The sequence below is a fragment of the Tsuneonella sp. HG222 genome, assembly GCF_053819185.1.
Genome location: NZ_JBSOQZ010000001.1, coordinates 1,151,807 through 1,265,138 on the forward strand (window position 1 = coordinate 1,151,807; position 113,332 = coordinate 1,265,138).

Genomic DNA, 113,332 nt, shown 5'->3' on the forward strand with positions numbered 1-113,332 from the left:
AGGCCTACGATCTGGCATGGCAGGAAGGTGTCCAGACCGCCGCGGTGGCGGGCGATTACTTCGCCTACGTCAATCCGCCGCCGTTCCTGTTCGTCGCCGCGCCCTTCGGCCTGTTCGATTACGCCGTCGCCTGGATCGCGTGGGTCGCGGTTACCTATGCGGTGTGGGCGTGGTGCAGCATCAAGGCGTTCCCCCGGCTGTGGCCCCTGGCGGCTGCCTTCCCGGGGGCGCTGATCGCCGCGGGCCATGCGCAGAACGGGTTTGTCACGGGCGCGCTGCTGGTGGGCGGGGTGTACTGGCTCGATCGCCGGCCAATCCTGGCCGGGGCGCTGCTGGGCGCGCTGATCGTCAAGCCGCACCTGGCGCTGCTCGTGCCCTTCTGGCTGGCGGCGGGGGGCCGGTGGCGGGCCTTCGTCGCGGCCGGCTGCAGTGCGGCGGGGCTGACGCTGCTGTCGTGGCTGGCGTTCGGAACCTCCACCATGCTGGCCTACACCGAAAGCTGGCCGGTCAGCGCCATGCTGGTGCGCGAGGCGCAGCCCGAGTTTCTCCTGCGCATGGCGACGCCCTATGCCCAGGTGCGGCTGTTCGCGGGGCCGACGGTCGCTGCCGTCCTTGCCGCGCTGATCGCCGTGGGCATGGCGATCCTGGCGATGGCCAGCTGGCGCCGCCTGGGCCGCGATGCCATGGCAACGGGCGCGCTCATGCTCGCCGCCACCGCGCTCGCCTCACCCTATCTGTTCAACTACGATCTTCCGTTCCTGGTCCTGCCGGTCCTGTGGCTGGCGCTGCAGGGCGTCAGGGTGGGCTTCCGGCCGTGGGAGAAGCTGATCCTGCTCGGGCTGTGGATCGCGCCTTTCGCCACACGTGCCATTGCGCTGCCCCTGGGCGTGAACCTGATGCCGATCGCCGCGATCGTGCTGCTGTGGATGATCTGGACGCGCGGTGGCGCGCGGGCTGCTGCTGGTGATGAAAGCCGGGTTCAGGAAGAGAGCGCGGCTGCCACGACCGTGTGACGGCGTCAGGTGGCGGGTCGCAGGGCCGCTTGCAGTTTCTTGGCCGCAAAGGCCGGCACGATGACCGACAGGGCGATCCCGGCAAGCGAGCAAAAGCCGAGCCAGATCGCCATGATCGATCCGCCCGCCTGGTACATGCCGTAAAGCACCGGTACGGCGAGGAAGAGGCCCCTGATCTCGTTCACGATCAGGAGGACGATGCCACCCTTCAACACTACGTCGAGCAGGGATGAGAGCGAGGCGGTCATCCCTCACTCTATGCGCCTGAATCCTTTAGGTTCCGTTATCCGGCGCAAAATTGCGTCCGTCCGCCGGATCGCGCATCGCCTCGAACTTCCGGCCGAGGACGAAAGCGATCGGGAACCAGACCACCGCGATCACCGCGCCGAAAATCGCCAGCCCGGCGATGCCGAAGGGCAGGACCATTGCGCTCAGCCAGGCGGCGGACAGGTCTCCGAAGCGGTAGACCACGGTGTCGATCACGTTCTTGGCCTTGTACTTCGCCTGCGGGTCGACCGCCGTGTAGAGGAGGTCGCGGCTGGGCTTGGCGATCGAGTATTCGGCGAAGCGCCGGATCACCTGCACCGTGCCCAGCATCAGCAGAACCGGCGAGAATACGATCGCAAGGAACGCGACGACCATGATCGCCGGATTGACCAGCAAACCCCACGTCACCCCGAGTTTCTGGAGGAACCGGCTGGTGCCGAAGAACTGGACCAGCAAGGTGGCCGAATTGGTCGCCAGGTCGATGGTCGCGAACGCCCGGGTCCGGTCGGCGGTCGCGGCGAAGCTGTCGGTGATGGCGGACGAGAGCTGGAAGTACAGCACCGTCGAGATCCACGTCATTAGCAGCAGGAACAGCGCGATCAGCATCAGGTAGCGCGAGGCCAGGATCAGCCGGAAACCGTCGAGAAACGAACCGCCCAGCCGGGATTCCGGATCGGTTGCCGGCGCTGCCTGATCGTCCTGGCTACGGCGGAGCCTGGCCTGGTGCACCTCGATCTGCCGCACGAGCAGGCCCGTCACGGCGAACCCGGCGGCGGAAATGAGGATCAGGTTCGCCTCGCCCACCGCCTCCCCGAACAGCGTCACGAACAGCGGCGCCGCGATCGTACCGCAGGTGCCGCCGGCGGCGACGACGCCGAACAGGCGCTTGGCCTGTTCGCGCGACAGCATGTCGGCCATGAAGCTCCAGAACACCGATATGGTCAGGAGGTTGAAGGTCGAGACCCAGACGTAGAACGCCGCGGCAAGGATGCGGTCGCCCGGGTCCGCACGGAGCAGGAAGGCGAAGGCGACCAGGGTGATCGCGACGAACCCGTAGACCCACGGCAGGAACGTCGACAGCTTGAGCCGCGAGGCGATTGCAGCGAACGCCATCGTCGCCACGATGCTGACGACGAAGGTCCCGGTGAACAGCTCCTCGAGCCGATCGACGCCGTAGACGGTGCCCATCGTTTCGCGCAGCGGGCGAATGACGAAATAGCTGACCATCAGCAGGAAGAAGTAGAAGAAGGACAGGACGACCATCTTCGTTTCCGACGGCTCGACCTTCGCCACGGCCCGCACGGTCCTGGCGAAAAAGCTCGTCTCCTGCATCACAGGGTGCCTCTCAGGGCCGGGTCAGGATCGGTCGCACTGCGCGAGATCCCGCCCCGGACCCGTCAGGATGCCATGGCGGAAAAGCTGGCCATGGCCGCCAGCGCGGTCAGCGCCATGAGCACGGCGGTCGACAGGGTGAAGATCACGAACCGGACCATCACCTTGTTGACCGTCACCTGGACCAGGGAGTGGACGATGCGCAGCGCGACATAGGCCCAGCCCAGAATCGCGACGCGCCCGTCACCCTCGTTGAGCAGGAACAGCGTCAGCGCCACGGCGTAGAACACCGTCGGCGCTTCGTGCAGGTGGTTGTAGTTATGCGCTTTCCATTGCACCTGCGCCGGAAGCGCGCGGTCGAGCGTCATGTCGGGATCGCGAACGTAGGCGTTCGTGTCGACTTGGGCGGCCATCATCGCGGGGATGCGCGTGGCGTACATCACCAGCCACATGACCAGGGTCCACGCAGCCAGCGCGACCACCGGCTGGAGTATCGACAGTTTATCCACGCTCACGCTCCTGCAAAGACAGTTGCCTGCAATGCCCTAATCGCCAGAGCAATCAAGACCACACTCGACAATGCGAAAAAGACGAAGCGCACGGGGATGCGGTTGACCAGCGATTGCCAGAGCGAATGGACGATACGGATGATCGTATAGGCCCAGGCGAGCATGACGGAGGTCGCGTCCGGCCCGGCGATCGCGAGGATCGCCACCACGGCATAGAAGATCGTCGGCTGCTCCATCAGGTGCGTGTAATTGTGCGATTTCCACATCACGGGCGGCGGCAGGCGTCCGTCCAGATCCTGCCCCCGGCCGCCCGGGGCAGCCTTCTTGAGATCGATCCCCGCCGCCCTGAGCGCGGGGAAGCGGCTGGCGATCATCCACAGTTGCATGACCAGTGTCCACGCGACGAGCACGGCGGCGGGTGCGAGCATTTGCGCCTGCATCGGTAAATTCCCTCCCGGATTGGCAGCGCACTACCTGCGCCCTGGAAGGCGAATTGCCAACAGCCCTCTAGTTTCCGGTGATGGCGGCCGCGAACGCGCCGGCATCGACATTGCCGCCGGTGAGCATGAGCACCGTCTTCCCGTCGAGCGCGACCTTGCCTGCCAGCGCGGCGGCGAGCGCCACTGCGCCGCCCGGTTCGAGCACCAGTTGCAGCCGCGAAAAGGCGAACCGCTGCGCCGCGCGGATCTCCGCTTCGGTCACTGCCACCCCCGGCGCGGCGCGCGCTCGCAGGATCTCGAAATTGAGGGGATAGGTCGCCAGCGTCTGCAGCGCGTCACACGAGGTCGGGGGCGCATCGGCGGCAACCGCGCAGATTTCGCCGGACAGCAAGCTGCGGCGCACGTCGTCCCATCCCTCGGGTTCGACGGGCACGATTTCCGCCTCGGGACAGGCCAGCGCCAAGCCGGCGGTCAGACCACCCCCTCCGCAGGGCGTGACGATGCGGGTGGGTTGCGTGCCCAGTTGCGCGGCGATCTCGACCCCGGCGCTTCCCTGGCCCTCGATCACCCAGGCGTCGCCGTAAGCATGCACCAGCGTCTTGCCGGTCCGCGCGATAAGTTCCGCCGCGACTGCATCGCGCGATTCGCCGCCTTGCCGGTCGTAGAGCACGATCTCGGCGCCGAGGTCGCGCGTACCGTCGAGCTTCACGCGCGGGGCGTCGCTCGGCATGACGATGGTCGCGGAGATACCCAGCCGGCGGGCGGCCCAGGCCACGCCCTGCGCGTGATTGCCGCTCGACACTGCAACGACGCCGCGGGCGCGTTCCTCGGCCGACAGGTCCGTCAGCCGGTGCCAGGCCCCCCTGATCTTGAACGCGCCGATCGGTTGCAGGCTCTCCGCTTTGCACCAGACCTGGACGCCCAGGATCTCGGTCGCAAGCAACGGAGTTTCTGGGAGGATTTCCGCAATCTTGGCGGAGGCGCGCAGCACGCCGCCACGGGTTGGTTTGCGCATCTCGGCTGGCTGTGTCATCGCCCCGGCTGGTCGCATATTTACCTGCGGGTCGCCAGCGCCTATGCGCGCCGCCTTCGACGGGAACCGGGCTCCGTTCGAGCCCGTTCCATCAGCGAACCCACGAGGAAGGACCCTCTCCGAAATGAGCGAATCGACCGTCAACGACACGCGCAAGGCCGAACTGCTTTCCACCAAGGTGGAACACATCGACATTCGCGAGTTCGACGCGCGCCCCATCGTGGACGCGATGGGCAAGATGAGCTTCACCAGCCGCGACCTTGCGCGGGCGACCAGGATCTACAACCAGATGCTGGAGGACGAGAACTGCACGATCTTCCTCGTCATCGCCGGTTCCACCAGCGCGGGCGGGTGCATGGATCTCTATGCCGAACTGATCCGCTCCAACATGGTCGACTGCGTCGTGGCGACGGGCGCCACGATCGTCGACATGGATTTCTTCGAAGGGCTGGGCCACAAGCATTATCAGGCGCTGGACGTGCCGGACGACGATACCCTGCGCTCGCTCTACATCGACCGGATCTACGACACCTACATCGACGAACAGCAGTTGCAGGACTGCGACTTCACGATCAACAAGATCGCCAACGAGCTCGAGCCCAAGGCTTATTCGAGCCGCGCGTTCATCCGCGAGATGGGACGCTACCTCGCCGAGCACGGCAAGAAGGACAACAGCCTCGTCAAGCTTGCCTACGAGCATGACGTGCCGATCTTCTGCCCTGCGTTCGTCGACAGCTCGGCCGGCTTCGGGCTGGTCAAGCATCAGGTCGATGCGATGAAGGAAGGCCGCCCGTACCTGATGATCGACGCGGTGGCCGATTTCCGCGAGCTGACCGACATCAAGATCCAGGCCGGCGAATCGGGCCTGCTGATGATCGGCGGCGGCGTGCCGAAGAACTTCATTCAGGATACTGTCGTCTGCGCCGAAATCCTCGGGCACGAGGACGTGGCGGTGCACAAGTACGCCGTGCAGATCACTGTGGCGGACGTGCGCGACGGTGCTTGTTCCTCTTCCACGCTGCAGGAAGCGGCGAGCTGGGGCAAGGTCTCCACGGCGATCGAACAGATGGTTTTCGCCGAGGCCGGATCGGTCATGCCCCTGCTGGCGAGCGACGCCTGGCACAGGCAGCAGGACAAGGGGCGCAAGGCGCGCCGCTGGGCCAAGATATTCGACTGATATTTGGCTGCGTCCGGCCGCAATTTCACTTGCAGTTCAGACGCAGCCGAATATATGCGCCCCTCGCTGCCCCATGGGACCTTCCAACCGCAAGGCAGCTTAAACCGAAACTACCGTTGGGGGTCCCTTGAATTGCACAGCTATCCTGACGCATCGTCTGTAGTCCGCGCCTTCGCGCCGGATCAGCCGGTTATCCTCAATCGCCCGCATGCAGCGGCGCGTGCGGCCCGCTTCTTTAGCGAGAAGTTCCCGGGCAAGTCGCTCTATGCCGTCAAGGCGAATCCCTCGCCCGACCTGCTGCAGATTCTCTGGGATTCGGGCGTCACGCACTTCGACGTCGCGTCGATCGCCGAGGTGCGGCTGGTGCGCAACCTGCTGCCCGAAGCAACGTTGTGCTTCATGCATCCGGTCAAGACGCCCAGCGCGATCGAGGAAGCTTACTTCGAGCACGGCGTGCGGACCTTCAGCCTCGATACCGTCGAGGAGATGGAAAAGATCGTCGAGCGCACGAAGGGCGCGCAGGATCTCAACCTGCTCGTTCGCCTGCGCGTGTCGTCGGAGTTCTCCGAGCTTTCGCTTGCCTCCAAGTTCGGCGTCGACCTTGCCGATGCCGCCCCGTTGCTGCGCGCCGTGCGCCAGCATTGCGATGCGCTGGGAGTGTGCTTCCACGTCGGCAGCCAGGCGATGACCCCGTTCGCCTATGTCCAGGCGCTCGAGCGGGTTCGCGCGGCGATCGCCGAGGCGGCCGTGACCGTCGACATCGTCGACGTGGGCGGCGGCTTTCCCAGCAGCTACCCCGGCATGGAGCCTCCGCCGCTCGAGGACTACTTCGCGCTGATCTCGCGCCATTTCGAAGCGCTGCCGATTTCCTATTCGGCGGAGCTGTGGTGCGAGCCGGGCAGGGCGCTGTGCGCCGAATATTCGAGCCTTATCGTCAAGGTCGAGAAGCGCCGCGGCGACGAGCTGTACATCAACGACGGCGCCTATGGCTCGCTGTTCGATGCCGCGCACGTGGCCTGGCGGTTTCCCGTCGCGGCCCTCGAGGACGACCTCGAGCAGCCGCTGGCCGACTTTGCGTTCTACGGACCGACCTGCGACGATGCCGACTTCATGAAGGGTCCCTTCCTGCTGCCGGCGGACATCCAGGCCGGCGACTACATCGAGATCGGCATGCTCGGCGCGTACGGCGCGGCGATGAAGACCGGCTTCAACGGCTTCGGCGAAGCGATCGCAGTGACAGTGGAAGACGAGCCGATGGCCAGCCTCTATCGCGGCGACAGGGCCGATCCGCGCAGCAGCGACAACGTCGTCAGCCTGAGGTGATTACCCGGCGGCGCCGCTGGTGACCTGCAGGAACTGCGGCTTGCTCTGCTGGCCGCGCTGGAGCTGCTCGAGCGGATAGTTGCCCTGCGGCAGCGCACCCAGCGGCATGCCGGCGGCGGCCAGCGCATAGGGCGAGACGCGGTGCCGGGTGCAAAGGCCACCGGCGCCGTCGCTGATCAGCGGCGTTTCGAACTCGACGGCGATCTGCGCGTCCTGCGAGCGGGTGACGTGGCAGACGACAAGCTGCCCGCCCGACAGGTCGAGCACCAGGCCGGTGTCGAGCGGCACGCCGATCAACCCTTCGATGAACGCGCCGGTCTTCGACAGGTCGCGCATGACCGCGTCGTAGCGATGGTCGTCGTGGATCACGCCGATCTTGCGGAAGACGCTGCGCCGCTCTGCGCGGTAGGTTTCCGGACCGTCGGGCACGATCTTGAATTCGCCGCTGCCCATGCGCGCCGCGATTTCGTCCATCCGCAGGGCCTTGGAATAGATCCATCCCTGAACGAACTTCGCGCCCCGGGCCATGACCAGTTCAAGCTGGTCGAACGCCTCGACGCCCTCGACCGTGGTCTCCATCCCCAGCGCCTCTGACAGGCCGATGATCGCGGTGATGATCTTGGCGCTGTTCTGATCCTTCTGGGTGCAGGAATCGACGAAGCTCTTGTCGACCTTGATCTTGTCGAACGGGGCCGAGCGCAGGTAGCTGAGCGAGGAATAACCCGTCCCGAAATCGTCGAGAGCGAGGCGAACGCCCAGTTCCTTCAGCGTCCGGAACGTGTTGTCCACGGTGTCGCTGTCGCCCATGAAGACGCTCTCGGTCAGTTCGAGTTCGAGCCGATCGGGCTCCAGCCCCGACGCCGTGAGCGCGTTCATCACGATTTCCGGAAACGCTGCGTTGGCGAACTGCACCGCGGAGACGTTGACCGCGACGCGGACGGACTGGGGCCATTCCAGCGCGGCGGTGCAGGCCGTCTTCAGGGCCCACTCGCCCAGCGAGTTGATGAGATTCGATTCCTCGGCGGCGGGGATGAAGACGCCGGGGCTGACGAACCCGCGCTCTTCGTGCTCCCAGCGCATCAGCGCCTCGAACCCTACGACCATGTTGTCGCTGGTGCGCACCACCGGCTGGTAATGCAGTTCGAGCTGCTCGGTCGCCAGCGCCTCGCGCAGGTCGTCCAGCAGCAGGCGCCGCTCTTCCTCTTCGTCCTTCAGGTCGGCTGCGAAGAAGCGGTATGTGCCGCGGCCGCCCTTCTTGGCGGCATAGAGCGCCAGATCGGCCGCCCTGACGAGGTCGTCCTTTTCCAGCCCGTCGTAGGGAGCGACGGCTACACCGACGGAGGTGCCGATGATCGCGCGCTTCCCGTCGATGGGGTAGGGCTGGCTGACGATCTGGATGATCTTGCCGGCAAGCTCGCCCAGCTTCCCGCGATCGTCGATGTCGGGAATCATGATTTGGAACTCGTCACCGCCCAGGCGGCCGATTTCACCCTGGTTGCCGACGATGTTGCGCAGGCGCTCGGCTACCTGGCGGAGCAGTTCGTCGCCCGCCGGATGGCCCATCGTGTCGTTGACCTGCTTGAAGCGGTCGAGGTCGAGCATCATCAGTGCGCAGCTGCGCTTGGCGCTCTTGTAGGCCGCCAGGATGCCTTCGAGCCGCCGGGTCATCCGGTGGCGGTTGGCGAGCCCGGTAAGCGAATCGTATTCGGCCAGCCGCGAATCCTCGAGCTTGCGCTCGTACTCCACCGTCACGTCGCGGGCGCTGCCCCGGTAACCGTGGAACTTGCCCTTGTTGTCGAACTTGGGATGGCCCGAAAGCAGCCACCACGTGTTGCGCTGCCCGAAGCCGGAGCCTGGCAGGAAGCGCACGACGAGATCGGTCAGCTTGTTGCGTGCGCTGAGCTGGAACTTGAGCGGACGGTCGGAGCCCTGTTCTGGATTGTCGGGGTCGGTTTCGAACAGCTGGATCAGCGGTTCGCCGAGCAGATCCGTGACGGGATGCCCCAGCTTCTCGCCTGCGCTGTCGGAGACGTAGATCAACCGACCATCGCCGTCGGTCGCCCAGATCCAGCCGATACCGGCGTGCTCGAAATCGTCGAGGATTCCCAGGCGCCCGGCCGCGTCGGCCGATGTGATGACCCCGGGGGGCAGTTGGACCGGAGCGACTTCGCCATCGCTCGGCTTGTTTCTGAAGAAGCTGGACAGGTCCATCGGATGAGCAAACTTTCGGGCAAGCGCGATTGGCGACTACGCCCTGCTTGCTGCCAGATTTTGCTTACCATGAGCCTAACGTGGGCGAGTTTCAGCCGATCATGCCCACGAAAGATGGCGGGATGGGCATGGCACCCACCCCGCCGTCGATCTGCACTAAGGGGATGCAGATATGACCAGTTGCGCAGACCCGGCCCGTTTGCTGGCCGAGACTGCCAGCCGATTGATGCGCCCATGCGCCGGGCTCGAAAATACGCCGTTCGACCATGAACAGTCCTGTCCAAGGTTAATCGGGGCACTTCGGTGGCGAATGGAAAGCGATCGTGGATTGACGGTTGAAAATGCCTCGACAACCGTCCCGGCGAGCGAGGAGCGCGACGAAGTCAGGCGCGGCAATCCGCAAGACCCCCGGAAACTAACTTTAGGTATAAAGGAAGTATATCTAAAGTTCTTGAATAGAGATCGACTGGGTAGTGTTGCTTAACACCTTTGTTAAGCAGAACGGTATTCGTCAACTGGAAAGTCTCATTTCGCTACAGCGCGATAATTTGACTCGCTCTCAAATAGTTAACGGCGTATTTACTATTCATCGACTCGCTGAGGAAATCGGCTGAGCGGGGTTCGCACCTGTAAACATGTGACAAGAGAGCGCCTGCGCTCCCCGGTCCTATTTTGAAAAGAGGGGTTCCACGATGAAGAAATCAATCCACCTGCTTGCCATTTCGGCAACCGCCATCGCCTCGGTCCTTTCGGGCCCGGCCCTGGCCTTCACCACGGGAACGGCGACCGTCACCGACCCCGTCGCCGTTGGCGCCAATGGAACGACGCTCGCCGCCATGGCCACTGTATGCTCGAACCTGGCCGCTTCTCTCGACCCCACGCCGGGCGTACCCCAGAGCGATCTCTATCGCGGTGTCGTGGTTGCGGGCAGTGCAACGTCGGTGGGGACGCCAACCGAGGTTGGTCCGCGCACCAAGAGCAACATCGTCGGCAAGGGCGTTTACACCCCCGCCGCCGCCTACATCAAAGGCGATCCCTTCCGCGTCGGCGGCAGCGTCAACATGTTCGGCGATCAGTGGTCGACGAGCGGCAGCTGGTCGGACAGCGAGTACGACTTCACCAGCGCGTTCAACTCGACTTTCGCCTATGGTTTCAGCTGCCAGATACAGGTGTCGGTCTATCACGAGGCGGTCGTCCATCCGCCGGTTCCGGTGCAGGGATACTACCTGAACTGGAACTTCGGCCACGGCAACGGCAACGACAACGGGACGACGGTTGAAGGGCCGGCGAGCGAATTTCCGCAAGGTGCCTGCGCGGCTTACAACTCTACTGGCAACACCCTGCCGTTCTGGGGCGAGAACAAGGAGCAGTGCAAATTCATCGTCACCGCGCCGGCCCAGGAAGGATACACCGACCCCGAGTTCTGGGATCCTTATGTCGACGCCGGCTCGCCGATCGCTCAGACGCCCATCAATCAGGACCAGCAGGACACGCTGTCGGGTCATGAAACGAGCGGCGGCCCCGTGCAGGCCATCGGCGGCGACTATCACGTCGGCCAGGTCGTGATCTGCATCTCGCCGACCACCGGCGCGCAGGCCAAGAAGGGCAACCCGGGCACGTGGGTCGCCAAGAACGGCTACGAAACCGTGAGCCCGACCAAGTGCACCACCGAGTGGTTCAAGGTCGCGCCGTGGGGTGCGGGCACCGACAGCAGCAACGGAACCTATATTTCGGTGCCGAACTACTCATATTAAGCAGTTCGTGCGAATTCACGCCTCGCCGGCCATGCCGGCGGGGCGTTTTCGTGGCCGGTCGGGCTTTGATATCGAAGCTCAATCCAGGCGGTGTGTGATCAGAGATGCGATTTTCCCAGCCCTACTCGGCCTTGGCGCTATCCTGCGCGCTTCTTGCAGCAAGCACCTTGCGCGCCCAGGAAGCCCCGCCAGCGAGCGCGGCCGAAGCGGCCGAGACCGACGACGAAGCTGACGCGACCCAAATCGTCGTCATAGGCCAGCGCGCCATCGTCGCCGCACTTTCCGACGTCGCCGTCGAACGAACCTATACCTCCGACGAAGTCGAATCCTACGCCGTGAGCACCATCGGCGAGGTCATCGAGATCCTGCGCCGGCAGAACAACGATCGCGACCCCGCAATCCTGGTCAACGGCCAGCCGGTGCGTGACCTCGGCGACGTAGCCAACCTGCCGATGGAAGCCATCGCCCGCGTCGAGCAACTGCCGCGCGGTGCCGCACAACGCATGAACGGCGGCGCGAGCGAGCGGGTCTACAACCTGGTTCTCCGCCCATCCGTGAGGACGGTCACCCTGTCCGGCAACCGCGAAACCGCCACGGAGGGGGGGTGGGCGTCGACGCGCGGCGAAGTGATCTGGACCTTCATCAAGGGCAAGGACCGGGCCAACTTTTCGTTCAAGGTCAACGATTCCGATCCGCTGCGCGAAGCGGAGCGACCGGATTTCGTCCCCCGTACCGAGCTCTATCCCTTTTCGCCGACCGGCAACCTCACGCCCGCTGCTGGCTTGCAGATCGACCCGGCGCTTAGCGCCGCTTTCGGTCAGCCGGTAACGATCGTCGCCCTGGCCGGGGGAGATGTCCGGCCGACGATCCAGAGCCTTCTCCAAGGGGCAAACCGGACCAATCCCAGCGTGCTTTCGAACTACGCCACCTTGCGCGGGGAGTCGAAAAGCTACGAGATGACCTTGTCGGGCAACAAGACCCTGGCGGATTGGGCAAGCGTGTCGTTCAACGGCCGTCTCGGCTGGTTGCGGGGCGATTTCGTGACCGGACTGCCATCGGCACGGTTCCTGATACCGTCGACCAACCCGTTCACCCCTCTTTCGCAGCCCGCGTACATTTCGGTGTCCGATTCCGACAGGCCCCTGCATTCGGTCAGCCGAAACAGGCAGGCGTCGTTTTCCACCACTGCCAGCCTCACGTGGGGCAAATGGCATGCCACGATACTGGGGCAGGTCACGTCGGGCCAGCGTTCGTTCCTTACGCAGTTCTCCGGCCCTCCGGTTGGCGGAAACGTGATCGCCGTTGCCAATCCCTTCGACGGGAGCCTGCCCGGTCTCCTCGGGGTGACGTCTCGGATCACCACTGGAAAGAGCGGTTCGCAGCAGGTCTCGGCGGACATGCAGGGGCCTGTGGGCCGGTTGTGGGCAGGGGATGTCCAGGCCCGTTTCGGCTTGTCCGCTCAATGGAGCAATATCACCACGCAGGATCCGCTGAACGGCGCCCGGACTTTCGCGCAGCACGTCTATACCGCCAAGGCGGGAATCACGGTTCCGCTGACCGGCGGCGAGGAGGGAATTCTCGGTTTGGTCGGCAACAGCGACATCGCCGTCGACATCGGCCGCAGCGATGCCGGGCGGTTCGGCAAGCTGGAGCGCTACGCGGTCGCCTTCAACTGGTCACCACTGCCTTGGGCGAGGATTTCCGCCAGCGAATCGAGCGAAGAGCACGCCGTTTCGGCGGAACTTGCCGGGGCGCCGCAGAGCGTCACTCCCGACAGCCCGTTCTTCGATCCGGTCGCGGGCAAGACGGTCTACGTTACGACGATCTACGGCGGCGGCGGCCAGCTGGCCAACGATCGCTATCGCATGCGCATGCTGTCGCTCAACCTCAGCCCGTACGAAAAGTATCGAGCGCAGCTGTCCGCCGACTATTTCGTGACGGACATCGACAACCAGTTGGGCGCCTTGCCTCCGCCCAGCAGTGCCATCGTGGCAGCGTTTCCGGACCGGTTCGTCAGGGATGCAAGCGGCACGCTGGTGCTGGTCGACAATCGTTCCGTGAACTTCGCCCGGCAGCGGACCTCGCAACTGCGGCTGGGCACCGCTTGGTCGATTCCCCTGGCCAAGGGCCGCTTCGTGCCCGCCGATCCCGCCGTTGCCAGCAGCGTGCCGCGGAGCGTTCCCGATCTCATCCTGCAGGTCAACGCCTCGCACACGTTCACTCTGGCGAGCAAGACGGTGATCCGGGAGGGTCTGCCCGAGGTCGACCTGCTCGATGGGGGTGCCATCGGTCTCGGCGGGGCGGGGACCGTGCGAAACGCGAGCGATCTTTCGCTGTCGCTCGCCCGCGGCGGTACCGGTGCCCAATTCAATGCGCGCCGGCGCGGCGTAAGCTATCTCGCGATCGGGTCGGCAGCCACGCCGGATCTGCTGACCTTCGGCAGCCTCGTGACAATGGATGCGAAGGTCTTCGCCGATCTCGGCCAGTTACTGCCGGAAAGCCGGTTGCTGCGGCGGACGCGGGCATCGCTGTCGTTCACCAATGTGCTCAACAGGCGCCAGACCGTCAGCAACAATGCCGGCCAGGTCCCCCAGTCCTATCAGCCGATCTATCGCGATCCGATTGGTCGCACCGTGTCCGTCGAACTGCGCAAGGTCTTCTAGCGCGGGGTGTCGTCCAGCTTGTGGGATATGAGCGCCAGTTCGGTCCGGTTCTTGATTCCCAGCTTCTGGTAGATCGTGTGGAGGTAGACCTTCACAGTGCCTTCCGACATCGAAAGGGCTTCGGCGATCTCCTTGTTGCGCATGCCCCGGCCGACATGGCACGCGATCTGCCGTTCGCGCGGTGCCAGCGGGGAGAGTGGATCGACGACGCCGCCCGTCAGCGAAAGGTCGAGTGCCCTTTGGAGCAGTTCCTCGGGGACCGAGCGCTGTCCGCTTTCGACCTTGCGAAGCGCGTCGACCAGCGCTTCCTCGGCCACGTCCTTCAGAACGATGCCATTGACCCCGGCGCGAACCGCTTCGAGAAGGACCCGATCGGCCAGCTCCGCGGTCAGGAGGATGACAGGGCGGTTGTCCCCCCGCTCGCGCATGTGTTGCAGGCATTCCACCCCGCTCCTGCCCGGCATGCGGATATCGAAGATGCAGATATCGGGGTTGTGCCGCCCGACCAGCGCCAGCGCCTCGTCTCCCGAACCGGCTGTGGCCACCAGATCGAAGTGGGTTCCGCGCAGCACGGCCTCCACGCCCGCTCGCATGAAGGGATGGTCGTCAGCCAGCAGGACTGTGGTCATCGTTTCGTTCCTCGCGGCAATTGGAGTTGCAGTGTCGCGCCTTGCGCAGAGCTGGAGATATCCAGCCGTCCGCCCAGTTGCGCCGTTCGTTCGCTGATGGTCCTGGGGCGGGCGCCCTGATCGGGAGGGAAACCGCTGCCGTTGTCGGCAATCGTCAGAACCAGAAGGTCCTCCTCTTCCCTTAGCTCGATCGACACCTCGCTCGCCCCGCCATGACGCACTGCGTTGGCGACGCCCTCGCGGATCAAGTGCCGTAGCTCGTGAACCAGGCTGCCCGGTATCGCAATCTCGCCGCTTCGCCCGGCGAGGTCCGCTTCGACACCCCAGTAAGTGGAAAGATCGCCCAGCATCGGGCCCAGGCTGCGCGCCGCCGTCATTTGCGGCGCAAGGTCTTCACCGCTGCGCAGGCGATTGATCATCGAACGGACCTGCGCCTGCTCGCTCTTCAAGGCGGCCTTGATCGATTGAATTTCTTCGTCCGCGTCGCCACCGTTCGCGATCCAGGTTCGCAGGGCTTCAAGGCGCAAGGCAGCCCCCGCGAGCGACTGGGCGATCGTGTCGTGCAGGTCGCGGGCAACGGTGTCGCGCATCAGCGTCACGACGTTCTCCCGCACCAGCGACAAGGTGGAGTGGCGATCGAAGCCGGCCCCGATCTCGCGCCCTATTTCCTCGCTCTTGACCACATGGTCGGCGCAGGCGCCGGGGATCTGGCCGAGGATCACGAGACCGCGCCCCGTCACCGCCGTGAAGGGAATGGCCAAGCCCTCGTCGATCGCGCAATGTTTTGCCACCGCGTCGTCGAACGGCCGGGAGGCGGCAACGCAGCCGCCGGTGTCGTCGAGGTAGAGGATGCGATCACGTCGCCGGTCGAACAGCCGCCCCGACGCCGGGAAGACGTAGTTGATCCCGATTTGGTCCGGTAGCAGGCGTCCGCTTCGGCAGGGAAGGCCTATCGTATGCAGCTCGATCTGCGGCTCGTCGTTTTCTTCCCAGGCGATCGCGCCACTGCGCGCGTCGGTTTCGGCCATCGCATAGCGCAAGGCATCGTCCATCGGCGGCCGGCGCTCGTCCGAGGAGATGGCGCGTTCCAGGAAGCGGCGCGTCGACTGGCGCTGGCGCTGGTGCCCAAGCCAGGTGAGGATGATCGCGAGGACCGCCATGTAGACCACGCGGCGGCCGAACCTTTGAATGTCTATCTCGAAAGACAGACTCTCCATGGCCAATCCCGCGCACAGATAAAGCGCTGCCGCCGAAAACCCCGTAATTGCGGTGACGCGCCATCCCCAGCGGATCGTTGCCGAGAGCATCAGGAACGCGAAGAAAGCCAGGAACGGGCTGGTGAAGTCGTCCCTGGTGCTTTCGGTGAAATAGACGGCGGCAAGGAAAGCCAGGATGTCCAGGACGTGCGCCGGCCAGGCCAGGCGATGGTCCCACCACCAGCTGCGCCAGGCGACCATCGTCAGGCCCGTGGCGAAGATAAGGTAGCTGAAGAGTATGGCGTACCCTTCGACCGAACTGCGCACGGGCTGCGAGGGATCGAACCACAAGGCGAGATAGAAAACCGCGGCGAGCACGAACCGCGTGAAAGCGATGATCCTGCCCGAGCGATCCTCGAACAACCTGGCGAATTCGCCCCGGTCCCGCGCCGCTGTCAGCGCAATGTCGGGCTCCGTAGGACTAGCTTCGCGGTGCCCGGCCAAAACGGTCAGGCGGCCTTGCGCAGTTCCAGCTCCAGCCGATCCCAGATTTCCACCAGCGCTACGGTCAGGTCGCGCATCATGCCTTCGTCATGGGCGGGGCCCGGAGTGAAGCGAAGCCGCTCGGTCCCGCGCGGGACCGTGGGGAAGTTGATCGGCTGAACATAGACGCCGTATTCGGCGAGCAGGATGTCGCTGATCCGCTTGGCGCGAACCGGATCGCCGACCATCAGCGGCACGATGTGCGTGGTCGATTCCATCACCGGCAGGCCGGCGTCGCGGAACAATTTCTTGAGCGTGGCCGCGGCGGCCTGCTGGGCATCGCGTTCCATGCTCGATTGCTTCAGGTGCCGGACCGACGCGAGCACGCCCGCGACGAGCACCGGGCTGAGGGACGTTGTGAAGATGAAGCCGGGCGCGTAGCTGCGGACGCAGTCGATGATGCGCTTGTCGGCTGCGATATAGCCTCCCATCACGCCGAAGGCCTTGCCCAGCGTGCCTTCGATGATGTCGATGCGGTGGGCCGCCTCGTCACGGTCGGTGATGCCGCCGCCGCGCGGGCCGTACATGCCGACCGCGTGGACCTCGTCGATGTAGGTGAGGGCGTTGTACTTCTCGGCCAGGTCGCAGATAGCGTGAATCGGGGCGACGTCGCCATCCATCGAATAGACGCTCTCGAACGCGATGAGCTTGGGCACCGACGGATCCTCGCCGGCGAGCAATTCTTCAAGGTGCGCCACGTCGTTGTGACGGAAGATCCGCTTTTCGCACCCGGAATTGCGGATGCCGGCGATCATGCTGGCGTGGTTGAGCTCGTCGGAAAAGATGACGCAGGCCGGCAGCAGGCGCGCCAGGGTCGAAAGCGTGGCGTCGTTGGAAACGTATCCGCTGGTGAACAGCAGCGCGCCTTCCTTGCCGTGCAGGTCGGCCAGTTCCGCCTCGAGATGGACGTGATAGTGGGTGTTGCCGCCGATGTTGCGCGTGCCGCCCGATCCCGCGCCGACATCGTGCAGGGCCTCTTCCATCGCCGCGATGACCTTGGGGTGCTGGCCCATCGCCAGGTAGTCGTTGGAGCACCAGACCGTGATCGGCTTCGGGCCGTTGTGCCCCGCGAAGCACCGCGCATTGGGGAACATGCCCTTGTTGCGCAGGATGTCGATGAACACGCGGTAGCGGCCTTCGGCGTGCAGCCGATCGATCGCCTGGTCGAAGATCTGGTCGTAGTTCACCGGTACATCCATCAGCACCGCCCGTCCCGGCGGCTGTCGAATCAAGGGCGGATTAGGACATGGCGCGCGCGGTTTAAAGGACGGAGTTTGCGAACGAATCGCAACTGAGTCAGAATACCTCGACCCCGGCCAGCCCGAACCGGGCCAGGTTGGGTGCCAGCGCGGCTGCGCCTTGCAGCGAACCCGTGACGACAGCGAAATCCGGCTTCACGCGGGCGAAGTCCTGTCCCTTCATCAGGGCCTCGATCCGCCGGGCGATCCCCTGCGCCCCGTCGACGAAGCCGACGGAGGAGCCGAAGGCGCGCGAAAGTTCTTCGGCCACCAGCGGAAAGTGCGTGCAGGCCAGCACGACGGTGTCGATCGCATCGCCTCCGGGCTGATCGCGCAGCCCTGCGGCGGCGGCGGCGAATACCGCGGGATCGGGAGTCTCACCGCGCAACTTCGCCTCGGCGGCGGCCACCAGGTCGGGGCAGGCGTGGCGCAGCAGTCGCTTGCCGCTAGCAAACTTCCCCTCGAGCTCGTCGACGTACTTCTGGCGGATGGTCGCCGATGTGCCGAGGAGCCCGATGGTGCCGCTCCTGGTCATCAGCGCGGCCGGTTTGATGGCGGGCACCGTACCCACGATCGGCACGTTGAGCACGTCGCGCACCATGCCCAGGGCGATCGTGCTCGCCGTATTGCAGGCGATCGTGATCAGCCGCGGATGATACCGCTCCGCCATCCGCCCCAGCAGGCCGGATACCCGCGCGGCAATCTCCGCCTCGCTCTTTTCGCCATAGGGCAATCCGGCCAGGTCGGCGGCATAGATCACCGGCGCCTGCGGCAAGACCTTGCGCAGTTCGGCCAGCACGGTGAGCCCGCCGACGCCGGAATCGAAGATCAGGATCGGGGACGATGCATCCATCGCGGGTCCTATTCCCGCGTTCGCTGTTGCAGGCAAGCGGGACAAGCGGATAGGACGGGCCGGTGAACTGGGTCTTCGCATTTCTTGCCGGTTACCTCGTGGGTTCGGTGCCTTTCGGGCTGCTGCTCGCCAGGGCTGCCGGCAAGGGGGACATCCGCCAGGTCGGCAGCGGCAACATCGGGGCGACCAACGCCCTGCGCGCCGGCGGCAAGAAGCTGGGGGCGGCGGTCCTGCTGCTCGATCTCGCAAAGGGATTGGCCGCGGTGCTCGTCGCCCGGCACCTGTGGCCGGACGCGCTTGGTGCCGCTGCCGTGGGCGCGATCATCGGGCATTGTTTTCCGCTTTGGCTGCGCTTCCGCGGCGGCAAGGGCGTGGCGACGATGGCCGGGGTCAGCCTGGGGCTGTTCTGGCCGGCCGGGGTGGCGTTCGCGCTGGTGTGGATCGTCATACTGCTGATCACGCGCATTTCCTCGCTTGGCGGGATGACCGCGGCAGTTGCGGCGCCCATCGCCGCTGCCGTGCTTGGCGGTCCGCAGTGGGCGCCGTGGCTGGCGGCCATGGCGGCGCTGGTGCTGTTCCAGCACCGGGCGAACATCGCTCGCCTCCTGAAGGGCGAGGAGCCGCAATTCGGCAAGCGGCGGTGACCGCCTCGTCCGATCCGCGATCCGCGCTCGGCCAGGAGGAGGCGTTCGCCCGCATCCGCCTGCTGCGCTCACCGAATATCGGCCCGGTCAGCTACGCTCAGCTTCTGCGCCGTTTCGGCGATGCTCGCAGCGCGCTCGATGCCTTGCCCGATCTCGTCCGCAGGGGCAGCCGGGACTATCGGCCGGCCCCGGCCGAGGCAATCGAACGCGAGGTCATCGCCGTGCGCCGGGCCGGGGCGCGCTACCTGTTCCACGATTCAGCCGAATACCCGCGTCTGCTGGGGGAAATCGACGGGGCCCCGCCCATCCTGACCGTGCGCGGCGATCTCGCGCTCGCCGCCAGGCCGTGCGTCGCCCTGGTGGGCGCGCGCAATGCATCGGCCGCAGCGGTCAAGCTGGCGCGCGATTTCGCCGCGGCCCTGGCCGAAGCGGGGCTGACGGTGGTCTCGGGGCTCGCCCGCGGGATCGACGGTGCGGCGCACCTGGGTGCCATGCCGTCCACCATCGGCGTCATCGCCAGCGGGATCGACATCGCCTATCCCCCGCAGCACGCGGACCTGCAGGAGGACATCGCCGCGCGGGCGCTGTTGATCGCGGAGCAGCCGCCCGGCACCGAGCCGCGGGGCAGCCATTTCCCCAGCCGCAATCGGATCATCGCCGGGCTCGCGAGCGGTACGCTGGTGGTCGAGGCGGCGCCGAAGTCTGGCTCGCTCATCACCGCCCGACTGGCGGGCGAGGCGGGCCGTGAGGTCATGGCCATCCCGGGCAGCCCGCTCGATGCCCGCGCACAGGGTTGCAACCACCTGATCCGCGAGGGCGCGGTGCTGGTGCAGACCCCCGCCGACGTGGTCGAGCTGCTCAGCGGGTTCGATGGCACGCCGCGCTCGACCTTCCGCGAGCCGGTCGCCAGCTGGGATCTCGCCCCTGACGATTGGGCCGAGGCCGAACCGGCGGACATTGCCGCCCTGCTGACGACCGCCCCGGTCGCGGTCGACGAGCTGATCCGCCAGTCGGGCGCCAGCGCGGCGGAAGTGCAGATGGCGCTGCTCGAGCTCGAACTGGTGGGCGAACTTTCGCGTCACGCCGGCGGCCGGGTTTCCCGGACCTGAGTGAGGGCGCGGCACCGGCCGGTGGACGGCTTTGGCAATGCCGGGATCGTGATGCTGGCCTTTTTCCTCCTGGTATTCGGGGCGCTGATAATTGCTAACATGATTGGCCGCATTCTGAGGGGCTTGATCGGCCAGACCGGTTTGACCGGAGGTGGCATATTTTGTTCCATCGGCCTTGCGAGCGAATTTAGGATAATACCTCTGATTTCCTTCGCCATCGGCGTCTATCGTTTGCTCGGTGCCTCATCGTCCGAACTGGCAGAGACTTTCTCCTGACCGCTTGACGAAGTCGCCGCCGCCACATCACCCTCGCGCGTACGTACACACGTAAGGGGCATCGTTTCTTTCCAATGCAGCTTGTCATCGTAGAATCGCCGGCCAAGGCGAAGACCATCGAGAAGTATCTCGGCGGGGACTACAAGGTCCTCGCCTCCTACGGCCACGTCCGCGACCTGCCGGCCAAGGACGGCAGCGTGCGGCCGGACGAGAACTTCGCGATGGACTGGGAAGTCTACCAGGACCAGCGCAACCGCGCCCAGGTCAAGGCCATCGCCGACATGGCCAAGAAGGCCGACCGCCTGATCCTCGCCACCGACCCCGATCGCGAAGGCGAGGCGATCAGTTGGCACGTGATGGACCTGCTGGCCAAGCGCAAGGCGCTGCCCAAGGATGTCGAGCGGGTCACCTTCAACGCCATCACCAAGGGCGCAGTGACCGAGGCGATGGGCCGGCCGCGGGCGCTGGACCAGGACCTGATCGATGCCTACCTCGCCCGCCGCGCGCTCGACTATCTATTCGGGTTCACGCTCAGCCCGGTGCTGTGGCGCAAGCTGCCCGGGGCCAAGAGCGCGGGCCGGGTGCAGTCGGTCGCGCTGCGCCTGATCGTCGACCGCGAGCGCGAGATAGAAGCCTTCCGCCCGCAGGAGTATTGGTCGGTCGCCGCGGCGATGGAGCAGGACGGGACCGGCTTTACCGCCCGCCTCGTGACCTACGACGGCAAGAAGCTGGATCGCCTGACGATCGGCGACGAGGGAACGGCCCAGGCCGCCCGCGCGGCGGTCGAGGCCGGTCGCTTTACGGTCGAGGAGGTCGAGGAGAAGCCGCTCACGCGCAATCCGGCGCCGCCGTTCACCACGTCGACCCTGCAGCAGGAAGCGGCGCGCAAGCTCGGCTTTTCGGCCAGCCACACGATGCGCCTCGCCCAGTCACTCTACGAAGCGGGCGCGATCACCTACATGCGGACCGACGGGGTGCAGATGGACGGCAGCGCCATCAGCGCCTGCCGCAAGGCGGTGGCCGATCGCTACGACGGGCATTTCCTGCCCGAGAAGCCGCGCATCTACCAGACCAAGGCCAAGAACGCGCAGGAAGCGCACGAGGCGATCCGGCCGACCGAGTTCACCCGGGACCGCGCCGGTTCGGGCGACGAGGCGCGGCTCTACGACCTGATCTTCAAGCGCGCGATGGCCAGCCAGATGGCGTCCGCCCGGCTGGAGCGGACCACCGTGACGCTGCGCGATCCGACCGGCCGGCACGAGCTGCGCGCCACCGGCCAGGTGGTGAAATTCCCCGGCTTCCTGGCGGTCTACGAGGAAGGCCGCGACCAGAAGGACGACGAGGACGGCGAGGGCCTGCTGCCCCTGATGCGCAAGGGCGACAGCCCGTTGAAGCGCGAGGTCACCGCGACCCAGCATTTCACCCAGCCGCCGCCGCGCTTTTCCGAAGCGAGCCTGGTGAAGCGGATGGAGGAACTGGGCATCGGCCGGCCCTCCACTTACGCCTCGACCATCCAGACCCTGCGCGACCGCGAGTACGTGCGGATGGAGAAGAACCGCTTCTTCGCCGAGGATTCGGGCCGCTTGCTGACCGCCTTTCTCGAGCGCTTCTTCGAGCGCTACGTGGCCTACGATTTCACCGCCGGGATGGAGGACGAGCTCGACGACGTGTCCGGCGGGCGGGAAGACTGGAAGAAGCTGCTGGAAGCCTTCTGGCGCGACTTCAAGCCCAAGAGCGACGAGGTCATGGAGCGGATGCCCTCCGAGGTAACCGAGGCGCTCGACGAATTCCTCTCCGACTATCTGTTCCCCCGGCAGGCCGACGGCGGCGACCCCCGCCAGTGCCCCAAGTGCGTGGCCGAAGGACGCGAGGGCGGGCGGCTGTCGCTGAGGGGCGGGCGCTTCGGTGCGTTCGTCGCCTGTTCGAACTACCCGGAGTGCAGCTTCCGCCGCAAGTTCGGCCAACCGGGCGAGGACGGTGCGAACGAAGACGAGGCGATGGGCACCGATCCGGAGACGGGGCTCGAGGTCCAGCGCAAGGCGGGCCGGTTCGGTCCTTACGTCCAGCTCGGCGAGGGCAAGGAGGCCAAGCGGGCGAGCATTCCGAAGGACCTGCCCGAGTTCGACCTGGAATGGGCGCTGAAGCTGCTCGGCCTGCCGCGCATCATCGGGCCGCACCCCGAGACCGGGCTAGACATCGAGGCGAACATCGGGCGTTACGGCCCTTACCTCAGACATGACGGCAAGTACGGCAAGCTGCAGGGCACCCGCGAGGTGTTCGAAGTGGGGATGAATCGTGCGGTCGATATCCTGGCCCAGGCCGCCAATCGCGGCGGTGCCACGCGGGGCAAAGCCGAGCCGATCAAGACGCTCGGCAACCATCCGGTGAGCGGCGGGGAGATGAAGGTCATGCCGGGGCGCTATGGCCCCTACGTCACCGACGGCACGACCAACGCCACGATCCCGCGCGACGCCAAGCCCGAGGACGTGACCGAGGAACAGGCCATCGCCCTGATCGACGCGCGCGTGGCGAAGGGCCCCGCGGCGAAGAAGGGGGCGAAGAAGAAGGCCCCGGCCAAGAAGAAGGCGCCCGCAAAGAAGGCGGCGGCAAAGAAGGCGAAAGCAGATTAGAAAATGCGAAAGTATACACAAAGGTGACACCTGAATCGGTCGCGGCAGATCGGGGGTGCGGCCATGTTCCGTGCCCGATCTGCTGCGGGTCGAATGGGGCGGTGAACTGAGATTGAGAAAGAGCGGACCCTGCATGGCAATTTCGGCCCATGTGGGAAAATGCTAATTCGAGGGAGCGCGCCAACCATGGCGAAAGAACATTTCGAGCGGCACAAACAGCCGTGGAAGGCCGAAGAAGCGGGCCAGCTGCGGACGCTGGCCGCGAAGGGCAAGGGCCTGCGCGAGATCGCCAAGGCGCTCAACCGCAGCGAGGAATCGACCAAGGACTTCGCCAAGTCGAACGGGATCGATATCCTGAAGAAGCGCTAGGCCACCCGGTCGCTTCGCTCGCGCGCCGGTTCTTCGATCCGGGCGAGCAGGGCAGCGATGAATGCCCGAGCCTGGCCGGCGTCGGCGAAGCAATCGTCGGAAATGCACAGGGTCAGGCTGTCGGCGGCGACGATCCAGTAGGGCGCTATGCGCAGCACCTGGTGGATCGAGGCATAGGCCGCCTCGCCCGTGAACCGGTCGGTCCGGTAGACGATCCCGTCCTCGCCCAGCGCGTAGGTCGCCTCGACCTGGTCGGGCACGCCGCGCCGGTCCAGTTCCTGCCGCCAAGCCTTGGCCAGGACGATGGCGAGCCTGCGCTGGCCGAAGACGAAACCGAGGCAAGCGCCGAGTAGCGGAATGCCGAATGCGACGGTGACGTAAACGGCGGGGTGCCAGGGCTGCAGACCGAGCCCCAGGAAAGTTCCGGCAAGAGTGGTCAGCAACAAGCCGAGCAAGAATCCCACCCCCGTCGCCAGCAACGGGTATGCGACCTGGTGGAAGCGGTGGTGAGAGAGCCGCGCGTACATAATCGCCGCGGCCCAGCTCGCCTGTTGCTGGGTCAGCCAGCCACGTCCCTCGACCACTGGGCCGGACGGATCGGGATGTTCGGACGAAGCGGGGGCAGGATGGAGCGGCAAGGCCTCCATCGGAAGCACGGGAGCCGCTTTCGCCTTCTCCGCGAAGTCGACGGCATCGCGGCTGCGATTGCGATGGGCCTGGTCCATTCGCCCGACGATGGCCGCGAGGAAGGCGCGCTGCTCTTCCTCGCTGGCGAAGCTTGCGTAGGGGAGCAGCATGGTCAGCTGGTCGCCCGAGATCGCCCAGCCGAGGCGACCTTTCTCCACGCTGTCGATTGCGGGCCAGCGAACCAGAAGGTCGACCCGCTCGGTGGCGAGCTGCAGTCCTTCGTTCAGCACGCGGTAGGTTGCCGCCCGTTCGAGCGGGATGCCCAGCGCACGCATCTTGGCGAGGTATGCCTTGCCCGCCAGCCGCGACTCCGCGTCGAGGACGATCTTCAGCGCCACCAGCGCAAAGAGCGCGGGAACGACGGTCGAGCCGTAGGGCGCGAAAATCATCATTGCCTCGAACGGCAGGACCTGGGCGAGCATGAACGCCGCCATGTGGCCGCCGGCGATCGCCAGCATCAGCGCGAGCAGCAAGGCGAGCGTGAACAGCAGGCTCGCGGCCCGCCGCCCGCCGCGCGCGGCGACGGCGGCTTCCATCACCTCCGCATGGCGCAGCGTTACAGAGTGTTCGGGAAAACCCGGGTCCATCCGCCGCTCATGCCACGGCAGGGGTAAACGATCGGCAAGCCCGTGCGCGGCTCACCGCACCCAGTCCAGGCCGATCTCCTCGTAGATCTCGCGGCTTTCGGACCAGTTCTCGTCGACCTTCACGTGGAGGAACAGGTGGACAGTCTGGCCCAGAATTTCGGCGAGTTCGGCACGCGCGGCCTCGCCGATGGCCTTGATGCGGGCGCCGCGCTTGCCCAGCACGATCGACTTCTGGCTCTCGCGCCCGATGACGATCTGCTGGCGAATCTCGACGCTGCCGTCCTTGCGCTGGGTATAGCTCTCCGGCCGCACCGCGCTGTCATAGGGGAGTTCCTCGCGCAGCTGCTTGTAGAGCTGCTCGCGGGTGATCTCGGCCGCCATCAGGCGTTCGCTCGCGTCGGAAACCTGGTCTTCGGGATAATGCCACGGGCTGACGGGCATCAGGCCGGCGAGGTGCGCCTTGAGTTCGGGCACGCCGTCGCCGGTCAGCGCGGAGATGAAGAACACCTCGTCGAAAGCCACCTTGCCGGTCAGGTCCTGCGCCAGGACGAGCAACTCCTCCTTCACCGCCGCATCGACCTTGTTGAGCACCAGGATCTTGCGTTCGGGCCGGTGGGCCAGCGTTTCCAGCAGCGGGGCCAGTTCGTGGCGGCGCTGCTTGATCGGGTCGACCACCAGCAGGATCGCGTCGGCCGCCTCGGCGCCTTCCCAGGCCGCGCTGACCATCGCCCGGTCGAGCCGCCGCTTGGGCGCGAAGATGCCCGGCGTGTCGGCCAGGACGATCTGGGTATCGCCTTCCAGTGCGATGCCGAGCAGCCGGGCCCGCGTCGTCTGCGCCTTGGCGGACACGATCGCGACCTTCTGGCCGACGAGCGCATTGGTCAGCGTCGACTTGCCGGCGTTGGGCGCGCCGAGCACGGCGACGATTCCGCATTTCTGCGTGTCGGCAGTCATCCGAACCTCTCCATGAACTGGCGTGCTGCCTCGGTCTCGGCATCCTGCTTGCTGGTCGCCGTGGCCTCCACCGAGCCGACGTTGGGGACGCTCACGCGCACGGTGAAGCGGCTGGCGTGATCGGGGCCGGACCGGTCGACCACCTCGTATTCGGGGTGCCGGCGCTTGTTGCCCGCGGCCCATTCCTGCAGCGCGGACTTGGGGTGCTTCTCGCGCCCCGTGCCGCCGCGCATCGCGTCGGTCCACAGCAGGCGGATGACGTCGCGCGTGGCGTCGAACCCGGTCTCGATGAAATTCGCCCCGAGGAGCGATTCCATCACGTCGCACAGGATGTTCTCGCTGTCTTCCGCGCCGTCGTCGCGCGCCTGCTTGCCCAGCCTGAGGTGTGCGGGGAGGGCGATCTGGCGGGCGATCTCGGCGCAAGTCGTCCGGCTGACCAGCGCGTTGAGCCGCTGCGCCAGTTCGCCTTCGGCCCCGCCCACGTTGCGGAACAGCCACTCGGCGATCGTCAGGCCGAGGACCCTGTCGCCGAGGAACTCCAGCCGCTGGTAGTCGAAATCGGCATCGGTGCTGCCGTGGGTCAGCGCCTCCAGCCACAGCGCCTCGTCGCTGACGGTAAAGCCCAGGCTCTCGAGCCAGCCGCGGGTTTCGCCCAGCATGCGCTTGGGGGCGCGGCTCAAAGGCCGTCCCCGATGCGATCGCCGCGCGCTGCGGTGAACCACGAAACGGGGTTGAGCCAGCTTGCCGAGCCGTCGGTCGAGAAGGCGATCACCTGCGCCCGGCTCACCACATTGTCGAGCGGGACCAGGCCCACGCCGCCGCCGATCTGCGCGGGAAAACGGCTGTCCTGCGAATTGTCGCGGTTGTCGCCCATCAGGAACAGCATGCCCTCGGGCACCACCACCGGCTGCGTCGTGTCCTGCGCGGTGAGGCCGAAGTCGACCACGTCGTAGCTGACGCCGTTGGGCAGCGTTTCGCGGAATTGCGGGTAAGCGCAGACCGGCGTGCCGTCGCGTGCCGTGGCCTTGAAGCGGGGTTCGGCCTCGCAGGTGTTGTAGGGGCTGATCGGGCGCACGAAGTCCGCCACGGGCACCTTGGGCACCGGCTGCCCGTCGATATGCAGCACGCCGTTGACCATCTGGATGGTGTCGCCCGGCAGGCCGATGACGCGCTTGATGTAATCGGCGCGGTCCAGCGGATGCTTGAACACCACTACGTCGCCGCGTTCGGGCAGCGAACCGAACAGGCGCCCGTCGCCCAGCGGCAGGTCGATCGGCAGGCTGGCCCGCGAGTAGCCGTAGGGCCACTTCGCGGTGAACAGGTAGTCGCCCACCATCAGCCGCGGCAGCATGGATTCGCTGGGGATCGAGAAGGTGCTGAAGATGAAGCTGCGGAATATCAGCACCGCGATGACCAGCTTGACCAGGAACCAGGCGAAGCTGCCCTCGTCCTTCTGGGCAGGAGGTGACTTGGCGGCGGGCTCGGCGGCGGCGTGAGCCTCGTTCACGAAAAAGCAGCCTTTGCTGGACGAAGTCGAAGCACTTTACATTGTCCTGAGGAAAATATCGGGGCCCTGGCACGGGCGCTGCAAACCGCGCTGTCGAAACGGAATTGCCGGTTCCCAATCATCGCCGGTTCGCCTAGCCCAAGACCCTGCCACTAGGAAAGGACTTCGATGCCGAGCGACCCTCATAGCGATGGCCGCGCCGCCGCCTGGGACCGACTCCGGCAGATCGCCCCGCGCCGGTTGACCGATCTGTTCGCGGCCGATGCAGACCGCGTGGGCAAGCTTTCGGGAAGGCTCGAATGGGGCGAAGGCGCCGCGCTGTTCGACTGGTCGAAGACCCACCTGGATGACGATCTGCTGACCGGGTTCGAGGCGCTGGCCGAAGCGGCGGACTTCGCCGGGCAGCGCGAAAGGCTGTTTGCCGGCGCCGTCGTCAACTCCAGCGAAGGGCGCGCGGCCGAGCACACCGCGCTGCGCGGCGTGGGCAAGGACACCAGCGTGGAGGAAGCGGCCGCGCTGCGCGAACGGATGCGCCTGCTGGTCGAGGCGATCCACGACGGCGCGCTGGGCGAAATCCGGCATTTGATCCACGTCGGCATCGGCGGTTCGGCGCTCGGCCCCGCGCTGGCGATCGATGCGCTGGCGCGCGACTTCCCCCGCTGCGACGTGCACGTGGTGTCGAACATCGACGGGCTGGCGCTGGAAGAGGCCTTCGCCAAATGCGATCCGCACACCACGCTGCTGGCGGTGGCGAGCAAGACCTTCACCACCATCGAGACGATGACCAACGCGGCCAGCGTGCTCACCTGGCTGGCGGAGCGGGGCGTGACCGATCCCTACGGCAAGGTCGTGGCGCTGACCGCCGCCCCGGACAAGGCGGTCGAGTGGGGCGTCGACGAGACGCGCATCCTGCCGTTCGCCGAAAGCGTCGGCGGGCGCTACTCGCTGTGGTCCAGCATCGGCTTTCCCATCGCCATGGCGATCGGCTGGGACGAGTTCGAAAGCCTGCTGGCTGGCGCTTCCGCGATCGACGAGCATTTCCGCGATACCGACGGGCGGGCCAACCTGCCGCTGCGCGCGGCCTTTGCCGACCTCCTCTACGCCCGGCTGCGCGGCGCCGAGACCCGCGCGGTCTTCGCCTACGACGAACGGCTGCGGCTGCTCCCGGACTACCTGCAGCAGCTCGAGATGGAATCGAACGGCAAGTTGGTGACCGCCGCGGGCGATCCGGTCGACGGGCCGACCGCGCCGATCACCTGGGGCGGGGTGGGGACCGATGCCCAGCACGCGGTCTTCCAGTTACTCCACCAGGGGACGCACCTCGTCCCGGTCGAGTTCGTCGCCAGCGTCGCGCCGGGCGACGATCTGGACCCGGCGCATCACCGCATCCTGCTGCTCAACTGCCTGGCGCAGGGGGCCGCGCTGATGGCCGGACAGTCCAGCGAGGATCCCGCCCGCGCCTATCCCGGCAACCGGCCCAGCGCGACTATCCTGTGCGACGATATCGATTCCAGCACGCTGGGCGCGCTCATCGCTTTCCACGAACACCGCACCTTCGCCGCCGCCGTGCTGATAGGCATCAATCCGTTCGACCAGTTCGGCGTGGAACTGGGCAAGGCTATCGCCCGCAAGATCGAGGATGGCGCGGCGGATTTCGATCCCGGCACCATGGCGCTGCTGGCAGCGGCCGGGCTGGCGGACTGAGCGAAGCTTTCATTCCGCCAACAGACCGGTTCAGGCGCGGCCAAGCAGGGCACGCCTAGTTTCTGGCCATGAACATTCGCCGCCTCTCCACCATCGCCGCAGCCCTGTCCCTGGTGACATCGGGCGCCCTGCTCGCCGCCATGCCGCCCGCCCAGAACTGGGAGATCGGGCCGTGGGTGCGCGGCAAGAACTATTCGCAGGGGATGCCGGCCAATCCCGCGCCGGGGCCGGGCGGTTCGTTGCAGTTCGATTTCCCCCTTGCCGGGCAGGGCCAGGTTGACGCCCTGACCACCAATGTCGGTCCGCTCTCGGGCGCGCGGCAGATCGTCATGCGCTACCGTGTCGACGCCAGCCGCGGCGCGCGCCTCGTCCCGCACGAGACGCCCGGCGAGCAGGCGACGATCTCGCTCTATTTCCAGCAGGCCGGCGACACCTGGAGCGGGAAGGGCAAGTATGCCTCGTACCGCTGGTACGTGCCGGGCCATGCGGTCATCCCGCTGACCCCGGGCGAGCACACCGTGACGGTTGGCCTCGACGAACGGTGGACCAACGTCTTCGGCGTCGGCAACGATGCGGACCGGCAGGGCTATGCCGCCGCGCTCGCGCAGACCGCCAAGATCGGCGTCGCCTTCGGTTCAGTCGGCCGCCGCAGCCACGGCGTCTACGCGACCGCGCCCGCCCGCTTCACGCTGATCGATCTCGACATCCGGTAGGCGCCGCGCGCCCGAGGCGGCTGGATCAGCCGCCTTTGCGCGGCGCGTGAGCCGGCATGGGGGCGAGCAGGCCGAGCACCGGCAGCACGATCATCAGCCCGCCCGAGACGAGCAGCGCTGTGGCGACGTCCTGCCATTCGGCGAAATGCCCCCAGACCCACGATCCGAAGGCGATCCCGCCGAAGGTGACGGCGTTGGCCATGGCCACGATCCGGCCCACCACCTGGTGCGGTGACCAGATCTGTGCGGCGACCGAAAAGCCCGACAGGGCCTGGACCCAACCCGCGCCGCCGACCACGAGCAGGGCGAAGGACGGGCCCACGCCCGGACCTTGCGAGACCGCGATCATGCTGGCCCCGAAGACCATGCCCGCGCCGGCCGTGATCGCCTCCGCCGAGAAACGATTGCGGAACCAGGTCGCGCTCATGGCGCCGATCACGGCCCCCAGGCCGAGCGCCCCGTACATGCTGCCGAAGGTTTGCGGACCGCCGCCGAGCAGGCGGACGGCCACCAGCGGCATCAGCGCCCAGATCGCCGCGCCGGTGAAGGTGAAGGCGAACCCGCGCAGCAGGACCGTGCGCACTTCGCGCGTGGCGGCGGCCGCGCGCAGGCCTTCGTCTATCGTCCTTACCATCGACTTGCGCTCCGGCACGGCCTGCCCGGCGGGCTTCCAGCCGGCGAAGATCGCCAGCGTCAGCGCATAGCAGGCGGCATTGGCGACGAAGGCGGTGCCCGCGCCCGCGGCCGAGACGATGGCGCCGCCGATTCCGGGCCCGATCGTGCGCGCAGTGTTGAACACCAGGATGTTGAGCGCGACCGCTGCGGCAAGCTGCGCCGGCGGTACCGCGCCGCGAATGCTCGCGCCGACGGCCGGGCTGAACAGCGCCGTCCCGCTCGAGACCAGCGCGGTCAGGGCGACGATCGACCAGGCCTGGCTCCGCCCGCCGAACACCAGCGCCGCCAGGATCAGCGACAGCACCAGCATCGCGCCCTGCGCGGCAAGGACGATGCGGCGCCGGTCGTGCATGTCGGCCAGCGCGCCCGCGGGAAGCGCCAGCAGCAGCATCGGCAGCGTCACCGCGGTCTGCACCAGCGCCACCACGTCGGCCGGCTGGCCGGCGGCGGTGAGTTCCCAGGCTGCGGCGACCGAGAGGATGTAGTTGCCCAGATTGGCCAGCAGCACGCCTGCCATCAGCCGCGCGAACGGGCGATGGGCCAGCGGGCCGAAGGTGGTGGCGGACGTCACGGGCGCGCTGTTGCCGTATCGCGCGAGGTTGGCAAGCGGCGCGCGCACGGCCATATCGCGGGCCGCAACAGGAGCGATGCATGGCCTACGACTACGATCTGTTCACCATCGGGGCCGGCAGCGGTGGAGTGCGGGCGAGCCGAGTGGCGGCCGCTCACGGCGCGAAGGTCGCCGTGGCCGAGGAATACCGGATCGGCGGGACCTGCGTCATCCGCGGCTGCGTGCCCAAGAAGATGCTCGTCTACGGCGCCCATTTCGCCGAGGACCTGAAGGACGCGCAGGCGTTCGGCTGGAACACCGGCGCCTGCTCCTTCGACTGGATCACCCTGCGCGACAACGTGCTGAAGGACGTCGACCGGCTGAACGGCCTCTATCGCAACACGCTGGAGAGCCATTCGGTCGAGATCGTCGAGCAGCGCGCGACGGTCACCGGGCCGCACGAGGTCACTCTAACCGACGGCACCGTGAAGACCGCAAAGTACATCCTCGTCGCCGTCGGTGCGCGCCCGCACGTGCCCGACTGCCCCGGCCACACCCACGGCATCACCAGCAACGAGGCGTTCCATCTCGACGCCATTCCCAAGCGCGTGCTGATCAGCGGCGCGGGATACATCGCCAACGAGTTCGCCGGCATCTTCAACGAGTTCGGCAGCGCGGTGACGATCATCAACCGGTCCGATTCGCTGCTGCGCGGCTACGATCACTCGATGCGCGATCGCTTGCTGCAGATCAGCATAATGAAGGGCATCCAGTTCCGCTTCAACGCCGAGTTCCGCGGCATCAAGAAGCAGGATGACGGCAGCCTTCTGGTCTCGATGACCAACCACGACGACCTTGAGGTCGACTGCGTGATGTTCGCGACCGGCCGCGTGCCCAATACCGAGGGGATGGGCTTGGAAGAGGTCGGCGTCGAGCTGACCGAGCGCGGCGCCGTCAAGGTCGACGAGCGGTCCAGGTCGACGGTCGACAGCATTTACGCCGTGGGCGACGTGACCGACCGAGTGCAGCTGACCCCGGTGGCCATCCGCGAAGGCCAGGCATTCGCCGACACCGTGTTCGGCGGGATGGAAAAGACGGTCAACTACGACTGCATCCCCAGCGCCGTGTTCAGCCATCCGCCCATCGCCGGGGTCGGCATGACCGAGAGCGAGGCGCGCAACGCGCTGGGCACGGTTAAGGTCTACCAGTCGGACTTCCGGCCGATGAAGAACGTGCTTGCCGGGCGCAACGAGCGCAGCCTCTACAAGATGATCTGCGACGCCTCGACCGACCGGATCGTGGGCATTCACATGATCGGGCCCGAGGCGCCCGAGATCATGCAGGCGGCCGCCGTGGCGGTGAAGGCCGGGCTGACCAAGCAGGCGTTCGACGACACCGTGGCGATCCATCCGACGATGGCCGAAGAGCTGGTGCTGATGAAGTAGGCTTGCCGCCCATGGCCCGCCCGGTTACCGCCGCACGATAGTCGCAACTGAAACCGAAGGGACCCGCGCTTGTCGGCCAACATCGCAGAGCTCGAACGCCGCCGCGCCGGAGCGCGCATGGGCGGCGGCGAAGCGCGGATCGCCGCGCAGCACGCCAAGGGCAAGCTGACCGCGCGCGAGCGGCTAGAAGTGCTGCTCGACGAAGGCTCCTTCGAGGAGCTCGACATGTACGTCGAGCACAACGCGGTCGATTTCGGCATGGCGGGGCAGACCGTCCCGGGCGACGGCGTCGTCACCGGCAGCGGCACCGTCAACGGGCGGCTGGTCTACGTCTATTCGCAGGATTTCACCGTGTTCGGCGGCTCGCTGTCCGAACGGCACGCACAGAAGATCTGCAAGATCATGGACAAGGCGATGAAGGCCGGCGTCCCCATCATCGGCCTCAACGACAGTGGCGGCGCGCGCATCCAGGAAGGCGTCGCCAGCCTTGCCGGCTATACCGAGGTGTTCCAGCGCAACGTGCTGGCGTCGGGCGTGGTGCCGCAGCTTTCGCTCATCATGGGGCCGTGCGCGGGCGGGGCGGTCTACTCGCCGGCAATGACCGACTTCATCTTCATGGTGAAGGACAGCTCGTACATGTTCGTCACCGGGCCCGAGGTGGTCAAGACCGTGACCAACGAGACCGTGACGCAGGAGGAACTGGGCGGCGCGGTTGTCCATACGACCAGGACCAGCGTGGCCGATTGCGCGTTCGAGAACGACATCGAGACGCTGCTCGCCGCGCGCGAGTTCATCTCGCTGCTGCCGAGCGACAACCGCAGCGGCGTGCCCGAAGTGCCGACAGCCGACCCTTGGGACCGGATCGAGGACAGCCTCGACACGCTGGTGCCGGCCAACGCCAACCAGCCCTACGACATGCACGAACTGGTGCGGAAGGTGCTCGACGAGGGCGAGTTCTTCGAGATCGCGCCGAACCACGCGGCCAATATCATCTGCGGCTTCGGCCGGGTCGAGGGGCGCACGGTGGGCGTGGTCGCCAACCAGCCGATGGTGCTGGCCGGCGTGCTCGACATCAATGCCAGTCGCAAGGCCGCGCGCTTCGTGCGCTTCTGCGACGCATTCGAGATCCCGATCGTGACCTTCGTCGACGTGCCCGGCTTCCTTCCGGGAACCGCGCAGGAGCACGGCGGGATCATCAAGCACGGCGCCAAGCTGCTGTTCGCCTATGCCGAGGCGACCGTGCCCAAGATCACAGTGATCACCCGCAAGGCCTACGGCGGCGCCTACTGCGTCATGTCGTCGAGCCACCTGCGCGGCGACCTCAATTATGCCTGGCCGACCGCCGAGATCGCCGTGATGGGCGCCAAGGGCGCGGTTGAGATCATCTTCCGCTCCGAACGCGACGACCCTGAAAAGATCGCCGAGAAAACGAAAGAATACGAAGACCGCTTCGCCAACCCCTTCGTGGCCGCGAGCAAGGGCTTCATCGACGAGGTGATCTACCCGCACTCAACGCGCCGGCGGATCGCGCTTGGACTACGCAAGCTCCGCGGGAAGAAGCTGGAGAACCCCTGGAAGAAGCACGATAATCTGCCTTTATAGCTATCTCGCTCTCGGTGGATGTAAACGCACGGGCTGCGGATGATCGGCACCGACGGGGGGTGCTGAGAAACAGGCCCTGAAACTAGTTAAGGGTGACGGGGTTTCTTGGGGATGGGCCGCACTATCCTCACCATCGGCTACGAATCCGCCACGCAGCCTGCGCTCGTCTCGGCGCTGGTGGAGGCGGGGGTCGAGGTGCTGGCGGACGTTCGCTACCTGCCGCTCTCGCGCCGCCCGGGGTTTTCCAAGAACTCGCTCAAGGCCGCGGTCGAGGAGGCGGGGATCGCCTATCGCCACTTCCGCGATGTCGGCACGCCCAAGGAGGGGCGCGAGGCGGCGCGCAAGGGCGATCGCGAGGGTTTGCGGCGCAGCTACATGGGCCAGCTCGAATTGCCGCAGGCGATGGCCGCGATGGCCGAACTGCGCGCGCTGGCTGAACAGAAGCGTACCTGCCTGCTGTGCTTCTGCCGCGACTACGACAAATGTCACCGCTCGCTGCTGTTCGACGAATTGTTCGCGGATTTCGAACGGATCGACCTGGTCCCCGGGGTGCTCGACCGCGCTAATTGACAAATTCCTGTCCTGAGGAATAAGCTCCCGCCCACAATATCCGGGAGTGTGAATCATGCGTTTCGTTCTGTCAGCCGCCGCGTTCGGCGCACTTGCCGCCGCCTCCGTCATGCCTGTGGCCGCTCCGGCGCAGGCGCAGGAAGCCGCCGCGCATTACTCGGTCAGCCAGACCAAGGTCGGCAAGCTGCTCGACGATCCGGCCGCCGCCGCGATCCTCAAGAAGCTGATCCCCACGGTCTATGCCAACGAGATGTTCCAGAGCATGGGCCGCGACCTGACGCTGAAGGACATCCAGCAGTACGAGCCGGTCCCGCTGAGCGATGAAAATCTCGCCAAGATTCAGGCTGAATTCGACAAGATCCCCGCCAAGAACTGACCGTGTCAGTGCGCCTGTAGTTCCTCGTCGAGGAATGCGGCGACGTCATCCAGCGGCACGGTCCTGTCGAGGAACGCCTCGCCGATGCCGCGCAGCAGGATGAAGGGCAGGGTGCCCGCGTCCATCTTCTTGTCGTGCAGCATGTGCGCGACGAGCCGCGCGCCGTCGGCGGCCATGCCCAGGGCGGCGATCTCGCTCGGCAGTCCGGCGGCGTCGATCGCGGCGGTGATCCGTTCGGCGTCCTCGTCGGCGATCAAGCCACGCCTGGCGGAGTAGCGCGCGGCCAGGACCATGCCCAGTGCCACGCCTTCGCCGTGCAGCAAGGTGTCGGAAAAACCGGTCTCCGCCTCCAGCGCATGGCCGAAGGTGTGGCCCAGGTTGAGCAGCGCGCGTGCGCCGGTCGTCTCGCGCTCGTCCTCGGCCACGATGCGGGCCTTGGCCGCCACGCTGGCGACCACCGCCCGCTGGCGCGCCGCGCGGTCCCCTGCGATCACCGCCGGTCCATGCGCCTCGCACCAGTCGAAGAACGCGCGGTCGCCGAGAATGCCGTATTTGATCACCTCGGCATACCCGCAGCGCAGTTCGCGGTCCGGCAGGGTCTCCAGCGTGTCGAGATCCGCCAGCACCAGGCCGGGCTGGTGGAAGGCGCCGACGAGGTTCTTGCCGGCGCCGGTGTTGATCGCTGTCTTGCCGCCGACCGAGCTGTCGACCTGCGCCAGCAAGCTGGTGGGCAACTGGATGAAGCCGCAGCCGCGCTTGAGGATCGCCGCGGCGAAGCCGGTCAGGTCGCCGATCACCCCGCCGCCGAGTGCCAGCACGTGGTCTCCCCGCTCGACCTCTTCGGCCAGCAGCCAGTCCATGCTGCGCTCGAGCCCTGCCCAGGACTTCGCACTTTCACCCGGGTCGAGCACCAGCCAGCGCGGTTCGAACCCGGCCAATTCAAGGCTTTGCTGCGCCGTTTCGCGCCAGCACGCAGCCACGTTCGCATCGGTGACGATGGGCACGCGCTTCTTGCGCAGCAGCGCGCCGCACTGCGCCGGCAGATCGGCCAGCAGGCCTTCCCCCACGCGCACCTCGTAAGCGCGGCCGGCAAGTTCGACGCGGACTATTTCCATTCCCTGAGTGCCTGCAGAATGCGCCCCACGGTGTCGGCGTGCGGTCCCTTGCCGCTCGCCACGTGGATCGGCGCTTGCGAATAGAACGGCTCGCGGACCTGCCGCAGCCGGGTGAGAACTTCGCGCGGATTGCCGTCGCGCAGCAATGGGCGAGTGTCCTTGCGGCTGGTCCGCTCCACGAGCGTGTCGACGTCGCTGTCGAGCCACACGGCGATGCCCTTTGCCAGGATCAGGGCGCGCGTCTCGTCCTGCACGAAAGCGCCGCCGCCGGTGGCGATGACGGCCGGGCCGCCCCCCATCAGCCGGGCGATGACCCGGCGCTCGCCGTCGCGGAAATACTCCTCGCCGAACTGCTCGAAGATCTCGGAAATGCTCATCTGCGCCGCTTCGGCGATCTCGTCGTCCGCATCGGCGAAGGGCAGGCCCAGCAGGGTTGCCAGCTTGCGCCCCACGGTGGACTTGCCGACGCCCATCATCCCGACCAGCACGACCGGCCGGTCGAGGCGGGCGGCAAGCGCCTTTATGTCCGCGTCGCTGAGGGAAGCCGTGTCCAAGGTCATTGCCGCCTGCGCTATCTGCCTCTAGACGGCGGCGCAAGGATTGCCGGATGGGACGCAAGCGTATCTTGACCTTGATCGGAGCTGTGGTGGTCGGTGTTCTGGCGTTCGCCTGGATCGATGGCGGGCGCGAGGAACAGCGCCTGATCGAGCAGCCGATAGACCTGCCGGAGGCCGCGCGATGAGGCGGGCTCACTGGCTTGCCGGCGCAGCGCTGGTGCTGTCGTCCAGCCTGGCGCTGGCGAGCCCCGAATCGCTGCTGCCCCCGGTGTTCGACGAGCCTGCACCGACCCCGGCGCCGCGCCCCGCGCCTAGCCAGCGGCCCGCGACTCCCGCGCCCGGTCCCGCCCCGCAGAGCACCTCGGCGCCGGTGGTCCAGCCGATCCCCGGCGGTGGCGGCGCGTCCGCCAGCACTGCGCGGCCGGACTTCCCGAGCACCGTGCCCAATCGCCTGCCGAGCATCGCCGAACTCGAGCGGATGGACGCGGACGAGCTGGACGAACTGTTCGGCCTGAAATCCAAATTCGACATTCCGCCCGCCGCCCGCCGCGCCCTGTCGCAGGTCGGCGTGCTCGGCGTCCAGGACGGCGGATTTTCCTCCGGTTCGCTCGCGGGGCAGCCGGCTTCGCTGGTCCGCGCGGCGCTTGCGGGCAACCGCGGGCCGGTCGTGTCGCGCTGGGGCCACATCCTGCTACGCCGGGCGCTGGCCAGCCGGCTCGATGCGCCCGCAGGCATGGACCCGGTGGAGTTTGCCGCCCAGCGCGCCGCGCTGCTCAACCGCATGGGTGAGCCGCTGGTGGCGCGCTCGCTGGTGCAGGACGTCGATTCGGCGAATTACAGCGGGGCGCTCGCCTCGGCCGCGTTCGATGCCTACCTCGCCACGGGCGACCTCGTCGGCATGTGTCCGGTCGCGCTGCTGAAGGGCGACCTGCGCGAAGACGGGCAATGGGTCATGCTTCGCGCCATCTGCACCGCCTTCGACGGCGACACGCGCGTGGCGGAACGCGAACTCAATCGCGCGCTCTATCGCGGCACCGCGCCGCGCATCGACGTCCTGCTGGCGCAGCGTTTCGCCGGCGCGGCGGGCGAGGGGCGCAAGGCGGTCAACATCGAGTGGGACGGGGTCGACGAGCTCAATCCCTGGCGCATGTCGCTTGCCCGGGCGCTCGGGGTCGAGATTCCGCAGGGCCTGCTGTCCGGCGCCGACAGTGCGCTGGCCCGCAACGATGCCATCATTCCGGCAACGCCCCTGGTGCAGCGGGCGACGGCGGCGGATATTGCCGCGGGGCAGGGTATCCTGTCGGCCCAGGCGATGGTCGACCTCTATTCGCAGATCCTGGCCGACCCGGATATCGAGGGCGAGGTGAAGGACCGCGCCACGACGCTGCGCAATGCCTACATCGCCGCATCGGCCGCCGATCGCCTCGGCGCGATCCGCTCGCTGTGGGGCGGCGAACCCGATTTCGGCCGCCAGGTGCTGACCGCCTATGCGGCCGCGCGACTGCCGGTGGACGCCGATCTGGTCGACGATCCGGCTTCGGTCATCGCCTCGATGCTCGCCGCCGGGCTCGACCGCAACGCGATGCGCTGGGGATCGGCGGTTAACGAAGGCAGCACCGGATGGGCCCTGCTGGCGCTGGCCCAGCCGGACCGCACGACCGCGGTCGACAGCGGCGCGGTGGGCGATTTCGCCGACGACGACGGCAGCCCGGAGAAGCGCAAGGCGCGGTTCCTGATCGCCGGCCTTGCCGCGCTCGGCAGGCTCGATGCCGACGATGCGCAGTCGGCGGCATCGGACCTCGGCTTCAACCTCACGCGCCAGAGCCGCTGGAGCGCGGCCATCGACAAGGCGGGCGAGTACCGCAACCAGACGCTGGTCGCCCTGCTCGCCGGAGTCGGAATGCAGGGCAGCGGATGGGACAAGATGACCCCGCGCCACCTGTTCCACATCGTGCGCGCGCTCGACCGGGCGGGCCTCTCCGCCGAAGCCAGGATGATCGCCGCCGAGGCGGTGGCGCGAGGCTGACATCGGCCGGCATATCGACGCCTTCCTCGCCATGCTGGCGGCGGAGCGCGGGGCGGCGGTCAACACGCTTTCGGCCTATCGCCGCGATCTGGAAGGTGCCGAAGCGATCGTCGGCGATCTTGCCGCCGCCGATCGCATCGCGCTGGGCAGGCTGGCCGCGGCCTGGGCGCCGCTCGCCCCCGCCAGCGTAGCGCGCAAGGCCTCCGCCCTGCGGCAGTTCTACGGCTTCCTTGTCGACGAGGGGGAGCGCGAGGACGATCCCAGCCCAGCCTTGCCGCGCCCGGCCACGCGCCGCCCGCTGCCCAAGATCCTCTCGCACGATCAGGTCGCGGCGCTGTTCACCCAGGCAGAGCTCGAGGCTGGAAGCGGCAGTCCCGAAGCGCTGCGCCTGCTGGCGCTGCTGGAGCTGCTCTACGGCTCGGGCTTGCGGGCGACCGAGCTGGTGTCGCTGCCGGTCTCGTCGGTCCCGCGCGACGCGCCGTTCCTCACGGTCACGGGGAAGGGCGGGCAGCAGCGCATGGTCCCGGTCTCCGGCCGGGCGAAGCAGGCGCTGGGCCGCTGGCTTGCCGTGCGCGAGCCGGGCGGCAAGTTCCTCTTCCCCTCGCGCGGGAAGCACCTGTCGCGAGTACGCCTGTACCAGATGCTCAAGGACCTGGCCGTGCGCGCCGGTCTCGACCCGGCCAGGCTCAGCCCGCACGTGCTGCGCCATGCCTTTGCCACGCACCTGCTCGAAGGCGGCGCCGACCTGCGAGTGCTGCAGACGCTGCTCGGCCATGCCGACATCGCCACGACGCAGATATACACCCACGTCGATGCGTCACGGCTCGTGGCACTGGTCAACGAACGGCATCCCCTTGCCGAACGGCGCCGGGCAGACTAGCGCCGCGCCATGGTTTCCTATCTCGAATTCGAGAAGCCCGTCGCCGCCCTCGAAGCCCGCATAGCCGAACTTCGCGCAGCCAACGAAGGCGTCGATGTCGACATCGGCGACGAGATCGAGCGGCTCGAGAAGAAGAGCGCCGATCTGCTGGCCAGCACCTACAAGGCGCTGACGCCGTGGCAGAAGACGCAGGTGGCGCGCCATGCGGCGCGGCCGCATTTCAAGGACTGGGTCGAGCTGATGTTCGACGAGTTCGTGCCGCTCGGCGGCGATCGCCATTATGGCGAGGACCAGGCGATCGTGGGCGGCTTCGCCACGCTCAAGAGCGGGCGCAAGGTCGTCCTCATCGGTCACGAGAAGGGGCACGACACCGAAAGCCGCATCCGGCACAATTTCGGCATGGGCAAGCCCGAGGGCTATCGCAAGGCGATCCGGCTGATGGATCTTGCGGGGCGGTTCGGCCTGCCGGTGGTGACCCTGGTCGACACCTCGGGTGCGTTTCCCGGGATCGAGGCGGAGGAACGCGGCCAGGCGGAAGCGATCGCCCGTTCGACCGAGGCCTGCCTGGCGCTGCCGGTGCCGATGGTAGCGACGATCGTGGGCGAGGGCGGTTCGGGCGGCGCGGTCGCGCTGGCGAGCGCCGAGCGCGTGCTGATGCTCGAACACGCGGTCTATTCGGTGATCTCGCCCGAAGGCTGCGCGTCGATCCTGTGGCGCACGGCGGAAAAGGCTCCGCAGGCGGCCGAAGCCATGAAGATGACCGCGCAGGATCTGATCGAGCTGGGTGTGATCGACCGCATCGTGAAGGAGCCGTCCGGCGGCGCCCACCGCGACCGGATCGCGGCCGCTGCCGCGCTTGGCGAGGCGATCGAGCAGGAACTGGCCGCATTGTCGGGCAAGGGCGTCAAGGCCCTGCGGCGGATGCGGGAGGACCGTTTTCTCGGCATGGGCGAAAAGAAGTCCCGCCGCGACCGGCGGTCGGACGCGGGAACATAGGCTCCGAAAGCGGGTTTTCCCAAGCGACAAACAAGCGGCCCTGACGGGGAGCCGCGCGGTCGCTTGAGGAGCCCCACATGAAGAATTCCGTCCGCATGCACGCTGCCGTCCTGGTCGGCGCGGCGATCACCGTCGCCGGCTGCAGCACCACCGCCACCGCCCAGCGCGCCGGAGCGCCGATCTCCGCCGCCGAGGCGCAGCAGGGCGCACAGGCCCATCCGCAATTGCTCAACGAGTTCGGCGGGGCGATGACCGGCCCGCAGGCCGCCTATGTCGAGCAGATCGGCAAGAACATCGCCGTCCAGTCCGGCTTGGGCAACGCGCAGTCGGCATTCACCGTCAGCCTGCTCAACAGTTCGGTCAACAACGCATTCGCCGTGCCTGGCGGCTACGTCTACATCACCCGCCAGCTCGTCAATCTGATGAACAACGAGGCGGAGCTGGCCGGGGTGATGGGCCACGAAGTCGGCCACGTCGCCGCGCGCCACTCTGCCAAGCGCCAGTCGCGCGCACAGCGCAACCAGATCCTCGGCGTGCTGGGCCAGGTTCTCGCCGGCGCCGTGCTCGGCAACAGCGCGCTGGGCCAGCTCGGCCAGCAGATCGCGGGGACGGCCCCGCAGCTTGCCACGCTGAGCTATTCGCGCACCCAGGAAACCGAGGCCGACCGGCTGGGCATCAATTATCTCAAGGGCGCGGGCTACGATCCGCATGCGATGGCGAGCGTCCTGCGCAGCCTCGCGGCGCAGAACTCGCTCGATTCGCAGCTGATGGGCCGCCGGGACGCGACGATTCCCGAGTGGGCATCGACCCACCCCGATCCGGCGAGTCGCGTGGCCGCGGCCGACAAGTACGCGGGGACCGGCACCACAGGCGTCACCAACCGCGACACCTTCCTGACCCGTATCGACAACCTGATGTACGGCGACGATCCCAAGCAGGGGATCATCGAAGGCCAGCAGTTCATCCATCCGGATTACCGCCTGTCCTTCACCGCGCCCAACGGGTTCTACATGATGAACGGCGCCACGGCCGTGTCGATCAACGGCGATGCCGGCAAGGCGCAGCTTTCGACCGCCGCGTTCAACGGCAACCTGTCGAGCTACATTTCCGGCGTGTTCCAGTCGATCGGAGGTCAGCAGCAGACCCTGCAGCCGCAATCGATCCAGAACACCACCGTCAACGGCATTCCCGCAGCGGTCGGGACGGCACGGGTCAACAACGGCCAGCAGCAGGTCGACGTGGTGGTGTTCGCCTACCAGTTCTCGAACAACCAGGCGTTCCACTTCGCCGCCATCACGCCGGCCGGGCAGGGCGCGGTGTTCAACCCGATGTACCAGTCGATGCGGCGGATTTCGACCGCTGAGGCCTCCCAGGTCGTACCGCGCCGTATCGATGTCGTCACCGCCGGACGCAACGACACCGTCCAGTCGCTGGCCGGGCGGATGGCCTTTAGCGACAACCAGGAAGCGCGCTTCCGCGTGCTGAACGGGCTGTGGAACAATGCCCCGGTGGTCGCCGGGCAGAAGTACAAGATCGTGGTGCGCACCAGCAGCTGAGCCGGCCGCGCAGGCAAAAGCAAAGGGGCGGCAGGTTTCCCTGCCGCCCCTTCGTTTGTTTGCCGTGAGGCGTGGTCTATTAGACCGAGCCGCTCATCGCGGTCGTGACGTCGTTGAACGTCGTCGAGAGCTGGTTGCCCAGGCCCTGCATGGCGGTGATCGCGGCGACGGCGATCAGAGCAGCAATCAGGCCGTATTCGATGGCGGTGGCGCCAGCTTCATCGCGAAGCAGGTTCTTGAAAAACTTCATGGTCAGTCTCCTGGTTTTGTCTTCGTACCCGGCTCGACCCCCTGTCATTGTCGGATCAAGCAGAATTCCGGATAAAGATGAGAGGTTGAGAAAATCCTAATAGGCTGGTCGACGCGAACTATGCCGCGCCGGACGCGATCAGACCGCGCCCGACATGGCCGTGACGGAAGTGCTCGACACACGATTGAACAGGGAGGAATCCTCGTCGCCGAGCGCGATGACCGCGCCGATGAGTGAAAGAAACACCAGGCCCATGATCAGGGCATATTCAACGGATGTCGCACCCTTCTCGTCACGAGAAATACGGCTCAGCAATTCAAAGGTATTCATGGCTCATGATCCCCCGATCTTCGTGCCGTCCGACCTGATTGGCAGAACAGGCTTAAGAAAAGGTTCGCATGATGGTGCCCTTTGCAAAATAAACCGACAGCCCTGCTGGTCGTCGCAGCCGCGATAAGGGACCGGGAGGGGCGCTTGCTGCTGCAACAACGGCCCGCACACAAGCATCACGGCGGGCTGTGGGAGTTTCCCGGCGGCAAGGTGGAAACGCAGGAAATTCCGCGACTTGCGCTGGTGCGCGAGATCGCCGAGGAGCTCGGCCTGGCGCTCGATGCGCAGGCGATGCGACCCCTCGCCTTTGCCGACGACATGCGCGAAGGGGCGGCCGGCGGCATTGTCCTGCTTCTTTACGATTGCCCCGTCTGGGCCGGCGTGGCCCGGCCGCTCGAAGGGCAGTGCTTCGATTGGTACGCGATGCCACAGGCCGAAGCGCTCGACCTGGCGCCGATGGACCGCCGCCTCCTCGAAATCTTGTGCCGGTAGGGATTGCCAAGCTGACGGGCCCCCCTTATGTGGCGCCCTCCAAGCGCGCCCGTAGCTCAGCTGGATAGAGCACCAGACTACGAATCTGGGGGCCGGAGGTTCGAATCCTTCCGGGCGCGCCAATTCCTATCCGTATCGATCACTGTGTCCTGTTTCCCCAGCGGAACCGGCGGGGCCGCTGCCTGTTCATTGCTCGAAGCCAGCAGGAGCAGCAGAATGAACCCGTCGGATGACATTTTCGCCCGCCTCAAGGAAGATCACGACCAGCACCGCGACCTGCTCGCCCGGATCGCCAAGGCATCCGGCGACGAAGACGAGCGGCGCGACCTTTTCGAACGGTTCACGATCGAGGCCAAGGCCCACGCTTCGGCCGAGGAGCAGGCGCTCTATTCCACCACGATGCGCAAGCCCAAGCTGACCGACGACACGCGCCACTCGGTCGCCGAACACCACGAGATCGAGGAAATGCTCAACGATCTTGCCGCGACCGACATTGGCTCGGACGAGTGGCAGGACAAGTTCGAGAAACTCGACCACGATTTCCGCCATCACATCGACGAGGAAGAGGAAGAGCACTTCCCCGAATTCGCCAAGGTGTTGACCGACGAGGACCGCTCGCACATGCGTGCGGTGTTCGAACGGCGCAAGAAAGCCGAGGAAGCCGATGCCGAGGTGACCCCGGAAAAAATGGAAGACGCCAAGGAATAGATTTGGAAGCGGGGCTTTGGCGGACGGGACAGACGGAAAAAAGGAGTACGCCGGGATCGACGACAAGTCCGTCGAGCCGGGCGTCTGGCGTTATGCCAGGGCCGAACGCGCGACGGTGATCGTCGACGCCGCCGATTACTTCGCCCTGATGCGCGAGGCGATGGGTCGGGCGCAGCGGCGGATTCACCTGATCGGGTGGGATTTCGATACCCGGATCCACCTGGTCGAAGGCCGCAGGTGGTGGCAGCGCATGTGGAAGCGCGAGGCTCCACTGCGCCTGGGCAGTTATATCCTCTGGCTGCGGCGGCAGAATCCGGACCTCGAAATCCTCATCCTCAAATGGTCGATCGGCTTCATCAAGTTCTTCGGCCGCGGGACCATGCTGATCGACATCATCCGCTGGGCACGACACAAGCGCATCCAGTTCAAGTTCGACACCGCGCATCCCTTCGGTTGCAGCCATCACCAGAAGATCGTCGTGATCGACGAGCGCCTGGCGGTCTGCGGCGGGATCGACATGACGAGCGAGCGGTGGGACACGCGCGCCCACCACGAGGACGAACCTGGCCGCAGGACGCCCAACGGCAAGAAATACGGTCCCTGGCACGATGCCACCATGATGCTGGAAGGCGAAGTCGCCGGCGCGCTGGGTGACCTTGGGCGCGACCGCTGGGCACGGGCCGGCGGGCGTGACCTCAAGCCGGTTGACACGGCCTGCGAAAGCGCGTGGCCCGAAGGCCTCGAGGCGCAGTTCACCAATGTGGAATTGGGCATAGCGCGCACCCGGGCCGAATATGGTGACGACCAGGAGGGCGTTCACGAGATCCGCGAATTGTTCGCCAGCCAGATCGCCGGGGCCAAGAAGTTCATTTACGCCGAAAGCCAGTATTTCGCTTCCCGCTCGGTAGCCGAGGCGATCTGCAAGCGGCTGGGCGAGCCCGACCCGCCCGAAATAATCGTCGTCCATGCCGAAAATGCCGAGGGCGTCGTCGAACAGGCGGCCATGGACACCGCGCGCCACCGCCTTGTGACCATGCTTGAGGAAGTCGACGACCAGCACCGGCTGCATTGGTACGTGCCCTATACCGGCGAGACGCCGATCTACTGCCACGCGAAGATCATGATCGTAGACGACACGATCTTCCGCATCGGGTCGGCCAATTTCAACAACCGTTCGATGGGCCTGGACAGCGAATGCGACGTCTTCATCGACTGTTCCCGCCCGGGCAACGGCCACTGCGGGGAGGCGATCACGGCGCTGCGCTATTCGCTCCTGGCTGAACACCTTGGCCTGGCCGAGGACGAGGTCGGCCCGCTGCTCGACCGGCACGGTTCGATGGCGGCCATGATCGAGGCGCTGGGCGAAGAACGCCCGCGCAGCCTGCGGCGCCTTACTCTCGAGCATCTGACCGATGTCGAGAAGGACCTGGCCGACAACGAAGTGCTCGATCCGGAGACGCCGGACGAGATGTTCGACTTCATGCAGGCGAGGCGTGGCCTTTTCCGGCATGGCGGATTATGGGGCCGGGCGAGGGCGCGCTGGCGCCACAAGCGGGAGCACCGATGAGCAGTCTTGTAGGCCCCGACGAAGACGATCTGCGGGGCAAACCACCCGTTCCCGAGGAAGTTCAGGAGGCGATCCGCACGCTGATCCGCTGGGCCGGCGACGACCCGGAGCGCGAGGGGCTGATCGACACGCCCAAGCGCGTGGCGCGCGCGTGGAAGGAATACTGCGTCGGCTATACTGAGGAACCTTCGCAGCACCTGAGCAGGATCTTCGAGGAAGTCGGCGGGTACGACGAGATCGTGCTGCTCAAGGACATCCCGTTCCAGAGCCACTGCGAACATCACATGGCCCCGATCATCGGCAAGGCGGCAATCGCCTATCTGCCGAACAATCGCGTGGTCGGAATTTCCAAGCTGGCCCGCGTGCTGCACGCCTTCGCCCGCCGGCTGCAGATCCAGGAACGGCTGACGGCCGAAGTCGCGCAGTGCATCTGGGACCATCTCGACCCGCGCGGCGTGGCGGTGGTGATCGACGCGAGCCATGCCTGCATGACCGCGCGGGGCGTACGCACCCCGGGCGTCTCGATGGTCACCAGCCGGGTGATGGGAGTTTTCCGTTCGGACCATCGCAGCCGCGAGGAAGTCCTGAAACTGATGGGGTACTGATGGGATCGCTGCTGGTTCGTGGAGGGCAGAAGCTCGTCGGGCGGATCGAACCGTCCGCCAACAAGAACGCAGTCCTGCCGGTTCTGTGCGCCACGCTGCTGAGCGACGCACCCATCACGCTGCGCAACGTTCCCGAGATCACCGACGTGGTGCGTATCGTCGATTTCTTCGGCGAGATCGGCACGACCGTAGAGTGGGACAAGGTCGGCAAGATCCTGCGGATCGATCACTCGACCGTCAAGAAGGGCAAGACCACGCGTCTGCCGCAGGCCATGCGCGCCTCGATCATGATGATCCCGGGCCTCATCATGCGGCTCGGCGAAGTGCGGCTGGAACACGAGGTCAAGGGCTGCACGCTTGGCGCGCGCGAGATCGACCCGCACGTCGCGGTGTTCCGCGCTTTTGGTGCCAGCGTAAGCGAGGAAAAGGGCGAGATCGTCTTCAAGGGGACGGGCAAGGGCGAGGCCACGCGCATGTGGCTGGAATACGCTTCCGTCACCACGACCGAGAACTTCATCCTCTGCGCCCTGACGGTCGCGGGCGAAAGCCAGATCGTCAACGCCGCCTGCGAGCCGCACGTGCAGGAGATGTGCGTCTTCCTCGAGAAGTGCGGCGCGAAGCTCAAGGGCAAGGGCACCTCGATGGTCTCGATCGAGGGCAATTCGAAGCTTGGCGGCGCCGACTACACCTTCAACGACGATTTCCACGAGATCGCCACCTTCCTGGCCCTGTCAGCGGTGACCAATGGCGACATCTCCGTGCGCAACGGCTGCCCCGAGCATTTCGACCTGATCGACCAGACCTTCGCCAAGTTCGGCGCCGAGGTCGAGCACGCGGGCGGCTGGTCGCGCATCCGCCGCACCGGCGAGCTCAAGGTGAAGGAGAACTTCACCAGCCACCTGATCACCAAGGTCGAGGCGGCGCCGTGGCCCTACATTCCGGCCGACCTGCTGCCGATCTTCATCGCCCTGGGCGTGCGGGCGCGGGGCCAGACGATGTTCTGGAACAAGGTCTACGAAGGCGGCCTGACCTGGCACACCGAGCTGAGCCTGTTCGGGGCCCACACATTGCTGTGCGACCCGCACCGGCTGATCACCTTCGGCGGCGAGAAACTGGCCCCGGCCACCGTGACCAGCCCCTACATCATCCGCGTGGCCATCGCCCTGCTGATGGTGGCGAGCAGCATCGAGGGCGAATCGACCATCCTCGACGCCGATCCCATCAAGCGCGCACACCCGGATTTCGTGAAGAACTTCGTCGCGCTGGGTGCGGACGTCCAGTGGATGGATTGATGGCGCAAGTCTCGTCCTTTCAAGGTTAACGGCCGCCGCCCTGGCGGGATCCTCGGGCCTGATGATTGCACGAATTTATCTTTGCGCGCCAATAGTTTGCTGACCTGACGGCGCGCGCGCACGATTATCAGAGTTAACGCCGGAACCGGACCTACGTGGCTTTCATTAGGTCCGCGGAGGTCGGTCGCAACCATGCCATCTACAAGCGTTCAAAATGACAGGACCATCGGACGGCGCATGGCGCCGCGGACAATGTGCAGCCTGATGGTGGAGTTCAAGGGTGGCGCCCAGCCATGGCGCCGCGCCATGCTGGCCGACCTGTCGACCACCGGATTCCGGCTCACCGGCATCAGGCAGCTGGAGGATTTCGGCAGCCTTTGGATGCGGCCCTGCGGCATGGACCCCTTGGCCGCGAAGATCCGCTGGGCTTCGGACCATGCGGTGGGCTGCGAGTTTCTCTATCCACTCGACGTGGTCACCGAAGCTGCCCTGCGTGAACTCGTCGCCCGGGAGCGAGTGGAAATTCCCGTACGGGTGATGGCGTGATCCTGTCCCTCAAGCGCCCCGCGCGGTTCCGCCCCCGTGCCCCCCGCACCGGGGTGGATATCGCGACGCAGATTCTGCTGCCCGACGATCGCCTGATCGATGCGACAGTTCGCAACGTCTCGGAACTGGGTTTCCTGGCGATTTGCGACACCGAACTCGCGGCGGGAACCTGGCTGGGCGTCGCTCTTCCCGGCTACGGCATTGCGCGGGCGGTCGTCCGCTGGAACGAGGACGGCGAGCTGGGATGCCAGTTCCGCCGCCCCCTGTCGGACGCGGCGATCGAGCGCAGCACAGGCCGGAGCGGATCCTTGCGGACCACACCGCAAAAATGAAAAGGGCGCCGCAACGGGCGCCCTTTCGTTTCAAGTCGGAGAGCAGCCTCAGAGCTGTTCGAGCATGTGCTCCGCGCTCGAAACCTTATAGTCGCCCGGGGCTTCGACGTTGATCTCGCTGACCACACCGTCGTCAACGATCATCGAGAAGCGCTGTCCGCGCTTGCCCATGCCGAAGCCACTGCCGTCCATCGTCAGGCCCAGCGCTTCGGCGAAGTCGCCGTTGCCGTCGGCCAGCATGGTGATGTCGTCCGAACCGGCCGCCTTGTTCCATGCACCCATGACGAAGGCATCGTTGACCGAGGTCCCGACGATCTCGTCGACGCCCTTGGCCTTGAGCTCGGATGCCTTGTCGACATAGCTCGGCAGGTGCTTGGCCGAACAGGTCGGGGTAAAAGCGCCCGGGACCGAGAACAGCGCGACCTTCTTGCCCTTGAAATAGTCGCTCGACTGGACCTTCTCCGGTCCGTTCGGGCCGGCCTTGACCAGCGTCACGTCGGGAAGGCGTTCGCCCTTGGAAATCGTCATCGCAAAAAATCCTCCTGATCCCGTCCGGCTGCCTAGATAGGATAAAGCGGGACGGGCGCAACAGGCATGCGCGGCAGGGTTTGCGAACGATGCGCCAAGTCGCTATGTCGCCCGGCACCAACGGCGAAGCATGGAGCCCCGGCGACGCCTTCCGCGAAACACGACAGGAGACCACCGGATGGCCACCGCCACTGCCGAACGCGACTACATCGTCAAGGACATCAGCCTCGCCGGATACGGCCGCGACGAGATCGCCATCGCCGAAACCGAGATGCCCGGGCTGATGGCGACGCGCGAGGAATACGGCGCTTCGCAGCCGCTCAAGGGCGCGAAGATCACCGGTTCGCTGCACATGACGATCCAGACGGCGGTGCTGATGGAAACGCTCGTCGCGCTGGGCGCCGAACTGCGCTGGGCGACTTGCAACATCTATTCGACGCAGGACCATGCGGCGGCCGCGATGGCCGAGGCCGGAATCCCGACCTTCGCCATCAAGGGCGAGAGCCTGGCCGAATATTGGGACTACGTGGGCAAGATCTTCGACTGGGGCGAGGACGAGACCTGCAACATGATCCTCGACGATGGCGGCGACGCCACGATGTTCGCCTTGTGGGGCGCGCGGGTCGAAGCCGGCGAGGACCTTTTCGAACCCTCGAATGCCGAGGAGATCGAATTCGTCCGCGCGCTCAAGGAATTCCTGCAGCGCAAGCCGGGCTACCTCACGCAGACGGTCAAGAACATCAAGGGCGTGTCGGAAGAGACCACCACCGGCGTCCACCGGCTCTACAGCCTGGCCAAGCAGGGCAAGCTGCCGTTCCCGGCGATCAACGTGAACGACAGCGTCACCAAGTCGAAGTTCGACAACCTCTACGGCTGCAAGGAATCGCTGGTCGACGCCATCCGCCGCGCGACCGACGTGATGCTGGCCGGCAAGGTCGCCTGCGTCGCCGGCTTCGGCGACGTCGGCAAGGGCAGCGCGGATTCGCTGCGCAACGGCGGCGCGCGCGTGATGGTGACCGAGATCGACCCGATCTGCGCGCTCCAGGCGGCGATGGAAGGGTTTGAGGTCGTGACCATGGAAGACGCGGTCAAGCGCTGCGACATCTTCGTCACCACCACCGGCAACGAGGACGTGATCACGGCCGAGCACATGAAGGGCATGAAGAACATGGCCATCGTGTGCAACATCGGCCACTTCGATTCCGAGATCCAGATCTCCGCCCTCGACAACTACGACTGGAAGGAAATCAAGCCGGGGACCGACGTCGTCACCTTCCCCGACGGCAAGCAGATCATCGTCCTGGCCAAGGGCCGCCTGGTGAACCTGGGCTGCGCCACCGGCCATCCCAGCTTCGTGATGAGCTGCAGCTTCACCAACCAGACGCTGGCGCAGATCGAGCTGTTCACCAAGAGCGGCGAATACGACAACGACGTGTACGTTTTGCCCAAGCACCTCGACGAGAAGGTCGCGGCGCTTCACCTCGACAAGCTGGGCGTGAAGCTGACCAAGCTGACGCAGGCGCAGGCCGACTATATCGGCGTGCCGGTGGCCGGGCCCTACAAGGCGGATCACTACCGTTATTGATCGCAAATCCCCTCCCGCCGCGTACGGGAGGGGATTGATCGCGCGCGGCTCCAAGCGGCCCATTGCATCGCGCCCGCGCGGCTCATAGCTGGGGCGCATGGAATTCACCCCGACCGCGCTGGTGTTGTTCGGCCTCCTGCTGGGGGGCTGGACCTTTGGCGCGGCGTGGCTGGCGATAAATGCCAGCAGCAAGGCGCGCCTGGCCCGCGCCGCCCGCTCCAACGCCCGCCGCCTGTCGCGGATGATGGAGGATTCGCCCGCCGTCCCCTTGCTGATCCGCGCCGACATGCGGATCGAGGGGCCGGACAAGCTGGCGGCCTGGCTGGGCCTCAAGCGGTTGCCGCAATACCTGAGCGAGCTCGGCGACGATGGTTCGGGCAGCGAGGTCGGGCTGGGCGAATTCGCGATGGGCGAACTGGTCGAAGCCGTCCGGCGCACGCAGAAGACCGCCGCGCCGTTCCGCATGATCGTGACGCCGCGCGGATCGCAGCGCAGCCTCGCCCTGCGCGGCACGATCGCCGATCCGGTCGTCGCCCCGCCGGGCGCGGCGCTGGTCTGGTGGTTCGATTTCTCCGAAAGCCAGGGTGAGCTGACCCGTCTGCGCGAGGAGGCCAGTCGCGCGCGGGACGATTTCGCCTCGCTCGTTGGGCTGATCGAAGCCGCGCCTATGCCGATGTGGTTCCGCGGGCCCGACATGAACCTGCGGCTGGTCAACAGCGCCTATGTGAAGGCAGTCGGTGCGACCGACGCCGAAACCGTGGTCGAGAAGCAGGTCGAACTGATCGAGCGGGTCGACGGGCTGACCGCCGCGCAGATCGCCAAACAGGCACGCGACAAGGACCTGCCGGTCGAACGCATCGTCCAGGCGACCGTTGGGACGCAGCGCCGCGCCCTGCGCGTCAGCGATCTGCCGCTCGGCCAGGAAGGGGTGGCCGGGTACGCCATCGATATCGAGGAGATGGAGGAGCAGGGCCGCGCGTTCCGCGCATTCCAGGAAGCGCAGCGCTCGATGCTCGACCAGTTGTCGATCGGGGTCGCCCAGTTCGACAGCGATCGGAAGCTGTCCTTCGCCAACCAGCCGTTCCAGCGCCTGTTTGCGCTGCCGCCCGGCAGCCTGATCGAACGCCCCAGCTTCGAGCGGATGCTCGACCTGGCGCGCGATGCCGGGCGCCTGCCCGAGGCGCGCGATTTCCCCGCCTGGCGGCAGGAGGTCGGCGAATGGTTCGCCCGCGACAAGGCGCAGGAAGAGGCATGGACCGTTGCGGGCGGCACTCACCTGCGGGTGGTGGCGCAACCGATGCCCGACGGCGGCCTGGTGATGATCGCAGAGGACCGGACCGAACCGCTCAAGCTTTCCGCCATGCGCGATACCCTTCTGCGCACCCGCGCGGCGACCTTCGACAGCCTGTTCGAATCGCTTGCCGTGTTCGCGCCCGACGGCCGCCTGCAACTGTGGAACCGGCGCTTCGGCGACATCTGGGAGCTCGACGACGATTTCCTCAACTCGCATCCGCGGGTCGAGGCCATTCTAGAGCGGATTGCCACGCGGCTCGCGCGGCCCGCCCAGCGCAAGGCCATCGGGGAGGTGCTGCGCGCCGCCACGCTCGACCGCCAGCAGCGCGGCGGGCAGGTCCAGCTGTCCGACGGGCGCACGCTGGAGTTCGCCGGCGTTCCCCTGCCTGACGGCAACGGGCTGCTGACCGTGCTCGACGTGACCGATTCCAAGAAGGCCGAAGACGTGCTGCGCGAACGCGCCAGCGCGCTGGAAGAGGCAGACGCGGTCAAGACCCGCTTCCTCGCCAACATGAGCTACGAATTTCGCACGCCGCTCACGTCGATCGGCGGGTTTGCAGAATTGCTGCACAGCGGCGTGGCGGGCGATCTCACCCCGCAGGCGCAGGACTACGTCGCGGCGATCATCGCGTCGGTCGAGCGGCTCTCGCAGCAGATCGAAAGCGTCCTCGACCTGACGCAGAGCGAAGCCGGATTGCTGCCGATCGCGACCGAGGAGGTCGACCTGATCTCGTTCGTCACCTCCGTGGTGCGCGAGCGCGAGGAGCCGATCGAAGCCAAGCACCTGACGCTCGACCTGCGCGGCGACAAGGGGGCGGGCTCGGTCCAGGCCGACAAGCGCCAGCTCGGCAGGGCCATCGGCAACATCCTCGATAACGCGATCGCCGCCGTGCCCGAAAAGGACGGGCGCATCCTGGTCGCGCTCTCGCGCCTGAAGCAGGGCGCGCGCATCGTCGTATCCGACAATGGCGCCGGGATGCGGCCCGGCGAGCTCGCCCGCGCGCTCGACGGCTATCGCATCGGGCCCGACGGCAAGCCCGAAGCGCGCCGCGGTGGCCTTGGCCTGCCGCTGGCCCGCCAGTTGATCGAGGCCCATGGCGGCCGGCTCGAACTGCAGAGCGAACCGGGCGGCGGGACCACCGCTACGATCCTGCTGCCGTGATCGTTGACCTGCCGGATCTCGCCGCAATGGACCCCTTCGGCGCGCGGATCGCGGCGCGCCTGCGGCCCGGTGATGTGGTCGAGCTGCACGGCGATCTCGGCACCGGCAAGACTACCCTGGCGCGGGCGGTCATCGCGGCGCTCGGTCACTCGGGGGAGGTGCCTTCGCCGACCTTCACCATCGTCGAGACCTACGATTCGCTCGTGCCGCCCCTGGTCCATGCCGATTTCTATCGGCTCGAGCGGCCTGCGGAGGCGATCGAACTCGGGCTCGACGATTATCGCGAGGGCGCCGCTCTCCTGGCCGAGTGGCCGGAAAAGGCAGGCGGGTTCGCCCATGAGGCGGGCTGCCTGCGGATCGCGCTGGAATTTGCGGAACACGGCCGCCGGGCGATTGTCGAAGGCGGTGCGGATTGGCTAGGGCGCATGCCATGAGCGCGAAGATGCCCGATGGGCTGGAAGACTTTCTGCAAGGCGCGGGCTGGGGTGGTTGCGCGGTCGAGCCGCTGGCCGGCGATGCCAGCTTCCGCCGCTATTTCCGCATTCGCGGCGTGGGCCGCAGCGCCATGCTGATGGATGCCCCGCCGCCGCACGAGGATCCCGTGCCGTTTCTCGAAGTTGGCGCCTGGCTGGCGCGCCAGGGCCACCGCGCGCCGGCGATCCATGCTGAGGACCGGACGCGCGGGCTGGTGCTGATCGAAGACTTCGGTGCCGACCGGATGCGCGACTGGCTGGATGCCAACGGCCATGCCGAGACAGAAACCTACGCCGAGGCGATCGATGCGTTGGTCCGGCTTCACGCCAGCCCGCCGGGGCCGTTTCCCCCCTACGACATGGCCGTCTACCAGCGCGAGGCCGCGCTCTTCGTCGAATGGTATTGCCCGGCGATGGGTCTGTCGGTGGACGAGGCAGGCTACCGCGCCGCCTGGGAAGCAGCGCTCATGCCGATGCTGCCGCGGCAGAATCCGGGCGTCACCGTGCTGCGCGACTATCATGCCGAAAACATCATGCTGCTGGAAGGCGGGGCGCAGGGGCTGATCGACTTCCAGGATGCGCTGGTCGGCCATCCCGCCTACGATCTGGTCAGCTTGCTGCAGGATGCGCGACGCGACGTTTCGCCCGAGCTCGAACGGAAGATGCTCGACCGCTACATCGCCGCGACCGGGGCGGGGCTGGAGTTCGAGGCGGACTACGCGCGGCTCGGCGCGCAGCGCAATGCCAAGATCGTCGGCATCTTCGTGCGGCTGTGCCGACGCGACGGCAAGCCGCACTACCTGGACTTCATCCCGCGTGTCTGGGAGGCCCTGGAGCGCGACCTGGCGCATCCGGCGCTCGCCCCGGTGCAAGACTGGTTCGCTGCAAACATCCCGCAACATTTGCGTGACAGCAGGGGCGGGGAGATCCCGTGAACCAGCTCGCTTCCGATACCGCCATGGTCCTGAGTGCGGGGCTCGGCAAGCGCATGCGGCCGTTGACGGCCAGCCAGCCCAAGCCGCTGGTCCGGGTCGCCGGCAAGGCGCTGATCGATCATGCGCTGGATCGTCTGGCCGAGGCGGGCGTGGCGAAGGCGGTGGTCAACGTGCATTACCTCGCCGACGCGCTCGAAGCCCATGTCCTCGGGCGGAAGATGCCCAAGGTCGCGGTGTCGGACGAGCGCGAACTGCTCCTCGAAACCGGTGGGGGGATGGTCAAGGCGCTGCCCCTGCTGCCCGACCCGTTCTTCGCCATCAACAGCGACAACATCTGGCTCGATGGCCCGCGCAACGCCTTCGCCGACCTGAGCGACGCGTGGGATGCGGACAAGATGGACGCTCTACTGCTGCTGGTGCCGCACCGCGGCGCGCACAACTTTCGCGGCAAGGGCGATTTCCACATGGCGGCGGACGGTCAGCTCGCGCGGCGCCGCTCCGGCAGGATCGCGCCCTTCATCTACACCGGTATCCAGCTCGTCGGCCACCGCCTGCTGCGCGAGGCGCCCGAGGGACCGTTCTCGACCAACATCCTGTGGACCCGCGCCATCGAGGAAGGGCGGCTCTATGGCTGCGCCTTTACCGGCCAGTGGTTCGAAGTCGGCAACCCGCAGTCCATCGCCCCGACCGAAGCCGCATTGAAGGATGCCTGAGGGCCCGCAGGTCTACTCCATCGCCGCGCACCGCGGCTTTGCCGATGCGCTCGCTGCAGGCCTTCTCGCGCGCTATCGCGACCCGGACGTCGGCCTCGCGCAGCTCACTCTCCTCCTGCCCAGTAGCCGCGCGGCGCGCACGGTGCAGGAGGCGTTCGTGCGGCTTTCGGGTACGGGCCTGCTGATGCCGCGCATGGCGGTGGTCGGCGATCTCGACCTCGACGAGACGCTGGGTGCATTGCTCGATCCGCTCGGCGCGGGATCGGCCATACCTCCCGCAGCGAACCCCACCCGGCGGCTTTTCCGCCTGGCGCAGTATGTCGGAGAGGAGTTCCGCGACAAGGACGGCAACGCCGTCAGCGGCGTGGCGCAACTGCGGCTGGCGCGGCAGGTAGCCACCGCGATCGACCGCCTGCTGGTGGAAAACATCGACCCTGAAACGCTGTGGCAGGAAAACGTGCTGCAGGTACTCGCGGATCAAGCGCTTCATTGGCAGGAAAACACCCGCCTGTTCGCGCGTGTACACGCCCGCTGGCGCAGCGAATTGCGGGAACGCGGCGAGATCGACACCGCCACCCGCCGCAACCGGCTGTTCGAACGCGCGGCGGATCGCTGGCGCAGCAATCCGCCGAGCACGCCCATCGTCGCCGCGGGGGTTACGAGCGCCGCGCCCGCGCTGGCGGCGCTGCTGCGCGTGGTGTCGGAACTGCCGGGCGGGGCGGTGATCCTGCCCGATCTCGACCTTTCGATGAGCGCCGCGGTGTGGGACGAACTGGGCCATGCCGGCGCTCCGGAAGCCGATCCACCGATGAGCCGGGGCGACGCGGTGACCCATCCGCAATATCACCTCAAGCTGCTGCTCAACCGCATGGGCGTGAACCGGGCCGAAGTGCAGCCGTGGCACCGCGCGGGGCTGGGCAAGGGTCCGCCGGAGCGCAGCCATGCCATTTCCAGCCTGTTCCTGCCGCCCGAGGCGAGCAAGAGCTGGGTCGACCTCCCGGCGGAGAAACGCCGCCTGGCCGGCGTGCGGATCGTCGAGGCGGCCAATCCGGAGGAAGAGGCCCAGGCCATCTCCCTGCTGGTGCGCCAGGCGGTTGCTGAGCCGGAGCGGCGCGTGGCCGTTGTCACGCCCGACCGGGGGCTGGCCCGCCGGGTCGTGCATCACCTGCGCCGGTGGAACATCGAGGCCGACGATTCCGCCGGCCGCCCGCTCTCGCAGACGCCGCCCGGGCGGCTGATGCTGCAACTGGCCGACGTGGCTGCCGACGGAGCCTCGCCGGTCTCGCTGATGGCCCTGCTCGAAAACCCGCTCGTGCGGCAGGGCGACGACCGCGGCGGCTGGCTCGACGCGGCGCGCCGGTTCGAACTGGCGCTGCGCGGCCCCCGCCCCGCGCCGGGGTTGGCGCCGCTCGGCGCGATCGCCGCCAGGGCAGGCGTCGGCTTGTGGTGGGCCGAGGTCGAGGCCATCGTCGCGCCGATCCTGGGCGAGGGCGCGAGCCCGCTCGACGCCATGCTCGATCGCCTTGCCGCAGCCGGCGAGGCCCTGGCAGGCGAGAACCTGTGGGCGCGCGAGGACGGACGGGCTCTCTCCGCGCTGGTGGAGGACCTGCGCGTCCATGCCGGCGAGGCGGGCTTCGCGATGCTGCCCGCCGAACTGCCATCGGCGCTGCGCGAATGGATGGAGCAAGTGTCCGTCCGGCCGCCGTACGGGGGCCACCCGCGGGTCGCCATTTACGGGTTGCTGGAGGCGCGCATGACGCGGGCGGACCTGGTGATCTGCGCCGGTCTCAACGAGGGGACCTGGCCGGCCACGCCGTCGCTCGACCCCCTGTTAGCTCCGCCGGTCTTGCGCGCGCTTGGCGTGCCGGGCAGCGATTTCCGCATCGGCCTTGCCGCCCACGACCTGGCCGGCATGCTCGGCGCACCCGAGGTGGTCCTGACCCGCGCCGAGCGCGAGGCGGACGGGCCGGCGATCGCCAGCCGGTTCCTCCTGCGCGTCATGGCCCTGCTGGGACGGCGGATGACCGGCGAGGCGCGCGACGGGCAAACCCTGGACCTCGCCCGGGCGATCGACGACGTTCCCGCCACTAGCGCCTATCCCCGGCCGCAACCGCGCCCCGATCCCGTGCAGCGGCTGGTGCGCGTCAGCGTCACCGGTCTCGACCGGCTGAGGTCGGACCCTTACGAGTTCTACGCGCGCGAGATCCTGCAACTGGGCGAGCTCGACCCGCTCGACGCCGAGCCGACCCCGGCCTGGCGCGGCACCGCGGCGCACAAGGTGCTGCAGACCTGGCACGAGACCCGCCGGCCCATGGCCCAGATCGTCGACGAGGTCTTGGCCGAGATGAACCATCATCCGCTGACCCGCGCCCTGTGGCAGCCGCGCCTGATGCGCGCGCTCGAATGGGTGGCGGCGCAGGTCGAAGCGGACCCGGATCGGACGCCCGAGCTTTTCGAGCGCAAGGGCACGTGGACCTATCGCGGCGTCAAGATCACCGGCAAGGCCGACCGCATCGACCGCCTGCCCGCCGGCGGGCTTGCCGTGGTGGATTACAAGACCGGCCAGCCGCCCAGCGGCAAGCGGGTGGAACAGGGCTTCGCGCTGCAACTGGGCACGATGGGCCTGATGGTGGCGGCCGGTGCCTTCGAGGGTCTCGCCGGCGAGCCGCAGGTGTTCGAGTACTGGTCGCTCGCCAAGTCGTCCAAGAGCGACACCGGCTTCGGCTTCGTCGCCACGCCGGTCCTCACCGGGGCCAAGCGCTCCGGCATCCCGGCCGAGGAGTTCCTGCCGCGGGCCAAGGAATATCTCGACGATGCGCTCGACAAGTGGATCCTGGGCAGTGAGCCGTTCACCGCGCGGCTAAACCCCAACATCGGCTCGTTCGCGACCTACGACCAGCTCATGCGGCTCGACGAGTGGCAGGGCCGCGAGGATGGCGAGGGCGCGGCGGCATGAGCGGGAAGGTCTATCCCCTGCGCGACCAGCAACGCGACGCCGTCGAGCCGCGCGACAGCGTGTGGCTTTCGGCCAGCGCCGGGACCGGCAAAACGCAGGTCCTGTCCGCGCGTGTGCTGCGCCTGCTTCTGACCGAAGGCGTGTCGCCGTCGCAGATACTGTGCCTGACGTTTACCAAGGCCGGCGCCGCCGAGATGGCCGCCCGGGTCAACGAAGTCCTGGCGGACTGGGTGCGGATGCCGGCGACCGACCTGGCGACCGACCTCGCTTCGATCGGCGCGCGGCCCACCCCCGAGACGCAGGCCAGGGCGCGCTCGCTCTTCGCGCAGGTGCTCGACTGCCCGGGCGGGGGCTTGCGGATCGACACGATCCACGCGTTCTCGCAGTGGCTGCTGGGCGCATTCCCGGAAGAGGCCGGGCTGGTCCCCGGCACGCGCCCGATGGAGGACCGCGACAAGGACCTGCTGGCCTACCAGGTCCTGGCCGATCTGCTCGTTACTTGGGAGGACCAGGGCGACACCGCCATGCTCGGTGCCATGGCCACGCTTTCGCTGCGGATGGGGGAGGACAAGGCGCGCGGGTGGCTGATGCGCTGCGCCGAGGCGCGCGAGGCGTGGTTCGGCCCGTCCGGGTGGCAGGAGCCGCTCGACGAGCGCGTGCGCCGGCTGCTCGGCCTGCCGAGCGATGCCGGGCCGGCGCTGCTCCATGCGCTGTGCGAGGATGCGCGCTTCGATTGCGCTGCGCTGGAGCGCTGCCTCGCCGTCAACCGGAACTGGAGCGCGGAAACCGGGCAGAAGAACGCCCAGCGCATCGCCGCCTGGCTCGGCGCCGCGCCCGAGGCGCGGGCAGAGTTGATCGAGGACCTGTTCGACGTCTTCCACACCAAGGCGGGCCTGCCGCGCGCCTCGAAATCGCAGGACAAGCTCGACCCGCGCTATCCCGACCACGTGGCGGGCGCGGCCGCCGGCATCCTGGCGGTGCTCGATTGCAAGAAGTTGCTCGCACTGGCCGACATTCTGGTCCCGGCACTGACCGTCGGCCGCCGCTTCGCGTTGGCGTGGGACGAGGCCAAGACGCGTGAGGGATTGATCGATTTCGACGACCAAATCCGCCAGGCGGCCGCGCTCCTTTCGCGCTCCGACCTCGCCGACTGGATCCGCTACAAGCTCGACCGGCAGTTCGACCACATCTTGATCGACGAAGCGCAGGACACCAACGCCGCGCAGTGGTCGATCATCGACGCGCTGACGGGCGACTTCTTCTCCGGGGAGGGCCAGCGGGCCGACCACCTGCGGACCATCTTCGTGGTGGGCGACTACAAGCAGGCGATCTTCCGCTTCCAGGGCACCAGCCCGGAAAACTTCGAGGCCGCGCGTCGGCGCTATGCCCGGATCATGGCCGAACTGGCGGCGAACGACCCTGCCTCGCGCGAATTGCAGGGGTTGGGGCTGGGGCGCAGCTATCGCACGGCGCAGCCGGTGCTCGACTTCGTCGACGCAGCGATCGGGGCGATCGGGCACGAGGCGTTCGGCCTGGCCGACGAGCCCGAGCGGCACATCGGCGAGGAGCGGCCCGGACTGGTCACGCTGTGGCGGCCGGTCAAGGGTACCGAGGACGACGAGGAAGAGCGCGACGAGGAAGCGCCCGACACCTGGCTGCCCGGCCCCGAACGGGCGATGGCGGACAGGATCGCACAGCAGGTGCGAGACTGGCTGCGGCCGGACGGCGAGGGCGCCGGCTTCCCGCTGGTCAAGGGCGAGAAGCGCCACGCCGGGCCGGGCGACATCATGGTCCTGGTGCGCAAGCGGCGCGATCTTGCCGGCCTGATCGTGGCGCGACTGCATGCTGCGGGCGTCCCGGTGGCGGGGGTCGACCGGCTGCGCCTGGGTGCTCCGCTGGCGGTGAAGGACCTGATGGCGGCGCTGCGCTTCGCCGCGCAACCGCTCGACGACCTGAGCCTCGCCAACCTGCTGGTTAGCCCGCTGGGGGGCTGGTCGCAGCAGGACCTGCTTGAATTCGGCTATCGCGGTTTCGGCGTCCCGCTGTGGGATCACCTGCGCGCTTCGCGCGAACCGCGTGTCGCGCAAACGGTGGAGCGGCTGCTCGACCTGCTGCGCCGGGCCGACTTCGAGCCGCCGATGGCGCTGCTCCACTGGATCCTCGTCGGGCCGTGGCAGGGGCGCAAGGCGCTTGTCTCGCGGCTTGGGCGCGAGGCGAACGATCCGATCGACGAATTGCTCAACGCAGCCCACTCCTATGCCTCGGCGCACACGCCGAGCCTGCAGGGCTTCGTCCATTGGTTCGACGCGGGCGACGGGGACATCAAGCGCGAGGCCGGGGCGAGCGAGGGGTTGGTGCGGGTCATGACGGTGCACGGCAGCAAGGGGCTGCAGGCGCCGATCGTGATCCTGGCCGATGCGACCGGCGATCCGGACAGTTCGCCGCCGCGCGGACTGGCTTTGGAGGAGGACATTCCGGGCGGGGGCGGGCTCACTTTGCCGTTGCCCGATCTCGCCGGCGCCGAACGGGTGGGCCGGATCGCGGCCGCCGAAGAGGCGGCGCGGCTGGCCGAGCGGCAGGAGCACTGGCGGCTGCTTTACGTGGCGATGACCCGCGCAGAGGAAGCGCTTTTCGTTGGCGGCGCCTTGCTGGGGCGCGAGGACGAGCCCAAGCCGGATTCGTGGTTCGCCCGCCTGGCCCAGACGATGGACGCCCTGCCGGTCGAGGATCCGATCTGGGGCTGGCGCCTGGAGCATGGAGAGCGCGCACCGCCCATGCCGCGCGCGGCCCAGACGCCCTCGGGCGAGCGGATGGAGCTTCCCGCTTGGGTCACCACGGCGATCGGCCCCGAGCCGCGCCCGCCACGCCCACTGGCGCCGAGCGGGGCAGGGCAGGACGAGGGAGCCGATCCGCCGTTTCCGCCCGGCGGCGATGCCTTTGCCGCAAGGCGCGGCGTTCTCATCCACCGCCTGCTCGAACGGCTGCCCGACATTGCGCCCGGTGATCGCCGAAGCGTTGCCGCCGGATGGCTCGCGCGGCAGGCGAGCGAGGTGACGCAGGACGAGCGGGACGACATGCTCGCCGCCGCGCTTGCGGTCATAGAGGCGCCCGGCTGGGCGGATATCTTTTCGCCCGATGCGCTGGCCGAAGTGCCGCTGGCCGCAGTGGTCGGCGGGCAAGTCGTGGCGGGGACGGCGGATCGGCTGCTGGTGCGGCCCGACCGCGTGCTCGTGGTCGACTTCAAGACCGCGCGCCGCCCGCCCTCCGGGCTTGCCGACATGCCGCGCACGACGCTGCGCCAGATGGGCGCTTATGCCGCCGCGCTGGAGGCGATCTATCCCGGCCGCCGGATCGAGGCGGCGGTGCTTTACACCCAGGTTCCGCGGCTGATCGCGATCCCGCCCGAGGTGCTGGCCGAGCACAAGGCGGCATTATCCCCAGCGCAGGAAAGCTTTCCTGCCTGAGCCGTTGCAACGCGGTGGGTGCCGCCTAGATAAATGGCAACAGACAAGGAGTTCCCCATGGCCACCAAGACCGTCACCGACGCCAGTTTCCAGGCCGACGTTCTCGAATCCGGCACCCCGGTGCTGGTCGATTTCTGGGCAGACTGGTGCGGGCCGTGCAAGATGATCGCCCCCGCGCTCGAGGAAATCAGCGACGAGCTGGCCGGCAAGGTGACCATCGCCAAGATGGACATCATGGAGAACCCCGATATCCCCGGCCAGATCGGCGTCCAGTCGATCCCGCTGATGGTGCTGTTCAAGGACGGCAAGCCGGTCGCCAAGCGCCTCGGCGCGGCGCCCAAGAGCGCGCTCAAGGGCTGGCTCGAAGGCGAACTGGGCTAATCTCCGGAAGGCAGGGCGGCTAGCCGCCCGGACGATAGCCCGACCGGTCGAGCAGCTCGACGAACGCATCCCACTGGCGCGGGCTGGCGGCGGCGATCATTCCCTTGCGCGCGCTGTCCACCCGGTAGGGCGATCCGTCTTGCCGGGCGCACCGCCCGCCTGCCTCGTTAAGAAGCAGGCACCCGGCCGCGTGGTCCCAGGCCAGCGTGCGTTCGTAGATCGCCAGATCGTGCGGGCCGAACGCCACCATGGGATACTCCTCGGCAGCGCAGCCCGGTGCCTGGCCCGGCCGATAGTTCGGCGCGACTTCGCGCTCGAACAGTGCGCGCTGTTCGGGCGTCATGAACCTGGTCATCGCCGACAGCACGGGAGGGGTGGAGCCGCTCTCCGTTGCGCTTACCTGCTCCTCGCCGACAAAGGCGCCTTCGCCGCGCCGGGCACGGCACAACCGGTCGCGGCGCGGATCGTAAATCCACCCTGCGATCGCCTCTCCCGCATCGGCTAGCGCGATCATGACCGCGAAGTGGCCGTCGCCCCGCGCGAAATTGCTTGTCCCGTCGATGGGGTCGATGATCCAGCAGGCTTCACCCAGCGCATCGAGCACGGTGGGATCGGCATGGGCCGCCTCTTCGCCGACGATCCTGACGCCCGGCGCCAGCCTGGTGAGAGCTTCGGCCAGGAAAGCCTCCACTTCCCGGTCGACCACGGTCACCAGATCGTCCTGCGCCTTCGCCTCGATCTCGCCGGCCGCGAGGTTGCGCCAGCGCGGCATGATCGCCCGTTCCGAAACGAACCGCAGCAGCCCGAGGATTTCCTCGTCCAGTGCGCTCAAGAGCGATAGTCCGCGTTGATCGCGATGTAGCCGTGCGTCAGGTCGCAGGTCCACACGGTGGCGCGGCCCTCGCCAAGGCCGAGGTCGACGTCGATGCGGATCTCCTTGCCGCGCAGATGGGCGGCGACCGGCGCCTCGTCGTAATCGGCCAGCGGCAATCCCTCGCGGGCTGCCCAGACGCCGCCGAAGCCGATCGACAGCTTGTCGCGGTCGGCGGGCTCACCCGCCTTGCCAACAGCCATGACCACGCGGCCCCAGTTGGCGTCTTCCCCGGCGATGGCCGTCTTGACCAGCGGCGAGTTGGCAATCGCGAGCCCGACCTTGCGCGCGCTTTCGTCCGACACGGCGCCCTCGACGTGGATCTCGATGAACTTCTGCGCGCCCTCACCGTCGCGCACGACCAGATGGGCGAGCTGGCGGCACACGTCGTGAACGGCCTCGGCAAAGGCGTCGGCCCCGTCATCCTCGAACGAGGCGAGCGGCACGTTGCCGGCCCTGCCGGTGGCGAAGGCGAGCACGGTGTCGCTGGTCGAGGTGTCGCTGTCGACGGTGATGCAGCTGAAGGTCGACTCGTTCGCGGCGGACAGGCACTGCTGCAGGAACACCGGATCGACGGCCGCATCTGTGAAGATGTAGCCGAGCATCGTCGCCATGTCGGGTGCGATCATCCCGCTGCCCTTGATGATCGCACACAGGGTGACAGTTGTGCCGCCGACGAGCGCGGTCGCCATCGCGCCCTTGGGGAAGGTGTCGGTGGTGGCGATCGTCGCTGCGGCATCTTCCCACGAGCAGGGCTCGGCCGTCAGCGCCGCCTCGACCCCGGCACGGGCCTTGTCCTGCGGCAGGGGCACACCAATGACGCCGGTCGAGGAAACGAAAACCTCGCTCGGTTCGCACCCGAGATGGCCGGCGACTTGCGCCATGATCGCCTCGACCGCGTCGCGCCCGCGATAGCCGGTGAAGGCGTTGGAATTGCCCGCGTTGACGACCAGGGCGCGGGCCTTGCCCAGGCGTGCCTGCTCGCGCCCCAGTTCGACTTCGCTCGAACAGCACACGTTGCGGGTGAACACGCCGGCGACCGCCGTTCCTTCAACCAGTTCGGCGAAGGTCAGGTCGCAGCGACCCCAGTTCTTGTACCCGGCGCGCGCGACGCGCAGCGTGACGCCCGCGATGGGCGGCATGGCCGGGAAGGGCAGGGCGAGTGGCGAGCGTTCGAGGTCCATCGCCGGGGCGATAAGCCGGAGAAAACGAGCGTCAAGCTCCGCCGGGCATGCAATCCGAATAGACGTGCTGCAGTTGCGGGCCGCGGTGACCGTGGCCGGGTGGAGAGGCTGGGCGGGGCGGGGGCGCTGGAGCCGCCGCGGCAGCCGGATGGCCGGGGCCGGGAAGCGGGATCGCCGTCATGCCGGCGCGATGCCCGGCACGGCTGCGCGCTGCTTGTCCTTGTGCCGCAAGCGCCTCGCTTCGAACAGCGCGGCGAGTATGGCGCCCAGGGCAATGGCCAGAACCGGCGCGACGATGCGGCCGACCGACGGATCGAAGTGAAGCTGCACGATCTGCAGGATCGGCAGATGGATCGCGTAGAGTGGGTACGACAACAGGCCCAGCCGCCGCAGCCACGGTTCGGCCGATGTGCTGGCCGGGGCGCGAATTGCCAGGATCAGCCACAGCGGGAAGGCAATGATCGCGATCAGAATGTCGCCCGCCGCGTGGCCAAGCGGCGCGTAGGGCAGGGCGGCGATGACCGCCACCGGCAGCGCCAGAGCCGCCGGCCAAGGCAAATCCGGCCACCGTAACGCAATCGCCCCCGCATGCCACCGGGCAACGAGCAGTCCCGCGCCATATCCGAACATCACCCGCGCCACGCCGGGCAGAAATTGCGGTCCGTTCATCCCGAACTCGTTGGAGCCGTGGCGCAGAATGCAGATGGCCAGGATCACGCCGGTAATCCCCACGGCGAGCGCGAGCCATGCCGTCCGCAACTTCGCAAGAACGACGGCATGAAGCAGGTTTGCCACCAGTTCGAGTACCAGCGACCACTGCGGACCGTTCAGCGGGAACAGGGTTCTCGGCAACCACAGCGCGGGAATGAGCAACAGCGAAAGCGGCAGCCAGCGGAGCCCTTCCGCGAAGCGCCCGGCCGTCGCGAACAGCAACAGGCCCAGCAGCGAACCGGCGGCGACCATCGGCCACAGCCTGGCGACGCGCATCCGCATGAACGCCGCCGGTGTCAGCCCGCTGCGCAGTTTGCTGTCGAACGCCTTGGCAAGGACGAAGCCGCTGAGCACGAAGAACAGATCGACAAACAGGTAAGCCCGCTGCATCAGCGGGCCGGCAAGACCGAACAGCCAGGCGTGATAGGACATGACGTAGAGCGCGGCGAGCCCACGCATACCGTCGAGTAGCGGCAGACGGGCTGGTCCTTGGCGGTCTGTGGCGTCCGTCATCCCCGGGGCTTAGCCAATCGTGGTTACGAACGGCTTAAGCCGGCAAATCCGCCGACTATCGCATTGCGGCGATGGACTTTCGGCCGGGAATCACTATTATCCTGCCATCATGCTGCGCAAGCTGATCGCACTTCTCGCCCTGTTGACGGGCCTCGCCGCACTCGGTGTGCCGGCTCAGGCGCGTGCCGGGGAAGTGCCCGTGGGCGTCACCGCCGCGTTCGACGTGTCGTCCAAGTGCGACATGGACCGGCGCATTGCCGAAGCGCAGCGCAAGCGGCCGATGGCGCAGGGCAAGACCCAGCGCACGCCGTGCCCCAAGCCGACCCCGCTGGTCGTTTTCCCGCCGATCATGTTCGGTGCGGACCTCGCGCTGGAATAGCGCCGCAGCATTCCAATCTGCTGTAATTCCCGCCGCGCGTGCTTGCGCGGTGTCCCTTTTTCCAAATCATTTCGGGAACAACGCCCATGTTCGGCGCAATCGCCAAGGCCGTGTTCGGCTCATCCAACGACCGTTACGTAAAGTCGCTCGACCCCATCATCGCCATGGTCAACGCGCTCGAGCCGCAGATCCAGGCGCTGTCCGATGCGGAGCTGGCGGCCCAGACGCAGAAGTTCCGCGACCAGATCGCCGGCGGCAAGACGCTTGACGACATCCTGCCCGAAGCCTTCGCCACGGTGCGCGAAGCATCGGTCCGGGTGCTGGGCATGCGCCACTTCGACGTGCAGCTCGTCGGCGGCATCGTGCTCCACCGCGGTGAGATCGCCGAGATGCGGACCGGCGAGGGCAAGACCCTGGTCGCAACGCTGGCGACCTATCTCAACGCGATCGAGGGCAAGGGCGTCCACGTCGTTACGGTCAACGACTACCTCGCCCGGCGCGACGCCGAATGGATGGGGCAGATCTACCGGTACCTCGGCCTGACGGTCGGCGTCATCGTGCCCAACCTTTCGGAGCACGAGCGGCGCGACGCCTACCTGTCCGACATCACCTACGGCACGAACAACGAGTTCGGCTTCGATTACCTGCGCGACAACATGAAGCACGAACGCAGCCAGCAGGTGCACCGGCCGTTCAACTTCGCGATCGTCGACGAGGTCGATTCCATCCTGGTCGACGAGGCGCGCACGCCGCTGATCATCTCGGGCCCGACCGACGACAAGAGCGAGCTCTATCTGCAGCTCGACGCCATCGTGAAGACCTTCGAAAGCGAATACTACGAGGTCGACGAGAAGGCGCGCAGCGTCAGCCTGACCGAGGAGGGGAGCGAAGAGATCGAGCGGCGCGTGGCGGCCGCCGGGCTGCTCGTCACCGACAACCTCTACGATGTGGAAAACACCCTGGTCGTGCATCACCTCGACCAGGCGCTCCGGGCCAACATCATCCAGAAGCGCGACATCGATTACATCGTCAAGGAAGGCAAGATCGTCATCATCGACGAGTTTACCGGCCGCATGATGGACGGACGGCGCTGGTCGAACGGCCTGCACCAGGCGGTCGAGGCCAAGGAAGGCGTCAAGATCGAGCCCGAGAACCAGACGATGGCTTCGATCACCTTCCAGAACTACTTCCGGATGTATCCCAAGCTCGGCGGCATGACCGGTACCGCGGCCACCGAAGCGGCGGAATTCTGGGACATCTACAAGCTCAACGTCGTCGAAATCCCGACCAACGTCCCCGTCCAGCGCATCGACGAGGACGACGAGTTCTACAAGAACACGCTCGACAAGTTCCAGGCCATCGCCAAGGCGATCCGCGAAAAGCAGGACACCGGCCAGCCGGTGCTTGTCGGCACGGTGTCGATCGAGAAGTCGGAACTGCTCTCCAGCTTCCTCGACAAGGAAGGCGTCAAGCACGAGGTGCTGAACGCCCGCTTCCACGAACAGGAGGCACACATCGTCGCCCAGGCCGGCCGGCTCAAGGCGGTTACCGTCTCGACCAACATGGCCGGGCGCGGGACCGACATCCAGCTCGGCGGCAACGTCGAATACCGGATCGAGGACGAGCTGAAGGACCTCGCCAAGGACGACCCCAAGCGCGCGCTCGAGATCGACCGCATCAAGGCCGAGGTCGCCGCGGAGAGGGCCAAGGTGCTCGAAGCCGGCGGGCTGTTCGTGCTCGGTACCGAGCGCCACGAGAGCCGCCGCATCGACAACCAGTTGCGCGGCCGCTCGGGCCGCCAGGGCGACCCGGGCCTGAGCAGGTTCTACCTGTGCCTCGAGGATGACCTGTTGCGCATCTTCGGGCCCGACACCCTGTTCTCCAAGATGATGAACTCCAACCTCGCGGACGGTGAGGCCATCGGCAGCAAGTGGCTCTCGAAGGCCATCGAGACGGCGCAGAAGAAGGTCGAGGCGCGCAACTACGAAGTCCGCAAGCAGGTCGTCGAATACGACAACGTGATGAACGACCAGCGCAAGGTGGTCTACGAACAGCGCGCCGAGATCATGGACAGCGAGACCGTGGACGATGTGGTGGTCGACATGCGGCACGACGCGATCAACGCGATCGTCGGCACGGCCTGCCCGCCGGATTCCTATCCCGAGCAGTGGGACGTCGCCTCGCTGAAGGCGAAGATCGCCGACATGACCGGCATGGATTTCCCCATCGAAGACTGGCTGCACGAAGATTCGGTCGAACCCGAGATGATCGAGGAGCGGATCCGCGAGGCGGCCGACGCGGCGATGGAGCGCAAGATCGCGGAAAGCGATCCCACGGTCTGGCGGCAGGTCGAAAAGCAGGTTCTGCTCGACCGGCTCGACCATCACTGGAAGGAGCACCTCGCCACGCTCGATGCCTTGCGCCAGGTGGTGTTCCTGCGCGCCTATGCGCAGAAGCAGCCGATCAACGAATACAAGCAGGAAGCGTTCGGCCTGTTCGAATCGATGCTCGAGGTGATCCGCGAGGATGTGACCAAGATCCTGCTCACCAGCGTGCTGCGGATGGCCCCGCCGCCGCCGGCGCTGCCCGACCTGCCCGACTTCCTGACCGGCCACATCGATCCCCTGACCGGGCTCGACGACAGCCGCGACGGCGACGGCTCTGCTCTCAACCCGGCGTTCTTCGGATCGCTTGCCGGGAGCCCGATGGCGGCCGCCGGTCCGGGCGGATCGTCCGACAATCCCTATGCCGGGCAGGAAATCAGCCGCAATGCGCTGTGCCCGTGCGGTTCGGGCAACAAGTACAAGCACTGCCACGGCGCGATGGCCTGATCGAGGCCGGACTTCCTCCCTTGCCGCGACCGTAACGGGTGTTACAGTCGCGGCGGGAAGGGAGGCGCCGGTGCGGATCACGAGGCTCGATTTGCCGAAGTGCGGGGTCGGCGAGGGGCCCGTCTGGGACGTCGCCGAACAAGCCTGCTACTACGTCGACATAACAGGCAGGGCGGTCCATCGCTGGGATCCCGCAACCGACGCGCATCGTCGCTGGGACCTGCCCGACATCGTCGGCTCGATGGCGCTGCGCCGCGGCGGCGGGGCCATCGTCGCCCTGGGGACCGGCGTGTTCACGCTCGATTTCGCAAGCGGCGCGCTCGAACCCCATGTGCTGCTCGATCCGCCCGATCCCGAGGTGCAATTGGCCGACGGAAAGGTCGACCGGCGCGGGCGCTTCGTCTTCGGCACCAGCCACCGCGCGATGCAGGAGCCGCGCGGCGGCGTCTACTCGCTGGAAGCGGGCGTGCTGCGCAAGATCGACGGCGACGTGTTCCTCGGCAACGGCCCGTGCTGGTCGCCCGACGACCGAACCTTCTATCACGCCGACAGCCTGCGCCACACGATCTATGCCTACGACTATGCGATAGAGACCGGCGATATCTCTGCCCGCCGGCCGCTGATCGATGTCAGCCGGTGGGGGCCCATCCCAGATGGCGCCACCGTCGACGCCGACGGCAACATCTGGTCGGCGATCTGCGAGGGCGGGGTGATCCTGTGCATCTCCCCGGCGGGCGAGGTCCTGCGCGAGATCCCGTTCCCGACCCGCATCCCCGCCAGCGTGATGTTTTTCGGGCCCGAACTGGACCGGCTGTTCGTCCCCACCATCGACCCCAGCTTCATCCCGGGGCGCACCGCCGGGCCCGACGACGGGGCGATCTTCGTCATCGACGGTCTGGGCGTGAAGGGGCTGCCGGAGCCGCGCTACGATGGCTGAAGCGCCTGCCGGGCAGATCGACTACCGGCGGATGATGCCGCTGATGTTCGCGGTGTTCGTCAACATCGCCGGGTTCAGCCTGATCCTGCCGCTGCTGCCGTTCTACGGCCAGCTGTTCGGTGCCGGGCCGTTCGAGGTGGCGCTGCTGTTCGCCGCCTACAGCTTCGGCAACGTGCTGGGCGAGATATTCTGGGGCCGCCAGTCTGACCGCCACGGGCGGCGCGCGGTAATGATCTGGACCACGGCGGGCGCGGCGCTGACCTATGTCGCCTTCGCCTATGCGCCCACCCTCTGGCTCGCCATCGGCATCCGCGTGGTCAACGGCTTTTTCGGTGGAACCCTCAGCGTGGCGCAAGGTTTCCTGGCCGATGCCTCGCCCCCGGAAAAGCGCGCCAAGGCGATGGGCCTGTTCGGTTCGAGCTTTTCGGTCGGCTTCGCCTTCGGACCGGCGATCGGCGGTCTGCTGGCCGGGCAGGGCGAAACGCTGGCCGATTTCCGCACCCCTATCCTGGCTGCCGCCGTGCTGTGCGCCGTGACCTGCCTATGGTCGTCTGTCGTGCTTAAGAACGCGCGCGAGCCGCTGGGCAGGGCCGCGCCGCTGCCGCGGTACAGCGAAGGCTATGCCTACGTGACGACCCACCCCGTGCTGTTCCGGCTGTTCGTCATCAGCTTCTTCGGCATCGCCGCGTTCGCGAGCATGGAGGCGGTCTACGGCCTGTGGAGCGAAGCCAACTTCGGCTGGACCGCGCGCGACCTGGGCCTGGCGTTCATCGCCATCGGCATGGGCGGCCTGGTGATCCAGCTCTTCTTCCTGCAGCCGCTGGTGACGCGTTTCGGCGAGGGACGGATCATCGCGCTGGGCCTGGCGACCCTCGCCGCCTCGATGCTGCTGCAGCCGATCATGCGGCAGGAATACGTCGCGGTCGCGCTGATGGGCGTCCTGATGATGGGCCATTCGCTGGCCTTCCCCACCGCCGGGGCGCTCACCAGCCGCACGGTCCCGCCTGAGAGGCAGGGCTCGGTCATGGGCCTGCTGATGGCGAGCAACGCCTTCGGCCGCATCGTCGCCCCGCCGACCTTCGGGCTGATCTACGAGGCCGGCCACGACCTGCCTTGGTATGCCGGCGCGGTCATGATCGCGCTGATCGTGCCGCTTGCCCTGCAACTTGCGGCGCGCGAACGGGCCGCCTTGCCGTAACGCGAAAACCCGGTAGGCTCTCGGAAACACCAACAGGGAGAGAGATATGCGCCGGTTCGCCCTCATCGCCACCGCCGCCGTGGCGCTCGCCACAGCAGGCTGCACGACGACCATGGCCGCCGGCCCCGACGCCGCGGAGGCGATCGCGATCGCCGTGGCGGACCCCCTGCGTCCGGCAGCCGACAGGGCGCGCGATGGATTGCGCAAGCCGGCCGAGATCATCGCTTTTGCTGGCGTGAGACCGGGCATGCACATCATCGAATACGCGCCCGGCGGGGGCTACTACACGCGCCTGCTGTCGCGAACCGTCGGGCCGGAGGGCAAGGTCTACGCCCTGGTCCCGGCAGCGTTCGCCCAGCGCGAGGGCGCGCTCGACGGGTTGAAGGCGATTGCCGAACAGTACGGCAACGTCGAGGTCGTGCCGGTCGATTTCGCCAACTTCCTGCTGCCCGAACTGGCCGATCTGGCGTGGACGACCGAGAACTACCACGACTTCGTCAACGGCGGTTCGATTGCGGCGATCAACGAGCAGACCGCGAAGGCGCTCAAGCCCGGCGGCATCTTCTTCGTGGAGGATCACGATGCGCCCGGCACCGGTGCGGGGGCCACGCGCACGCTGCACCGCATCGACGGCGAGGAAGTCGTCCGCCAGGTCACGGCGGCCGGGTTTGCGCTCGATGCACGCAGCAACCTGCTCGACAACCCCAACGACCCGCACACCGCCAATCCGCGCGAGGTCCAGCCCACGAGCGACAAGTTCGCCCTGCGGTTCCGCAAGGCGGGCTAAAAGCCGCACGAGAAGCCCGGCTTCAAAAAGGAGAGCCTCCCAGCCGGTTCGGCGGGGAGGCTCTCTTTTTTTTCTGTTTCAATCGCTCGAGAGCCTGGCTCCGGGCGAAGAAACCACTCTCGTGATCGGTCGATCAGACGACGGCGAAGTCAGTCGCCTGCAACGTGAGGTTCGGCTGCAGCGTTGCGAACTGAACCGCCGCGCCGCTTCCGCTGCCGTCGGCATCGAAGAAGAGCCCGCCGGTGGCCGAGTTGTAGAACAGCTTCTGATCGGCCGTGGTCGCCGAGGTGCCGCTACCGTACGCCCCGCTTGCCAAAGACCCGGGGGTCAGGCCGGTGAAGATCGCATCGTCGAGCATGATGCGATCGGTGCCCGACACGAAGTCCGTGATGGTATCCACGTTGCCGCCGCCGAGAGCGGTGTCGAACATGAAGTGGTCGGCACCCGCGCCCCCGGTGAGGGAGTCGGCCCCGCCCCGGCCATTGAGCACGTTGGCTCCGCCATCGCCGGTCAGCACGTCGGCAAAGGCAGTGCCGGTCACGTTCTCGATGCTGGAGAACGTGTCACCGTTTGCCGCTCCGCCAGTGGCTACTCCGGTGTTCAGGTTCACCGTCACGGCGCCCTGATTGTCCTCGTAGCTTGCGGTATCGTTGCCGGCCGCGCCGACGAGCACGTCCGCACCGAGTCCACCGATCAGCACATCGTCTCCGGCTCCGCCGTCGAGCCGGTTGGCGCCATTGTCACCGATCAGCGTGTCGCGGAATGCCGTTCCGGTGACGTTTTCGATCGAGACATAGGCGTCGCCCTGGGCTGCATTGCCCGAACCCGCGGCAGCGAGAAGATTGACGAACACGGCGCCCTGGTTGTCCTCGTAGCTCGCCGTGTCGATGCCTGCCCCGCCGACGAGAGTGTCGGCGCCGAGGCCACCGATCAGAACGTCGTCCCCGGCATTGCCGTCGAGCCGGTTCGCCCCGTTGGAGCCGATGAGGACGTCACCCATCACGGAACCAAGCAGGTTCTCGATGTCGGACAGCGTATCGCCCTGGGCGGCGTTGCCGAAGCCCTGCCCGGTCGAGAGATTCACGAACACCGAGCCCGCGGTGTCGTCGTAGGTCGCGGTGTCGATGCCCGCGCCGCCGGACAGCACGTCGGCGCCGGCGCCGCCGTTCAGCGTGTCGTCGCCATCGCCGCCGGCCAGCGCGTCGATCCCGCCGCCGCCAAGGAACTGGTCATTGCCGCCCATGCCGCTCAGCGTGTCGTTGCCGGCACCGCCGACGAGGAAGTCGACCGCACTGCCGCCGGTAATGGTGTCATCCCCGGCGCCGCCATTGAAGTAATACGGCCGGGTGGCCGCAATGGCCGTCAGCGTGTCGGCGCCCGAGGTGCCCAGGGTGACGATCTCGAAGAAGTTGCCCCGTTGGACGCCCGAGACGAGGTCGCGCACGTCGAAGGTCGCCCCGGCGGAGGCGATAAAGGTCACGCCCTCGTCGTCGATCCGCGTGACCGGGCCGGTGAGCCCGTCTGCGCCGTCTTCGGCCTGTAACCGAACAGCGAGCCCGCCGTCCTGGTTCGTCATGACGTTGCCGTCATTCGACAGGCCATTGCCGACTTCGGCACTGGTGAAGGTCAGACGCACCTGGCTGCCGGAAGCGGCCGTGACGTTGACGATGTCGGCACCGTCGCCGAGGTTGATCGAGTCCGCGCCGTCGGTGGCAAGCGTGATGGTCGCAGTGTCGTTGCCGGCCCCGCCGATGATGGTGTCGTTACCGCCGCCGCCGATAAAGTTGTCGTTGCCCGCGCCGCCGTCGAGCGTGTCGTTGCCCGCGCCGCCGACGAGGAAGTCGTTGCCGGTGCTGGCGATGATGGTGTCGTTGCCCATTCCCGCGTTGTAGTAAATCGCCAAGCCGGCCCGTTCGGGCGTGAAGGTGAGCGTGTCGTCACCCATCGTGCCGAGCACGACGCCGAGGAATTGGTCGCCGCGCGCCGCGCCGCTGACGAGGTCGCGCACGTCGAAAGTCGTGTTCGGCGCGGCCGCGAAGAAGCTGATTCCTTCGTCGTCATAACGGCTTAGCGGGCCGTTCAGGTTACCCGATGAATCTTCGGGTTGGAAGCGAACCGCCAGGCCGCCGTCCTGATTGGTCTGCGTGTTCCCGTCGAGCGGATTGCCGTTGCCGACTTCGCTGCTCGTGAACGTCAGTCTGACCTGGGTCGAGGGTGCGCCGTTGCCACCGACGAGTACCCGGTCATTCCCGGCGCCGAGATCGACAAAATCGGCCCCGCCGACGCCGAGCGTGTAGGTATAGGTATCATCGCCAGTGCCGCCGATGATGACATTGTCCCCGGAACCGCCGTCGATGACGTCGTCACCGCCGCCGCCGTTGAGGATATCGTTACCGGCACCGCCGTTGACCGTATCGTTGCTGTCGCCGCCATTGAAGGTATCGGCACCGTCGCCGCCGTTAAAAGTCGCCATTGATTTCTCCTGGGAGTTGCGAACGGCGAGGAAGGCCGTCGGCGGTGTGGAGAAATCTATACGGCGAGCTAACGCGTTGGTTTCATTTTCAACGTGCAAATCGCGCAATCAACGGAAATAACACAAGTTAATTTCCGCGATATGCGCTTTAGTGGCTCCCCGAGTTGGATTCGAACCAACGACCAAGTGATTAACAGTCACCTACTCTACCGCTGAGCTATCGGGGAGCAGCCGGTACGGCAGGGGTGCGCCTATATGGGCGGGATTCGGCTTTGGCAAGCCCCGGTATCAGCCAGATAGACAGGCTGCTTTCAGGCCGCGAACTGTTCGCTGACGATGCGTTCGTCGAGGCTGTGGCCCGGGTCGAACAGGAGGGTGAGATCCTTGCCGTGGTCGACGGCGAGGCGGACCTCGGCGATGTCACGCACTTCCTTCTGGTCGGCCACCGCGGCCACCGGGCGCTTGTCCGGCTCGCGCACACGGAAAACCACCTCGGAGCTGTCGGGCAGGATCGCCCCGCGCCAGCGCCGCGGGCGGAACGGGCTGATCGGGGTCAGTGCCAGCGTTTCGGAGGTCAGCGGCAGGATGGGGCCGTTGGCCGAGTAGTTGTAGGCGGTCGACCCTGCCGGCGTCGCCAGCAGCACGCCGTCGCAGGCGAGTTCGGGAATGCGGACCTTGCCATTGACCTCGACCTCGATCTTGGCGGTCTGGCGCGTTTCGCGCAGCAACGAGACCTCGTTGATGGCGTTGTAGCTCACCGTCTCGCCGCCCTGGGTCGTGGCCTCCATCTTGAGCGGCGGCACGGTGATGCGGCGCGCCTTGGCCAGCCGTTCGGTCAGATCGCTGTTGGCACGATAGCGGTTCATTAGGAAACCCACGGTTCCCAGGTTGACCCCGTAAGCCGGGATCACCCGCCCGTCGTCCAGCATCTGGTGCAGGACCTGCAGCATGAAGCCATCGCCGCCGAGGACGACCACGGCCTCGGCATCCTCCAGCGCAGCCCATTCCCGCGCCGCCTGCAATCTGGCGGCCGCCTCCTGCGCCCGCTCCGCAGGCGAGGCGAGCAGTGCAACGCTCTCGAACCGGTTCCTCTCGCCCATCGTGTCGCCCGCTGTCTCGTCCGCGCGGTACCTATGGGGAGCCGTCCCGATTTGCAACGCGCGTGGCACGGCAGCAGACGGGCCGGGCCGGATGCGACAAGGCAGACACAGATGTTAGCGATATCGAATGGACTAGAGCGCCGCGGCATGTCGGCCGATCGCCGCCGCGGCTCCAGCCGCCGGATCGAGGAGATCGACGCCGCGCTGCAGGCGGGGCAGGTCGAGATCCTCTATCAACCGCAATACGCCTGTGCGGACGGGGCGCTCGTAGGGGCCGAGGCGCTCTCGCGCTGGAACCATCCCCTGCTGGGCCGCATCGGGGCCGAGGCGCTGTTCGACATGGCGGGGCGCGCCGGGCAGGCAAGCCGGCTGACGCGGCATATCGCCAAGCGGGCGATGGCTGCGGCGAACGAATGGCCCGCCCATCTGGGCCTTTCGCTCAACGTGACCCCGGCCGACCTCAACGAGGACGATTTCGCAGCGACGATCGGCGCGACCCTGGCCGAGGCGAAGTTCGATCCCCGGCGCCTGACGCTGGAGATCACCGAGGAGGCACTGCTTGGCGACGTCGAACTGTGCGCCGCGCGCCTGCGGACGCTGTCCGCCATGGGTATCCGCGTGGCGCTCGACGATTTCGGCGCGGGGTTCTGCAACTTTCGCTACCTGAAGTATCTTCCGCTGTACGCGCTCAAGCTCGATCGCAGCATGATCGAGGGCATCGCGGACGATCCACGCGACCTGGCGGTGCTGCGCGGAATCCTTGCGATGGCCCAGGCACTCGGGCTGTCGGTTACCGCCGAGGGCATCGAGACCAGGGCCCAGCAGGCTATCGTGGCGCGCGAAGGCTGCGCGACGTGGCAGGGTTTCCTCGGTGCCCAGCCGCTGACGGCGCTGGCCTTCGCCGCATTGGCTGCCTAGGCGGCCGCCTTTTCGCGCTTTTCGGCCTTCCTGACGATTCCGCTCAGCCCCTTGCTAAGCTGGAACAGCCCGTTGAGCCGGCTTTCGGGATCGCCCCACGCCCGGTTGATGACCAGCTTCATGTCCGGCCGCAACTTGGCGGTTTCGCCCAGCCGGTCGATATAGGCGAGAAGCCCCGCGGGATCGGGAAATTCGTCCTTGTGGAAGGTCACCAGCGTGCCGCGCGCGCCGACGTCGATCTTGGCGATGTTCGCCGTGATCGCCTGGTGCTTGATCTCGATCAGCCGGATGAGGTTGGCGGTCGCCGCAGGCAGCGGGCCGAAGCGGTCGATCATTTCGGCGGCCAGCCCCTCGATGTCGCCCGGATCGGCATCGTTCAGGCGGCGGTAGAGCGCCATGCGCACGGCCAGGTCGGGAACGTAGTCCTCGGGAATCATGATCGGCGCGTCGACGGTGATCTGCGGGCTCGGGCCAGTGTCGCGCTCCAGCCCCGCTTCGCCGGCCTTGGCGGCCAGGATCGCATCCTCGAGCATCGACTGGTAGAGCTCGAAGCCGACCTCGCGGATGTGGCCGGACTGCTCGTCGCCCAGCAGGTTGCCCGCGCCGCGAATGTCGAGATCGTGGCTGGCGAGCTGGAACCCGGCACCCAGGCTATCGAGATCGCCCAGGACCTTGAGGCGCTTTTCCGCGACTTCCGACAGCTGCCGGTCGGGCGGCGTGGTCAGGTACGCGTAGGCGCGCAGCTTCGCGCGGCCCACGCGGCCGCGCAGCTGGTATAGCTGGGCGAGGCCGAAGCGGTCGGCGCGGTGGATGATGATCGTGTTGGCGCTGGGGATGTCGAGGCCGGATTCCACGATCGTCGTCGAGAGCAGGATGTCATAGCGCTTTTCGTAGAAGGCGCTCATCCGCTCCTCCACCTCGCTCGGCGCCATCTGGCCGTGCGCGGTGACCGCCTTGAGCTCGGGGACGTGCTGCTTGAGCCAGCGCTCGACCTCTTCCATGTCGGCGATGCGCGGCACGACGATGAAGCTCTGCCCGCCGCGATGGTGTTCGCGCAGCAGCGCCTCGCGCATCACCATGTCGTCCCATTCCATCACGTAGGTTCGCACCGCCAGGCGGTCGACCGGCGGGGTCTGGATGGTCGACAGCTCGCGCAGGCCGCTCATCGCCATCTGCAGCGTGCGCGGGATCGGCGTGGCGGTGAGGGTCAGGACATGGACGTCGGCGCGCAGTTGCTTGAGCGCTTCCTTGTGGTTGACCCCGAAGCGCTGCTCCTCGTCGACGATGACGAGGCCGAGGCGCTTGAACTTCGTGCTCTTGGACAGGATCGCGTGGGTGCCGACGACGACGTCCATCGTCCCGTCCTCCAGCGCCTCGCGGGTCGCCTTCATCTCGGCTGCGGTCACGAGGCGGCTGAGCCGCCCGACCTTGAGCGGAAATCCGGCGAAGCGGTCGGAGAAATTCTGGAAATGCTGCCGGGCGAGCAGGGTGGTGGGCGCGACCACGGCGACCTGCTGGCCGCTCATCGCCGCGACGAAGGCCGCGCGCAGCGCCACTTCCGTCTTGCCGAAGCCCACGTCGCCGCAGACCAGCCGGTCCATCGGCGTGCCGGCGGCAAGGTCGCTCAGCACCTCGAAGATCGCCCGGTCCTGGTCGTCGGTCTCTTCCCACGGGAAACGGTCGACGAAGGGCATGAAGCTCGCCTCGTCCACCTCCAGCGCGGGCGCCTTGCGCAGCGCGCGCGCGGCGGCGGTGCGCAGCAGTTCGTTGGCGATCGCGCGGATGCGCTCCTTCAGCCGCGCCTTGCGCTTCTGCCAGCCTTCGCCGCCGAGCCGGTCGAGCGTTACCGCATCTTCGCTGCTGCCGTAGCGGCTGAGGACCTCGAGGTTCTCCACCGGGATGTAAAGCTTGTCGCCCCCGGCGTACTCCAGCATCACGCAATCATGCTGGCTCTTCCCGACGGCGATCGGTTCGAGCCCCAGGTACTTGCCGATGCCATGGTCCATGTGGACCACCAGGTCGCCGCGGTTGAGCGCCTGCAGTTCGGCCAGGAAGGCATCGGCATCCTTGCGCTTCTTGCGCCGCCGCACCAGCCGGTCGCCGAGCAGGTCCTGTTCGGTAAACAGGTCGAGCGTCTCGTTCGCGAAGCCGGTGTCGAGCGGCAGGACCATCGCGACCGGGCCCTTGGCCGCGGCGCCGAGCGCCTCCTGCCAGGTCTCGGCCAGCCGGACCTTGGCCCCGGCTTCCTCGAGAATAGACGCGATGCGCGCCCGCGAACCGGTGGAGTAGGCCGCGAACAGGGCCTTGCGGCCCGACTTCGCGACGGAATTGAGATAGTCGGCCGCCGCGGCGTAGACGTTCTCCCCGCGCGAGCGCTCGGGCGTGAAGTCGCGCGCCGAGCGGAAGCCGAAATCGATGGTGTTGGCGCTTTCGGGCTGGGCGAAGATCTCGGCCCGGTGGACCGGCCATTGCGCGATCTGCGCGGCGAACTCGTCACGCCCGAGGTAGAGCGCGTCGACCGGCAGGGGGCGATAGCTGCCCGCCGCTTGGCCGGTCGTTTCCCGGCGCTGCCGATGGTAATCCTCGATGTCGCCGAAGCGTTCTTCGGCTGCCGGCAGGGCAGCGCTGTCGATAACGATGATATCATCGCTGCCGAGATGGTCGAAAATCGTCGCCAGCTTGTCCTCGAACAGCGGCAGCCAGTGTTCCATCCCGGCGAGACGGCGCCCGTCGCTGATCGCCTGGTAGAGCGGGTCCTGGGTGGCGTTGGCGCCGAACAGCTCGCGGTACCGGCTGCGGAAGCGCTTGATGCTCTCGTCGCCCAGCAGCGCCTCGCTGGCCGGCAGCAACAGATGCCCCTCGATCACCTCGGTGGTGCGCTGGGTGTCGGGATCGAACAGTCGCAGGCTCTCCAGCTCGTCGCCGAAGAAGTCCAGCCGCAGCCCGGCGTCGAGGCCGGAGGGATAGATGTCGAAGATCGACCCACGCACGGCGAACTCGCCGCTGTCGATCACCGTGTCGGTGCGCGAGTAGCCCTGCCGCTGCAACAGCGCGGCCAGGCTGTCGTGGCCGATCGTCATGCCCGGCTTCAGCTCGCGCACGCCCTCGCGGATGCGGAACGGCGTCAGCACCCGCTGGGAGAGGGCGTTGACCGTAGTGACGAGGAGTTGCGTCTCGGCTTTCCCCGCCTGCAACTGGTAGAGCGCTGAGAGGCGCCGCGAGCTGACCGAAAGGGCCGGGCTGGCGCGGTCGTAGGGCAGGCAGTCCCAGGCCGGAAACTCGATCACTTGCAGTTCCGGCGCGAACCAGTGGGCCGCGTCGGTCACCGCGCGCATCGCCGCCTCGTCCGGCGCGACGAAGACGGCGCGGCCGCCGCCCTTCCGCTGCCCTGCCGCACGGGCGAGGTCGCCCATGACCAGCGGCTGCGCGCCGCGCGCCAGGGAAGCCAGGGTCAGCGGCGAGGTGGCCGAAAGGATGCGGGAAATCTCGGCCATTGGAAGCGGGTCTCGACAGTTGCGGGCGCACACGAAAACTCGCCGGCGCATTCTGGAAGGGCAGCGCCGGCGAGCCTTTGTCGCCCGCCATGGAGGTCGGGGCGAACGATGTGAACCCTAGATGGAAACGTAATCGAGTTTTTGCAGGGCAGACATCAACGGCCCTTGATATTTTTCCGGCGGAGCGTGCGTGCCCATCGCCCAGCCGAGGATGTCGCTGTCCTCTTCTTCCAGCACCCCTTCGAACCACGCGAGATCGGCCTCGGACCACTGCGCATGATAGCGGTCGTAGAACCCGCCCACGGTGTAATCGGCCTCGCGCGTGCCGCGGTGCCAGGCGCGATATCGCGCGCGGGCCAGGCGGGTTGTAAGATCGGTCATCGTTGCCTCCTACCGTCGCGGCGGCCGATGGGCTAGGGCCGGGCGATGCGCCCCGATCGGCTCAATCCGCTGTTCGTCGATACCGAGAGCCTCGACGGCGTCGGGCCCAAGCTGCGCAAGCCGCTCGAGAAGCTCGGCCTGACCCGCGTGCGCGACATCGACTACCACCTGCCCGACCGGTTCGTGCAGCGCCGCGCGGTCGCCGATCTGGACGAAGCAAGCGAGGGCGAACAGATCGTCATCGCGCTGACCCCGGTGGAACACCGCGCGCCGCACAACAACCGTGGGCCCTACCGGGTCCTGGCGCAGGATGCGAAAGGCAACGTGCTGGCGCTGACGTGGTTCGGGCGGGCAAGCTACACCGCCCGCAAGACGCTGCCGGTGGGGGAGAAGCGCTGGGTGGCGGGCCGGCTCGACCGTTATGGCGACATGCTTCAGATGGTTCATCCCGACCATGTGGCGGAGACCAGCTCCGGGCTGATGGGTCACCTGGTGGAGCCGGTCTACTCGCTGGCCGAAGGGCTGACCCAGCCCAAGGCCGCCAGCCTGGTGGAACAGGCGCTGGCGCGCACGCCCGAGCTTCCCGAATGGATCGAGCCGGGCGTGTTGGCCAGGCACAAATGGCCCGCGTGGCGCGACGCGCTGCAACTGGCGCACAGCGGGGAAAGCCCCGCTGCGCGCGACCGGCTGGCCTACGACGAGCTGCTGGCCAATGCGCTGGCGCTGATGCTGGTGCGGGCCGACAACAAGCGGCGCAGGGGGCAGCCGCTGAAGGGCGACGGGCAGCTGCGGGCCAAGCTGGCGCTGCCGTTTCCGCTGACCGGGGCGCAGACCCGCTCGATCGCCGAGATCGAGGGCGACATGGCGCAGGACGCGCCGATGCTGCGCCTGCTGCAGGGCGACGTGGGCAGCGGCAAGACGGTCGTCGCGCTCGAGGCCATGCTGATCGCGGTCGAGGCAGGCGCCCAGGCCGCCTTGCTCGCGCCGACCGAAATCCTCGCCCGCCAGCATTTCGAGACCCTGCGCCGGATGCTTGCGCCCACCGGCGTCGCCATCGCGCTGCTGACCGGGCGCGACAAGGGGCGGGCACGCGAATCGATCCTGATGGGCCTGCTGGACGGCACGATCGACGTGGTGGTCGGCACCCATGCGATCTTCCAGGAGACCGTGCAGTATCGCAACCTGGGGCTGGTCGTGATCGACGAGCAGCACCGGTTCGGCGTGTCGCAGCGCCTGCTGCTGACGCAGAAGGGCCGGCGCACCCCGCACACCCTGGCGATGACCGCCACGCCGATCCCGCGCACCCTGACCCTGGCGCAGTACGGCGAAATGGACGTGAGCAAGCTCGACGAGATGCCGCCCGGGCGCCAGGCGATCGACACCGTGGTTGTGGCGCAGGACCGGCTGGGCGAGGTGGTCGAGCGCCTGGCCGGGCAACTTCAGGCGGGCGCCCAGGCCTATTGGGTCTGCCCAATGGTGCGCGAGCACGAGAGCGAGGACATCGCCGCCGCGGAGGCGCGCTTCGCTTCGCTGCACGCGCGGTTCGGAGACGATGTCGTGCTGGTTCACGGCCAGCTGCGGCCCGAACTGAAGGACGCCGCGATGGAGCGCTTCGCCGCCGGCAACGCCAGGTTGCTGGTCGCCACCACGGTAATCGAGGTCGGAGTGGACGTGCCCAACGCGACGCTGATGGTCATCGAGCAGGCGGAGCGCTTCGGCCTTGCCCAGCTTCACCAGTTGCGCGGCCGGGTCGGGCGCGGCGAGAAGAAGAGTATCTGCCTCTTGTTGCGCGGCGATGCTCTCAGCGAGACGGGGAAACAGCGGCTGGCGCTGATGCGCGAAACGCAGGACGGGTTCCGCCTGGCCGAGGAAGATCTCAAGTTGCGCGGGGGCGGTGAGCTGCTCGGTACCCGCCAGAGCGGCGATACGCCGTTCAGCGTCGCCAACCTCGAACAGATCCAGCGCCTCCTGCCCATGGCCCACGACGATGCGCGGCTGCTGGTCGAGCGCGACGGCGGCCTCACCGGCGAGCGCGGCGAGTCCGCCCGGATACTGCTCTACCTTTTCGAACGCGACTGGGGCGTGCAGTTGCTCAGGGGCGGCTGATCAGTCGAGCTCGGGCAGGGCGGGATCCTCGCCCGTCTCGCGCTCAATCTCGTCCGCCAGGCGCAGCAGCGCGGCGGCCTCCTGCTCGAGGCGGCGCGCCTGTTCGCGCAGGATGGCGGCATGCGCCGGCCGGGCAAGTCTCTTTATCATTGGGGGCGGGGGCCTTTTTGCGACACGCGCCCATAGCCCGCTAACGCCGACCTGACGTGTCACGTAATTGCCTGTCATCAGGACAGGGGATGCGCCCCCTTAGTCGCCGGCAGGCGCCACGTCGATGACTTTGCCCTCGGTGTCGAGCGTCTGCGTCCATCCGTTTGCGTCGACCGGGTTGCGATTGTTCTCCGCGCAGGCGTAATCCCACATGTTGGTTCCCGGTGGGTAGCGTTCGAACGTGACGCGCAGCGGCCATGGGCGGGTAAGCGCCACCGGGTCCTCCAGGATCAGGTCGAACACCAGCAGCCTGCTCGCCGGGTCCTCGTGGACCGTGGTCTTTACGGTTAACTTGTCGCTGAACACCACGCCCGCACGGTTCAGGATGACCTGCCCGACACCGTTGAGAGCAACCGTGTCGAAGGTGAGCGTGCCGCCGTTCCACTGGCCGACGCTGTGCCCGGTGTAGGTGTTCCACAGGTCTTCTTCCGACGGGTGATCGCGCCCGTCGGTGTAGATGCGCATGATGTTCGGACCGTTCTCGGTCAGGATCCAAGTCTGTTCGGGCCGGACGATGAACTCGTACCCGTCGGGCGTGGCGAGGACGCGCGGCCAGCCGATCGGCGTGCCGCAGGTGCTGACAGGATCGGGAAACAAACCTTCGGCGACCCGCTTCTGGTTGGCTTCGTAGATCGCCTTGAACTCAGGCGTGTAGGGCGGGTGCCGGCGCGGATCGTCCGGCGGGGGCGGCGGAGCGTCTAACGGCGTTCCGGGCGGAACCTCGTAAAATCCGAAAGCGGTGACATGCCACGCGCCGCTCCAGTCGACCGGCGGCATCTGCTGCGCCTGCGCTGCGCCGCCCAAACAAAGCGCGACCATCAAAGCCAACACACGCCGCATGCTCTCGTCTCCCTCGGGCGCGACAATGTTTCCCATGATGGCGAATTGCAATATGACACTCGCGGGAACGGATGAGAGGGTTGGGCATGACGATGGGAAAGCTCGTTCGGGGCGCAGTCATGGCGACGATGGCGCTGTCCGCCGCGGCCAGCGCGCACCACAGCACCGCAATGTTCGACGCTTCGCGCAAGGTTTTGCTGTCGGGCACCGTGCGCGAGTTCCAGTGGACCAATCCGCATTGCTGGATCCAGATCGAGGCGGGCGCAGCCGAAGGCAAGCAGGCGCGCGAGTGGAGCATAGAATTGGGCAGCCCCAACACGCTTTCGCGCGGCGGCTGGAAGAAGACCTCGCTGGTGCCCGGGCAGAAGGTCAACATGATCGTGAACCCGATGCGCGACGGTTCTCCCGGCGCCCTGCTGGTCAGCGTGACCACGGCCGACGGCAAGGTCTACGGCCCGCAAGGTCGCCCGGTCCCTGCGCAGGATGCCGCCCCGCGGCCCTGAGGATTCCTGCCGCAGCTTGCCGCCGGCAAAGCCACCATTCCTTGTCTTCGCGCGGTGAAGGGCCATAACAGGGCTACGTTGACTCTGACCGAAAGCGCATCGCCATGACCGACCAGCCGACCGCAGCCGACCTTTCCGCCGACATCGCGCGCGTGTTCGCCGCGCAGCAGGCCCATCAGTGGGATGTGAAGGCGAGCGACGCAGCAACCCGCAAGGCCAAGCTGTCGAAGCTCAAGGCGGCGATCGAGAGCCATGCCGACGACATCGTCGCCGCGGTGCAGAAGGACACGCGCAAGCCCGAGGGCGAGATTCGCGTGACCGAGGTGCTGAACATTCTGGGCAACATCCAGCTCAACATCGACAGCGTCGAAGAGTGGATGAAGCCGACCGACGTGACCCCGACCAACAACCCCAACGACGCGGCGATGATCGTGCCCGAGGCGCGCGGCGTGTGCCTGATCTTGGGGCCGTGGAACTTCCCGCTCGGGCTGGTCATGGGCCCGGTCGCGGCCGCAGTGGCAGCGGGCAACTGCTGCATCGTCAAGCTGACCGACCTTTGCCCCAACACCGCCCGGATCGCCAAGGAGATCGTCGGCGAGGTGTTCGAGGAGAACGAGGTCGCGGTGTTCGAAGGCGACGTTTCGGTCGCCGAGGCGCTGCTCGAACTGCCGTTCAACCACATCTTCTTCACCGGCAGCACCCGGGTGGGCAAGATTGTCATGGCCGCGGCCGCCAAGCACCTGGCCACCGTCACGCTCGAACTGGGCGGCAAGTCGCCGGTGATCATCGACGAGGGCGCCGACGTTGAGGCGATCGGCGCGGCGCTCGCAGGCGCCAAGCAGTTCAACGGCGGGCAGGCCTGCATCTGTCCCGACTACGTATTCGTGCGCGAAGGCGAGCAGGACCGCTTGGTCGAGGCCTTCCGCGCCAACGTCGAGAAGAACCTCTATACCGAAGGCACGATCAACAAGAAGGGCATCGCCCAGATCGTCAACCAGGGCAATTTCAACCGGGTGAAGGCCATGTTCGACGACGCGGTCGACAAGGGCGCCACGGTCGCGGTCGGCGGGACGCTGGAAGCCGAGGACCTCACCATCCACCCGACGATGCTGACCGGCGTGACCCCGCAGATGACCATCCTGCAGGACGAAATCTTTGCCCCCGTGCTCCCGGTCATGACCTACGACAGTATCGACCAGGCGATCGATTATATCGAGGCGCGCGACAAGCCGCTGGCGCTCTACGTGTTCAGCCCGAACGAGGCGAACGTCGACAAGGTGCTCAAGCGCACCTCGTCCGGCGGCGTGACGGTGAACGGCGTCTTCTCGCACTACCTGGAGAACCGCCTGCCGTTCGGCGGGGTCAACGGGTCCGGGATGGGCAGCTATCACGGATACTTCGGCTTCAAGGCGTTCAGCCACGAACGGGCGGTCTATATCCACAAGGCCGCCGCCGCCTGAGCTTTTCATTGCCGCGACGGGTTGCGCGCCCTAGAGGCGCTGCAACCCAGTCGCCGCAAAGGCCCGCCGCTTGATCCTCTCCCCTTTCGAATGGACCATCGCCAAGCGCTACATGCTGCCTGGCCGCGGCGAGGCGTTCATCGCGCTGGTCGCGGGCATCTCGCTCGTGGCGGTGATGCTGGGCGTCGCCGCGCTGGTCATCGTGATGAGCGTGATGAACGGCTTCCGCGCCGAACTGATCGACAAGATCGTCGGCCTCAACGGTCATGCGATCATCCAGGGTTACGACAACCGGATCGACGGCTGGCAGGACGTGCTGAAGGAAGCGCGCGAAACGCCGGGCGTGGTGCGCGCCAGCCCGCTGATCGAGGTGCCGCTACTGGCGACTTTCGGCGGCCGGGCCGAGGCCGTGCTGATCCGCGGCAACACACCCGAGGACATCGAACGCATCGGGCCCAACGTCGTTCAGGGCAGCATCGACAGCATCCGCCCGGGCGAGAACAACATCGCCATCGGCAGCCGGCTCGCCATGAACCTCGGCGCGCAATTGGGCGATTCGATAACCATCGTGAACCCACAGGGCCGCGCGACCCCGTTCGGCACGCAGATGCGGATGGTATCCTACACCATCAGCGCGATCTTCGAGATCGGCGTCTACGACTATGACAAGGCCTTCGTGGTCATGCCGATCCCCAACGCGCAGACGCTGCTGCTGTGGGACGACCAGATCCAGATGATCGAGATCAAGACCGAGGATCCCGACACGGTGCGCGAGACCCTCGCCCCGCTGGCGCAGCGCGTTCAGGGCCGTGCGGTGGTCAACGACTGGAAGAACATCAACGCCAGCCTGTTCGAAGCGCTGGAGATCGAGCGCACAGCGATGTTCTTCGTGCTGTCGATCATCGTGCTGGTTGCGGTGTTCAACATCCTGTCGTCGCTGATCATGCTGGTGCGTGCCAAGACGCGCGACATCGCGATCCTGCGAACCATGGGGGCGACGCGCAAGTCGCTGCTCAAGATCTTCGTCACGGTGGGCTTCACCATCGGCGCGATCGGCACGGTCGCCGGCCTGATCCTGGGCGCGCTGGTGCTGATCTTCCGCGGTTCGATCCTGCGCGGGATCGAGATGATGACCGGCGTCAGCCTGTGGGATCCGTCGATCCGCTTCCTTTCGACCCTGCCGGCCAAGACCGACCCGGCCGAAGTGGGCGCCATCGTGGTCCTCGCGCTGGTTCTCAGCTTCCTCGCGACGCTTTATCCCGCCCGTCGGGCGGCTGGGACCGATCCAGTGCAGGTGCTGCGCTATGAGTGACGCCGCCCCGGCTCCCGTCGTCGAACTGACGAACCTGACCCGCAGCTTCGAGCAGGGCGGGGTGCGGATCGACGTCCTGCGCGGGGTCAACCTGGCCATCGCGCCGGGCGAGATCGTGGCGCTGCTGGGCCCCTCCGGCTCGGGCAAGTCGACCATGCTCCAGGCGGTCGGGCTGCTCGAAGGCGGCTTTGGCGGCTCGATCAGGATCGCCGGAACCGAAGCGGCGAGCCTCTCGGGCGACGACCGCACGGCCCTGCGGCGCAATCACCTGGGCTTCGTCTACCAGTTCCATCACTTGCTGCCCGACTTCAACGCGGCGGAGAACGTAGTGCTGCCGCAGATGGTCGCCGGGGTTGACCGGGCGACGGCCGAGGCGCGGGCGCGCGAATTGCTGACGTCGCTGGGCCTGGGCCAGCGGCTCGACCACCGGCCGAGCCAGCTTTCGGGCGGCGAGCAGCAGCGCGTGGCCGTGGGCCGGGCGCTCGCCAACAAGCCGCAGCTGGTGCTGGCCGACGAGCCCACCGGCAACCTCGACGAGGCGACCGCCGACAGGGTGCTCGATGAGTTCCTCCAGCTCGTCCGGGGCACAGGCAGTGCGGCGCTGGTCGCAACCCACAACGAGCGGCTGGCGCTGAGGATGGACCGCGTCGTCAGGCTGCACGAAGGCGTGCTGGAACTGCCGCGCGCCGGCGATAATCCACAGGTCCGGCCTTAACGAATCCCGCCCGCGCGCCTAGCATGGGCGCCATGGCCTACGCTCCCTTCGTTCCGCTGCGCGTGCTGTCGAGCTACTCTATGCTCGAAGGGGCGATCGATCCCAAGGGGATCGCGCGGATGGCCAAGCAGCGCGGCTTTCCGGCGGTGGCGATCTGCGACCGCAACGGCCTGTACGGCTGCGTGCCCTTCGCCAAGGCCTGCGCCGAGGACGGCATCCAGCCGATCGTCGGCGCGCTGCTGGGCGTGGCGCGCGAAGCGGGCGGCGCGATCGATTACCTGCCGCTCTACGTGCAGGACGAGCACGGGTGGAACAACCTGTGTCACCTCGTCAGCCGCGCGCACCTCGACCGGCCGCTGGAGCTCGAGCCGCATGTCGTGCTGGAGGATCTGGAAGGCCGATCAGGCGGGCTCATCGCGCTGACCGGCGCGGCCGAAGGGGCGGTTACCCGCCTGATGGCTGACGGCAAGGCAGAGGCGGCGCGCGCCATGGCGGAGCGGCTCGCAGGGCTGTTCCCGCAGCGGCTCTACGTCGAGGTGGCGCGGCGCGGCAACCCGACCGAAGACGCGGCGGAGGAGGGGCTGATCGAGCTCGCCTACGCCATGGACCTGCCGCTGGTGGCGACCAACCCGGCCAACTTCGCCGAACCGCACATGCATGCCGCGCACGACGCCATGCTGTGCATCGCCAACTCGACTCACATCGACAGCGCCGAGCGCCCGCGCTCCAACCCGGAAGCCTGGGTCAAGTCGGCGCCGATGATGGAGGAACTGTTTTCCGACCTGCCCGAGGCGGTCGCCAACACCCTCGTCGTCGCCCGGCGCTGCGCCTTCGCGCCGCCCAAGCGCAAGCCCATCCTGCCGAGCCTCGCGGGCGATCTCGAGGGCGAGGCGCGCATGCTGGCCGAGGATGCCCGGCGCGGCCTCGCGGCCAGGCTGGAGAAATACGGCGGGCTGAGCGACGAGGAACTGAAGACCTACGTCGATCGCCTCGAGTTCGAGATCGACGTCATCACCGGAATGGGCTTCCCAGGCTATTTCCTGATCGTCGCCGACTTCATCAAGTGGGCCAAGGCGCAGGGCATTCCGGTGGGGCCGGGGCGCGGATCGGGCGCGGGTTCGCTCGTCGCCTGGTCGCTGACCATCACCGACCTCGATCCGATCCGGCTGGGCCTGCTGTTCGAGCGCTTCCTCAATCCCGAGCGCGTCTCGATGCCGGACTTCGACATCGACTTCTGCGAAACCCGCCGCGGCGAGGTGATCCGCTACGTCCAGGCGAAGTACGGCCACGATCACGTCGCCCAGATCATCACCTTCGGCAAGCTCAAGGCCCGCGCGGTGCTGCGCGATACCGGGCGCATCCTTCAGATGAGCTACGGCCACGTCGACCGGCTGTGCAAGATGGTGCCCAACCATCCGACCGACCCGTGGAGCCTGCCGCGCGCGCTGAACGGCGTGGCCGAGTTCAAGCGCGAGTACGACAACGACGACGAGGTGAAGCGCCTGCTCGACCTGGCGATGCAGCTCGAGGGCTTCCCGCGCAACTCCTCCACCCATGCCGCGGGCGTGGTCATCGGCGACCGTCCGCTGGCCAGGCTCGTCCCGCTCTACCGCGATCCGCGCTCGGACATGCCGGTCACCCAGTTCGACATGAAGATCGTCGAGGACACGGGCCTGGTGAAGTTCGACTTCCTCGGCCTCAAGACCTTGTCGGTCCTGCGCAAGGCGCTCGACCTGCTGGCCGCGCGGGGGGTTTCGATCGACCTCGACGCGCTCCCGTGGGACGACGCGCAGGTCTACGATCTGCTCAAGCGGGGCGATACCGTGGGCGTGTTCCAGCTGGAATCCGAAGGGATGCGGCGCACGCTCTCGGCGGTCAAGCCGACCAGCTTCGGCGACATCATCGCGCTCGTCTCGCTCTATCGGCCGGGCCCGATGGACAACATCCCGCTGTTCGGCAAGCGCAAGAACGGCGAGGCGCCGATCGAGTATCCGCACCCCAAGCTGGAAGGCATTCTGGCCGAAACCTACGGCATCTTCGTCTACCAAGAACAGGTGATGCAGGCCGCGCAGATTCTGGCCGGCTACTCGCTCGGCGATGCGGACCTGCTGCGCCGGGCGATGGGCAAGAAGGTCCAGGCCGAGATGGACGCCCAGCGCCAGCGCTTCGTCGACGGATGCAAGGCGCTTTCGGGCATCGAGGCGAAGAAGGCCAACGAGCTGTTCGACCTGATCGACAAGTTCGCCGGCTACGGCTTCAACAAGTCGCACGCCGCGGCCTATGCGCTGCTCAGCTACCAGACGGCGTGGCTGAAGACCCACTATCCCGAGGAATTCTACGCCGCCTCGATGTGCTTCGACATGCACCAGTCGGAAAAGCTGGCGGTCTTCGTCGACGACCTGCGACGCAACGGGCTGACCCTGCTGGGCCCGGACATCAACCGCAGCGAAGCGGAATTCTCGGTCGAGGAGACCGAGACCGGCCATGCCGTGCGCTACGGCCTCGCCGGCATCAAGGGCGTGGGCGAGAAGGCGATGGAACAGATTGTCGAGGAGCGCCGCCGGGCCGGCCCGTTCGAAAGCCTGGAGGACCTGTTCCGCCGGATGCCCAAGGGGGCGATGAACCGCGGCCAGCTCGAAGGGCTGGCGGGCACCGGATCGTTCGATGCCATGGAGCCGAACCGCGCGCTCATAATGGCCAACGCCGACCTGCTGCTGGGCGTGGCGGACGCCGCGACCCGCGAGCGCGAGAGCGGGCAGCACGGGCTGTTCGGCGGGGAGGATCATGCCGAGCCCTCGCTTCGGCTCGCGCCGACCGAACCCTGGACCCGGGCCGAGCAGATGGCGGCCGAGCGCGAGAACTTCGGGTTCTACTTCGCCGCCCATCCGGTCGAGGCCTGGCGCACGGTGGCCAGCGCGAACGGCGCCCGCTCCTATGCCTCGCTGATGGAGAGCGGCGTGCCGGGCGGCGGGCGCATGCCGGCGGTCATGGCGGCGATGATCGAGAGCGTGAACAAGGGCCGCACCCGGCGCGGCGCGGATTTCGTGCGGGCCGACTTTTCGGACAACAGCGGCCAGTTCAGCGCCGCCTGCTTCGAGGAAAGCCTGGTCGAAAGCTTCCAGCGCTGGGCGGCGGATGGCACCTGCGTGCTGCTCAACGTCGAGCTCGATGCGCCGAGCCCGGATGAGCCACCGCGCGTGACGGTGCGCGGGGCGCGCCCGCTGGCCGACGTGAAGGGCGAGGCGCGGATGATGCTGACGCTCGACATCTCGACGCCCGAGGCGCTACAGCAGCTGCGGCTGGAGCTGACCCAGGGCGAAGCGGGCAAGGGCGAAGTGCTCGCCCGGCTGCACGCCGCCGGCGGGGCGGAGCCGATGGTGCGCCTGGGCCGCGACTTCAATCTCGACGGCGAACTGGTCGAGCGGCTGGCCCATATCGACGGCCTCGCCAACGTCGCCCTGCGGCCGCGCACCGGGAGCGCCAGCCTGCGCCTGGTGGCGTAAACGCTGTTTGGAAAGACGGCGTTAGTCATGGCGGCGCATACCGCCGTGCCATGTGGAGCTTCCTCAAGTCGATCGTGCTGGGCGCCGGGCTGACCCTCGTGGTCTGCCTGTTCATCGGCTCGGCCGGCGGGACGGGCGGGTTTCTCCACATCCGCCATTTCACGATCGAGGAGTTCGGCTTCTTCTGGTCGTGGACGCTGTTCGTCGCGGGAACAGCGCTTAGCTTTGGGCTGTTCGCCCTGATGGCCTGATCAGCGGAACAGGCGCGGGGCGAAGTCGGCGAGGTAGCGCCGCCGGTTGATCCAGGTATTGCCGCCGCCGCAGGCGGGAGACGAACCCGGTCAAGCGATCCGTGGGGCGGGGCCGTAGTCGCGCCCGCGATAGTCGTAGTCCCGCCCGAACGCGAACGGCAGCGCGGCCGAGGGCACCCACCAGCCGTGGACCTGCATGTGCAGCCGGAACGGCAGGCGGACGCGGGCGACCGGCGGCGCGGCCAGGTCGTCGCAGTCGGCAATGACGAGTTCGCTGGTCATCGTCGCATAGTCGTTCGCTACCCCCATCAGCCACCCGTCGCCCTCGGCCGCGTCGGCGCGGCGGGGTATGAAATGCGGTTCGAACAGTTCGTGCGTCGGCCCGGCGGTGAACTTGTCCACTCCGCCGGTGTGATGGTCGAACCGGTACCAGGCGTTCCAGTTGCCCTGCATCGGCAGGCGGCAGGCGCTGTGCTGGAAGGGGAAATCCTGGTCATGCAGGAGGTTGAAACTCCAGCGGAAGTCCTGGGTGAGATAGCGATCGTCCATCCGGGTGAAGCTAGTCGGCTCGATCCCGGGGAAAAGGATTTCCTCCTGCCATTCGTCGGACGGCGAGGAGAGGTCGAAGGTCCAGCGCCGGATCGTCTGCCGGCGAGCGTCGTGGTCGAAGCTGCCGCTGTCGAGACTGGGGAACTGCGGGTTGAAGTTGCCGCGCGCGCAGGGCCCGTCGAGGATGACCTTGTCGCCCACCGTCCGCGCGTTGGTGGTGTGGACCATCATCGCGCGATCGGGCGGCCCCTTGAACCAGCGGATGTCCTTCGCCTCACCGTCGCGCGGCAGGACGCCGACGTAGGCCGGGACGCTGCGGTCGTAGGCCCAGTGGTTGCCGCCCCGCTCGAGCCACTCGCGGCTGGTGACCATGCCGGTAGTCGGCAGCACCACGTGCCGCTCGGTGATCGCCCAGTCGTGCATCATCGAGACGACCGGCGCCTTGACCCACACGGTGCGTGACAGCGTGCCGTCGGGCGCGAAGAAATGGATCGCCAGATCGTCCGACAGGTCGCCCTTCGCCTCGTAGCTGAAGGCCAGCATCTCGCCGGTCAGCGGGTCGATCTTGGGATGCGCGGTGAAGCTCGTCGCTTCGAGCCGCCCGCCGAAGTCGTGCTCTTCGATCGTCTCGAGCGTATGCGGATCGAGCAGCATCGGCGGGCTCGATTCCTTCAGCATGAACAGCTTGCCGGCGTGGACGATGGGCGTGGTATTGGCGGTATTCTCCGACAGGTCGCGCGCGATGGGGTCGTTGGTCGCGCGGTTGCGATAGGCGCCGTAGAGCGCGCGGCGTTCCTTGCGCTCGGCGATGTAGCGCGGGGTGCGCACGTAGCGGGTGCGGAAATCGCAGTGCCCCGCGCGGATGCGGAACATGTCGACCATGCCGTCGGCGTTGTAGGGAATGTCGTCCGGGTGGCGCGGGGGATAGCGCCGGTCCACCGCCGCGCGGTAGAACGTGCCGTCGATTCCGGCCGGAATCTCGCCCTCGACCTCGCAGTCGTGCAGGTCGGCCTCGAACCGGGTCGGCGCCCAGAAGCCGGTGGCGAACGGATCGCCGGCGAAGCTCAGTCCCATGGCCACTCCCCTCGCGCGCCAGCCTAGCGCGCGTCAGAGCAAGCGCAACTGCCCTCCGGTCTCGGGCGGGCGGAACTGGGTGTGGTCGAGCTCGAACCTAGCCTTGCCGATCCCGGCGCGGCGGCACGCCAGGCGGAAGCGGGCGCGGAACAGGTCGGCCCAGACCCCGCTGGGCTTCATCCGGCTGAAGAAGCCCGGATCGTTGTCGCGGCCCTTGCCGTCCTTGGCGCGGATCGAGCGCACGATGTTCATCACCTTGTCGCCCCGGTCGGGGAAATGCACCGCCAGCCACTCGCGGAACAGCGGCGCAACCTCGTGCGGCAGGCGCAGCGGAATCCAGCCCGCGCTGTCCACCCCCAGCGCCCCGGCGCGCGCGACGATGGCTTCCATGAACTGGTCGGTGATCGCCGGGATGACGGGCGAGACCGAGCAATGCGTCGGCACCCCGGCCTCGACCAGTTTTCCGAGCGCCGCCAGCCGTTTGGCGGGCGAAGCTGCGCGCGGTTCCAGCTTGCCCGAGAGCGCGGGATCGAGCGAGGTGACCGAAACGGAGACCGCCACCAGCCGGAGCCGGGCCATCTCCGCCAGCAGGTCGAGGTCGGCCAGCACCCGATCCGACTTGGTGGTGATCGTCACCGGGTGGCGCGCTTCGAGGCAAACCTCGAGGATCTGCCGGGTGATGCGATAGCGCTGCTCGATCGGCTGGTAGGGATCGGTGTTGGTCCCCATCGCGATCCACCTGGGCCTGTACTTGGGCCGCGCCAGCGTTTCGCGCAGCAGCCTGGCCGCGTCGGGCTTGGCGAACAGCTTGGTCTCGAAGTCGAGCCCGGGCGACAAGTCGTGATAGGCGTGGGTCGGGCGCGCGAAGCAGTAGACGCAGCCGTGCTCGCACCCGCGATAGGCGTTGATCGACCGGTCGAACCCGATGTCGGGCGACTGGTTGAAGGCGATGATCGTCCTGGGGTGTTCCTCCGTCACCGTGGTGCGCAGCTTGGGCGGCTCACCGTCGAGCGTGGCGACGAAATCCTTCCAGTCGCCGTCGACCTCTCGCTCGGCCAGCCCGAAACGCTGCGGCACCGCGCCCGATTGCGCACCGCGGCCATGAACGGCGGGTTCGAGGCGAGGGTCCATAAATCGGAACATACAAAGAACAAACCGAGTCGGGAAGCCCTTTGCAGGGCGAGGTCCACCACGATCCGGATCTCCCCGACAAGCTCGGCGCGAATCGACTCCGTTATGCAGGCAGCGGCGTGTAGGACGGCGCAAAATCGCCGGCAGCCAATCGGCCGGAATGTATGGGAGAATACGCGATGCTGCTGGTGAGTGGAGGAAACGGCAACCTGGCGCGATCGGTGATCGCGAACCTGCTGCGGGTGACCGACCCGGGCAATATCCTCGTCACCACGCGCGATCCGGCGTCGGACAATGCGCGCGATCTGGCCGCCCGCGGCGTGACGGTGCGGCACGCGGATTTCGACGCGCCTGAGACGCTCGGCCCCGCGTTCGAGGGGGCGACGCGCGCGCTGCTGATCTCGACCTATGCCGACAATGCGGACCGGCTGCGGCAGAACCTCGCCGGGCTGGAGGCGGTCAAGACCGCCGGGGTGGAGCACGTGCTCTACACCAGCTTCCTGGGGGCAGGGCCCGATGCGCTGCCCGAACACACGCAGATGGTCCACTGGCCGACCGAGCAGGCGATTGCCGCCTCGGGCCTCAGCCACACCATCCTGCGCCACGCGCTCTATGCCGAGATCATGGTCGGCGACCTCGATGAGACGCTCGCCTCCGGGGTGCTGCGCCGCTCGCTCGGCGCCAAGCCCTGCGCCTACATTGCGCGCGAGGATCTCGGCTTCTCGGCCGCGACCGTGCTGGCCGGCGGCGGGCGGGAGAACCGTATCCTCAACGAGACGATGGAGCGTGCCTATACCGGCGACGAAATCGCCGAGGCGCTGGCGCGTACCTTCGACCAGCCAGTCCGCTACGAGCCCGTCGCGGCCGAGGACTGGCCCGCCTACATGACCGAGAAATGGGGCATGCCCCCCTCGCTTGCCGCCAGCACCGTGGGCACCATGCGCGCGATCGAGGCCGGCGAGTTCGACCTGGTGTCCGACGACTACCGCAAGGTCACCGGCCGCAGCCCGCAGACGCTGGACGAGTTCCTGCAGGGAGTGAAAGCGGCGCGCGGTTGAGGAGTGCCAGGCGAAGCCCGCGCTGCTCCGCCTTGGATGAACGCCCGATTAGGTCGGATGTGTGATTGATGGTGGAAAGCGGTCCAGTCGTTCAGAATGAACCGATGGGGTTCAGAATCTACCTGCCCATCGGATTCGCCGTATTCGTTGCCGCGACAACGGGCGCGGACGTCTTCGCCAGAATGACCATCGCTGGTGAGTCTTTGGGTGTCGCGCTTGGCGAACATCTGTATTGGGCGGGCGTGCAAGTCGTCGCGACTTTGCTCTTGCTCGCGCCTTTCATTGGCATTCCCTTTCTGTGTCATCTCGTCGAGAAGAAAGCGCGCAGGCGCGGTGTGATCGGCATCTTTTCCATGGCCATGATCGCGCTCTTCTTCTTCTACTTCCAGGGCTACCAAGGAGCGCAAGTCGCTCTGCTGGAGGGAAAGTGGACTGCCTCCACCTTGTCGGTGGGCCTGCTTCCCTTCTTCATTGGCTTGCCTGTTTTCATTGCTGCCTGCGGCGTGGGAGCGCTCGCCATCGAACTCGATCCCCGAAAGTCCTGACTCCGGTCGGCGGCAACCGGATCGCGCGCCCTGTGTCGATCCCAGCGAACGTGGCCCTGAAAGCAAAGCTCGGTTAAGGAACGGTCTCGATGCAGTATTCCCTCGGCCAGCGCGTTGCTTCTGAAGGTCTGGGGACCGGCCTGTTGGTCGCTACCGTAATCGGATCGGGCATCATGGCCGAAACCCTTTCCAGCGGGAACGTGGCCCTGGCGTTGCTCGCCAACACGATCGCTACAGGCGCGATCCTCTACGTCCTGATCACGATGCTCGGCCCAGTCTCGGGAGCGCATCTCAATCCGGTTGTCAGTCTGGTATTCGCGCTCAGGCGGGAGCTGCCGGCCGCGACGACCGCGGCTTTCGTGGCGGCTCAGCTTGTCGGAGGCGCCCTGGGGGCGCTGCTGGCTCATGCTATGTTCGACCAGCCGCTGTTCCAGTTGTCGACACACGCCAGGACCGGAACTTCCCAATGGCTGTCCGAGGCGGTTGCGACTTTCGCGCTGGTCCTGACCATCCTGGGCACATTGCGAAGCCGGCCTCACGCCGTGCCGATCTCGGTCGCGCTAGTCATCGTCGCTGCATACTGGTTCACGGCATCGACGTCGTTTGCCAACCCCGCAGTTACGCTCGCCCGCTCGCTCAGCGATACCTTCGCGGGGATCGCCCCTGCCGATGTTGCGGCGTTCGTCGCCGCTCAGATGGTCGGCGGTCTGGCGGCCTGGCTGATTGCCGAGCGCCTGTTCGGCTGGACGGCCCGCCCGCAGGAGCAGCCGTCCCTGTCGGGATCGCTCGAGCCCTGAGGGCGCGTACTAGATCGCGCGCTGATTGACCCGCTGGGACAGGGCCTCGGCTGATTCCACCCGTTCGGAGTAGCGGTCGGTCAGGTAGGTCGATCGGCCGCGCGTAAGCCAGGTGAACTTCACCAGCTCTTCGCAGACGTCCACCACGCGCTCGTACAAGGCCGACGGCTTCATCCGATCGTGTTCGTCGAATTCGAGGAAGGCCTTGGGTACGGACGACTGGTTGGGGATCGTGATCATCCGCATCCATCGGCCCAGCACACGCATCTGATTGAGCGCGTTGAAACTCTGCGAGCCGCCCGAGACCTGCATGATCGCCAGCGTCTTGCCCTGCGTAGGCCGGGTCGCGCCTTCTGCCAGCGGGATCCAGTCGATCTGGGCTTTCATGATGCCGGTCATCGCCCCGTGCCGCTCGGGACTGACCCAGACCATGCCTTCCGACCAGTTGGCCAAGGCGCGCAGTTCCTGGACTTTCGCATGGGCCGCATCGGCATCGTCGGGCAGGGGGAGGCCGCTGGGATCGAACATGCGAACCTCGCAGCCGAACCATTCGAGCAAGCGAGCCGCTTCCCTCGCCAGGAGCCGGGAAAAGGAACGTGCGCGCAAAGAGCCGTACAGGATCAGGATGCGCGGAGGATGGCCGGGATCGTCCGGCCCGGCGAGAGTGGCAGTCTCGATCGGTCGCAACTCCGCCGTCACGACATTCGGCAGATCGATCGAAGGGCTGTCCGTCATATTACCCGGCCTTTAGAGTTCGGCGGCGGGGCAAGGCAATGTCCCTAGCCCGATCGACAACCGTCCGCCGCCTCGCAACCAGCTAAACCTCCCGCAGCCGCGGCATCAGTTCGACGAAGTTGCAAGGGCGGTTACGGCTGTCGAGTTGCTCGGCCAAGATCCGGTCCCAGCCGTCCTTCACCGCGCCGTTCGATCCGGGGAGGGCGAAGATGTAGGTGCCGCGGGCGAGCACGGCCAGCGCGCGGCTCTGGACGGTGCTGGTGCCGATGGTCTGGTAGCTGACCCAGCGGAACAGTTCGCCGAAGCCCTCGATCACCTTGTCGGCCACGCGGTTCAGCGCCTCGGGCGTCACGTCGCGGCCGGTCAGCCCGGTGCCGCCGGTGGAGACGATCGCGTCGATCGCCGGGTCGTCGATCCAGCTTTCCAGCAGGCGCACGATGGCATCGGCGTCGTCCTTTTCGATTGCCCGGGCGGCCAGCGTGTGACCCGCGTCGCGGATGCGCTGGGCGAGGATTTCGCCGCTGGTATCGTCGTCCGGCCCGCGAGTGTCGGAGACGGTCAGCAGGGCGATGGAAATGGGCTTGAAGGTGCGGCTCTCGTCGATCGCCATGCCTATTTCGACCCGGCCGAGAGATAGACCCGGCCCGCCACCCGGCTGCCGTCGCCCGAGGGGAAGCCCGGCCAGTCGTTCTGCGCCAGCGCGACGCGGCTTTCGGACACCGCCTGCGCCTGCCGCTCGTACATCCAGTAGTTGCGCATCACGATGGCGACGTAGCTGCGCGTCTCCCAATAGGGGATCGATTCCATGTAGAGCAGTGGATCGCCCTGGTCGCGCACTTCGCTGGTCCAGCGGGTGATCGGGGTGAGCCCCGCGTTGTAGGCGGCCATGATCTGCGGCAGCCGCCCCCGCGTGGCCGGCGCATCGCGCAGCATCTGCAGGTTGCGCTGGCCGAAGGCGAGGTTGGTGGCCGGGTCGAAGATGTCGACGGCGCTGGCGCTCATTCCCAGGCGTGGGGCGTGCTCGCGCACGGTGATCGGGGTGATCTGCATCAGCCCCTTGGCCTGCGCCGGGCTGACCGCGGTGGAGCGGAAGTTCGATTCCTGAAGCGTGTGCGCGAAGGCCAGCGCCGGATCGACCTGCCAGCCGTTGCTCGGCGCCGCCTTGAGCACGGGATAGCGCGAGGCCGGGTCGGGCGAGGCGCCGCTCGGCGCGTTGTAGGCGAGGAACAGCTGCGTCTGCGGCAGGCTGAGCGCGCGGGCGAGGCGGGTGAGCGGGCCGTACTCCTGCGCCTGGCCGACCTTGGCCTCGTGGATCAGGATCTCGCTGGCCAGCACGTCGCGCCCGATCTCGGCCAGCGCGATGGCGGTTCGCACGTTCTCGCTGCCCTGCAGCCGGCGCCAGTCCTCGGCAGTGAATGTGGCCGCCTCGACGCGCAGGGGCATGGCCTTGCCGAGCTGCTCGATCGCCAGCATCCCGTAGAGCGTCTCGTCGTTGACCGAGGCGCCGCGCAGCAGTTCGGCGCTCTTTTCCGGGTGCCGCGTGCGCAGCGCGGCGCGGCTGGCCCAGTAATAGGCGGCGGCGCGCAGTTCCTGATTGTACGCGCCGCGGGCCGACCGCTCGAAATGACTCAGCGCCATCGCGTAGTCGCCCAGCCGCCAGGCAGCGAGGCCGGCCGCCCAGTCGCCCTCCGCGACCCACGGCCCGCTGCCGGCGGTGGCGTTCTGCGCCATGGCCAGCGCCTGCGGGTCCATGTTCTCGATGTAATAGGACCAGGCGACGCGGCGGCGCCATTCGGCCCGCGCCTCGGCGCTGAGCGAGGCGTCGATCCCGTCGAGCAGCAGCCGCGCCCCGTCGGGATCGTCGTTGCTGATCCGGTCGAGGATCTGCTGGCGGATCTCGGCCGGCATCGTGCCGTCGGCGGTGTCGGCGGGGTGGACGCGCTTGGGGATCGAACTGAGCGGATAGAGCTGCTGTTCGCGCGGCAGGTCGAAGCGCTCGGTCGCGCCGCGCGTGGCCGCCAGCCGGGCGAGCTGCGCCGCCTGCGGCAGCGCGCGGCCGCGCGGCATCCATGCCTGGATCTGCGGCAATTCGACCCGCGGGCTGTTCGGCGCGACATAGAGCTCGGCCCGGGCGACAGTGTGGAGCGGCCCGTCGGCGCGCTGGGCGAGCAGTGCCTCGGCGCCGGCCCAGTCGGCCCGGTCGATCGCGGCGAAGACCTGGCGGTAATAGGCGTTCGTTTCGGCGTCGAGCTGGCGCGGCGCGCCGCTCTGGGTCGCATGGGCGACGAAGTACTCGCGGGTCGTGTTGGCCGAGGCGGGCAGGGCCGCCGTGGCGGCGAGCGCGGCCAGCGCGGTTGCAACGAAATTCCTCACGTGTTCCCCTTCGTCCAGTCGAGCCACCCGTGCCACAGGGCCTTGCGGAAGCGGGGCTGTGCGAGCAGCGTTTCCGGGTTCAGCGTGGCCAGCACGGGCACCGGCAGGTTTTCAAGCGCGATTTCCTGCGGCGCGGCACCCCCTTGCGCCGGACCGTGCCCGAAAAGCGGCAGCATTTCCCTGCCGAGCACCAGCACGCGTTGCGGCGCGGCGAGCGTGAGGAGGTGCGACAGCACGCCGCCCAGCCCACGCGCGGCGAGAAACTCCCAGTCCGGATGGCTCGCATGGCGCGGCAGGGCGGCGGCCACCAGCGCCTTGCCGTCCGCGATCCCCATCGCCCGCAGCATGTTGGCGATCATCGTGCCCTGGCGGCCCGAGAGCAGGCCGTCGCGGTCCTCCGCCTCGGGCATCGGGACCAGCACCAGCAGCTCGGGTTCGGCCTCGCCGCACGGGGCGATGGCCGGTCCGGCGCCGGGCAGTTCGGGCAATGCAGCCCACCAGGGCGCGAAGTCGGCGAGCGTCTGCGGCCAGCCCTCGCGCGGGCCGCCGATCGGGGGAACCGGAGGCGGGGCGGGCGCGTCGACAGGCGCCGCCGGTGCGTCGGCACGCTGCGTCTCGGGCTTTGCCAGCCAGTTGACCGGCTCGTCGGCGAAGTCGCTGTCCACCCCGGCCAGCCGCCACCAGTCCTGCGCGGCGGCAAGGGCGTCTGCGAGGGGGATTTCGGGGTTCTTGTCCATGGGGCGGGGCCTGCTACAGGTCTTGACCTGACAAGGCCGCGGTAGCAAGAGCCGGCCGTTATTGACACAAGTGAAGGTAAGCTCGTGAGCGCCGAACAGATCCAGCGTGAATCCATGCCCTGCGATGTTGTGATCGTGGGCGGCGGCCCGGCGGGGCTGGCCGCGGCGATCCGCCTCAAGCAGCTGAACGCCGAGCTGGAGGTCGTCGTGCTCGAGAAGGGCAGCGAGATCGGCGCGCACATCCTGTCGGGCGCGGTGGTCGATCCCAGGGCGCTCGACGAATTGCTGCCCGACTGGCGCGAGACCTGCCCGCTTGCGCAGGTACCGGTGACCGACAACTGGCACTGGATCCTCTCCGCCACCGGCAAGACGGCGCTGCCGCATCTGCTGATGCCCCCGTTCATGTCGAACAAGGGGTGCTACACCGGCTCGCTGGGCAACCTGACCCGCTGGCTGGCCGAGCAGGCCGAGGGGCTGGGGGTGATGGTTTTCCCCGGCTTCCCCGCTGCCGAGGTCATCGTCGACGCCGATGGCAGGGTCGGCGGCGTGATCACGCAGGACATGGGCGTGGCGGCGGATGGATCGCACAAGGGCGACTACCAGCCGGGCATGGAGATCCTCGCCAAGTACACACTGTTCGCCGAGGGCGCGCGCGGCCATCTGACCAAGCGAATGAAAGCCCGCTTCGACCTGGAGGCGAATTGCCAGCCGCAGGTTTATGGCTTAGGCATCAAGGAGATATGGGACATTCCTGCCGACAAGCATGAGCCGGGCAGGGTGATCCACACGCAAGGCTGGCCGCTGGCGGAGAACGACGCCTGGGGCGGTGGTTTCCTCTACCACCAGGCAAACGGGCAGGTCGCTCTCGGGTTCGTGACCGCGCTCGATTATCGCAACCCCTACGTCCGCCCGTACCAGGAATTCCAGCGCTGGAAGCACCACCCGGCGATCCGCGCGATCATCGAAGGCGGCAAGCGCGTGGCCTATGGCGCGCGGGCGATCAACGAGGGCGGCTGGCAGTCGGTGCCCAGGCTCGCCTTTCCCGGCGGCGCGCTGATCGGCTGCGCGGCCGGCTTCGTCAACGTGCCGCGCATCAAGGGCAGCCACACCGCGATGAAGAGCGGCATGCTCGCGGCCGAGGCTGTCGCCGGGGCTCTGGCTGCCGGGCGCGAGAAAGACGAGATTTCCGAATACGATAGCGCCGTTCGTTCGAGCTGGATCGCAGACGAGCTCAAGCTGGTGCAGAACGCCCAGCCCGCGGTCGCGAAGTTCGGCGGCGACTTGGGGACCGCGGTGGCTGGGCTCGACATGTGGCTGCGCTACCTGAAGCTGCCGATCATCCCGGCGATGAAACACGAGCCCGACCACGAGCAGACCGGCCGCGCCGATCTCTACCGCCCGATCGACTATCCCAAGCCCGACGGCACGATCAGCTTCGACCGTCTGACCAACGTCGCCTTCAGTTTCACCAACCACGCAGAAGATCAGCCCAACCACCTGATCGTCAAGAACATGGAGCTGCAGAAGGACAGTGAGCTGGGCGTGTACGCCGGCCCCTCGGCGCGCTATTGCCCGGCTGGGGTCTACGAATGGCTGGTCGACGAGGCGAACGGGCAGGCGCGGTACCAGATCAACAGCCAGAACTGCGTCCACTGCAAGACCTGCGACATCAAGGACCCCAACCAGAACATCACCTGGGTCACCCCCGAGGGCGGCGGCGGTCCGAACTATCCGAATATGTAAGGGTGAGATGAGGAACTTTGAACGAAACCGCCTACGCCAAGATCAACCTCGCGCTGCATGTCCGGCGGCGGCGCGACGACGGGTATCACGAGCTCGAGACGTTGTTCGCCTTTGTCGACGCCGGGGACGTTCTGACGGCACGGCGCAGCGCGCGCGACGAGTTGCGGACGGTTGGCGAGTTTGCCACCGAACTGTCTGATCCGTTTGGCAATCTCGTTTCTCGCGCCTTGACGTCGTTGCCCCATTCGGAGGGTCTGGCGATCACGCTCGAAAAGAACCTGCCCGTGGCGGCAGGGCTTGGTGGCGGATCGGCGGATGCCGGTGCGGTGTTCCGGCTGGTGCGCGCTGATTATGGCCTGCCCGGCGACTGGCTGGAACGGGCCGCCCGTTTGGGGGCCGACGTTCCGGCCTGTGTCGAGAGCGTGGCCTGCGTCGGACGCGGGACGGGGACCGAGCTGGAGCCGGTCGCAAACGACTGGACCGGCATGGCCGTGCTGCTGGTCAATCCGCGCGTCGCCATGCCGACCGGCCCGGTCTTCGCCGCATGGGACGGCATCGATCGCGGCGCGCTGCCGGATGGCCCGGTGAGCCGCATCGCGCGCGAGGGCCGCAGCGATCTGGAAGGGCCCGCGATCGGCCTCCAGCCGGTCATCGGCCGGGTGCTCGCGGCTCTGGCCGATACCGGACCGCTCAAGTCCGGAATGTCGGGCTCGGGCGCGACCTGTTACGCGCTTTACTCCTCGGCGGCAGAACGTGATGCGGCGGCGCGCGGTATCGCGCAGAAGGAACCTGAATGGTGGCAGATGAGCGGGGCACTTCGATGAGGGACCAGGCCTTCCGCACGCTCGGCACGCCGCGCCAGGGCGGCATCGTCGCGATCTGCGACCATGCCTCCAACTTCGTGCCGGAGGACATCGTGCTGGGCGTCTCGCCCGAACGCATGACCCAGCACATCGCGTGGGACATCGGCACCGCCGGGATATGCGAGCTGCTGGCCCGCGATCTCGGCATCGCGGCGCACCTGGCAACGTTCAGCCGCCTGGTGATCGACGCGAACCGCGAGGAGGATTCGCCCGGCCTCGTGCCCGAAACCAGCGACGGCGTGGCGATCCCCGGCAACGTCGGCGCCGACGTGGAGGCCAGGCTGGCGCGGTTCTATCGCCCCTATCACGCCGCGCTGGCCGACTGGCTCGACGAGGTCGATCCCCGGCTCGTCCTGTCGATCCACAGCTTCACGCCGAGCCTGGAAAGCGCGCCGGCCGAGCGGCCGTGGGAAATCGCGCTGCTCTACAACGAGGACGACCGCGCCGCCCGCCACGGGCTGCGGTTGCTGCGCGAGCAGGGCTTCGCGACCGGCGAGAACGAGCCCTATTCGGGCAAGGGCCTCAACCAGACGATGAACCGCCACGCCGAGGCCAGGGGGCGGCCCTATCTCGGGTTCGAGATCCGCCAGGACCTCATCGGCACCGGGGCGGGCCAGGCGCGCTTCGCCGCGGTGGTGGCGGACGTGGCCGGGCGGGTCGCACTCGCGCTTGAGGCGGGTTAAGCAAAATCGCCTTCGACAATCGCCCGCCCTGGCCTATTCCGGCGCGGACAGGAGTTGACCGCCATGCCCGCCTACCGTTCCCGCACCTCGACCCACGGCCGCAATATGGCCGGCGCCCGCGGCCTGTGGCGCGCCACGGGCATGAAGGACGAGGATTTCGGCAAGCCGATCGTCGCCATCGTCAACAGCTTCACCCAGTTCGTGCCCGGCCACGTCCACCTCAAGGACCTGGGCCAGCTTGTCGCCCGGCAGGTCGAGGCGGCGGGCGGCGTGGCCAAGGAATTCAACACCATCGCGGTCGATGACGGGATCGCCATGGGTCACGACGGGATGCTCTACAGCCTGCCGAGCCGCGAGCTGATCGCCGACAGCGTCGAATACATGGTCAACGCCCATTGCGCCGACGCGATGGTGTGCATCTCCAACTGCGACAAGATCACGCCCGGGATGCTGATGGCATCGTTGCGGCTCAACGTGCCCACGGTTTTCGTCAGCGGCGGGCCGATGGAGGCTGGCAAGGTCGTGGTGAAGGGCAAGGAGGTCGCGCTCGACCTGGTCGACGCGATGGTCGCCGCGGCGGACGAGCGCTATTCCGACGAGGAGGTCCTGGCGATCGAGCAGAACGCCTGCCCGACCTGCGGATCGTGCTCGGGCATGTTCACCGCCAACTCGATGAACTGCCTGACCGAGGCACTGGGCCTTTCGCTGCCGGGTAACGGCTCGACGCTGGCCACCCACGCCGACCGGCGCAAGCTGTTCGAGCGGGCCGGGCGGCTCTCGGTGGCGCTGGCCAAACGTTATTACGAGGAGGAGGACGAGAGCGTCCTGCCGCGCCAGATCGCAAGCTTCGAGGCGTTCGAGAACGCGATGAGCCTCGACATCGCGATGGGCGGCTCGACCAACACCGTGCTCCACCTGCTCGCCGCCGCGCACGAGGCGGGGGTCGACTTCACGATGGCCGACATCGACCGGTTGAGCCGCAAGGTCCCGTGCCTCAGCAAGGTCGCCCCGGCCAAGAGCGACGTCCACATGGAGGACGTCCACCGCGCCGGCGGGATCATGGCGATCCTCGGCGAGCTGGACCGCGCGGGCCTGCTCCACACGGCGCTGCCCACGGTTCACAGCCCGACTATGGGCGACGCGCTGGCCGACTGGGACGTGCGCCTGACCAACAACCCGGTGGTGCGCGAATTCTACCGCGCGGCGCCGGGCGGGGTGCCGACGCAGGTCGCCTTCAGCCAGGACCGGCGGTGGGATGAACTCGACACCGACCGCGAGCACGGGGTGATCCGCAGCAAGGAGCACGCCTTCAGCCAGGACGGCGGGCTGGCGGTGCTCTACGGCAATCTCGCAGCCGAGGGCTGCATCGTGAAGACCGCGGGCGTCGACGAGGCGATCCTGCGCTTCGCCGGGCCGGCCAAGGTCTACGAAAGCCAGGACGCCGCGGTCGCGGGCATCCTTGCCGGCGATGTGGTCGAGGGCGACGTGGTCGTCATCCGCTACGAAGGTCCGCGCGGCGGGCCGGGGATGCAGGAAATGCTCTACCCCACCAGCTACCTCAAGTCGAAGGGCCTGGGCGCGGCCTGCGCGCTGATCACCGACGGGCGCTTCTCGGGCGGCACCAGCGGGCTGTCGATCGGCCACGTCAGCCCCGAGGCGGCCGAAGGCGGCGCGATCGCGCTCGTCGAGCCGGGCGACCTGATCGAGATCGACATTCCCGCCCGCACGATCCACCTTGCCGTTAGTGACGAGGTCATGGCCCACCGCCGGGCCGCGCGCGAGGACCGGGGCTGGCACCCGGCCGAACCGCGCCCGCGCCAGGTGTCCCCGGCGTTGCAGGCCTATGCGGCGATGACCACCAGCGCGGCGAAGGGCGCCGTGCGCGACGTGAACCAGATCCTGGGCCGCACGCCGGGCGGCCGATGAGCCCGCACCGTCCCCGCTGGCTGGCCCTTGCCGCCTCGCTCGCGGTCGCGGCCTGCGGGTCGGGCACCGGCGGCAGCTCCGCGGCGGCCGAACCCGCAGCGGCAGGCGAGGACGACAGGATCGAATGCGCGCTCGACGGAGCGAACGCCTTCGCCCGCGACTGCACGGTGGAACGCTCGACGGCCGAAGGGCAATCGCTGCTCGTCGTCCGCCACCCCGACGGCGCGTTCCGCCGGTTCGCCATCGTCACCGACGGGCGCGGCGTGATCGCGGCCGACGGCGCGCAGGCGGGCAAGGCGACGCTCGGCGACGGTACGATCGAACTCTGGGTCGACGACGACCGCTACCGTTTCCCGGCAACCGTGTCCGATGCCGGCGGCTGACCAGGTCCTCACCGTCGCGCAGATGCGGGCGGCTGAGCAGGCGCTGATCGACCGCGGCGAGACGGTGTCCAGCCTGATGGACATCGCCGGGCGCGGCGCGGCCGAATGGGTCTGGCGCGTTTCCGCCGGGCGCAAGGTCACCGTACTGTGCGGCCCGGGCAACAACGGCGGCGACGGCTACGTCATCGCCGAAACGCTGCGCGTGCGCGGCCTCGAGGTCTGCGTGGTCGCACCGCTCGCGCCCACGACCGAGGCCGCGATCGCGGCCCGCGCCGCCTATCGCGGCAGCTTTGCCGAGGATGCGCGCGGCGGCGTGCTGGTCGATTGTCTGTTCGGCAGCGGACTGACCCGGCCCCTGTCGCCGGACCTGGCGGCCTTGCTGGCAAGGCTGGCCGACCACCATGACTACGGCATCGCGGTCGACCTGCCGAGCGGCGTGGCCAGCGACACCGGGGCGTTGCTCAACGAGGGTCTGCCCGCATGGAACCTGACCATCGCCCTGGGCGCATGGAAATTCGCGCACTGGCGCATGCCGGCCATGGCCGCGATGGAGCGGCGGGTGCTGGTCGACATTGGCGTGGAGCCGCAAGACGGCGCCGCGCAATTGGCCGGGCGCCCGAAGCTGAGCGCACCGGCCGCGGACGCACACAAATATACCCGCGGGCTCGTCCTCGTCGTGGCGGGCACGATGCCGGGCGCGGCGGTGCTCGCCTGCCATGCGGCCTTGCGAGCAGGCGCGGGCGCGGTGCGGCTGAAGGCGGATTCGCTGCACCCGGCGACCCTGCCCGACGTGGTGTTGCGCGCCGATCCGCTCGAGGACCTGCTGGCCGACCCGCGCACGGGTGCGGTGCTCGTCGGCCCCGGCCTCGGGCGCGACGAGGCCGGCCGCGCGGCCATGACAGCGATCATGGCGGCAGACCTTCCCGCCGTCATCGACGCGGATGCGCTGCACCTGGCGACTCCCGAGGCGTTCGCCGGGCGAACCGCGCCTGCCATCCTGACACCGCACGAGGGCGAACTCGCCCAGTTGTGCAAGGCCTTCGGCGTAGCAGGCGATGACAAGCTGGCCGCGGCGAAGGCACTGGCCCAGCGCGCCGGGGCGGTGATCGTCGCCAAGGGTCCGGACACGATCATCGCCGGGCCGGACGGGCGGGTTTCGCTGGCACCGTCCGCGACCAGCTGGTTATCCGTTGCCGGCAGCGGCGACGTCCTCGCGGGCATCGCGGCGAGCCGCCTTGCCGCCGGCGGCGATCCCTTCGCAGCCGCGCTGGAGGCGTGCTGGCTGCACAACGAGGCCGCCCGCCTCACTGCGCCGCCGTTTCTCGCCAGCGACCTTGCCGGACAGGTGGCACGGGCCTACGCGGCCTGCCTGTGAGTTCAGAGGAAATCGTTCGGGTCGCCGCGAAGGGCGATGGCGTTACCGCGTCGGGCCGCCACGTGGCCTTCGCCGCGCCCGGCGACCGCGTTGGCCCGGACGGCACCATCGAGCCGGGGCCGCATCACGCCGTTCCTCCGTGCCGCCATTTCCCGCGCTGCGGCGGCTGCCAGCTGCAGCACCTGGACGAGGAGGCGCTGACCCGGTTCGTGCGCGACCGGGTCGTGCTCGCGGCCGAGGGGCAGGGCCTTGCCGCCGACGTCGTGGCCCCGGTCCATCTCTCGCCGCCCCGCACCCGCCGCCGCGCGACGCTCCGCGCGATCAACGGTGGGGGCCGCCCGCTGGTCGGGTTCAACGAAAGCGGATCGCACAAGGTGGTCGACCTCCAGGAATGCCATGTCCTGGCGCCCGAGCTTTTCGCCCTGGTCGCTCCGCTGCGCGCCATGCTGGCGCAGCGCCGCGGCAAGTATGCCGCAACCATCGAGCTGGCGCTGACCGACAAGGGCGTGGACGTGGGCATCAAGGGCCTGGCGATCGAGGGGCTGGACGAGACCGAGGCGCTGCTCGGCTTCTGCCGCACGCAGGGGCTGGCGCGGCTCTCGCTCGACCAGGGCTATGGCAGCGAGGCATTCTGGGAGCCCGAGCCGGCGACCGTCACCCTGTCCGGCGTGGCGGTCGACTTTCCGCCGGGCGCCTTCCTGCAGGCGACAGCCGACGGGGAAGCCGCGCTGGCGGGGGCGGTGCGCGAGTGGCTGGGCGGTTGCGGGCAGGTCGCCGACCTCTTCGCCGGGCTCGGCACGTTCGCTTTCGCGCTGTCAGGGCCGACGAAGGTGCTGGCAGCCGAAGCCGCGCGCGATGCGCACTTGGCTTGCCGCGCTGCCGCCAACCGCGCGCGCCTGCCGGTCGAGGCCGTTCACCGGGACCTGTTCCGCAACCCGCTGCGGGCCGAGGAACTGCGCGGGTTCGACGGCGTCGTGCTCGATCCGCCGCGCGCCGGCGCGCGCGAGCAGGTGGCGCAAGTCGCGGCAAGCGGTGTCGCGCGCGTCGCCTACGTCAGCTGCAATCCGGCGAGCTGGGCCAAGGATGCGCGGGTGCTGATGGATGCCGGCTATCGCCTGGCCGAACTGCGCCCGGTCGGCCAGTTCCGTTGGTCGACCCATGTCGAGCTGGCGAGCCTTTTCCTACGCTAGCGCGGTAAGAATCTGGCTCACGAGCCAGTCCTGCGATGCCTGGTCGGTATAGGCGTGGTCCGCCCCGGAGCAGCGCGCGATGCGCCCGTCGGTCTTGTCCCAACTGGCAAGGAAGGCCTGGCCCGTGCGGTCCCGCTCCGCCACGAGGAAGCGAACCGGACCGCCGAACGGCGCGATCGCCTCGGCCATTTCGCCTGCGAGCCCCGTGGCCGTGGGCTTTTGTGCCGCCGCGGAGCGCAGGCCCTTTGCCAGCTTGCGCAGGTCGACCCCGCCGGTCAGCAGCCGCCACACCTCGCGCGGGTTTCTGAGCTTCTCGATATAGCGCGAGCGGATTGCCGCGGGCGGCGGCGCGGTAGCTTCGTCGTCCTCGCCGTCGTAGGTCCACGGGTTTGAGAGGACCAGCCCGTCCAGACCCGCACCGCCGGCAAGCATCAGCGCGCTGGCGGCGTCGCAATTGCCGAAGCCGATGATCCGCGAAACCTGGGGGCTGGCCATGCGAAAGGCGGCGAGCGCGGCGGCGATGTCCGGCGCGGAATTGCGGAAGCCGCGATTTTCCCCCTCGCTATCGCCGCAGCCGCGCCGGTCGAAGCGGAACACCGGGTGGCCCGCCGCCGCAATCCTGGCTGCCAGCGCCGCCTGGCCCGAGAAGGCGCCCGCGCGGGTCTCGTTGCCGCCGGTAACGAGCAGCAGGCCGGTCGCGCCCGGCGCTTCGTCGAGCGAACCGACCAGCGCCGCGCCCGCGCAATTGAATGTGATGTGCCGCCGGGTCATGCCAGATCGCCGGCGATGAGCGCGGCCAGCCGGTCCGCCTGCGCCGCCTCGAAGGCGGGTTCCGCGCGCAGCCACAGCCCGGCGCCGCCGATGTCGCCCTGGCCGATGGTCCGCTGGCCGGGTGCGGGGGCGACCTCGGCCGTTTCGAGCGCAGCGATCAATGCCGCGCCCAGCCGGTGGCCGCCAAGCTCCAGCCCCTCGCGCCGCCCGCTGTCGAGCAAGCCCTCGCGGGTTTCCTCGCGCCCGGCTTCGCGCGCCGCGAGCGTGCGGGCGCGCAGCATGCCGCGCAGCAACTGCGGCCCGGCGAGCGGAGCGTAGAGCCAGCCGGGCAGGTCGGGCGTCAGCATCGCCCCGGCGCGGATGGCGAGGACGTGCGTTGCGCGGAAATGCCGCGCCGCACCGGCGGCATCGGCGCGCCAGCCGTCGAGCGTCTGCCGATCGAGCGGCGCCAGGCTTTCGTTGCACCCCGGCAGGTCCGGCAGGAAGGAATCGATCTCGGCGGCGTCGAGCCGCCGCATCGTCTCGACTGTCTGGCGGCGCAGCTTGTTGGATTCGTCGAACCAGGCGGGCAGGACCAGCACGCGGCCGCTGCGCCCGCGGTCGAACGCGAGCGCGTATTCCTCGCCGCCGTCAGGGGTGGTCCAGCCGGCGGGCACCGGCGCGGTCAGCCGTCGTAGCGCTTGGACTGGACGAAAGTGAGCAGGGCGCCGTAGGTTTCGAGCATCTCGCCGTCGACCTCGTCGTCCTCGACCACGATGTCGAGGCGATCCTCGATCTCGGTCAGCAGGCCGGCGACCGCCATCGAATCGAGTTCCGGCAGGTGGCCGAACAACCCGGTGCCCTCGTCGAACAGGGCAACACGGTCGGCGCTCAGGCCGAGCACGTCCTGCAGGATCTGGCGCAGCGCCATGTCGGCGCCGCTGTGATTGTGGCTGAGGGCAGGTTCGCTGCTCATCGTGGTCCCCGTCGGCAAGGTGAAGGCGGCGTTAGCCAAGGCTTTGGCGCGAAACAAGCTTCCGCAGGCCGCCGCGCATGCCGGCCTTCCCGATGGCAGGCCAGTTGCGCGGGTCGCCCTTGCGCCAGGCCTGCAACCGGTAACGCGGGCGCGCCTCTTCCATCCAGTCGCGCTTGTAAGGGTCGTCACCGGTGCCGAAGTCGACGAATTCGACACCGTCATCGTCGATGACTTTCATCATCAGCGCGGCGGTGAGCGAGGTGCCCGGCGAGATCGGCTTGGCGCTTTCGCGGTGGGCCAGCTTGTGGATGTAGGCGATGCCGCTCTCGACCGTCCAGAACTGCGCGGCGACCGGTTCGCCCTCGGCCGTGGCGACGGCCAGGCGGATGCGGCCGGCCTCTCCCTCGGCAACGGCAAAGGCACGCAGCAGCGCGGGGTCGCCTTCCTCGGGCTTCCAGCTCTCGGCGTAGATCGATTCGTAGGCGGCCCACGCGTCCTCGTCGAAGCTGTCGTGGATCATGATCGCGACCTTCTTGGCCTTGCGCTTGAGCGTCGTGCGCAATTGCCCGGGGCGGCCGGCGAGGTACTCGGCGTAAGTGCGGCCGCCGACCTCGAGAACGCGGTTGGTGTCGCAGGGCTCGCGCAGCACCAGCCAACCCGAGCGGCCGAACGCGCGTTCGAGCTGGCGCGCGGTCCCGTCCTCGTCGGGCACGCGGTCGAGCACGACGTGCGAAGCCTTGCACGCAAGATCGCGGGCGAGGGCGATGGAGAGGCTGTCGGCCGAGGAATAGGCGCTGGCGAGCGGACGCCAGGTGAAGGCGTACCAGTTGAGCAGCGCTTCCAGCCGCCGGCCTTCGCGCCGCAGCGGGAACACCACGCCGCCCGACGCATCCTCCGCCACGGCATAGAGAGCCCCGCCGGAGGTGCCTTCCATCGCGGCGAACCAGTCAGTCCGCGCAAACGGCCCGCACGGCGCAAGATCGAGCCCTTGCACATCGTTAACCGTGTCGTGATAGCTGATCGTCGTCAAAGCCCTAGCGTCCCCGTTTCGGAGCCCCGATGTCGCATCCCGATCCCATTGCCCGTCCGCTCGACCATCTCGCCGAAGGCGGGCAGGGCGGCGACGTGGCGCTCGTCCTGCGTGGCGAGACGCTTAGCTTCGAGGAATTAAGAACCCGTGTCGCGCGCCTGGCCGGCTGGCTGCGAACGCAGGCGGGCGAGCCGGGCGCCAGGGTGGCGAGCTGGGCGGCAAAGGGCGAGCTAACCTGCCTGTTGCCGCTCGCGGCGGCGCGGGCCGGACTGGTTCATGTGCCGATCAACCCGCTGCTGAAGCGGGCGCAGGTGGGGCATATCCTGGCGGACAGCGGATCGGTCCTGATCGTCGGTACGCGGGCGCGGCTGGATAGTTTGGAAGCGGGCGACGTTCCGGGCGGGTGCGCGCTTGTCGAAGAGGGCGAGGCGCTGGCGGCGGCGGCGAGCGCTGACCCCCTGCCGCCGTCTTCCGCCAGCCCCGAAGAACTCGCCGCCATCCTCTACACCAGCGGCTCGACCGGCAAGCCCAAGGGCGTGATGCTGAGCCACGCCAACATGTGGCTCGGTGCGGTCAGCGTGGCGACTTATCTCGGCCTGGAGCGTGACGATGTGACGCTGGCAGTCCTGCCGCTGTCGTTCGACTACGGCCAGAACCAGCTGCTCTCGACCTGGTATGCCGGCGGCTGCGTGGTGCCGCTCGACTACCTGACGCCGCGCGACGTCACCAAGGCCTGCGCGCGCCACGGGGTGACGACGCTGGCGGCGGTTCCCCCACTGTGGGTGCAGTTGACCGAGCTCGACTGGCCGGCCGAAGCCATTTCCTCGATGCGGCGCCTGACCAACAGCGGCGGCGCGCTGACGGTGGACCTCGTGCGCAAGCTGCGCGGCCTGTTCCCGCAGGCGCGCCTGTTCCCGATGTACGGCCTGACCGAGGCGTTCCGCTCGACCTATCTCGACCCCTCGCTGGTCGATACGCATCCGACGTCGATGGGCAAGGAAATCCCCTTTGCCGAGATCCTGGTTATCGGCGACGACGGCGAGGTGACCGCCGACGGCGACGAGGGCGAACTCGTCCATGCCGGTCCGCTGGTGGCGCAAGGTTACTGGCAGGATGCCGAGCGGACGGCGGAGCGGTTCAAGCCAGCCCCGCGCGCGTCGCGCTATGTCGGGACGGCGGTATGGTCGGGCGACCGGGTGGTGCGCGATGCCGAGGGGCTGCTGCACTTCGTCGGGCGGCGCGACTCGATGATCAAGACCGCCGGCAATCGCATCAGCCCGCAGGAGATCGAGGACGCCGCCATTGCCTCGGGCCTCGTCAACGAAGCTGCGGCGGTGGGCGTTGCCGATGCGCGGCTCGGCCAGGCGGTGGTGCTGGTGGTGCGCGGCGCGGGCGACGAGGCGGGCCTGCGGGCCGCGCTCAAGCGCGACCTGCCCAACTTCATGCAGCCGCGCGACGTGGTCTGGGTGGCTTCCATGCCGCTCAATCCCAACGGCAAGATCGACCGCAACGCCTTGCAGGCCGAGATGGCGCGAAAGGCCGCGGCATGAAGCCGCTCGGCCCCATTCCCGCCGGTTACGAAACGCTCGACGGCGAACTGGCGATCGGCGGTCGCACGGCCAGCGCACTGGTCGACGAGGCAGGCGGCACGCCGCTGTTCGTCTATTCGGCCGGACTGATCCGCGCCCGTATCGCCAGCCTGCGTGCAGCGATGCCCGAGCGGCTGCGCATCCATTATGCGATCAAGGCCAACTCCTTCGCGCCCGTGCTCGGGCTGATGGCCGGGCTGGTCGACGGGTTCGACATCGCCTCCGGCGGCGAGCTGGCGATGGCGCAGGCCGCGGGCCTGCCGGCGGATCGCATCAGCTTTGCCGGACCGGGCAAGCGCGACGAGGAACTTCGCGCGGCGATCCTTGCGGGCGTGACGCTTAACCTTGAGTCCGCCAATGAAGCGCGGCGGGCGCTCGATATCGGCAGTTCCGAAGGAATCGCGCCGCGCCTGGCGATCAGGGTAAACCCGGATTTCGAACTGCGCGGGTCGGGGATGAAGATGGGCGGCGGCGCCAAGCCGTTCGGCATCGACAGCGACCAGGTGGCCGACCTTGCGAAGGACATCATCGCTGCCGGGGCCGAATGGCGCGGCTTGCACATCTTCACCGGCAGCCAGTCGCTCGATGCCGAGGCGATCGCCGAGACGCAGGGCAACGTGCTCGATCTCGCCGCCAAGCTGACCGCCGATATCGGCGTGCCGCTGCCGCATCTGAACATGGGCGGCGGGATGGGCATCCCCTACTTCAACGGCGATCAGTCGCTCGATCCCGGTGTCCCGGGCGCGAGACTGGCCGAACGCTTCGCTGTCCGGCCTCTCGAACTCGCCGATACCGAGTTCGCCATCGAACTCGGCCGCTACCTGGTGGGCGAAGCGGGCGTCTATTTTTGTCGCATCGTCGACCGCAAGGTCAGCCACGGGACGACCTACCTGGTAACCGACGGCGGGCTGCACCATCAGCTTGCCGCGTCGGGCAACTTCGGCACCGTGGTGCGCCGCAACTACCCGGTCGCCATCGCCACCCGCTTTGCCGAGGAACCGGCCGAGGAGGTCAACGTCGTGGGTTGCCTGTGCACCCCACTCGACCGGCTGGCGGACGCCGCGATGATGCCGCGGGCCGATGTCGGCGATCTGGTCGCGGTGTTCTGCGCCGGGGCCTATGGCGCCTGCGCCAGCCCGGCACAGTTCCTGGGCCAGGGGCCGGCGCGCGAAATCCTGGTTTAGGAAGCCGCCGCAGACTGTCCCGCTACGGGACACACCGGACGAAACCCCCGGAATCAGGCGCTTTAGGGCCCCAAGGATAACGGGATGTTCACCCTTTTACGGGACAACGCGAGCCGGATCCACGGGCCGTGGACCGGGCGCGATCCCGCGTCCGGGCCTCTGTCCAGCACAATCGAGGACGCAGGTTCATGCGTAACAAGACTTTTCCCCGCCTCCTGGCCGCAAGCGCGACGGCGTGCCTGGCGCTTGCCGGATGCGGCACCACCTCGGCCCCCGAGCTTGCCCCGGCGAGCTTCGTGTCGATGCAGGAAGGTCCGGGCGAGGACTACGTCATCGGCCCGCTCGACCAGTTGACCATCCACGTCTGGCGCAACGACGAGCTCGGCGCGCAGGTCCAGGTGCGGCCCGACGGGCGCATCACCACGCCGCTTGTCGCCGACATGCCTGCCGTGGGCAAGACGCCCACGATGCTGGCCGAGGACATCCGCCTGCAGCTGTCGCAGTACATCGCCGAGCCGCTGGTGACGGTCATCGTCAACCAGTTCGCCGGCACCTTCAGCCAGCAGATCCGCGTGGTCGGGGCAACCGAGAAGCCGGCCAGCATCCCCTATCGCGCCAACATGACGGTGCTCGACGCGATGAT

102 protein-coding genes and 2 tRNA genes (2 of these 104 cut by a window edge) are annotated in these 113,332 nt (G+C 67.6%); 63 read left to right on the forward strand and 41 right to left on the reverse strand.

Annotated elements, in window-relative coordinates; all coding sequences use genetic code 11:
• Positions 1-1,013: the 3' portion of a glycosyltransferase family 87 protein gene (locus ACWPMZ_RS05885; RefSeq protein WP_455703074.1), read on the forward strand. Its footprint begins 199 nt before the window's first position; the window shows 1,013 of its 1,212 coding nt (coding positions 200-1,212); its start codon lies beyond the left edge, outside the window; the stop codon is at positions 1,011-1,013.
• 5 nt (positions 1,014-1,018) lie between these two features.
• Here ACWPMZ_RS05885 and ACWPMZ_RS05890 read toward each other — a convergent pair whose 3' ends face one another.
• From ACWPMZ_RS05890 to ACWPMZ_RS05910, 5 genes are all read right to left on the reverse strand, one after another.
• Positions 1,019-1,261, reverse strand: a complete 243-nt coding sequence (locus tag ACWPMZ_RS05890; RefSeq protein WP_455703075.1) for a hypothetical protein — start codon at positions 1,259-1,261, stop codon at positions 1,019-1,021.
• 25 nt (positions 1,262-1,286) lie between these two features.
• Entirely contained in the window at positions 1,287-2,612 is a 1,326-nt protein-coding gene (locus ACWPMZ_RS05895; RefSeq protein ID WP_455703076.1) for an NTP/NDP exchange transporter, read from the reverse strand.
• 65 nt (positions 2,613-2,677) lie between these two features.
• The gene (locus tag ACWPMZ_RS05900; RefSeq protein ID WP_455703077.1) at positions 2,678-3,121 is read right to left on the reverse strand and encodes an MAPEG family protein; all 444 of its coding nucleotides are present in this window, start codon (positions 3,119-3,121) and stop codon (positions 2,678-2,680) included.
• A 2-nt stretch (positions 3,122-3,123) separates the two neighbouring features.
• Entirely contained in the window at positions 3,124-3,561 is a 438-nt protein-coding gene (locus tag ACWPMZ_RS05905) for an MAPEG family protein (RefSeq protein WP_455703078.1), read from the reverse strand.
• Positions 3,562-3,628: 67 nt separating this feature from the next.
• Positions 3,629-4,594, reverse strand: a complete 966-nt coding sequence (locus ACWPMZ_RS05910; RefSeq protein WP_455703079.1) for a threonine ammonia-lyase — start codon at positions 4,592-4,594, stop codon at positions 3,629-3,631.
• A 124-nt stretch (positions 4,595-4,718) separates the two neighbouring features.
• Between ACWPMZ_RS05910 and ACWPMZ_RS05915 the strand changes: the two genes are divergently transcribed.
• On the forward strand, positions 4,719-5,771 hold the full coding sequence (locus ACWPMZ_RS05915) for a 1,9-bis(guanidino)-5-aza-nonane synthase (RefSeq protein ID WP_455703080.1): 1,053 nt from the start codon (positions 4,719-4,721) through the stop codon (positions 5,769-5,771).
• Positions 5,772-5,903: 132 nt separating this feature from the next.
• Positions 5,904-7,094: a type III PLP-dependent enzyme gene (locus ACWPMZ_RS05920; RefSeq protein ID WP_455703081.1), complete on the forward strand. Its 1,191-nt coding sequence runs from the start codon at positions 5,904-5,906 to the stop codon at positions 7,092-7,094.
• On the opposite strand, the gene ACWPMZ_RS05925 is transcribed toward ACWPMZ_RS05920, so the two are convergent.
• The gene (locus ACWPMZ_RS05925; protein ID WP_455703082.1) at positions 7,095-9,305 is read right to left on the reverse strand and encodes a putative bifunctional diguanylate cyclase/phosphodiesterase; all 2,211 of its coding nucleotides are present in this window, start codon (positions 9,303-9,305) and stop codon (positions 7,095-7,097) included.
• A 91-nt stretch (positions 9,306-9,396) separates the two neighbouring features.
• Complete coding sequence (locus ACWPMZ_RS05930; protein ID WP_455703083.1) at positions 9,397-9,573, reverse strand: hypothetical protein; 177 nt, start codon at positions 9,571-9,573, stop codon at positions 9,397-9,399.
• 424 nt (positions 9,574-9,997) lie between these two features.
• On the opposite strand from ACWPMZ_RS05930, the gene ACWPMZ_RS05935 reads away from it, so the two are divergent.
• Entirely contained in the window at positions 9,998-11,059 is a 1,062-nt protein-coding gene (locus tag ACWPMZ_RS05935) for a hypothetical protein (RefSeq protein ID WP_455703084.1), read from the forward strand.
• 104 nt (positions 11,060-11,163) lie between these two features.
• On the forward strand, positions 11,164-13,722 hold the full coding sequence (locus ACWPMZ_RS05940; protein ID WP_455703085.1) for a hypothetical protein: 2,559 nt from the start codon (positions 11,164-11,166) through the stop codon (positions 13,720-13,722).
• Here the strand turns inward: ACWPMZ_RS05940 and ACWPMZ_RS05945 are convergent.
• The 4 genes from ACWPMZ_RS05945 to murI form a co-directional block, all read right to left on the reverse strand.
• Positions 13,719-14,351: a response regulator gene (locus ACWPMZ_RS05945; RefSeq protein WP_455703086.1), complete on the reverse strand. Its 633-nt coding sequence runs from the start codon at positions 14,349-14,351 to the stop codon at positions 13,719-13,721. The two genes, ACWPMZ_RS05940 and ACWPMZ_RS05945, sit on opposite strands and share 4 nt — an antisense overlap.
• Complete coding sequence (locus tag ACWPMZ_RS05950; protein ID WP_455703087.1) at positions 14,348-15,808, reverse strand: sensor histidine kinase; 1,461 nt, start codon at positions 15,806-15,808, stop codon at positions 14,348-14,350. The genes ACWPMZ_RS05945 and ACWPMZ_RS05950 overlap by 4 nt, the downstream gene beginning before the upstream one ends.
• 248 nt (positions 15,809-16,056) lie before the next feature.
• Positions 16,057-17,277 carry a 5-aminolevulinate synthase gene (gene hemA / locus ACWPMZ_RS05955; protein ID WP_455704172.1) on the reverse strand — a complete coding sequence of 407 codons (1,221 nt, stop codon included), beginning with the start codon at positions 17,275-17,277 and terminating at the stop codon, positions 16,057-16,059.
• Positions 17,278-17,386: 109 nt separating this feature from the next.
• The gene (gene murI / locus ACWPMZ_RS05960) at positions 17,387-18,181 is read right to left on the reverse strand and encodes a glutamate racemase (RefSeq protein ID WP_455703088.1); all 795 of its coding nucleotides are present in this window, start codon (positions 18,179-18,181) and stop codon (positions 17,387-17,389) included.
• 62 nt (positions 18,182-18,243) lie between these two features.
• Here murI and plsY point away from each other — a divergent pair, with 62 nt between their 5' ends.
• From plsY to ACWPMZ_RS05985, 5 genes are all read left to right on the forward strand, one after another.
• On the forward strand, positions 18,244-18,825 hold the full coding sequence (gene plsY / locus ACWPMZ_RS05965; RefSeq protein WP_455703089.1) for a glycerol-3-phosphate 1-O-acyltransferase PlsY: 582 nt from the start codon (positions 18,244-18,246) through the stop codon (positions 18,823-18,825).
• Positions 18,822-19,934 carry a DNA-processing protein DprA gene (gene dprA, locus ACWPMZ_RS05970; RefSeq protein ID WP_455703090.1) on the forward strand — a complete coding sequence of 371 codons (1,113 nt, stop codon included), beginning with the start codon at positions 18,822-18,824 and terminating at the stop codon, positions 19,932-19,934. The genes plsY and dprA overlap by 4 nt, the downstream gene beginning before the upstream one ends.
• Positions 19,935-19,955: 21 nt before the next feature.
• Positions 19,956-20,210 carry a hypothetical protein gene (locus ACWPMZ_RS05975; RefSeq protein WP_455703091.1) on the forward strand — a complete coding sequence of 85 codons (255 nt, stop codon included), beginning with the start codon at positions 19,956-19,958 and terminating at the stop codon, positions 20,208-20,210.
• 74 nt (positions 20,211-20,284) lie between these two features.
• Positions 20,285-22,840 (forward strand): type I DNA topoisomerase, encoded by a 2,556-nt coding sequence (gene topA, locus ACWPMZ_RS05980; protein WP_455703092.1) that lies wholly within the window; start codon positions 20,285-20,287, stop codon positions 22,838-22,840.
• 186 nt (positions 22,841-23,026) lie between these two features.
• The gene (locus tag ACWPMZ_RS05985; protein WP_455703093.1) at positions 23,027-23,209 is read left to right on the forward strand and encodes a hypothetical protein; all 183 of its coding nucleotides are present in this window, start codon (positions 23,027-23,029) and stop codon (positions 23,207-23,209) included.
• On the opposite strand, the gene ACWPMZ_RS05990 is transcribed toward ACWPMZ_RS05985, so the two are convergent.
• Genes ACWPMZ_RS05990 through lepB form a run of 4 tightly spaced genes read right to left on the reverse strand, consistent with a single transcriptional unit; the run spans position 23,206 to position 26,944 of the window.
• Positions 23,206-24,483 (reverse strand): hypothetical protein, encoded by a 1,278-nt coding sequence (locus ACWPMZ_RS05990; RefSeq protein ID WP_455703094.1) that lies wholly within the window; start codon positions 24,481-24,483, stop codon positions 23,206-23,208. The genes ACWPMZ_RS05985 and ACWPMZ_RS05990 overlap by 4 nt on opposite strands.
• Before the next feature lie 51 nt (positions 24,484-24,534).
• Positions 24,535-25,437 carry a GTPase Era gene (gene era / locus ACWPMZ_RS05995; RefSeq protein ID WP_455703095.1) on the reverse strand — a complete coding sequence of 301 codons (903 nt, stop codon included), beginning with the start codon at positions 25,435-25,437 and terminating at the stop codon, positions 24,535-24,537.
• Positions 25,434-26,096, reverse strand: coding sequence for a ribonuclease III (gene rnc, locus ACWPMZ_RS06000; RefSeq protein ID WP_455704173.1), 663 nt, complete (start codon positions 26,094-26,096; stop codon positions 25,434-25,436). Before rnc ends, era begins: the two co-directional genes overlap by 4 nt.
• 17 nt (positions 26,097-26,113) lie before the next feature.
• Entirely contained in the window at positions 26,114-26,944 is an 831-nt protein-coding gene (gene lepB, locus ACWPMZ_RS06005) for a signal peptidase I (protein WP_455703096.1), read from the reverse strand.
• Between the two features lie 168 nt (positions 26,945-27,112).
• Between lepB and pgi the strand changes: the two genes are divergently transcribed.
• On the forward strand, positions 27,113-28,648 hold the full coding sequence (gene pgi, locus ACWPMZ_RS06010; protein WP_455703097.1) for a glucose-6-phosphate isomerase: 1,536 nt from the start codon (positions 27,113-27,115) through the stop codon (positions 28,646-28,648).
• Between the two features lie 68 nt (positions 28,649-28,716).
• The gene (locus ACWPMZ_RS06015; RefSeq protein ID WP_455703098.1) at positions 28,717-29,361 is read left to right on the forward strand and encodes a hypothetical protein; all 645 of its coding nucleotides are present in this window, start codon (positions 28,717-28,719) and stop codon (positions 29,359-29,361) included.
• 25 nt (positions 29,362-29,386) lie between these two features.
• Here ACWPMZ_RS06015 and ACWPMZ_RS06020 read toward each other — a convergent pair whose 3' ends face one another.
• A complete protein-coding gene (locus ACWPMZ_RS06020; protein WP_455703099.1) occupies positions 29,387-30,655 on the reverse strand; it encodes an MFS transporter in 1,269 nt (422 codons plus the stop codon).
• A 32-nt stretch (positions 30,656-30,687) separates the two neighbouring features.
• Between ACWPMZ_RS06020 and gorA the strand changes: the two genes are divergently transcribed.
• The 4 genes from gorA to ACWPMZ_RS06040 all read left to right on the forward strand — a co-directional run bounded on the left by gorA (position 30,688) and on the right by ACWPMZ_RS06040 (position 34,579).
• Entirely contained in the window at positions 30,688-32,031 is a 1,344-nt protein-coding gene (gene gorA, locus ACWPMZ_RS06025) for a glutathione-disulfide reductase (protein ID WP_455703100.1), read from the forward strand.
• A gap of 69 nt (positions 32,032-32,100) precedes the next feature.
• Positions 32,101-33,633, forward strand: a complete 1,533-nt coding sequence (locus tag ACWPMZ_RS06030) for an acyl-CoA carboxylase subunit beta (RefSeq protein ID WP_455703101.1) — start codon at positions 32,101-32,103, stop codon at positions 33,631-33,633.
• 111 nt (positions 33,634-33,744) lie between these two features.
• Complete coding sequence (locus tag ACWPMZ_RS06035) at positions 33,745-34,203, forward strand: DUF488 domain-containing protein (RefSeq protein ID WP_455703102.1); 459 nt, start codon at positions 33,745-33,747, stop codon at positions 34,201-34,203.
• Positions 34,204-34,258: 55 nt separating this feature from the next.
• A complete protein-coding gene (locus ACWPMZ_RS06040; RefSeq protein ID WP_455703103.1) occupies positions 34,259-34,579 on the forward strand; it encodes a hypothetical protein in 321 nt (106 codons plus the stop codon).
• Between the two features lie 5 nt (positions 34,580-34,584).
• Here ACWPMZ_RS06040 and aroB read toward each other — a convergent pair whose 3' ends face one another.
• Together aroB and ACWPMZ_RS06050 are read right to left on the reverse strand one after the other, a co-directional pair.
• Positions 34,585-35,694: a 3-dehydroquinate synthase gene (gene aroB, locus ACWPMZ_RS06045; RefSeq protein ID WP_455703104.1), complete on the reverse strand. Its 1,110-nt coding sequence runs from the start codon at positions 35,692-35,694 to the stop codon at positions 34,585-34,587.
• Positions 35,685-36,254 (reverse strand): shikimate kinase, encoded by a 570-nt coding sequence (locus ACWPMZ_RS06050; protein WP_455703105.1) that lies wholly within the window; start codon positions 36,252-36,254, stop codon positions 35,685-35,687. The genes aroB and ACWPMZ_RS06050 overlap by 10 nt, the downstream gene beginning before the upstream one ends.
• Positions 36,255-36,301: 47 nt before the next feature.
• On the opposite strand from ACWPMZ_RS06050, the gene ACWPMZ_RS06055 reads away from it, so the two are divergent.
• From ACWPMZ_RS06055 to ACWPMZ_RS06075, 5 genes are all read left to right on the forward strand, one after another.
• Positions 36,302-36,436 (forward strand): hypothetical protein, encoded by a 135-nt coding sequence (locus ACWPMZ_RS06055; protein WP_455703106.1) that lies wholly within the window; start codon positions 36,302-36,304, stop codon positions 36,434-36,436.
• On the forward strand, positions 36,433-38,277 hold the full coding sequence (locus ACWPMZ_RS06060) for a hypothetical protein (RefSeq protein ID WP_455703107.1): 1,845 nt from the start codon (positions 36,433-36,435) through the stop codon (positions 38,275-38,277). The genes ACWPMZ_RS06055 and ACWPMZ_RS06060 overlap by 4 nt, the downstream gene beginning before the upstream one ends.
• Before the next feature lies 1 nt (position 38,278).
• Positions 38,279-39,157, forward strand: a complete 879-nt coding sequence (locus ACWPMZ_RS06065; protein ID WP_455704174.1) for a tyrosine recombinase — start codon at positions 38,279-38,281, stop codon at positions 39,155-39,157.
• Between the two features lie 9 nt (positions 39,158-39,166).
• Positions 39,167-40,153, forward strand: a complete 987-nt coding sequence (locus ACWPMZ_RS06070) for an acetyl-CoA carboxylase carboxyltransferase subunit alpha (RefSeq protein WP_455703108.1) — start codon at positions 39,167-39,169, stop codon at positions 40,151-40,153.
• Positions 40,154-40,230: 77 nt separating this feature from the next.
• Positions 40,231-41,709, forward strand: a complete 1,479-nt coding sequence (locus tag ACWPMZ_RS06075) for a M48 family metalloprotease (protein ID WP_455703109.1) — start codon at positions 40,231-40,233, stop codon at positions 41,707-41,709.
• A gap of 79 nt (positions 41,710-41,788) precedes the next feature.
• On the opposite strand, the gene ACWPMZ_RS06080 is transcribed toward ACWPMZ_RS06075, so the two are convergent.
• Both ACWPMZ_RS06080 and ACWPMZ_RS06085 read right to left on the reverse strand, forming a co-directional pair.
• Positions 41,789-41,959, reverse strand: coding sequence for a Flp family type IVb pilin (locus ACWPMZ_RS06080; protein WP_455703110.1), 171 nt, complete (start codon positions 41,957-41,959; stop codon positions 41,789-41,791).
• A gap of 138 nt (positions 41,960-42,097) precedes the next feature.
• On the reverse strand, positions 42,098-42,289 hold the full coding sequence (locus ACWPMZ_RS06085) for a Flp family type IVb pilin (RefSeq protein WP_455703111.1): 192 nt from the start codon (positions 42,287-42,289) through the stop codon (positions 42,098-42,100).
• Positions 42,290-42,370: 81 nt separating this feature from the next.
• Between ACWPMZ_RS06085 and ACWPMZ_RS06090 the strand changes: the two genes are divergently transcribed.
• The 8 genes from ACWPMZ_RS06090 to ACWPMZ_RS06125 all read left to right on the forward strand — a co-directional run bounded on the left by ACWPMZ_RS06090 (position 42,371) and on the right by ACWPMZ_RS06125 (position 47,831).
• The gene (locus tag ACWPMZ_RS06090; RefSeq protein WP_455703112.1) at positions 42,371-42,781 is read left to right on the forward strand and encodes a (deoxy)nucleoside triphosphate pyrophosphohydrolase; all 411 of its coding nucleotides are present in this window, start codon (positions 42,371-42,373) and stop codon (positions 42,779-42,781) included.
• A gap of 45 nt (positions 42,782-42,826) precedes the next feature.
• Positions 42,827-42,903 (forward strand) — tRNA-Arg (locus tag ACWPMZ_RS06095).
• 94 nt (positions 42,904-42,997) lie between these two features.
• Positions 42,998-43,489, forward strand: a complete 492-nt coding sequence (locus ACWPMZ_RS06100) for a hemerythrin domain-containing protein (protein ID WP_455703113.1) — start codon at positions 42,998-43,000, stop codon at positions 43,487-43,489.
• 16 nt (positions 43,490-43,505) lie between these two features.
• Positions 43,506-45,056 carry a phospholipase D-like domain-containing protein gene (locus ACWPMZ_RS06105; protein ID WP_455703114.1) on the forward strand — a complete coding sequence of 517 codons (1,551 nt, stop codon included), beginning with the start codon at positions 43,506-43,508 and terminating at the stop codon, positions 45,054-45,056.
• The gene (gene folE / locus ACWPMZ_RS06110; RefSeq protein ID WP_455703115.1) at positions 45,053-45,661 is read left to right on the forward strand and encodes a GTP cyclohydrolase I FolE; all 609 of its coding nucleotides are present in this window, start codon (positions 45,053-45,055) and stop codon (positions 45,659-45,661) included. The genes ACWPMZ_RS06105 and folE overlap by 4 nt, the downstream gene beginning before the upstream one ends.
• Positions 45,661-46,953 carry a UDP-N-acetylglucosamine 1-carboxyvinyltransferase gene (locus tag ACWPMZ_RS06115; protein WP_455703116.1) on the forward strand — a complete coding sequence of 431 codons (1,293 nt, stop codon included), beginning with the start codon at positions 45,661-45,663 and terminating at the stop codon, positions 46,951-46,953. Before folE ends, ACWPMZ_RS06115 begins: the two co-directional genes overlap by 1 nt.
• Positions 46,954-47,190: 237 nt before the next feature.
• The gene (locus tag ACWPMZ_RS06120) at positions 47,191-47,499 is read left to right on the forward strand and encodes a PilZ domain-containing protein (protein ID WP_455703117.1); all 309 of its coding nucleotides are present in this window, start codon (positions 47,191-47,193) and stop codon (positions 47,497-47,499) included.
• Positions 47,496-47,831 carry a hypothetical protein gene (locus ACWPMZ_RS06125; RefSeq protein ID WP_455703118.1) on the forward strand — a complete coding sequence of 112 codons (336 nt, stop codon included), beginning with the start codon at positions 47,496-47,498 and terminating at the stop codon, positions 47,829-47,831. Before ACWPMZ_RS06120 ends, ACWPMZ_RS06125 begins: the two co-directional genes overlap by 4 nt.
• A gap of 48 nt (positions 47,832-47,879) precedes the next feature.
• Here the strand turns inward: ACWPMZ_RS06125 and ACWPMZ_RS06130 are convergent, their stop codons facing one another.
• Positions 47,880-48,359 (reverse strand): redoxin family protein, encoded by a 480-nt coding sequence (locus ACWPMZ_RS06130; RefSeq protein ID WP_455703119.1) that lies wholly within the window; start codon positions 48,357-48,359, stop codon positions 47,880-47,882.
• A gap of 178 nt (positions 48,360-48,537) precedes the next feature.
• Here ACWPMZ_RS06130 and ahcY point away from each other — a divergent pair, with 178 nt between their 5' ends.
• The 8 genes from ahcY to trxA all read left to right on the forward strand — a co-directional run bounded on the left by ahcY (position 48,538) and on the right by trxA (position 61,321).
• On the forward strand, positions 48,538-49,944 hold the full coding sequence (gene ahcY, locus ACWPMZ_RS06135; protein WP_455703120.1) for an adenosylhomocysteinase: 1,407 nt from the start codon (positions 48,538-48,540) through the stop codon (positions 49,942-49,944).
• 97 nt (positions 49,945-50,041) lie between these two features.
• Entirely contained in the window at positions 50,042-52,399 is a 2,358-nt protein-coding gene (locus ACWPMZ_RS06140; RefSeq protein WP_455703121.1) for a PAS-domain containing protein, read from the forward strand.
• Positions 52,396-52,833, forward strand: a complete 438-nt coding sequence (gene tsaE / locus ACWPMZ_RS06145; RefSeq protein WP_455703122.1) for a tRNA (adenosine(37)-N6)-threonylcarbamoyltransferase complex ATPase subunit type 1 TsaE — start codon at positions 52,396-52,398, stop codon at positions 52,831-52,833. The genes ACWPMZ_RS06140 and tsaE overlap by 4 nt, the downstream gene beginning before the upstream one ends.
• The gene (locus tag ACWPMZ_RS06150) at positions 52,830-53,807 is read left to right on the forward strand and encodes an aminoglycoside phosphotransferase family protein (protein WP_455703123.1); all 978 of its coding nucleotides are present in this window, start codon (positions 52,830-52,832) and stop codon (positions 53,805-53,807) included. The genes tsaE and ACWPMZ_RS06150 overlap by 4 nt, the downstream gene beginning before the upstream one ends.
• Positions 53,804-54,520: a nucleotidyltransferase family protein gene (locus ACWPMZ_RS06155; RefSeq protein ID WP_455703124.1), complete on the forward strand. Its 717-nt coding sequence runs from the start codon at positions 53,804-53,806 to the stop codon at positions 54,518-54,520. Before ACWPMZ_RS06150 ends, ACWPMZ_RS06155 begins: the two co-directional genes overlap by 4 nt.
• On the forward strand, positions 54,513-57,476 hold the full coding sequence (locus tag ACWPMZ_RS06160; protein ID WP_455703125.1) for a PD-(D/E)XK nuclease family protein: 2,964 nt from the start codon (positions 54,513-54,515) through the stop codon (positions 57,474-57,476). The genes ACWPMZ_RS06155 and ACWPMZ_RS06160 overlap by 8 nt, the downstream gene beginning before the upstream one ends.
• On the forward strand, positions 57,473-60,940 hold the full coding sequence (gene addA / locus ACWPMZ_RS06165; RefSeq protein WP_455703126.1) for a double-strand break repair helicase AddA: 3,468 nt from the start codon (positions 57,473-57,475) through the stop codon (positions 60,938-60,940). Before ACWPMZ_RS06160 ends, addA begins: the two co-directional genes overlap by 4 nt.
• Positions 60,941-60,997: 57 nt before the next feature.
• Positions 60,998-61,321 carry a thioredoxin gene (gene trxA / locus ACWPMZ_RS06170; protein WP_455703127.1) on the forward strand — a complete coding sequence of 108 codons (324 nt, stop codon included), beginning with the start codon at positions 60,998-61,000 and terminating at the stop codon, positions 61,319-61,321.
• A gap of 19 nt (positions 61,322-61,340) precedes the next feature.
• On the opposite strand, the gene ACWPMZ_RS06175 is transcribed toward trxA, so the two are convergent.
• From ACWPMZ_RS06175 to ACWPMZ_RS06185, 3 genes are all read right to left on the reverse strand, one after another.
• Entirely contained in the window at positions 61,341-62,153 is an 813-nt protein-coding gene (locus ACWPMZ_RS06175) for an inositol monophosphatase family protein (RefSeq protein ID WP_455703128.1), read from the reverse strand.
• Positions 62,150-63,376, reverse strand: coding sequence for a bifunctional glutamate N-acetyltransferase/amino-acid acetyltransferase ArgJ (argJ, locus tag ACWPMZ_RS06180; protein ID WP_455703129.1), 1,227 nt, complete (start codon positions 63,374-63,376; stop codon positions 62,150-62,152). The genes ACWPMZ_RS06175 and argJ overlap by 4 nt, the downstream gene beginning before the upstream one ends.
• 177 nt (positions 63,377-63,553) lie before the next feature.
• Positions 63,554-64,600: an acyltransferase family protein gene (locus tag ACWPMZ_RS06185; RefSeq protein ID WP_455703130.1), complete on the reverse strand. Its 1,047-nt coding sequence runs from the start codon at positions 64,598-64,600 to the stop codon at positions 63,554-63,556.
• Between the two features lie 109 nt (positions 64,601-64,709).
• Here ACWPMZ_RS06185 and ACWPMZ_RS06190 point away from each other — a divergent pair, with 109 nt between their 5' ends.
• From ACWPMZ_RS06190 to ACWPMZ_RS06210, 5 genes are all read left to right on the forward strand, one after another.
• Positions 64,710-64,979, forward strand: a complete 270-nt coding sequence (locus ACWPMZ_RS06190) for a hypothetical protein (RefSeq protein WP_455703131.1) — start codon at positions 64,710-64,712, stop codon at positions 64,977-64,979.
• A gap of 86 nt (positions 64,980-65,065) precedes the next feature.
• The gene (gene secA / locus ACWPMZ_RS06195; RefSeq protein ID WP_455703132.1) at positions 65,066-67,810 is read left to right on the forward strand and encodes a preprotein translocase subunit SecA; all 2,745 of its coding nucleotides are present in this window, start codon (positions 65,066-65,068) and stop codon (positions 67,808-67,810) included.
• A gap of 70 nt (positions 67,811-67,880) precedes the next feature.
• Complete coding sequence (locus ACWPMZ_RS06200; protein ID WP_455703133.1) at positions 67,881-68,747, forward strand: SMP-30/gluconolactonase/LRE family protein; 867 nt, start codon at positions 67,881-67,883, stop codon at positions 68,745-68,747.
• On the forward strand, positions 68,740-69,945 hold the full coding sequence (locus ACWPMZ_RS06205) for an MFS transporter (protein WP_455703134.1): 1,206 nt from the start codon (positions 68,740-68,742) through the stop codon (positions 69,943-69,945). The genes ACWPMZ_RS06200 and ACWPMZ_RS06205 overlap by 8 nt, the downstream gene beginning before the upstream one ends.
• A 46-nt stretch (positions 69,946-69,991) precedes the next feature.
• Positions 69,992-70,732, forward strand: coding sequence for a class I SAM-dependent methyltransferase (locus tag ACWPMZ_RS06210; protein WP_455703135.1), 741 nt, complete (start codon positions 69,992-69,994; stop codon positions 70,730-70,732).
• Positions 70,733-70,865: 133 nt separating this feature from the next.
• Here ACWPMZ_RS06210 and ACWPMZ_RS06215 read toward each other — a convergent pair whose 3' ends face one another.
• From ACWPMZ_RS06215 to ACWPMZ_RS06225, 3 genes are all read right to left on the reverse strand, one after another.
• Positions 70,866-73,205 carry a beta strand repeat-containing protein gene (locus tag ACWPMZ_RS06215; RefSeq protein ID WP_455703136.1) on the reverse strand — a complete coding sequence of 780 codons (2,340 nt, stop codon included), beginning with the start codon at positions 73,203-73,205 and terminating at the stop codon, positions 70,866-70,868.
• Positions 73,206-73,357: 152 nt separating this feature from the next.
• Positions 73,358-73,432, reverse strand: a tRNA-Asn gene (locus tag ACWPMZ_RS06220).
• A gap of 84 nt (positions 73,433-73,516) precedes the next feature.
• A complete protein-coding gene (locus ACWPMZ_RS06225; protein ID WP_455703137.1) occupies positions 73,517-74,305 on the reverse strand; it encodes an NAD kinase in 789 nt (262 codons plus the stop codon).
• Positions 74,306-74,452: 147 nt separating this feature from the next.
• On the opposite strand from ACWPMZ_RS06225, the gene ACWPMZ_RS06230 reads away from it, so the two are divergent.
• Positions 74,453-75,223 (forward strand): EAL domain-containing protein, encoded by a 771-nt coding sequence (locus tag ACWPMZ_RS06230; RefSeq protein WP_455703138.1) that lies wholly within the window; start codon positions 74,453-74,455, stop codon positions 75,221-75,223.
• On the opposite strand, the gene mfd is transcribed toward ACWPMZ_RS06230, so the two are convergent.
• Positions 75,220-78,717: a transcription-repair coupling factor gene (mfd, locus tag ACWPMZ_RS06235; protein ID WP_455703139.1), complete on the reverse strand. Its 3,498-nt coding sequence runs from the start codon at positions 78,715-78,717 to the stop codon at positions 75,220-75,222. The two genes, ACWPMZ_RS06230 and mfd, sit on opposite strands and share 4 nt — an antisense overlap.
• A 117-nt stretch (positions 78,718-78,834) precedes the next feature.
• A complete protein-coding gene (locus ACWPMZ_RS06240; protein ID WP_455703140.1) occupies positions 78,835-79,098 on the reverse strand; it encodes an FAD assembly factor SdhE in 264 nt (87 codons plus the stop codon).
• A gap of 45 nt (positions 79,099-79,143) precedes the next feature.
• Between ACWPMZ_RS06240 and recG the strand changes: the two genes are divergently transcribed.
• Positions 79,144-81,204: an ATP-dependent DNA helicase RecG gene (recG, locus tag ACWPMZ_RS06245; protein WP_455703141.1), complete on the forward strand. Its 2,061-nt coding sequence runs from the start codon at positions 79,144-79,146 to the stop codon at positions 81,202-81,204.
• Here the strand turns inward: recG and ACWPMZ_RS06250 are convergent, their stop codons facing one another.
• The gene (locus ACWPMZ_RS06250; RefSeq protein ID WP_455703142.1) at positions 81,205-81,354 is read right to left on the reverse strand and encodes a hypothetical protein; all 150 of its coding nucleotides are present in this window, start codon (positions 81,352-81,354) and stop codon (positions 81,205-81,207) included. It lies immediately after the preceding gene.
• Positions 81,355-81,453: 99 nt separating this feature from the next.
• Complete coding sequence (locus ACWPMZ_RS06255; protein ID WP_455703143.1) at positions 81,454-82,254, reverse strand: hypothetical protein; 801 nt, start codon at positions 82,252-82,254, stop codon at positions 81,454-81,456.
• An 86-nt stretch (positions 82,255-82,340) separates the two neighbouring features.
• Here ACWPMZ_RS06255 and ACWPMZ_RS06260 point away from each other — a divergent pair, with 86 nt between their 5' ends.
• The 6 genes from ACWPMZ_RS06260 (at position 82,341) to ACWPMZ_RS06285 (ending at position 89,998) form a co-directional block, all read left to right on the forward strand.
• Complete coding sequence (locus ACWPMZ_RS06260) at positions 82,341-82,757, forward strand: DUF6152 family protein (RefSeq protein ID WP_455703144.1); 417 nt, start codon at positions 82,341-82,343, stop codon at positions 82,755-82,757.
• Between the two features lie 104 nt (positions 82,758-82,861).
• On the forward strand, positions 82,862-84,217 hold the full coding sequence (locus tag ACWPMZ_RS06265) for an aldehyde dehydrogenase family protein (protein ID WP_455703145.1): 1,356 nt from the start codon (positions 82,862-82,864) through the stop codon (positions 84,215-84,217).
• A 70-nt stretch (positions 84,218-84,287) separates the two neighbouring features.
• Positions 84,288-85,529 (forward strand): lipoprotein-releasing ABC transporter permease subunit, encoded by a 1,242-nt coding sequence (locus tag ACWPMZ_RS06270; RefSeq protein WP_455703146.1) that lies wholly within the window; start codon positions 84,288-84,290, stop codon positions 85,527-85,529.
• Entirely contained in the window at positions 85,522-86,244 is a 723-nt protein-coding gene (locus ACWPMZ_RS06275) for an ABC transporter ATP-binding protein (RefSeq protein WP_455703147.1), read from the forward strand. The genes ACWPMZ_RS06270 and ACWPMZ_RS06275 overlap by 8 nt, the downstream gene beginning before the upstream one ends.
• Before the next feature lie 32 nt (positions 86,245-86,276).
• Positions 86,277-89,747, forward strand: coding sequence for a DNA polymerase III subunit alpha (gene dnaE / locus ACWPMZ_RS06280; protein WP_455703148.1), 3,471 nt, complete (start codon positions 86,277-86,279; stop codon positions 89,745-89,747).
• 50 nt (positions 89,748-89,797) lie between these two features.
• A complete protein-coding gene (locus tag ACWPMZ_RS06285) occupies positions 89,798-89,998 on the forward strand; it encodes a hypothetical protein (protein ID WP_455703149.1) in 201 nt (66 codons plus the stop codon).
• Between the two features lie 90 nt (positions 89,999-90,088).
• Here ACWPMZ_RS06285 and ACWPMZ_RS06290 read toward each other — a convergent pair whose 3' ends face one another.
• Together ACWPMZ_RS06290 and ACWPMZ_RS06295 are read right to left on the reverse strand one after the other, a co-directional pair.
• A complete protein-coding gene (locus tag ACWPMZ_RS06290; protein WP_455703150.1) occupies positions 90,089-91,621 on the reverse strand; it encodes a carotenoid oxygenase family protein in 1,533 nt (510 codons plus the stop codon).
• Between the two features lie 33 nt (positions 91,622-91,654).
• Positions 91,655-92,752, reverse strand: a complete 1,098-nt coding sequence (locus ACWPMZ_RS06295) for a PA0069 family radical SAM protein (protein WP_455703151.1) — start codon at positions 92,750-92,752, stop codon at positions 91,655-91,657.
• Positions 92,753-92,931: 179 nt separating this feature from the next.
• Between ACWPMZ_RS06295 and ACWPMZ_RS06300 the strand changes: the two genes are divergently transcribed.
• The 3 genes from ACWPMZ_RS06300 to ACWPMZ_RS06310 all read left to right on the forward strand — a co-directional run bounded on the left by ACWPMZ_RS06300 (position 92,932) and on the right by ACWPMZ_RS06310 (position 95,152).
• Positions 92,932-93,810, forward strand: a complete 879-nt coding sequence (locus ACWPMZ_RS06300; RefSeq protein ID WP_455703152.1) for an NmrA family NAD(P)-binding protein — start codon at positions 92,932-92,934, stop codon at positions 93,808-93,810.
• 104 nt (positions 93,811-93,914) lie between these two features.
• Entirely contained in the window at positions 93,915-94,355 is a 441-nt protein-coding gene (locus ACWPMZ_RS06305) for a hypothetical protein (RefSeq protein WP_455703153.1), read from the forward strand.
• An 89-nt stretch (positions 94,356-94,444) separates the two neighbouring features.
• Positions 94,445-95,152 (forward strand): aquaporin, encoded by a 708-nt coding sequence (locus tag ACWPMZ_RS06310; protein ID WP_455703154.1) that lies wholly within the window; start codon positions 94,445-94,447, stop codon positions 95,150-95,152.
• A gap of 9 nt (positions 95,153-95,161) precedes the next feature.
• Here ACWPMZ_RS06310 and arsH read toward each other — a convergent pair whose 3' ends face one another.
• From arsH to ACWPMZ_RS06330, 4 genes are all read right to left on the reverse strand, one after another.
• Positions 95,162-95,887: an arsenical resistance protein ArsH gene (arsH, locus tag ACWPMZ_RS06315; RefSeq protein WP_455703155.1), complete on the reverse strand. Its 726-nt coding sequence runs from the start codon at positions 95,885-95,887 to the stop codon at positions 95,162-95,164.
• 82 nt (positions 95,888-95,969) lie between these two features.
• Positions 95,970-96,497 (reverse strand): molybdenum cofactor biosynthesis protein B, encoded by a 528-nt coding sequence (gene moaB / locus ACWPMZ_RS06320; RefSeq protein ID WP_455703156.1) that lies wholly within the window; start codon positions 96,495-96,497, stop codon positions 95,970-95,972.
• Between the two features lie 2 nt (positions 96,498-96,499).
• Complete coding sequence (locus ACWPMZ_RS06325; protein WP_455703157.1) at positions 96,500-98,260, reverse strand: transglycosylase SLT domain-containing protein; 1,761 nt, start codon at positions 98,258-98,260, stop codon at positions 96,500-96,502.
• Positions 98,257-98,997 carry a hypothetical protein gene (locus ACWPMZ_RS06330; RefSeq protein WP_455703158.1) on the reverse strand — a complete coding sequence of 247 codons (741 nt, stop codon included), beginning with the start codon at positions 98,995-98,997 and terminating at the stop codon, positions 98,257-98,259. The genes ACWPMZ_RS06325 and ACWPMZ_RS06330 overlap by 4 nt, the downstream gene beginning before the upstream one ends.
• Before the next feature lie 114 nt (positions 98,998-99,111).
• Between ACWPMZ_RS06330 and ACWPMZ_RS06335 the strand changes: the two genes are divergently transcribed.
• From ACWPMZ_RS06335 to ACWPMZ_RS06365, 7 genes are all read left to right on the forward strand, one after another.
• Positions 99,112-100,740, forward strand: coding sequence for an electron transfer flavoprotein-ubiquinone oxidoreductase (locus ACWPMZ_RS06335; protein WP_455704175.1), 1,629 nt, complete (start codon positions 99,112-99,114; stop codon positions 100,738-100,740).
• Positions 100,741-100,757: 17 nt separating this feature from the next.
• Positions 100,758-101,564, forward strand: a complete 807-nt coding sequence (locus tag ACWPMZ_RS06340) for a 4-(cytidine 5'-diphospho)-2-C-methyl-D-erythritol kinase (protein WP_455703159.1) — start codon at positions 100,758-100,760, stop codon at positions 101,562-101,564.
• Positions 101,561-102,286 carry an N-formylglutamate amidohydrolase gene (locus ACWPMZ_RS06345; RefSeq protein WP_455703160.1) on the forward strand — a complete coding sequence of 242 codons (726 nt, stop codon included), beginning with the start codon at positions 101,561-101,563 and terminating at the stop codon, positions 102,284-102,286. The genes ACWPMZ_RS06340 and ACWPMZ_RS06345 overlap by 4 nt, the downstream gene beginning before the upstream one ends.
• Positions 102,287-102,349: 63 nt before the next feature.
• Positions 102,350-104,212, forward strand: a complete 1,863-nt coding sequence (gene ilvD / locus ACWPMZ_RS06350; RefSeq protein ID WP_455703161.1) for a dihydroxy-acid dehydratase — start codon at positions 102,350-102,352, stop codon at positions 104,210-104,212.
• Entirely contained in the window at positions 104,209-104,595 is a 387-nt protein-coding gene (locus ACWPMZ_RS06355; RefSeq protein ID WP_455703162.1) for a hypothetical protein, read from the forward strand. Before ilvD ends, ACWPMZ_RS06355 begins: the two co-directional genes overlap by 4 nt.
• Positions 104,582-105,970 carry an NAD(P)H-hydrate dehydratase gene (locus ACWPMZ_RS06360; RefSeq protein ID WP_455703163.1) on the forward strand — a complete coding sequence of 463 codons (1,389 nt, stop codon included), beginning with the start codon at positions 104,582-104,584 and terminating at the stop codon, positions 105,968-105,970. The genes ACWPMZ_RS06355 and ACWPMZ_RS06360 overlap by 14 nt, the downstream gene beginning before the upstream one ends.
• Positions 105,967-107,160 (forward strand): class I SAM-dependent RNA methyltransferase, encoded by a 1,194-nt coding sequence (locus tag ACWPMZ_RS06365; RefSeq protein ID WP_455703164.1) that lies wholly within the window; start codon positions 105,967-105,969, stop codon positions 107,158-107,160. The genes ACWPMZ_RS06360 and ACWPMZ_RS06365 overlap by 4 nt, the downstream gene beginning before the upstream one ends.
• Here the strand turns inward: ACWPMZ_RS06365 and ACWPMZ_RS06370 are convergent.
• From ACWPMZ_RS06370 to ACWPMZ_RS06385, 4 genes are read right to left on the reverse strand one after another with little or no spacing between them, the layout of a single operon-like run.
• The gene (locus ACWPMZ_RS06370) at positions 107,152-107,931 is read right to left on the reverse strand and encodes a hydrolase 1, exosortase A system-associated (RefSeq protein ID WP_455703165.1); all 780 of its coding nucleotides are present in this window, start codon (positions 107,929-107,931) and stop codon (positions 107,152-107,154) included. The two genes, ACWPMZ_RS06365 and ACWPMZ_RS06370, sit on opposite strands and share 9 nt — an antisense overlap.
• Positions 107,928-108,587: a hypothetical protein gene (locus tag ACWPMZ_RS06375; protein ID WP_455703166.1), complete on the reverse strand. Its 660-nt coding sequence runs from the start codon at positions 108,585-108,587 to the stop codon at positions 107,928-107,930. Before ACWPMZ_RS06375 ends, ACWPMZ_RS06370 begins: the two co-directional genes overlap by 4 nt.
• A gap of 8 nt (positions 108,588-108,595) precedes the next feature.
• Entirely contained in the window at positions 108,596-108,886 is a 291-nt protein-coding gene (locus ACWPMZ_RS06380; RefSeq protein ID WP_455703167.1) for an acyl carrier protein, read from the reverse strand.
• Positions 108,887-108,917: 31 nt separating this feature from the next.
• Positions 108,918-109,916, reverse strand: a complete 999-nt coding sequence (locus ACWPMZ_RS06385) for a GNAT family N-acetyltransferase (RefSeq protein ID WP_455703168.1) — start codon at positions 109,914-109,916, stop codon at positions 108,918-108,920.
• 29 nt (positions 109,917-109,945) lie between these two features.
• Here ACWPMZ_RS06385 and ACWPMZ_RS06390 point away from each other — a divergent pair, with 29 nt between their 5' ends.
• The 3 genes from ACWPMZ_RS06390 to ACWPMZ_RS06400 form a co-directional block, all read left to right on the forward strand.
• Positions 109,946-111,466 carry an acyl-CoA ligase (AMP-forming), exosortase A system-associated gene (locus tag ACWPMZ_RS06390; RefSeq protein WP_455703169.1) on the forward strand — a complete coding sequence of 507 codons (1,521 nt, stop codon included), beginning with the start codon at positions 109,946-109,948 and terminating at the stop codon, positions 111,464-111,466.
• Positions 111,463-112,689 (forward strand): pyridoxal-dependent decarboxylase, exosortase A system-associated, encoded by a 1,227-nt coding sequence (locus tag ACWPMZ_RS06395; protein WP_455703170.1) that lies wholly within the window; start codon positions 111,463-111,465, stop codon positions 112,687-112,689. Before ACWPMZ_RS06390 ends, ACWPMZ_RS06395 begins: the two co-directional genes overlap by 4 nt.
• A 188-nt stretch (positions 112,690-112,877) precedes the next feature.
• A protein-coding gene (locus ACWPMZ_RS06400; RefSeq protein WP_455703171.1) for an XrtA/PEP-CTERM system exopolysaccharide export protein crosses the window boundary here: on the forward strand, positions 112,878-113,332 show its 5' portion. It continues 187 nt past the right edge of the window; the window shows 455 of its 642 coding nt (coding positions 1-455); it begins with the start codon at positions 112,878-112,880; its stop codon lies off the right edge, out of view.

Bases quoted from the DNA above. Each gene is read 5' to 3' on its own strand.
- ACWPMZ_RS05890 (WP_455703075.1), bottom strand. From the start codon at position 1,261: ATGACCGCCTCGCTCTCATCCCTGCTCGACGTAGTGTTGAAGGGTGGC.
- ACWPMZ_RS05895 (WP_455703076.1), bottom strand. From the start codon at position 2,612: ATGCAGGAGACGAGCTTTTTCGCCAGGACCGTGCGGGCCGTGGCGAAG.
- ACWPMZ_RS05905 (WP_455703078.1), bottom strand. From the start codon at position 3,561: ATGCAGGCGCAAATGCTCGCACCCGCCGCCGTGCTCGTCGCGTGGACA.
- ACWPMZ_RS05910 (WP_455703079.1), bottom strand. From the start codon at position 4,594: ATGACACAGCCAGCCGAGATGCGCAAACCAACCCGTGGCGGCGTGCTG.
- ACWPMZ_RS05915 (WP_455703080.1), top strand. From the start codon at position 4,719: ATGAGCGAATCGACCGTCAACGACACGCGCAAGGCCGAACTGCTTTCC.
- ACWPMZ_RS05925 (WP_455703082.1), bottom strand. From the start codon at position 9,305: ATGGACCTGTCCAGCTTCTTCAGAAACAAGCCGAGCGATGGCGAAGTC.
- ACWPMZ_RS05930 (WP_455703083.1), bottom strand. From the start codon at position 9,573: ATGGTCGAACGGCGTATTTTCGAGCCCGGCGCATGGGCGCATCAATCG.
- ACWPMZ_RS05935 (WP_455703084.1), top strand. From the start codon at position 9,998: ATGAAGAAATCAATCCACCTGCTTGCCATTTCGGCAACCGCCATCGCC.
- ACWPMZ_RS05940 (WP_455703085.1), top strand. From the start codon at position 11,164: ATGCGATTTTCCCAGCCCTACTCGGCCTTGGCGCTATCCTGCGCGCTT.
- ACWPMZ_RS05945 (WP_455703086.1), bottom strand. From the start codon at position 14,351: ATGACCACAGTCCTGCTGGCTGACGACCATCCCTTCATGCGAGCGGGC.
- ACWPMZ_RS05950 (WP_455703087.1), bottom strand. From the start codon at position 15,808: ATGGTCGCCTGGCGCAGCTGGTGGTGGGACCATCGCCTGGCCTGGCCG.
- murI (WP_455703088.1), bottom strand. From the start codon at position 18,181: ATGGATGCATCGTCCCCGATCCTGATCTTCGATTCCGGCGTCGGCGGG.
- topA (WP_455703092.1), top strand. From the start codon at position 20,285: ATGCAGCTTGTCATCGTAGAATCGCCGGCCAAGGCGAAGACCATCGAG.
- ACWPMZ_RS05985 (WP_455703093.1), top strand. From the start codon at position 23,027: ATGGCGAAAGAACATTTCGAGCGGCACAAACAGCCGTGGAAGGCCGAA.
- ACWPMZ_RS05990 (WP_455703094.1), bottom strand. From the start codon at position 24,483: ATGGACCCGGGTTTTCCCGAACACTCTGTAACGCTGCGCCATGCGGAG.
- era (WP_455703095.1), bottom strand. From the start codon at position 25,437: ATGACTGCCGACACGCAGAAATGCGGAATCGTCGCCGTGCTCGGCGCG.
- rnc (WP_455704173.1), bottom strand. From the start codon at position 26,096: ATGCTGGGCGAAACCCGCGGCTGGCTCGAGAGCCTGGGCTTTACCGTC.
- pgi (WP_455703097.1), top strand. From the start codon at position 27,113: ATGCCGAGCGACCCTCATAGCGATGGCCGCGCCGCCGCCTGGGACCGA.
- ACWPMZ_RS06015 (WP_455703098.1), top strand. From the start codon at position 28,717: ATGAACATTCGCCGCCTCTCCACCATCGCCGCAGCCCTGTCCCTGGTG.
- gorA (WP_455703100.1), top strand. From the start codon at position 30,688: ATGGCCTACGACTACGATCTGTTCACCATCGGGGCCGGCAGCGGTGGA.
- ACWPMZ_RS06035 (WP_455703102.1), top strand. From the start codon at position 33,745: ATGGGCCGCACTATCCTCACCATCGGCTACGAATCCGCCACGCAGCCT.
- ACWPMZ_RS06040 (WP_455703103.1), top strand. From the start codon at position 34,259: ATGCGTTTCGTTCTGTCAGCCGCCGCGTTCGGCGCACTTGCCGCCGCC.
- aroB (WP_455703104.1), bottom strand. From the start codon at position 35,694: ATGGAAATAGTCCGCGTCGAACTTGCCGGCCGCGCTTACGAGGTGCGC.
- ACWPMZ_RS06050 (WP_455703105.1), bottom strand. From the start codon at position 36,254: ATGACCTTGGACACGGCTTCCCTCAGCGACGCGGACATAAAGGCGCTT.
- ACWPMZ_RS06055 (WP_455703106.1), top strand. From the start codon at position 36,302: ATGGGACGCAAGCGTATCTTGACCTTGATCGGAGCTGTGGTGGTCGGT.
- ACWPMZ_RS06060 (WP_455703107.1), top strand. From the start codon at position 36,433: ATGAGGCGGGCTCACTGGCTTGCCGGCGCAGCGCTGGTGCTGTCGTCC.
- ACWPMZ_RS06070 (WP_455703108.1), top strand. From the start codon at position 39,167: ATGGTTTCCTATCTCGAATTCGAGAAGCCCGTCGCCGCCCTCGAAGCC.
- ACWPMZ_RS06075 (WP_455703109.1), top strand. From the start codon at position 40,231: ATGAAGAATTCCGTCCGCATGCACGCTGCCGTCCTGGTCGGCGCGGCG.
- ACWPMZ_RS06080 (WP_455703110.1), bottom strand. From the start codon at position 41,959: ATGAAGTTTTTCAAGAACCTGCTTCGCGATGAAGCTGGCGCCACCGCC.
- ACWPMZ_RS06085 (WP_455703111.1), bottom strand. From the start codon at position 42,289: ATGAATACCTTTGAATTGCTGAGCCGTATTTCTCGTGACGAGAAGGGT.
- ACWPMZ_RS06100 (WP_455703113.1), top strand. From the start codon at position 42,998: ATGAACCCGTCGGATGACATTTTCGCCCGCCTCAAGGAAGATCACGAC.
- folE (WP_455703115.1), top strand. From the start codon at position 45,053: ATGAGCAGTCTTGTAGGCCCCGACGAAGACGATCTGCGGGGCAAACCA.
- ACWPMZ_RS06115 (WP_455703116.1), top strand. From the start codon at position 45,661: ATGGGATCGCTGCTGGTTCGTGGAGGGCAGAAGCTCGTCGGGCGGATC.
- ACWPMZ_RS06120 (WP_455703117.1), top strand. From the start codon at position 47,191: ATGGCGCCGCGGACAATGTGCAGCCTGATGGTGGAGTTCAAGGGTGGC.
- ACWPMZ_RS06130 (WP_455703119.1), bottom strand. From the start codon at position 48,359: ATGACGATTTCCAAGGGCGAACGCCTTCCCGACGTGACGCTGGTCAAG.
- ahcY (WP_455703120.1), top strand. From the start codon at position 48,538: ATGGCCACCGCCACTGCCGAACGCGACTACATCGTCAAGGACATCAGC.
- ACWPMZ_RS06140 (WP_455703121.1), top strand. From the start codon at position 50,042: ATGGAATTCACCCCGACCGCGCTGGTGTTGTTCGGCCTCCTGCTGGGG.
- ACWPMZ_RS06150 (WP_455703123.1), top strand. From the start codon at position 52,830: ATGAGCGCGAAGATGCCCGATGGGCTGGAAGACTTTCTGCAAGGCGCG.
- ACWPMZ_RS06160 (WP_455703125.1), top strand. From the start codon at position 54,513: ATGCCTGAGGGCCCGCAGGTCTACTCCATCGCCGCGCACCGCGGCTTT.
- addA (WP_455703126.1), top strand. From the start codon at position 57,473: ATGAGCGGGAAGGTCTATCCCCTGCGCGACCAGCAACGCGACGCCGTC.
- trxA (WP_455703127.1), top strand. From the start codon at position 60,998: ATGGCCACCAAGACCGTCACCGACGCCAGTTTCCAGGCCGACGTTCTC.
- argJ (WP_455703129.1), bottom strand. From the start codon at position 63,376: ATGGACCTCGAACGCTCGCCACTCGCCCTGCCCTTCCCGGCCATGCCG.
- ACWPMZ_RS06185 (WP_455703130.1), bottom strand. From the start codon at position 64,600: ATGACGGACGCCACAGACCGCCAAGGACCAGCCCGTCTGCCGCTACTC.
- ACWPMZ_RS06190 (WP_455703131.1), top strand. From the start codon at position 64,710: ATGCTGCGCAAGCTGATCGCACTTCTCGCCCTGTTGACGGGCCTCGCC.
- secA (WP_455703132.1), top strand. From the start codon at position 65,066: ATGTTCGGCGCAATCGCCAAGGCCGTGTTCGGCTCATCCAACGACCGT.
- ACWPMZ_RS06205 (WP_455703134.1), top strand. From the start codon at position 68,740: ATGGCTGAAGCGCCTGCCGGGCAGATCGACTACCGGCGGATGATGCCG.
- ACWPMZ_RS06210 (WP_455703135.1), top strand. From the start codon at position 69,992: ATGCGCCGGTTCGCCCTCATCGCCACCGCCGCCGTGGCGCTCGCCACA.
- ACWPMZ_RS06215 (WP_455703136.1), bottom strand. From the start codon at position 73,205: ATGGCGACTTTTAACGGCGGCGACGGTGCCGATACCTTCAATGGCGGC.
- ACWPMZ_RS06225 (WP_455703137.1), bottom strand. From the start codon at position 74,305: ATGGGCGAGAGGAACCGGTTCGAGAGCGTTGCACTGCTCGCCTCGCCT.
- ACWPMZ_RS06230 (WP_455703138.1), top strand. From the start codon at position 74,453: ATGTCGGCCGATCGCCGCCGCGGCTCCAGCCGCCGGATCGAGGAGATC.
- mfd (WP_455703139.1), bottom strand. From the start codon at position 78,717: ATGGCCGAGATTTCCCGCATCCTTTCGGCCACCTCGCCGCTGACCCTG.
- ACWPMZ_RS06240 (WP_455703140.1), bottom strand. From the start codon at position 79,098: ATGACCGATCTTACAACCCGCCTGGCCCGCGCGCGATATCGCGCCTGG.
- recG (WP_455703141.1), top strand. From the start codon at position 79,144: ATGCGCCCCGATCGGCTCAATCCGCTGTTCGTCGATACCGAGAGCCTC.
- ACWPMZ_RS06250 (WP_455703142.1), bottom strand. From the start codon at position 81,354: ATGATAAAGAGACTTGCCCGGCCGGCGCATGCCGCCATCCTGCGCGAA.
- ACWPMZ_RS06255 (WP_455703143.1), bottom strand. From the start codon at position 82,254: ATGCGGCGTGTGTTGGCTTTGATGGTCGCGCTTTGTTTGGGCGGCGCA.
- ACWPMZ_RS06260 (WP_455703144.1), top strand. From the start codon at position 82,341: ATGACGATGGGAAAGCTCGTTCGGGGCGCAGTCATGGCGACGATGGCG.
- ACWPMZ_RS06265 (WP_455703145.1), top strand. From the start codon at position 82,862: ATGACCGACCAGCCGACCGCAGCCGACCTTTCCGCCGACATCGCGCGC.
- ACWPMZ_RS06275 (WP_455703147.1), top strand. From the start codon at position 85,522: ATGAGTGACGCCGCCCCGGCTCCCGTCGTCGAACTGACGAACCTGACC.
- dnaE (WP_455703148.1), top strand. From the start codon at position 86,277: ATGGCCTACGCTCCCTTCGTTCCGCTGCGCGTGCTGTCGAGCTACTCT.
- ACWPMZ_RS06285 (WP_455703149.1), top strand. From the start codon at position 89,798: ATGTGGAGCTTCCTCAAGTCGATCGTGCTGGGCGCCGGGCTGACCCTC.
- ACWPMZ_RS06290 (WP_455703150.1), bottom strand. From the start codon at position 91,621: ATGGGACTGAGCTTCGCCGGCGATCCGTTCGCCACCGGCTTCTGGGCG.
- ACWPMZ_RS06295 (WP_455703151.1), bottom strand. From the start codon at position 92,752: ATGGACCCTCGCCTCGAACCCGCCGTTCATGGCCGCGGTGCGCAATCG.
- ACWPMZ_RS06300 (WP_455703152.1), top strand. From the start codon at position 92,932: ATGCTGCTGGTGAGTGGAGGAAACGGCAACCTGGCGCGATCGGTGATC.
- ACWPMZ_RS06305 (WP_455703153.1), top strand. From the start codon at position 93,915: ATGGGGTTCAGAATCTACCTGCCCATCGGATTCGCCGTATTCGTTGCC.
- ACWPMZ_RS06310 (WP_455703154.1), top strand. From the start codon at position 94,445: ATGCAGTATTCCCTCGGCCAGCGCGTTGCTTCTGAAGGTCTGGGGACC.
- arsH (WP_455703155.1), bottom strand. From the start codon at position 95,887: ATGACGGACAGCCCTTCGATCGATCTGCCGAATGTCGTGACGGCGGAG.
- moaB (WP_455703156.1), bottom strand. From the start codon at position 96,497: ATGGCGATCGACGAGAGCCGCACCTTCAAGCCCATTTCCATCGCCCTG.
- ACWPMZ_RS06330 (WP_455703158.1), bottom strand. From the start codon at position 98,997: ATGGACAAGAACCCCGAAATCCCCCTCGCAGACGCCCTTGCCGCCGCG.
- ACWPMZ_RS06335 (WP_455704175.1), top strand. From the start codon at position 99,112: ATGCCCTGCGATGTTGTGATCGTGGGCGGCGGCCCGGCGGGGCTGGCC.
- ACWPMZ_RS06345 (WP_455703160.1), top strand. From the start codon at position 101,561: ATGAGGGACCAGGCCTTCCGCACGCTCGGCACGCCGCGCCAGGGCGGC.
- ilvD (WP_455703161.1), top strand. From the start codon at position 102,350: ATGCCCGCCTACCGTTCCCGCACCTCGACCCACGGCCGCAATATGGCC.
- ACWPMZ_RS06355 (WP_455703162.1), top strand. From the start codon at position 104,209: ATGAGCCCGCACCGTCCCCGCTGGCTGGCCCTTGCCGCCTCGCTCGCG.
- ACWPMZ_RS06360 (WP_455703163.1), top strand. From the start codon at position 104,582: ATGCCGGCGGCTGACCAGGTCCTCACCGTCGCGCAGATGCGGGCGGCT.
- ACWPMZ_RS06370 (WP_455703165.1), bottom strand. From the start codon at position 107,931: ATGACCCGGCGGCACATCACATTCAATTGCGCGGGCGCGGCGCTGGTC.
- ACWPMZ_RS06380 (WP_455703167.1), bottom strand. From the start codon at position 108,886: ATGAGCAGCGAACCTGCCCTCAGCCACAATCACAGCGGCGCCGACATG.
- ACWPMZ_RS06390 (WP_455703169.1), top strand. From the start codon at position 109,946: ATGTCGCATCCCGATCCCATTGCCCGTCCGCTCGACCATCTCGCCGAA.
- ACWPMZ_RS06395 (WP_455703170.1), top strand. From the start codon at position 111,463: ATGAAGCCGCTCGGCCCCATTCCCGCCGGTTACGAAACGCTCGACGGC.